Source organism: Caballeronia pedi (assembly GCF_001544915.2).
Lineage (GTDB): Bacteria > Pseudomonadota > Gammaproteobacteria > Burkholderiales > Burkholderiaceae > Caballeronia > Caballeronia pedi.
In genome coordinates, this window is record NZ_FCOE02000002.1 from 1 (window position 1) to 114,937 (window position 114,937).

At 65.0% G+C, this 114,937-nt stretch carries 99 protein-coding genes and 2 pseudogenes; 63 read left to right on the plus strand and 38 right to left on the minus strand.

Going from position 1 to position 114,937, the window contains the following annotated elements; genetic code table 11:
* From AWB80_RS02685 to AWB80_RS02725, 9 genes and pseudogenes are all read left to right on the plus strand, one after another.
* A pseudogene (locus AWB80_RS02685) lies at positions 1 to 159 on the plus strand (acetyl-CoA C-acetyltransferase); the annotation flags it as partial.
* Positions 160 to 283: 124 nt separating this feature from the next.
* On the plus strand, positions 284 to 1,027 hold the full coding sequence (gene phbB / locus AWB80_RS02690) for an acetoacetyl-CoA reductase (protein WP_061173115.1): 744 nt from the start codon (positions 284 to 286) through the stop codon (positions 1,025 to 1,027).
* Positions 1,028 to 1,184: 157 nt separating this feature from the next.
* Positions 1,185 to 1,403 carry a hypothetical protein gene (locus tag AWB80_RS02695; protein ID WP_061173498.1) on the plus strand — a complete coding sequence of 73 codons (219 nt, stop codon included), beginning with the start codon at positions 1,185 to 1,187 and terminating at the stop codon, positions 1,401 to 1,403.
* A 119-nt stretch (positions 1,404 to 1,522) separates the two neighbouring features.
* Positions 1,523 to 1,831: a hypothetical protein gene (locus AWB80_RS02700; RefSeq protein WP_244206361.1), complete on the plus strand. Its 309-nt coding sequence runs from the start codon at positions 1,523 to 1,525 to the stop codon at positions 1,829 to 1,831.
* A gap of 90 nt (positions 1,832 to 1,921) precedes the next feature.
* Positions 1,922 to 2,359 carry a MarR family winged helix-turn-helix transcriptional regulator gene (locus AWB80_RS02705; protein WP_061173117.1) on the plus strand — a complete coding sequence of 146 codons (438 nt, stop codon included), beginning with the start codon at positions 1,922 to 1,924 and terminating at the stop codon, positions 2,357 to 2,359.
* Positions 2,360 to 2,418: 59 nt separating this feature from the next.
* The gene (locus AWB80_RS02710) at positions 2,419 to 3,888 is read left to right on the plus strand and encodes an efflux transporter outer membrane subunit (RefSeq protein ID WP_061173499.1); all 1,470 of its coding nucleotides are present in this window, start codon (positions 2,419 to 2,421) and stop codon (positions 3,886 to 3,888) included.
* Positions 3,889 to 3,915: 27 nt separating this feature from the next.
* A complete protein-coding gene (locus AWB80_RS02715; protein WP_061173118.1) occupies positions 3,916 to 5,127 on the plus strand; it encodes an HlyD/EmrA/EmrK family protein in 1,212 nt (403 codons plus the stop codon).
* Between the two features lie 60 nt (positions 5,128 to 5,187).
* The gene (locus AWB80_RS02720) at positions 5,188 to 6,741 is read left to right on the plus strand and encodes a DHA2 family efflux MFS transporter permease subunit (protein ID WP_061173119.1); all 1,554 of its coding nucleotides are present in this window, start codon (positions 5,188 to 5,190) and stop codon (positions 6,739 to 6,741) included.
* Between the two features lie 115 nt (positions 6,742 to 6,856).
* The gene (locus AWB80_RS02725; protein ID WP_061173500.1) at positions 6,857 to 7,057 is read left to right on the plus strand and encodes a hypothetical protein; all 201 of its coding nucleotides are present in this window, start codon (positions 6,857 to 6,859) and stop codon (positions 7,055 to 7,057) included.
* Between the two features lie 62 nt (positions 7,058 to 7,119).
* On the opposite strand, the gene AWB80_RS02730 is transcribed toward AWB80_RS02725, so the two are convergent.
* The 4 genes from AWB80_RS02730 to AWB80_RS02745 form a co-directional block, all read right to left on the minus strand.
* Positions 7,120 to 8,637 carry an efflux transporter outer membrane subunit gene (locus AWB80_RS02730; protein ID WP_061173120.1) on the minus strand — a complete coding sequence of 506 codons (1,518 nt, stop codon included), beginning with the start codon at positions 8,635 to 8,637 and terminating at the stop codon, positions 7,120 to 7,122.
* Positions 8,634 to 9,710 (minus strand): HlyD family secretion protein, encoded by a 1,077-nt coding sequence (locus AWB80_RS02735; RefSeq protein WP_061173121.1) that lies wholly within the window; start codon positions 9,708 to 9,710, stop codon positions 8,634 to 8,636. Before AWB80_RS02735 ends, AWB80_RS02730 begins: the two co-directional genes overlap by 4 nt.
* 12 nt (positions 9,711 to 9,722) lie before the next feature.
* A complete protein-coding gene (locus tag AWB80_RS02740; RefSeq protein WP_061173122.1) occupies positions 9,723 to 11,351 on the minus strand; it encodes an MFS transporter in 1,629 nt (542 codons plus the stop codon).
* 305 nt (positions 11,352 to 11,656) lie between these two features.
* Complete coding sequence (locus tag AWB80_RS02745) at positions 11,657 to 12,331, minus strand: antibiotic biosynthesis monooxygenase family protein (protein WP_061173123.1); 675 nt, start codon at positions 12,329 to 12,331, stop codon at positions 11,657 to 11,659.
* Between the two features lie 234 nt (positions 12,332 to 12,565).
* On the opposite strand from AWB80_RS02745, the gene AWB80_RS02750 reads away from it, so the two are divergent.
* A complete protein-coding gene (locus AWB80_RS02750; protein WP_061173124.1) occupies positions 12,566 to 13,522 on the plus strand; it encodes a LysR family transcriptional regulator in 957 nt (318 codons plus the stop codon).
* On the opposite strand, the gene mug is transcribed toward AWB80_RS02750, so the two are convergent.
* Together mug and AWB80_RS02760 are read right to left on the minus strand one after the other, a co-directional pair.
* Positions 13,428 to 13,988: a G/U mismatch-specific DNA glycosylase gene (gene mug / locus AWB80_RS02755; RefSeq protein ID WP_244206362.1), complete on the minus strand. Its 561-nt coding sequence runs from the start codon at positions 13,986 to 13,988 to the stop codon at positions 13,428 to 13,430. The two genes, AWB80_RS02750 and mug, sit on opposite strands and share 95 nt — an antisense overlap.
* Before the next feature lie 8 nt (positions 13,989 to 13,996).
* A complete protein-coding gene (locus tag AWB80_RS02760) occupies positions 13,997 to 15,043 on the minus strand; it encodes a GlxA family transcriptional regulator (protein ID WP_061173126.1) in 1,047 nt (348 codons plus the stop codon).
* 282 nt (positions 15,044 to 15,325) lie between these two features.
* Here AWB80_RS02760 and AWB80_RS02765 point away from each other — a divergent pair, with 282 nt between their 5' ends.
* The 7 genes from AWB80_RS02765 (at position 15,326) to AWB80_RS02795 (ending at position 25,881) form a co-directional block, all read left to right on the plus strand.
* Complete coding sequence (locus tag AWB80_RS02765) at positions 15,326 to 18,124, plus strand: 2-oxoglutarate dehydrogenase E1 component (RefSeq protein WP_061173127.1); 2,799 nt, start codon at positions 15,326 to 15,328, stop codon at positions 18,122 to 18,124.
* A 55-nt stretch (positions 18,125 to 18,179) separates the two neighbouring features.
* Positions 18,180 to 19,967, plus strand: a complete 1,788-nt coding sequence (ilvB, locus tag AWB80_RS02770; protein ID WP_061173501.1) for a biosynthetic-type acetolactate synthase large subunit — start codon at positions 18,180 to 18,182, stop codon at positions 19,965 to 19,967.
* 18 nt (positions 19,968 to 19,985) lie between these two features.
* Positions 19,986 to 20,282: an ArsR/SmtB family transcription factor gene (locus AWB80_RS02775; RefSeq protein WP_061173128.1), complete on the plus strand. Its 297-nt coding sequence runs from the start codon at positions 19,986 to 19,988 to the stop codon at positions 20,280 to 20,282.
* 70 nt (positions 20,283 to 20,352) lie between these two features.
* Positions 20,353 to 23,610 (plus strand): adenylate/guanylate cyclase domain-containing protein, encoded by a 3,258-nt coding sequence (locus tag AWB80_RS02780; RefSeq protein ID WP_061173129.1) that lies wholly within the window; start codon positions 20,353 to 20,355, stop codon positions 23,608 to 23,610.
* Between the two features lie 11 nt (positions 23,611 to 23,621).
* Positions 23,622 to 24,023 carry a hypothetical protein gene (locus AWB80_RS02785; RefSeq protein WP_061173130.1) on the plus strand — a complete coding sequence of 134 codons (402 nt, stop codon included), beginning with the start codon at positions 23,622 to 23,624 and terminating at the stop codon, positions 24,021 to 24,023.
* Positions 24,024 to 24,058: 35 nt separating this feature from the next.
* On the plus strand, positions 24,059 to 24,478 hold the full coding sequence (locus AWB80_RS02790) for a MarR family winged helix-turn-helix transcriptional regulator (RefSeq protein WP_061173131.1): 420 nt from the start codon (positions 24,059 to 24,061) through the stop codon (positions 24,476 to 24,478).
* Positions 24,479 to 24,564: 86 nt separating this feature from the next.
* Positions 24,565 to 25,881, plus strand: coding sequence for a chloride channel protein (locus AWB80_RS02795; RefSeq protein ID WP_061173132.1), 1,317 nt, complete (start codon positions 24,565 to 24,567; stop codon positions 25,879 to 25,881).
* Between the two features lies 1 nt (position 25,882).
* Here the strand turns inward: AWB80_RS02795 and AWB80_RS02800 are convergent, their stop codons facing one another.
* Positions 25,883 to 26,641, minus strand: coding sequence for an ATP-grasp fold amidoligase family protein (locus tag AWB80_RS02800; protein WP_341866802.1), 759 nt, complete (start codon positions 26,639 to 26,641; stop codon positions 25,883 to 25,885).
* A gap of 626 nt (positions 26,642 to 27,267) precedes the next feature.
* Between AWB80_RS02800 and AWB80_RS02805 the strand changes: the two genes are divergently transcribed.
* Entirely contained in the window at positions 27,268 to 28,512 is a 1,245-nt protein-coding gene (locus tag AWB80_RS02805; protein ID WP_244206363.1) for a hypothetical protein, read from the plus strand.
* Positions 28,513 to 28,523: 11 nt separating this feature from the next.
* Here the strand turns inward: AWB80_RS02805 and AWB80_RS02810 are convergent, their stop codons facing one another.
* Positions 28,524 to 29,717: an MFS transporter gene (locus tag AWB80_RS02810; RefSeq protein WP_061173134.1), complete on the minus strand. Its 1,194-nt coding sequence runs from the start codon at positions 29,715 to 29,717 to the stop codon at positions 28,524 to 28,526.
* A 114-nt stretch (positions 29,718 to 29,831) separates the two neighbouring features.
* Here AWB80_RS02810 and AWB80_RS02815 point away from each other — a divergent pair, with 114 nt between their 5' ends.
* The 7 genes from AWB80_RS02815 (at position 29,832) to AWB80_RS02845 (ending at position 37,252) form a co-directional block, all read left to right on the plus strand.
* Entirely contained in the window at positions 29,832 to 30,773 is a 942-nt protein-coding gene (locus AWB80_RS02815) for a GlxA family transcriptional regulator (RefSeq protein ID WP_061173135.1), read from the plus strand.
* A gap of 84 nt (positions 30,774 to 30,857) precedes the next feature.
* Entirely contained in the window at positions 30,858 to 31,052 is a 195-nt protein-coding gene (locus AWB80_RS02820) for a DUF2934 domain-containing protein (protein WP_061173136.1), read from the plus strand.
* Between the two features lie 122 nt (positions 31,053 to 31,174).
* Positions 31,175 to 33,349, plus strand: coding sequence for a hypothetical protein (locus tag AWB80_RS02825; RefSeq protein WP_244206364.1), 2,175 nt, complete (start codon positions 31,175 to 31,177; stop codon positions 33,347 to 33,349).
* A 128-nt stretch (positions 33,350 to 33,477) separates the two neighbouring features.
* Positions 33,478 to 34,416 carry a hypothetical protein gene (locus tag AWB80_RS02830; RefSeq protein WP_061173137.1) on the plus strand — a complete coding sequence of 313 codons (939 nt, stop codon included), beginning with the start codon at positions 33,478 to 33,480 and terminating at the stop codon, positions 34,414 to 34,416.
* Positions 34,417 to 34,468: 52 nt separating this feature from the next.
* Positions 34,469 to 36,472 carry a SpoIIE family protein phosphatase gene (locus AWB80_RS02835; protein WP_061173138.1) on the plus strand — a complete coding sequence of 668 codons (2,004 nt, stop codon included), beginning with the start codon at positions 34,469 to 34,471 and terminating at the stop codon, positions 36,470 to 36,472.
* Positions 36,469 to 36,897, plus strand: coding sequence for an ATP-binding protein (locus tag AWB80_RS02840; protein WP_061173139.1), 429 nt, complete (start codon positions 36,469 to 36,471; stop codon positions 36,895 to 36,897). Before AWB80_RS02835 ends, AWB80_RS02840 begins: the two co-directional genes overlap by 4 nt.
* 19 nt (positions 36,898 to 36,916) lie before the next feature.
* On the plus strand, positions 36,917 to 37,252 hold the full coding sequence (locus AWB80_RS02845) for an STAS domain-containing protein (protein ID WP_061173140.1): 336 nt from the start codon (positions 36,917 to 36,919) through the stop codon (positions 37,250 to 37,252).
* Positions 37,253 to 37,310: 58 nt separating this feature from the next.
* Here the strand turns inward: AWB80_RS02845 and AWB80_RS02850 are convergent, their stop codons facing one another.
* Positions 37,311 to 37,799, minus strand: coding sequence for an Hcp family type VI secretion system effector (locus tag AWB80_RS02850; protein WP_014192973.1), 489 nt, complete (start codon positions 37,797 to 37,799; stop codon positions 37,311 to 37,313).
* Positions 37,800 to 37,917: 118 nt separating this feature from the next.
* On the minus strand, positions 37,918 to 38,262 hold the full coding sequence (locus AWB80_RS02855) for an STAS domain-containing protein (protein WP_061173141.1): 345 nt from the start codon (positions 38,260 to 38,262) through the stop codon (positions 37,918 to 37,920).
* Positions 38,263 to 38,618: 356 nt separating this feature from the next.
* On the opposite strand from AWB80_RS02855, the gene tssB reads away from it, so the two are divergent.
* The 17 genes from tssB (at position 38,619) to AWB80_RS02940 (ending at position 62,307) form a co-directional block, all read left to right on the plus strand.
* Positions 38,619 to 39,113: a type VI secretion system contractile sheath small subunit gene (tssB, locus tag AWB80_RS02860; RefSeq protein WP_061173142.1), complete on the plus strand. Its 495-nt coding sequence runs from the start codon at positions 38,619 to 38,621 to the stop codon at positions 39,111 to 39,113.
* A gap of 1 nt (position 39,114) precedes the next feature.
* Positions 39,115 to 40,602: a type VI secretion system contractile sheath large subunit gene (gene tssC / locus AWB80_RS02865; RefSeq protein ID WP_061173143.1), complete on the plus strand. Its 1,488-nt coding sequence runs from the start codon at positions 39,115 to 39,117 to the stop codon at positions 40,600 to 40,602.
* Positions 40,603 to 40,785: 183 nt separating this feature from the next.
* A complete protein-coding gene (locus AWB80_RS02870; protein ID WP_061173144.1) occupies positions 40,786 to 41,274 on the plus strand; it encodes an Hcp family type VI secretion system effector in 489 nt (162 codons plus the stop codon).
* Between the two features lie 32 nt (positions 41,275 to 41,306).
* Positions 41,307 to 41,720 (plus strand): type VI secretion system baseplate subunit TssE, encoded by a 414-nt coding sequence (tssE, locus tag AWB80_RS02875; protein ID WP_061173145.1) that lies wholly within the window; start codon positions 41,307 to 41,309, stop codon positions 41,718 to 41,720.
* 49 nt (positions 41,721 to 41,769) lie between these two features.
* Positions 41,770 to 43,494 (plus strand): type VI secretion system baseplate subunit TssF, encoded by a 1,725-nt coding sequence (tssF, locus tag AWB80_RS02880; protein WP_061173146.1) that lies wholly within the window; start codon positions 41,770 to 41,772, stop codon positions 43,492 to 43,494.
* Complete coding sequence (tssG, locus tag AWB80_RS02885; protein ID WP_061173147.1) at positions 43,458 to 44,441, plus strand: type VI secretion system baseplate subunit TssG; 984 nt, start codon at positions 43,458 to 43,460, stop codon at positions 44,439 to 44,441. The genes tssF and tssG overlap by 37 nt, the downstream gene beginning before the upstream one ends.
* 45 nt (positions 44,442 to 44,486) lie before the next feature.
* Positions 44,487 to 47,135: a type VI secretion system ATPase TssH gene (gene tssH / locus AWB80_RS02890; RefSeq protein WP_061173148.1), complete on the plus strand. Its 2,649-nt coding sequence runs from the start codon at positions 44,487 to 44,489 to the stop codon at positions 47,133 to 47,135.
* An 84-nt stretch (positions 47,136 to 47,219) separates the two neighbouring features.
* Entirely contained in the window at positions 47,220 to 49,871 is a 2,652-nt protein-coding gene (locus AWB80_RS02895) for a type VI secretion system Vgr family protein (RefSeq protein WP_061173149.1), read from the plus strand.
* 4 nt (positions 49,872 to 49,875) lie between these two features.
* The gene (locus AWB80_RS02900) at positions 49,876 to 52,527 is read left to right on the plus strand and encodes a DUF2169 family type VI secretion system accessory protein (RefSeq protein WP_061173150.1); all 2,652 of its coding nucleotides are present in this window, start codon (positions 49,876 to 49,878) and stop codon (positions 52,525 to 52,527) included.
* On the plus strand, positions 52,524 to 53,552 hold the full coding sequence (locus AWB80_RS02905) for a pentapeptide repeat-containing protein (RefSeq protein WP_244206365.1): 1,029 nt from the start codon (positions 52,524 to 52,526) through the stop codon (positions 53,550 to 53,552). Before AWB80_RS02900 ends, AWB80_RS02905 begins: the two co-directional genes overlap by 4 nt.
* Before the next feature lie 28 nt (positions 53,553 to 53,580).
* On the plus strand, positions 53,581 to 54,246 hold the full coding sequence (locus AWB80_RS02910) for a DUF3540 domain-containing protein (RefSeq protein WP_244206366.1): 666 nt from the start codon (positions 53,581 to 53,583) through the stop codon (positions 54,244 to 54,246).
* An 8-nt stretch (positions 54,247 to 54,254) separates the two neighbouring features.
* The gene (locus AWB80_RS02915; protein WP_061173152.1) at positions 54,255 to 54,650 is read left to right on the plus strand and encodes a DUF4150 domain-containing protein; all 396 of its coding nucleotides are present in this window, start codon (positions 54,255 to 54,257) and stop codon (positions 54,648 to 54,650) included.
* A gap of 17 nt (positions 54,651 to 54,667) precedes the next feature.
* Positions 54,668 to 55,447 carry a hypothetical protein gene (locus tag AWB80_RS02920; RefSeq protein ID WP_061173153.1) on the plus strand — a complete coding sequence of 260 codons (780 nt, stop codon included), beginning with the start codon at positions 54,668 to 54,670 and terminating at the stop codon, positions 55,445 to 55,447.
* Between the two features lie 134 nt (positions 55,448 to 55,581).
* Complete coding sequence (locus tag AWB80_RS02925; RefSeq protein ID WP_244206367.1) at positions 55,582 to 56,352, plus strand: type VI secretion lipoprotein TssJ; 771 nt, start codon at positions 55,582 to 55,584, stop codon at positions 56,350 to 56,352.
* 18 nt (positions 56,353 to 56,370) lie between these two features.
* Positions 56,371 to 57,759, plus strand: coding sequence for a type VI secretion system baseplate subunit TssK (tssK, locus tag AWB80_RS02930; RefSeq protein ID WP_061173155.1), 1,389 nt, complete (start codon positions 56,371 to 56,373; stop codon positions 57,757 to 57,759).
* A gap of 1 nt (position 57,760) precedes the next feature.
* Positions 57,761 to 58,450: a DotU family type IV/VI secretion system protein gene (locus AWB80_RS02935; RefSeq protein ID WP_061173156.1), complete on the plus strand. Its 690-nt coding sequence runs from the start codon at positions 57,761 to 57,763 to the stop codon at positions 58,448 to 58,450.
* Entirely contained in the window at positions 58,447 to 62,307 is a 3,861-nt protein-coding gene (locus AWB80_RS02940) for a type VI secretion protein IcmF/TssM N-terminal domain-containing protein (RefSeq protein WP_061173157.1), read from the plus strand. The genes AWB80_RS02935 and AWB80_RS02940 overlap by 4 nt, the downstream gene beginning before the upstream one ends.
* Before the next feature lie 22 nt (positions 62,308 to 62,329).
* Here AWB80_RS02940 and tssA read toward each other — a convergent pair whose 3' ends face one another.
* Genes tssA through AWB80_RS02955 form a run of 3 tightly spaced genes read right to left on the minus strand, consistent with a single transcriptional unit; the run spans position 62,330 to position 66,700 of the window.
* On the minus strand, positions 62,330 to 63,925 hold the full coding sequence (gene tssA / locus AWB80_RS02945; RefSeq protein ID WP_061173158.1) for a type VI secretion system protein TssA: 1,596 nt from the start codon (positions 63,923 to 63,925) through the stop codon (positions 62,330 to 62,332).
* A 37-nt stretch (positions 63,926 to 63,962) separates the two neighbouring features.
* A complete protein-coding gene (locus AWB80_RS02950; RefSeq protein ID WP_061173159.1) occupies positions 63,963 to 64,697 on the minus strand; it encodes a response regulator transcription factor in 735 nt (244 codons plus the stop codon).
* The gene (locus AWB80_RS02955) at positions 64,694 to 66,700 is read right to left on the minus strand and encodes an ATP-binding protein (RefSeq protein ID WP_087130932.1); all 2,007 of its coding nucleotides are present in this window, start codon (positions 66,698 to 66,700) and stop codon (positions 64,694 to 64,696) included. Before AWB80_RS02955 ends, AWB80_RS02950 begins: the two co-directional genes overlap by 4 nt.
* Before the next feature lie 322 nt (positions 66,701 to 67,022).
* On the opposite strand from AWB80_RS02955, the gene AWB80_RS02960 reads away from it, so the two are divergent.
* Positions 67,023 to 67,859: an FkbM family methyltransferase gene (locus AWB80_RS02960; RefSeq protein ID WP_061173160.1), complete on the plus strand. Its 837-nt coding sequence runs from the start codon at positions 67,023 to 67,025 to the stop codon at positions 67,857 to 67,859.
* A gap of 13 nt (positions 67,860 to 67,872) precedes the next feature.
* Here the strand turns inward: AWB80_RS02960 and AWB80_RS02965 are convergent, their stop codons facing one another.
* Together AWB80_RS02965 and AWB80_RS02970 are read right to left on the minus strand one after the other, a co-directional pair.
* Positions 67,873 to 69,546, minus strand: a complete 1,674-nt coding sequence (locus tag AWB80_RS02965; RefSeq protein WP_061173161.1) for a cation acetate symporter — start codon at positions 69,544 to 69,546, stop codon at positions 67,873 to 67,875.
* Positions 69,543 to 69,848 carry a DUF485 domain-containing protein gene (locus AWB80_RS02970; RefSeq protein WP_061173162.1) on the minus strand — a complete coding sequence of 102 codons (306 nt, stop codon included), beginning with the start codon at positions 69,846 to 69,848 and terminating at the stop codon, positions 69,543 to 69,545. Before AWB80_RS02970 ends, AWB80_RS02965 begins: the two co-directional genes overlap by 4 nt.
* Before the next feature lie 329 nt (positions 69,849 to 70,177).
* Between AWB80_RS02970 and AWB80_RS02975 the strand changes: the two genes are divergently transcribed.
* On the plus strand, positions 70,178 to 70,849 hold the full coding sequence (locus AWB80_RS02975; RefSeq protein WP_061173506.1) for a ferredoxin reductase domain-containing protein: 672 nt from the start codon (positions 70,178 to 70,180) through the stop codon (positions 70,847 to 70,849).
* Here the strand turns inward: AWB80_RS02975 and AWB80_RS02980 are convergent, their stop codons facing one another.
* Both AWB80_RS02980 and AWB80_RS02985 read right to left on the minus strand, forming a co-directional pair.
* Entirely contained in the window at positions 70,850 to 71,365 is a 516-nt protein-coding gene (locus AWB80_RS02980; protein ID WP_061173163.1) for a GNAT family N-acetyltransferase, read from the minus strand.
* A 66-nt stretch (positions 71,366 to 71,431) separates the two neighbouring features.
* Positions 71,432 to 72,211: an alpha/beta hydrolase gene (locus AWB80_RS02985; protein ID WP_244206368.1), complete on the minus strand. Its 780-nt coding sequence runs from the start codon at positions 72,209 to 72,211 to the stop codon at positions 71,432 to 71,434.
* A 510-nt stretch (positions 72,212 to 72,721) separates the two neighbouring features.
* On the opposite strand from AWB80_RS02985, the gene AWB80_RS02990 reads away from it, so the two are divergent.
* The 6 genes and pseudogenes from AWB80_RS02990 to AWB80_RS03015 all read left to right on the plus strand — a co-directional run bounded on the left by AWB80_RS02990 (position 72,722) and on the right by AWB80_RS03015 (position 78,477).
* Positions 72,722 to 73,942, plus strand: a complete 1,221-nt coding sequence (locus AWB80_RS02990; protein ID WP_061173165.1) for a glycosyltransferase family 4 protein — start codon at positions 72,722 to 72,724, stop codon at positions 73,940 to 73,942.
* Positions 73,943 to 73,992: 50 nt separating this feature from the next.
* Positions 73,993 to 74,697, plus strand: a pseudogene (locus AWB80_RS02995) (GNAT family N-acetyltransferase); the annotation flags it as partial.
* Positions 74,698 to 74,868: 171 nt separating this feature from the next.
* Positions 74,869 to 75,927, plus strand: coding sequence for an ABC transporter substrate-binding protein (locus tag AWB80_RS03000; RefSeq protein ID WP_061173167.1), 1,059 nt, complete (start codon positions 74,869 to 74,871; stop codon positions 75,925 to 75,927).
* The gene (locus AWB80_RS03005) at positions 75,924 to 76,763 is read left to right on the plus strand and encodes an ABC transporter ATP-binding protein (protein WP_061173168.1); all 840 of its coding nucleotides are present in this window, start codon (positions 75,924 to 75,926) and stop codon (positions 76,761 to 76,763) included. The genes AWB80_RS03000 and AWB80_RS03005 overlap by 4 nt, the downstream gene beginning before the upstream one ends.
* Positions 76,764 to 76,850: 87 nt before the next feature.
* Positions 76,851 to 77,618, plus strand: a complete 768-nt coding sequence (locus AWB80_RS03010; protein ID WP_061173507.1) for an ABC transporter permease — start codon at positions 76,851 to 76,853, stop codon at positions 77,616 to 77,618.
* Positions 77,619 to 77,628: 10 nt separating this feature from the next.
* Positions 77,629 to 78,477: a substrate-binding periplasmic protein gene (locus AWB80_RS03015; protein ID WP_244206369.1), complete on the plus strand. Its 849-nt coding sequence runs from the start codon at positions 77,629 to 77,631 to the stop codon at positions 78,475 to 78,477.
* A gap of 80 nt (positions 78,478 to 78,557) precedes the next feature.
* On the opposite strand, the gene AWB80_RS03020 is transcribed toward AWB80_RS03015, so the two are convergent.
* The 3 genes from AWB80_RS03020 to tauA are packed head-to-tail and all read right to left on the minus strand — an operon-like array spanning position 78,558 to position 81,219.
* Positions 78,558 to 79,412 (minus strand): ABC transporter permease subunit, encoded by an 855-nt coding sequence (locus tag AWB80_RS03020; RefSeq protein WP_061173170.1) that lies wholly within the window; start codon positions 79,410 to 79,412, stop codon positions 78,558 to 78,560.
* The gene (locus AWB80_RS03025) at positions 79,409 to 80,188 is read right to left on the minus strand and encodes a taurine ABC transporter ATP-binding protein (RefSeq protein ID WP_061173171.1); all 780 of its coding nucleotides are present in this window, start codon (positions 80,186 to 80,188) and stop codon (positions 79,409 to 79,411) included. Before AWB80_RS03025 ends, AWB80_RS03020 begins: the two co-directional genes overlap by 4 nt.
* Positions 80,185 to 81,219, minus strand: coding sequence for a taurine ABC transporter substrate-binding protein (gene tauA, locus AWB80_RS03030; protein ID WP_061173172.1), 1,035 nt, complete (start codon positions 81,217 to 81,219; stop codon positions 80,185 to 80,187). The genes AWB80_RS03025 and tauA overlap by 4 nt, the downstream gene beginning before the upstream one ends.
* Before the next feature lie 217 nt (positions 81,220 to 81,436).
* Here tauA and AWB80_RS03035 point away from each other — a divergent pair, with 217 nt between their 5' ends.
* Positions 81,437 to 84,892, plus strand: a complete 3,456-nt coding sequence (locus AWB80_RS03035; RefSeq protein ID WP_061173173.1) for a response regulator — start codon at positions 81,437 to 81,439, stop codon at positions 84,890 to 84,892.
* Positions 84,893 to 84,895: 3 nt separating this feature from the next.
* On the opposite strand, the gene lpdA is transcribed toward AWB80_RS03035, so the two are convergent.
* Complete coding sequence (gene lpdA, locus AWB80_RS03040) at positions 84,896 to 86,668, minus strand: dihydrolipoyl dehydrogenase (RefSeq protein WP_087130936.1); 1,773 nt, start codon at positions 86,666 to 86,668, stop codon at positions 84,896 to 84,898.
* Between the two features lie 236 nt (positions 86,669 to 86,904).
* Here lpdA and AWB80_RS03045 point away from each other — a divergent pair, with 236 nt between their 5' ends.
* Complete coding sequence (locus AWB80_RS03045; RefSeq protein ID WP_061173174.1) at positions 86,905 to 88,215, plus strand: DUF2325 domain-containing protein; 1,311 nt, start codon at positions 86,905 to 86,907, stop codon at positions 88,213 to 88,215.
* On the opposite strand, the gene AWB80_RS03050 is transcribed toward AWB80_RS03045, so the two are convergent.
* The 3 genes from AWB80_RS03050 to AWB80_RS03060 form a co-directional block, all read right to left on the minus strand.
* Entirely contained in the window at positions 88,212 to 88,535 is a 324-nt protein-coding gene (locus AWB80_RS03050) for a LysR family transcriptional regulator (protein ID WP_061173175.1), read from the minus strand. The genes AWB80_RS03045 and AWB80_RS03050 overlap by 4 nt on opposite strands.
* A 115-nt stretch (positions 88,536 to 88,650) precedes the next feature.
* Positions 88,651 to 89,196 (minus strand): nitrogen fixation protein NifQ, encoded by a 546-nt coding sequence (locus AWB80_RS03055; RefSeq protein ID WP_061173176.1) that lies wholly within the window; start codon positions 89,194 to 89,196, stop codon positions 88,651 to 88,653.
* Positions 89,193 to 89,693: a molybdopterin-dependent oxidoreductase gene (locus tag AWB80_RS03060; RefSeq protein ID WP_061173177.1), complete on the minus strand. Its 501-nt coding sequence runs from the start codon at positions 89,691 to 89,693 to the stop codon at positions 89,193 to 89,195. Before AWB80_RS03060 ends, AWB80_RS03055 begins: the two co-directional genes overlap by 4 nt.
* Before the next feature lie 147 nt (positions 89,694 to 89,840).
* On the opposite strand from AWB80_RS03060, the gene AWB80_RS03065 reads away from it, so the two are divergent.
* The gene (locus AWB80_RS03065; RefSeq protein WP_061173178.1) at positions 89,841 to 90,755 is read left to right on the plus strand and encodes an NHL repeat-containing protein; all 915 of its coding nucleotides are present in this window, start codon (positions 89,841 to 89,843) and stop codon (positions 90,753 to 90,755) included.
* A gap of 5 nt (positions 90,756 to 90,760) precedes the next feature.
* Here the strand turns inward: AWB80_RS03065 and AWB80_RS03070 are convergent, their stop codons facing one another.
* The 4 genes from AWB80_RS03070 to AWB80_RS03085 form a co-directional block, all read right to left on the minus strand.
* Positions 90,761 to 91,708, minus strand: coding sequence for an ABC transporter substrate-binding protein (locus AWB80_RS03070; protein WP_061173179.1), 948 nt, complete (start codon positions 91,706 to 91,708; stop codon positions 90,761 to 90,763).
* A 73-nt stretch (positions 91,709 to 91,781) separates the two neighbouring features.
* Entirely contained in the window at positions 91,782 to 92,819 is a 1,038-nt protein-coding gene (locus tag AWB80_RS03075) for an ABC transporter permease subunit (RefSeq protein ID WP_061173180.1), read from the minus strand.
* Between the two features lie 16 nt (positions 92,820 to 92,835).
* Positions 92,836 to 94,380, minus strand: coding sequence for a sugar ABC transporter ATP-binding protein (locus tag AWB80_RS03080; RefSeq protein ID WP_061173181.1), 1,545 nt, complete (start codon positions 94,378 to 94,380; stop codon positions 92,836 to 92,838).
* Positions 94,370 to 95,611 carry an ROK family transcriptional regulator gene (locus AWB80_RS03085; RefSeq protein ID WP_061173509.1) on the minus strand — a complete coding sequence of 414 codons (1,242 nt, stop codon included), beginning with the start codon at positions 95,609 to 95,611 and terminating at the stop codon, positions 94,370 to 94,372. The genes AWB80_RS03080 and AWB80_RS03085 overlap by 11 nt, the downstream gene beginning before the upstream one ends.
* A 289-nt stretch (positions 95,612 to 95,900) precedes the next feature.
* On the opposite strand from AWB80_RS03085, the gene AWB80_RS03090 reads away from it, so the two are divergent.
* The 3 genes from AWB80_RS03090 to AWB80_RS03100 all read left to right on the plus strand — a co-directional run bounded on the left by AWB80_RS03090 (position 95,901) and on the right by AWB80_RS03100 (position 97,843).
* Entirely contained in the window at positions 95,901 to 96,395 is a 495-nt protein-coding gene (locus tag AWB80_RS03090) for a GAF domain-containing protein (protein ID WP_061173182.1), read from the plus strand.
* Positions 96,392 to 96,790 carry a DUF302 domain-containing protein gene (locus AWB80_RS03095; protein ID WP_061173183.1) on the plus strand — a complete coding sequence of 133 codons (399 nt, stop codon included), beginning with the start codon at positions 96,392 to 96,394 and terminating at the stop codon, positions 96,788 to 96,790. The genes AWB80_RS03090 and AWB80_RS03095 overlap by 4 nt, the downstream gene beginning before the upstream one ends.
* A 69-nt stretch (positions 96,791 to 96,859) precedes the next feature.
* A complete protein-coding gene (locus AWB80_RS03100) occupies positions 96,860 to 97,843 on the plus strand; it encodes a substrate-binding domain-containing protein (RefSeq protein ID WP_061173184.1) in 984 nt (327 codons plus the stop codon).
* Between the two features lie 12 nt (positions 97,844 to 97,855).
* On the opposite strand, the gene AWB80_RS03105 is transcribed toward AWB80_RS03100, so the two are convergent.
* Positions 97,856 to 99,043, minus strand: coding sequence for a fumarylacetoacetate hydrolase family protein (locus AWB80_RS03105; RefSeq protein ID WP_061173185.1), 1,188 nt, complete (start codon positions 99,041 to 99,043; stop codon positions 97,856 to 97,858).
* A gap of 101 nt (positions 99,044 to 99,144) precedes the next feature.
* Here AWB80_RS03105 and AWB80_RS03110 point away from each other — a divergent pair, with 101 nt between their 5' ends.
* Positions 99,145 to 99,891 carry an IclR family transcriptional regulator gene (locus AWB80_RS03110; RefSeq protein WP_061173510.1) on the plus strand — a complete coding sequence of 249 codons (747 nt, stop codon included), beginning with the start codon at positions 99,145 to 99,147 and terminating at the stop codon, positions 99,889 to 99,891.
* Here AWB80_RS03110 and AWB80_RS03115 read toward each other — a convergent pair.
* The 6 genes from AWB80_RS03115 to AWB80_RS03140 form a co-directional block, all read right to left on the minus strand.
* The gene (locus tag AWB80_RS03115; RefSeq protein ID WP_061173186.1) at positions 99,870 to 100,424 is read right to left on the minus strand and encodes a universal stress protein; all 555 of its coding nucleotides are present in this window, start codon (positions 100,422 to 100,424) and stop codon (positions 99,870 to 99,872) included. The two genes, AWB80_RS03110 and AWB80_RS03115, sit on opposite strands and share 22 nt — an antisense overlap.
* A gap of 96 nt (positions 100,425 to 100,520) precedes the next feature.
* On the minus strand, positions 100,521 to 101,474 hold the full coding sequence (locus AWB80_RS03120) for an ABC transporter permease (protein ID WP_061173187.1): 954 nt from the start codon (positions 101,472 to 101,474) through the stop codon (positions 100,521 to 100,523).
* Positions 101,475 to 101,479: 5 nt separating this feature from the next.
* The gene (locus tag AWB80_RS03125) at positions 101,480 to 102,460 is read right to left on the minus strand and encodes an ABC transporter permease (RefSeq protein ID WP_061173188.1); all 981 of its coding nucleotides are present in this window, start codon (positions 102,458 to 102,460) and stop codon (positions 101,480 to 101,482) included.
* Positions 102,450 to 104,012, minus strand: coding sequence for a sugar ABC transporter ATP-binding protein (locus AWB80_RS03130; RefSeq protein WP_061173189.1), 1,563 nt, complete (start codon positions 104,010 to 104,012; stop codon positions 102,450 to 102,452). The genes AWB80_RS03125 and AWB80_RS03130 overlap by 11 nt, the downstream gene beginning before the upstream one ends.
* A 69-nt stretch (positions 104,013 to 104,081) precedes the next feature.
* Positions 104,082 to 105,089, minus strand: coding sequence for an ABC transporter substrate-binding protein (locus AWB80_RS03135; protein ID WP_061173511.1), 1,008 nt, complete (start codon positions 105,087 to 105,089; stop codon positions 104,082 to 104,084).
* Positions 105,090 to 105,229: 140 nt separating this feature from the next.
* Complete coding sequence (locus tag AWB80_RS03140; RefSeq protein ID WP_244206370.1) at positions 105,230 to 106,318, minus strand: LacI family DNA-binding transcriptional regulator; 1,089 nt, start codon at positions 106,316 to 106,318, stop codon at positions 105,230 to 105,232.
* A gap of 211 nt (positions 106,319 to 106,529) precedes the next feature.
* Here AWB80_RS03140 and AWB80_RS03145 point away from each other — a divergent pair, with 211 nt between their 5' ends.
* Both AWB80_RS03145 and AWB80_RS03150 read left to right on the plus strand, forming a co-directional pair.
* Positions 106,530 to 107,330, plus strand: a complete 801-nt coding sequence (locus AWB80_RS03145; protein WP_061173190.1) for a phytanoyl-CoA dioxygenase family protein — start codon at positions 106,530 to 106,532, stop codon at positions 107,328 to 107,330.
* On the plus strand, positions 107,327 to 108,259 hold the full coding sequence (locus tag AWB80_RS03150) for an aldose 1-epimerase (RefSeq protein WP_061173191.1): 933 nt from the start codon (positions 107,327 to 107,329) through the stop codon (positions 108,257 to 108,259). Before AWB80_RS03145 ends, AWB80_RS03150 begins: the two co-directional genes overlap by 4 nt.
* Positions 108,260 to 108,310: 51 nt before the next feature.
* Here the strand turns inward: AWB80_RS03150 and AWB80_RS03155 are convergent, their stop codons facing one another.
* Both AWB80_RS03155 and AWB80_RS03160 read right to left on the minus strand, forming a co-directional pair.
* The gene (locus AWB80_RS03155; RefSeq protein WP_244206371.1) at positions 108,311 to 108,616 is read right to left on the minus strand and encodes a hypothetical protein; all 306 of its coding nucleotides are present in this window, start codon (positions 108,614 to 108,616) and stop codon (positions 108,311 to 108,313) included.
* 278 nt (positions 108,617 to 108,894) lie between these two features.
* Positions 108,895 to 109,197, minus strand: coding sequence for a hypothetical protein (locus tag AWB80_RS03160; RefSeq protein WP_244206372.1), 303 nt, complete (start codon positions 109,195 to 109,197; stop codon positions 108,895 to 108,897).
* 189 nt (positions 109,198 to 109,386) lie between these two features.
* On the opposite strand from AWB80_RS03160, the gene AWB80_RS03165 reads away from it, so the two are divergent.
* Positions 109,387 to 110,598: a putative DNA modification/repair radical SAM protein gene (locus AWB80_RS03165; protein ID WP_061173192.1), complete on the plus strand. Its 1,212-nt coding sequence runs from the start codon at positions 109,387 to 109,389 to the stop codon at positions 110,596 to 110,598.
* On the plus strand, positions 110,598 to 112,013 hold the full coding sequence (locus tag AWB80_RS03170) for a UdgX family uracil-DNA binding protein (protein ID WP_061173193.1): 1,416 nt from the start codon (positions 110,598 to 110,600) through the stop codon (positions 112,011 to 112,013). Before AWB80_RS03165 ends, AWB80_RS03170 begins: the two co-directional genes overlap by 1 nt.
* A gap of 2 nt (positions 112,014 to 112,015) precedes the next feature.
* Here the strand turns inward: AWB80_RS03170 and AWB80_RS03175 are convergent, their stop codons facing one another.
* On the minus strand, positions 112,016 to 112,804 hold the full coding sequence (locus AWB80_RS03175; RefSeq protein WP_061173194.1) for an SDR family NAD(P)-dependent oxidoreductase: 789 nt from the start codon (positions 112,802 to 112,804) through the stop codon (positions 112,016 to 112,018).
* A gap of 211 nt (positions 112,805 to 113,015) precedes the next feature.
* Between AWB80_RS03175 and AWB80_RS03180 the strand changes: the two genes are divergently transcribed.
* The gene (locus AWB80_RS03180; protein ID WP_061173195.1) at positions 113,016 to 113,813 is read left to right on the plus strand and encodes a hypothetical protein; all 798 of its coding nucleotides are present in this window, start codon (positions 113,016 to 113,018) and stop codon (positions 113,811 to 113,813) included.
* Between the two features lie 204 nt (positions 113,814 to 114,017).
* Complete coding sequence (locus AWB80_RS03185; RefSeq protein WP_061173196.1) at positions 114,018 to 114,827, plus strand: DUF4410 domain-containing protein; 810 nt, start codon at positions 114,018 to 114,020, stop codon at positions 114,825 to 114,827.
* The last annotated feature ends 110 nt before the right edge of the window (positions 114,828 to 114,937 follow it).

Sequence of the window (114,937 nt, forward strand, 5' to 3'; positions counted from 1 at the left end):
GGCGGCGCGATTGCGATCGGTCACCCGATCGGCGCATCGGGCTGCCGGATTCTCGTCACGCTGCTGCACGAAATGCAAAAGCGCGACGCGAAGAAGGGTCTGGCGTCGCTGTGCATCGGCGGCGGCATGGGTGTCGCGCTGGCGGTGGAACGCCCGTAACGAAAGCAATACACCGGCGCAGCGCGCCCGACGCGACATCAAATCACTATAAGCGTCGAGCCGACAGCGCAGCGCCGGTGCCATTCCGAGCATCATTAACCTGAGAGAATTGAGGAGTATCAGCATGACTAAGCGAATCGCACTGGTGACGGGCGGCATGGGCGGACTCGGCGAGGCAGTCGCCATCAAGCTGCACGACGCGGGCTACGCGGTTGTCGTGACGCATTCGCCGGGCAACGCGAAGGCCGGCGAATGGCTCGCGAGCATGGATCGCCAGGGCCGCAACTTCCGCGCGTACGCGGTCGATGTCGCCGATTACGATTCCGCGCAGCACTGCGTGGCGAAGATCCAGGCCGAAGTCGGCCCGATCGACATCCTCGTGAACAACGCCGGCATCACGCAGGACACGACCTTCAAGAAGATGACCAAGGTGAACTGGGACGCCGTGCTGCGCACCAATCTCGATTCGGTCTTCAACATGACCAAGCCCGTTTGCGAAGAGATGGTGTCGCGCGGCTGGGGCCGCATCATCAACATTTCGTCGGTGAATGGCTCGAAAGGCCAGATCGGTCAGACGAACTATTCGGCTGCGAAGGCGGGCATGCACGGTTTCACGAAGTCGCTCGCGCTCGAAGTCGCGAAGAAGGGCGTGACCGTGAACACGATCTCGCCGGGCTATCTCGCGACCAAGATGGTGACCGCGATTCCGCAGGAGATTCTCGACACGAAGATTCTTCCGCAGATTCCGGCGGGACGTCTCGGCAAGCCCGAGGAAGTCGCGGCGCTCGTCGCGTTCCTGTGCTCCGACGATGCGGGTTTCGTCACCGGTTCGAACATCGCGATCAACGGCGGCCAGCACATGAGCTGATGCGTTCAGGCGGCGCGCGGGATTCGTGCGCTGCCTGACATTTGCGCGTCTCACCTTCGTCACGCGCCCGCGCGACGATATCCACGCGCGAGACGACACGTTCTCGCGCGTCGATTCAATCTTCATCCGTAACCTTCGCTCTCCGACGGACCGTGCCATGAACAATCTCGGCGCAGGCACACATTCCTATAGCGTCGGTCATCTCGACTCGGCGATCGAACACCTCGAGCAGGTACTCAGCCTCGAAGGGGCGAATTCGCTCTTCTCCAAGACCTACTGGCGCGGACGCGTCGTGCAGGCGCTTTCTATGCCGGGGCTCGCGCCGTGTCAGCATTCGCGCCTACAGCGCTTGCTGGAGCGCATCGCGCAGGCTTGAGCGGCCGCGACGGACTGCCGGCTTTCCTCTGATCCGTGAAGAAATTTGCGGGCGCTTGTACCATTCGGGCCGTGTCTCAAAATTCACGGTCCTCGAATATGTTTTCTTCCATCAGATCAATGTTCTCGACGCGGCGCGCGTTCGGGACGATCGCACTCATTTGCCTGCTTACTGCATGTGGCACGACGAACGGCGTCACCGCCGGCGCGAAGCCCGATACGTACACGGTCACCGGCAAGGCGACGGGCACGCGCATGTCGTGGGTGACCGCGCGCAATGCCGCGATGGACGCCGCCAGCGACTACTGCAAGCAGCGCTCGCAGCGCGTGGTGGTTCGGTCGGAGGCGACCAGCGGTATTCGTTCGCTCGAAGAGCAGACTGCTACCGTTTCATTCAGTTGCGTGGCGGAGAGTGCCGCGCGGGGGTGACACCGTCAGAACGTAAAAATAGACATTGACAAATTCTGACTTTGCAGTAAATTTACGGTCCATGGACGTTCGCAGCACCGGAGAACCAACATGGATCACTACACCCCTGAAACTTTTTCCCTGACCAAGAGCGTCGGCTTCGCCGTCAACAAGGCGCGCAACGTCCTGGTCGGCGAGTTGGACGCGGCCTTGAAGGATCTCGGCATCACCACCCAGCAGACGGGCATTCTCATGTCCATGCGCGGCGGCGTGACGCAAACGCCGTTCGAACTGTCGAAACTGCTCGGCATCGATACCGGCCTCATGACGCGCATGCTCGACAAGCTCGAAACCAGGGGCTTGCTGCAACGCACGCGCAGTCTGGAAGATCGCCGCGTGGTCAATCTCACGCTGACGCGCGAAGGCGAAAAAGTCGCCGACACCTTGCCGCATATCGTGCCGGTGGTGCTGAACAGGCGTCTCAGAAAGTTCAGCAAGAGCGAGTTTCAGGAGTTGCGCCGCCTGCTCGACAAATTTCTCGAAGACTGAGCGCGCGCCGCATGTCGCCCGCGCATTTTTTTTCGTCCATTTATCTGACAGGTCAGAAAATGAAAAAGCAATCAAATCGTCGTACGTTCGTATCGCGCGTAACGAAAACAGGCGTCACGCTGATGTTCGCCGCCGTGCTCTCGGCCTGCGCGAATTACGCCGGCATCCACAGCGACAAGGAAATAGCCCAGCCGCAAACATACGCCACGCAACAGAGCCTGCCCGCCGACGAAGGCCGCTGGCCCGCGCCCGACTGGGCCGATCAGTTTGGCGATGCCCAACTGCGCGCGCTGCTCGACGAAGCCCTCACCGGCAACCCGACGCTCGACCAGGCGCGCGCCCGCATCGCGGCGGCGTCGGCGTATAGCGAAACCGCGCGGGCGAACACGATGCCGCAAGTCGGCGCGTCATATTCGTACACGCGTCAACGCTTTTCCGAGAATGCGCTCGTGCCGCCGCCGTACGCCGGCTCGTGGCAGTCCGAGAACAAGGGGCTGCTGTCGGCTTCCTATGAGCTCGATCTGTGGGGCAAGAACCGCGCGGCGCTCGACGCCGCCGTTTCGCAAGTCCAGGCGAGCACGGCGGATGCGCAAGCCGTGCGCCTCGCGCTCGATGCGTCCATTGCCCGGTCGTACAACCAGCTCGCGCGGCTCTATGCGCTGCGCGACATCGCGCAGAACGAGGTCGGCGAGCGCGAGCGGATCGTGCGCATCACCGCGAGCCGCATCGCCAACGGGCTCGACACCGAAGTAGAACGCAAGACCGCCGAGGCCGATCTCGCATCGAGCCGCGCGACGCTCGGCGCGCTGGATGGCCGCATCGTCGCGACGCGCTATCAGCTCGCGGCGCTCGTCGGCAAGGGTCCGGATCGCGGGCTGTCGATCGCGCGTCCGCAACTCGGCATCGGCGATGACGTGCGCCTGCCCGCCAATCTCCCCGCCGATCTCGTGAGCCGCCGCCCGGACATCGTCGCGGCGCGCTGGCGCGTCGACGCGATGACGCACGACATCAAGGAAGCCAAGGCGGAGTTCTATCCCGACATCAATCTGAGCGCGTCGCTCGGGCTCGACGCGTTCGGTTTCGGCCGGCTGCTGACGGCGGCGAGCCGCACGATGTCGGCGGGCCCGGCGATCCATCTGCCGATCTTCGACGGCGGTGCGCTGCGCGCCCAGTTGAAAGGCCGCTATGCCGATTTCGATTACGCCGTCGCGACCTACAACCAGACGCTCGTCACCGCGCTCAGCGACGTCGCCACGCAACTCTCGCAAATCCGTTCGACCGACGCGCAACTCGTCGATGCGAACGCCGCGCAGGACGCCGCCCACAGCGCGCAACAACTCGCGCTCACGCAATATCGCGCGGGGCTCGCGAATCAGCTCACCGTGCTCAACGCCGAGACCAACGCACTCGCGGCCGAACGCGCGGTCGCGAATCTGAAGATGGACCGGCGCGACCAGCAGATCGCGCTTGCAGCCGCGTTGGGCGGCGGCTACATCGACACATCCGCCAATGCGCTGGCCGCACGCTGATCGACCCTATTGAACCGGAGCACCGACATGAGCGACACCTTCACCACCGAACGCAGCATCACGGATCAACCCCAACCGGCCGCCGACCTCAAACCGCGCAAGACGCGCAAGCTGCTGCTCTCATTGCTCGCGGCGGCGATCGTGGCGGCGGGCGCGGGCTGGACCGGCTACTACTACACCACAGGCCGCTATTTCGAATCGACCGACGATGCGTACGTCAGCGGCAATCTCGTGCAACTGACGCCGGAAGTGAGCGGCACCGTGATCGCAGTGAACGCCGACGACACGCAGATCGTGCGTCAGGGCGCGCCGCTCGTCACGCTCGACGCCGCCGACGCACAAGTCGCGCTCGCCAACGCCGAAGCGAATCTCGCGCAGACGGTCCGGCAAGTGAGCAGCCTGTACGTCAACAATGCGTACTACGCCGCCACCGTCGCGCAACGTCAAGCCGATCTGACGCGCGCGCAGTCCGACCTGAAACGCCGCCTGACGATCGCCGAATCGGGCGCGGTGTCCGGCGAAGACATCGCACACGCGCGCGATGCCGTGAGCGCCGCGCAGGCGGCCCTCGACGCGGTGCGTCAGCAATCCGAAGCGAATCACGCACTCACGGACCGCACGTCGATCGAACGGCATCCGAACGTGCAGGCCGCCGCGACGAAGGTGCGCGACGCGTGGCTCGATCACGCGCGCAACACGCTGCCCGCGCCGGTGACCGGCTATGTCGCGCGCCGCTCCGTGCAGGTCGGCCAGCGCGTCGCGCCCGGCACGCCGCTCATGGCGATCGTGCCGCTCGACGGCGTCTGGGTCGATGCCAATTTCAAGGAAGTGCAGCTCGCGCACATGCGCATCGGGCAGCCGGTCACGCTGAGCGCCGATGCGTACGGTTCGAAGGTGAAGTATCACGGTCACGTCGAGGGTTTCTCGGCGGGCACGGGCGCGGCCTTCGCCGTGCTGCCCGCGCAGAACGCGACGGGCAACTGGATCAAGGTCGTGCAACGCCTGCCGGTGCGCATCCGGCTCGATCAGCGCGAATTGGACGCGCATCCATTGCGCATCGGACTTTCGATGGATGTGGAAGTGGCAACGCGCGATGAATCGGGCACGCAGCTGGGCGCGGCATCGACCACGTCGTATCGGACCGACGTCTTCAGCCGTTACGGCGAAGAGGCGAACGCGGAGATCGAAAGGATCATCGCGGAGAACGCGATGCCGCAGGGTTCGCGTGCGGCCCGCTGACACGCGAATTTTTTCGATCAAATAACTGACAGGTCAGTCATAGACAATTCAGGTGATGCAATGAACCCGACGACTCAACCCGCGCCGCTGCAAGGCGGAAAACTCGTGCTGGCGACGCTCGCCGTCGCGCTCGCGACCTTCATGAACGTGCTCGATTCATCGATCGCCAATGTCGCGATTCCGACCATCGCGGGCAATCTCGGCGTATCCGTCGACGAAGGCACGTGGGTCATCACGCTCTTCGCCGCCGCCAACGCGATCTCGATTCCGCTGACCGGGTGGCTCACGCAGCGCGTCGGACAGATCAAGCTGTTCGTGTGGGCAATCCTGTTGTTCGTCGTGTCGTCGTGGCTGTGCGGCATCGCACCGAATCTGCCGACGCTGCTGGCCGCGCGCATACTGCAAGGCGCGGTGGCCGGCCCGCTGATTCCGCTGTCGCAGGCCATTCTGCTCGGTTCCTATCCGAAAGAGAAAAGCTCGACCGCGCTCGCTCTCTGGGCGATGACCGCGACTGTCGGCCCCATCGCCGGACCCGCGCTCGGCGGCTGGATCACCGATAGCTATTCGTGGTCGTGGATCTTCTACATCAACATTCCGGTCGGGCTGTTCGCGGCGGGCGTGACGTGGGCGATCTATCGCGAACGCGAAACGCCGGTGAAGCGCGTGCCGATCGACAAGATCGGGCTGATTTCGCTGATCGCCTGGGTCGCGTCGTTGCAGATCATGCTCGACAAGGGCAAGGATCTCGACTGGTTCGATTCGCCGGTGATCGTCGCGCTGGGCGTGTTCGCGCTCGTCAGCTTCGTCTTCTTTCTGATCTGGGAATTGACGGAAAAGAACCCCGTCATCGACATCAAACTCTTCACGGGGCGCAATTTTCTGGGCGGGACGGTGGCGATTTCCGTCGCCTATGCGGTGTTCTTCTCGAACCTCGTGCTGCTGCCGCAATGGATGCAGGGCTATCTCGGCTACCGTTCCGTCGATGCCGGTCTCGTCACCGCGCCGCTCGGCATTTTCGCCGTGATCCTCGCGCCCGTGATGGGCAAGCTGATGCCCCGCTCCGATGCCCGCGTGCTCGCCACGCTCGCGTTCTTCGGCTTTGCGGCCGTGTTCTTCATGCGCTCGCACTACACCACTGGTGTCGATACGTACACGCTCGTCGTGCCGACGCTCCTGCAAGGCATTCCGACCGCGCTGTTCTTCGTGCCGCTCACGGCGATCATTCTGTCCGGCCTGCCGCCCGCGAAGATTCCTGCAGCGGCGGGGCTCTCGAACTTCGTGCGCGTGTTCGCGGGCGCAGTGGGCACCTCGCTCGCGACGACGGGCTGGAATGACCGGACCATCCTGCATCACGCGCAGCTTGTCGAGCAGGCGAGCGTGCATAACCCCGCGTTCGTCGGCGCGATCGATTCGATGCAGAGCGCGCTCGGCGGCAGTCCGTCGCAGGCGCTGGCGTTCTTCGAACGTTCGCTGACGACGCAAGCCGCGATGCTCGGTCTCAACGACATCTTCTGGCTGTCCGCCGTGATCTTCATCGCGATCGTGCCGTTGATCTGGCTGACGAAGCCTGGCAAGGGCGCGGGTGCAGGCGCGGCGGGGGCGGGCGGGCATTAGCCAGTGATCCTGAATTTGTACGCGCGACGCAAGACTGTTGGTCCGCGACGGGTGTGCAAATACGTGAACAAAGCGCCTAGATTGAATTGTTACCTTCACTACTGGAGCCATGCAAATGAAATTCTCAGTCAAGCAGCACATTCATTCCGACGATATCGCAACGCTCGAACACGCGATGCGTACCGTCGACGCCGATGCGAAAGTGCAAGTCGACATCGATACGAAGACGGTCAGCGTCGACTCGTGGCTGATGCCTGAAGAGTTCATCGTCGCGTTCGTCGATGAAGAGTACGACGTGCGGATAGTCGAGGCGTAGTCGGAAGGCGCCCAACGAAAAGGCCGGAGCCATCACGCTCCGGCCTTCTGCTATCTCACCGCTCAATAAGTCGTCTCCCAACCACCCCCAAGCGACTTGCACAACGTGATGAGATTCTCCGCAGCCTTGGCCTTGCTCTGTTCGAGACTGCTCTGCGCTTCCAGCAACTGCTTCTGCACGTTGAGCACATCGAGATAGTCGAGCGCGCCGGCCTTGTATCGCTGTTGCGCGACGGCGAGCGCGCGCTGGTTGAGGCTCACCGCCGAGGCGAGCCGGTCGCGCCGGCGCTGTTCGGCATCGTAGACGAGCAACGCGTCGTCCACTTCGCGCCAGGCATCCAGCACGGTGCGCTTATACAGAATCGCCGCTTCCTGCTGTTGCGCCTCGCGCAACTGCAACGTGCCCTTGAGACGTCCGCCCTCGAAAATCGGAAACGTGATCGACGGCCCGACGACGAATTGCCCCGACGCCCAGTTGGCCAGACTGGAGAGTTGCAGACTCTGAAACCCCGCGCTCCCGTTCAGCGAAATACGCGGATAGAAATCGGCCTTCGCCATGCCGATCGAAGCCGTCGCCGCGTGCAACGTCGCCTCGGCCTTCTTGATGTCGGGCCGACGTTGCGCGAGCTCCGACGGAAAGCCGACAGGCACCTGATCCGGCAGCTTCGGCACCTCGCGCGTTTCGCTGAGCATGTCGCGCAGCGCGCCCGGCTGCTCGCCGAGCAACACGCCGATTGCATTGATGGTGGTATCGCGATGCGATTCGAGCGTCGGAATCAGACTTTCGATGGTCTCCATCTGCGCCGAAGCATTGGCGACGTCCAGGTCCGTCGTGACGCCTTCGCGCACGCGGATCTTCGTGAGCCTCACGGCATCGCGGGCGATATCGAGGTTCTGTTTCGTGATCTCCAGCAGCGACTGCGTATCGCGCAATTCGACGTAATCGCGCGCGATTTCCGCGCGCGCCGAAAGCAGGATCGCGTTGCGGTCTTCATAGGAAGCGTCGGCCAGCGCGCCCGCCGCTTCGACGCCGCGTCGCACGCGGCCCCAGATATCGATTTCCCATGACGCATCGAAGCCGGCCTGATACAGGTTGTAGGCCGGCGATCCCTTGGAGCCAGGCATGCCCGACACACCGAGGGGCGCGTCGCCGGACGCCGATTGCGGCTGACTCTGCGACGGCGTCACGCCCAGCAACGACAGCACGCCGTTCTCGCTGCCGCGTTCGCGATAGTACGACGCCGCGCCATCGAGCGTGGGAAGCTGCGCCGCGCCGGCCACGCGCTGTTCGGCACGGCTTTGACGCAGCCGGGCGGAGGCCGCGGCCACGTCGAGATTGGCGTCGGCGAGGCGCTTTTCGAGCGCGTTCAGCACGGGATCGTCGAACAGCGTCCACCAGTCCGGGTTGAAGTCGGCCTGCACGGCCTTGCTCGATGCCTGCGCCGTCTGGGTTCTTTCGAGGACGTCCGGCGTCGCGGACTTCGGCGGTTCGAAGTCCGGCCCGACCGTGCATCCCACCATCGCGAGACTTGCCAGAACGGCGAGAAGGATCGGGCGAAGCGAAGTATCGAGCGCTCTCATTTTGCGTCGCCTCCTTTCGCGAGTGTTTCGCCGTGCCGGCCCACAGCCACTTCCGCTTCGACCGAAAGCCCCACGCTCAGCGCCGATGCTGCGTCCTGCCCGCGATCGATCGTGATCTTGACCGGCACGCGCTGCACGATCTTCGTGAAGTTGCCGGTCGCGTTGTCGGGCGCGATGGGTGCGAAGCTCACGCCGGTCGCGGGCGCGAGGCTGTCGACATGGCCGTTGATAACCACGCCCGGAAAGCTGTCGACCTTGATGCGCACGCGTTCGCCGGGCCGCATCCGCGTGATCTGATTCTCCTGAAAGTTGGCGACGACATAGGCATCCGACAGCGGCACGATGGCCAGCACCGGCGCGCCCGGCGTCACGAACGCGCCGACGCGTGCCGAGCGCCGTCCGACCTTGCCGTCGACGGGCGCGCGAATCTCCGTGTACGACAGGTTCAGCTTCGCCTGCTCCAGCGCCGCTTCGGCGCGCGCTCGCGCGCCCGCGGCCTTGTCGCGTTGCGTGCGCAACACATCGAGGTTCTGCTCGGTCGTCGTCAATGCGGCGCGGTCGTGCGCCTGCTGCGCGAGCTGTTGCGCAAGCGTGCTCGTCGCGCGTTGCTGCTCCTGCGCCGTGCCGGCGCCCGTCTCCGAGAGGTTCTGATAGCGCGACGCGTTCGCACGCGCGAAGCCGATCGCCGCTTCATCGGAACGCAGGGTCGCGCGCGCCTGCTCGACCAGCGAGGGATGCCGCGCGATTTCGGCATCGAAGTTCGCGACCGCCGCGCGCGCCGCGTCGAGGTCGGCCTGCGCGCTCATCAGCGCGGCGTGATAGTCACGGTCATCGATACGCACGAGCAGTTGCCCCGCCTTGACCGACTGATTGTCTTCGACGGGCACTTCCGAAATCTGGCCGGGCACGCGCGGCGCAACGAGCGTGAAATCGGCATGGACGTAGGCGTCGTTGGTGGATTCGGTGCTCGAATCGGAGAGCAGTCTGACGCATACCCATGCGAAGACGGCGAGCGCGAGCACCGGCGCGGCGATACGAATGAGTCTGGAGTGGGAACGGATGAAGGATGACATGGCAAGCGTCCCTTAACGGGCGGAAGGCGGGGAAGAAGGCGGCGTGGTGGTCCACGGCGGATAGATGCGCACGGGCAACACAGGCACGAGACAAAGCAGCGCGATAGCGACGCATGCCATCACACGATAGAGATCCGCGGACATCAGCACGAGCGCCTGCTCGTGCACCCGATGCGCGAGTTCGCCGATGCCGTGGGTCGCGTCGATGCTCTGATCGGTGATGAGCGCGCGATTGCCGAGTTGATCGACGAGCACGTTCGAATGAAAGCGCTCGCGCGCCGTGCCGAGGCCTTCGATGAGACCCGTCGCAACTGCGGCCGAGAAGGTCTTGAGCGAATTGAACATCGCCGAGGCGAACGGGCCTTCCGTGGGAGGCAGACCCGTCGTGACGCCCATCAGGATCGCGACGATCACCATCGGTTGCGCGGCGATCTGCAAGGACTGCAACACGTAGAAGTTGTCGCGGATCCATTCGGATGTCATGAAACTGCCCATCGCGCAGGTCGCGATCATCAGACACAGTCCGAGCGCCATCACCCAGCGCGAATCGACGCGCTTCAGATTCAGCACGGCGGCGGTCAGCGGCAGCGTGATCAACAGCGGCAGCGCGACGAGCAGCGACAGCGGCGTGGTCTGCAACGCACGGTACGCGTGAATCCGCGCGAGATGCTGGCCGGGAATGGCGGCAACGCCGACCAGAAGAATCACGGCGCCCGCGAGCGTCGTGAGCCCGTGCGAGAAGTTTCGTCGCGACAGCAACTGGAGCTTGAAGAACGGCAGCGGATGAAACCATTCGTTGATGAGAAACGCCACCAGCAGCACCGCTCCGCCGATGAACATCACACGGATGAGATCCGAGTTCAGCCAGTCGAGGCGGTCGCCTTGCAGAAAGCCGATCACGAGCATCGCGACGGCCGGGAAACCGATCAGGAATCCGGACCAGTTGAACGAACGAAGGCGTTCGAGCTTGAGCGGATCGTCGGGCAGGCCTTGCTGGATCGCCACGCACGTCGCGATGCCGAGCGGCACGATCTGCCAGAACGCCATCTTCCAGCTGAAGTACTCGGTCCAGAGCGCGGCGAGCGGCGTGCCGAGCGCAGGTCCGAAGGTCGCGGTCAGTGCATAGCCAGCGAGCCCATACAGTTTGATTCTGGGCGGGAGATAGCGCAGCGCGACGATGATCAGCATCGGCGGCAGGCAACCGCCCGCGATCCCCTGCAACACGCGCAACGCATAGAGCGACGGAAGATTCGGCGCGAACGGGCACAGGATACCGAACAGCATCGTGGCGACGACCGCGCCGATAGTGAAGCGCTTGAGCGTGAAGGTGATGCCGAACCACGGCGCGAAGACCATCGTCGCGACGTTGGCCGCTTCGAACAGGGTGGTCAGCCAGGTGCCGTCGTCGTGCCCGATCGACAGCGCGCCTTGAATGTCGGACATCGCGAACGCGGTGACTTGCTCGTTCAGTATTGCGAGCAAGGACGCGAGCAGCATCCCGATCAGTCCGACCGCAAGCCGAAGCGAAAGCATGGCCTCAGGCGGCGCGGGCCGCGCGGCTTCCTTCACGGGAAGCTCAGCCGACGTCTGCTCGACTATCGCGTCTTGCGGGCCGCTTTCTATGGAATTGGCGTGTGTCATGAGAGTTCGGTGTCGAAACGTGTTCAACCAGGCTTTGCATCCGGGATCGACGATTGCTGCGCCGCAACCGGAATCGGCTTACTGGAATTCTAGAAAGGGAGTGGCGCGAGATGAAGCGAAGAGAGGCCGACTATTGGGCCATTTCGTGTGCGTTTCTTGCCAGCGTCGAGCACGCAGTTATTCGGGAATGCTATTGAGTATAGGCGCGCTGCGTCCATGCGGGCGGATTCGCACTCGCCGTTCGAATGAAGCGGCGAGTACGTCCGGTCGTTCTCTTCTGGCAGGCGCGTAGGGAGATGAAACGATCACGCCGTGCGTTGCGCTTCTTCGAAGTATTGCGGTGCTTCGCGTCGATCGAACATGCCGTATTCACGGATCACGCGAATGTGACGCAAGCGCACATCGCTCGGCCGCGCGGCGTCGCGTTCGAACGATTCGGCCGCCGCCTGATCGCGCCACGTCGCCACGGCGATCACGTCGCCGGGCGTCAGCAGCGCGTGGAAAACGTCCCACGCGACGAGACCGGGCGCTGCTTCGTCGATGCCGAGCGACCGCGCCACGACATGCGGCCCGGCCTGCGCGATCCAGTCCGGCAAGCGCCGCGCGTCGAGCAGCGTCACCGCTTTGCCCGCGCCCGCTTCAGTGACATCGAGCCGTTGCTCGACCAGCGCGTGTCCTTCGGGTACGTGCGTATCCGTCACGATCTGCCCGATGCGCAGCCGATAGTCCGCGAACACGCGATCGCGCGCGGCCTGCTGAATCTTGTGATGTTTGGTCGTGGTACGCCAGCGCACGAGCGACTTCTCATCGCGCCAGCTCGACAAGGAAAGAAGCCATCCCTCGCGTGTCAGGCTCGCGTAGCGGGTGTTGTCGATGAAACCATCGATCGCTTCGAGTTCGGGCCGCAGCATCTTCGCCATGCTGAGATAGGCATCGAACTGATCGGGAATCGGATTGACTTCGAGCATTGCAGAGAACATGACAGACTCTTCGTTTGGGTTGCACAAAAGGCGCTCACGTCGCCGTTGATTCATTGTCGGAGACGATGCGCGTTTGTCGAAGGCCGGTCGATACGCAAATCAGGCCAATGAATGCGCAGTTCGGGACATGGCCTCAGGAATGGCCAATCAGTGTCCGATGCGGGCCAATACGGCGCATATTGCGAAGATGCCGCTTACACTCGCACCGGAAACGAGTCGTGGCGGGAAATCGGAATGGACAGATTGCGTGAGATGGAAGTGTTCGTGGCGATCGTCGATAGCGGGAGCTTTACGAGTGCATCGGAGAAGCTCGGCTTGTCGACCGCAGCGGTATCGAGGGCGCTCAATTCGCTCGAAGCGCGCACCGGCGCGCAACTACTCGCGCGTACCACGCGATCGGTGCGGCCCACGGATGCGGGCGTGGCCTATCTCGATGCCTGCCGACACGTTCTCGATGCCGTCGCGGATGCCGAAGCGAACATCGGTGCTTTCCATATCAAACCGGTAGGAACGCTAACGATATCCGCGCCCGTGCTGTTCGGCCAGCGCTTCGTCGCGCCGCTCGTCAACGCTTTTGCGCTGCGCTATCCGGACGTCAGCATCCACGCGGTGTACGTGGATCGCACCACGCGGCTGCTGGATGAAGGCGTGGACGTCGCGATACGCATCGGTCATCTGGGCGACCCGACGACCTTCGCGGTGCCGCTGGGTTTCGTGCGCCGCCGGACCTATGCGGCGCCTGCCTATCTTCAGACGCGTGGTGAGCCGGTCCATCCAAGAGAATTGACGCGCCACGATTGCGTGTCCTTCACGGGCGTGACGAATCCGCTTGAATGGGTCTTCAGGGATCGCGGCGCGAGACTGCCGGTGCGGCTTCAGCCGCGCATGATCGTCGATCTCGCGCCCGCTGCCATCGCGGCGGCCAGCGACGGCGTCGGCATCACGCAGTTGCTTTCATATCAGGCGACGCCCGAAGTATTGGGGCGCAGGCTTCGCCCCATTCTGAAAGCGTTCGAGCCCGAGCCGGTTCCGGTGAACATGCTGCATGTCGAGCGAAGAGGCGCGAGTGGGAAGATTCGCGCGTTTCTCGAATTCGTCACCGAGGCGTTACGCACGAACCCGCATCTGCGTAGTGAGGACAGGCTGCGATCCGCAGTTCGCGGTAAGCGTCCACCAGCGCATCGAGACTGAACGCGCGGTTCAGGCCACTCGGGTTCGGCAGCACCCACGCCGTGGCCCCGCCGAAGGTTTGCGCTTGCAGTCCCCACGCGATCTCGCGCTGGCCGGTCATCGCGGACAAGGCCATCTTCCCGAGGAACGCGATGTAGCGCGGCGCATGCTGCTCGATCTTGCGCTCGAACGCCGACGCTGCCGCTTCGATCTCGACGCGCGAAAGATGGTCCGCTCGCGCGGTCGCGCGCGCGACGGCGGTCGTGAGGCCGCATCCGTATCGAAGCAATGCGCGGTCGTCTTCGGGACGAAGCAGTTCCGGCGTAAAGCCGGCCAGATGAACGACGCGCCAGAAGCGATTGCCTCTGCCCGCGAAATGGTGTCCCGTTGCGGCGGCGAGCATGCCCGGATTGATCCCGCAGAACACGACCGATAAAGACGGCGCGAGGATGTCCGCGAGCGTGCCCGATGAATCCGTTGCGATCACGAGTGTCCTTACGCAGCTTCCGCCAGTTCCACCAGCTCGATGTGCCCGACGAGATCGACATCGACATCGACATGCACACGAGCCGCAGGCTGGATTCCCACCGTACCGCGAAACCGCTCGCGATACTGCCTCGGCGTGACGTTCAGCCGTCGGGCAAACGTCGTGCGCATATGGGTGGCGTTGTGAAAGCCGCATTTGTACGCGACCGTCTTGAGCGGCGCATCGCTTTCTTCGAGCAGCTTCCTCGCGGAGTCGACGCGAACCTGTTCGACGAATGCCGACGGCGTCACCTTCGCATACTTGGCGAACACGCGCGAGAAGGTGCGGCGGCTCACGGAAACGGCGCTCGCGAGTTGCTCGATCGACAGCGCGTCCGCGATGTGATCCGTCACGTACCGATGCACCTTGCCGATGAGCGGCGCTTCTTCCTTGTCCGCGCCGATGTACGGGCTGTACTGCGATTGCCCGCCTTCACGCTGAATATAGACGACGAGCCGCTTGGCGACGCGCACGGCGTGTTCATGTCCCCAGTCCTCGGCGACGAGCGACAGACACAGATCGATGCCCGCCGATACGCCCGCCGAAGTGAACAACCGTCCATCGCGAATGAAGATGCGCTCGGGCTGCACGCGCGCCTGCGGGAACGCATCGGCGAGATGGCCCGCGTCGGACCAGTGCGTGGTGACTTGCTTGCCGTCGAGCAGACCCGCATGTCCGAGCACGAACGCGCCATTGCAGACCGAGCCAAAGCGCGCCGCGCCGCGCGCCTGCCTGCGCAGCCACGCGAGGAATTCGCGCGGCGGGTCCCAGTCGGGCAACTCCGGTCCGCCGGCCACGAGCAGCAGATCGTACTGGATATCGGAATCGAGATAGCCGACCGGCACGAGCACCTGCATGCCGTTCGAGCAGGTGACGACGCCCGCCTCGCGTCCGACGAGCGAGACCTCGTAGCGCTGATGCGCGGGCAGATGCGTGTTGGCTTCGGCGAACACATCGAGCGGGCCTGCAACGTCGAGTGCCTGCACGCCGTCGAACAGAACAAGGGCGACTTTCATGCTGTGACCTTCATCAGGTGGAACTGTCTACCGCAATCGATGAGCCAGTCTATCCGAAGGCATGCGCCTGAAAGACACCGTGACCGGTAAATGACTTTTGCCGCGATGTAACAAACGCGCGCTTCGCATGCGCACGATACCGTCATTTCGGCGATGGCCCAAATCGGATATCGACTGGCCCGGCATCGCGCCAGATGCATGTTCCGTGGCGTTCCAGGCTGACTAGACTTCGTACCAGAGCGGTCGAAGCACACGCCGCGCATCACGCAAAGGACACGCATCATGTTGACCGAAACACGCAGAAGTTCATTTTTGTTCGGCGCCAATGCGCCGTATGTCGAGGAGCAGTACGAGCTGTATCTGACCGATCCGGCATCGGTCACCGATGAATGGCGCGGCTATTTCGATGCATTGAGCGAAGCGCCCGCCATCGACGGCAGTGATCGCGATGACGAGCCGCACGCGCCCGTGGTGTCAAGTTTCATCGAGTTCGCGAAGCGTCCGCACGGCTTGCCGATATCGCCCGATAACGGCCTCGCGCTCGCCAGAAAACAGGTGGCGGTGCAGGCGCTGATCGCCGCGTTCCGCACCATCGGCACACGCCGCGCCGACCTGGACCCGCTGCATTGGGAGCCGCAGCGTCCGCTCGCCGAACTCACGCCCGCCTATTACGGCTTGACCGCTGCGGACATGTCGACCCGCTTCAGCACCGCCGACACTTACTTCTTCGATGACGACGCGACGCTCAGCGAGATCGTTTCGGCGCTCGAACAGACCTACACCGGCACGCTGGGCGCGGAATTCATGCATCTGACGGACGCGAACGAGCGGCGCTGGTGGCAGATGAGACTCGAATCGACTCGCGCGACGCCGTCGTTTGCGCTTGCCGAAAGGCGCCGGTTCCTCGAACGTCTGACGGCAGCCGAGGGGCTCGAAAAGTATCTTCATACGCGCTTTGTCGGGCAGAAGCGCTTTTCGCTCGAAGGCGGCGAATCGCTGATCGTGCTGCTCGACGAACTGGTGCGTTACGGCGCGTCGAAGAAAGTGCGCTCAGTGGTGATGGGCATGGCGCATCGCGGCCGCCTGAACGTGCTGGTCAACGTCGCGGGCAAGCCCTTGCATGCGCTCTTCGACGAGTTCGACGGCAAGGACGGCGACGCGCTCCCGGAAGGCGATGTCAAGTATCACAAGGGCTACAGCACCGTCACGCAAACGGCCGTTGGACCGGTCGAAGTCGTGCTCGCGTTCAATCCTTCGCATCTGGAAATCGTCAATCCGGTCGTTCAGGGCATGGCGCGCGCGAAGGCCGACGCGCTCGCATCCGGCGACGCAGGCAGCGTGCTGGCCGTCGAGATTCACGGCGATGCGGCGATGTCCGGGCAAGGCGTCGTGATGGAGACCTTGAGCCTGTCTTATACGCGCGGGCATGGCACGGGCGGAACGGTGCATGTAGTGGTGAACAATCAGATCGGCTTCACGACCTCGGACCCGCGCGACACGCGTTCATCGTTCTATGCGACGGACATCGTCAAGATGATCGAAGCGCCGGTGCTGCACGTCAACGGCGACGATCCCGAAACGGTGGCCATGGCGGTGCGCCTCGCGCTCGACTATCGCACGGAGTTCGGGCGCAGCGTCGTCATCGATCTGGTCTGTTTCCGCAAGCACGGGCATCAGGAACAGGACACGCCCGCGATCACGCAACCGCTGATGTATCGCGCGATCGCGGCGCATCCCGGCGTGAGGGCGCTGTATGCGCAGAAGCTGATTCGTCAGGGTGCGTCGACATCGGAACAGGCAAGCGCGCTGGTCGATGAGCGACGCGAGATTCTCGATCAGGCCCGCGCCGATGAGACGGACACGGGCTCGACCGAATCGGAGGGAAGCGCCGCGCTGCGCTATGTTGCGCCGTCGCCGGAGCGCGTGAGTAAGCTGGCGCAACGCATCGCGAGCGTGCCCGATGGCTATGCGCTTCATCCATTGGTCGGCAAGATGATCGCGGCGCGTCGCGACATGTCGAGCGGAAAGAAGCGGGTCGACTGGGGCATGGGCGAGCATCTCGCTTTCGCTTCGCTGCTCGATGAAGGCGTCGATGTGCGGCTGAGCGGGCAGGACAGCGCGCGCGGCACGTTCAATCATCGACATGCGGTGCTGCATGACCAGACGCGTACGCGGCGCGACGATGGCGCGTTCATCCCGCTCGATCATGTCGGCGAAGCGCAGGGCCGCTTCACGGTGACCAATTCGATTCTCTCCGAAGCGGCCGTGCTTGCGTTCGAATACGGTTACTCGACAGTGAATCGCGATGCGCTCGTGATCTGGGAAGCGCAGTTCGGCGACTTCGCGAATGGTGCGCAGGTCGTCATCGATCAGTTCGTCGCGGCGGCCGCCGCCAAGTGGGGGCAGCGCAGCGCGTTGACGCTGTTTCTGCCGCACGGACAGGAAGGGGCCGGACCCGAGCATGCGTCGGCGCGGCTTGAGCGCTATCTGCAACTGAGCGCGCAGGACAACATGCGCGTCACGCAGCCGACGGCACCCGCGCAACTGTTCCATCTGTTGCGCATGCAGGCGCTCGCTTCGGACCGGCGGCCGCTCATCGTGATGACGCCCAAGTCGCTGCTCAGACATCCGGAAGCCGTCAGTGCGCTGGACGAACTGTCGCACGGCGCGTTCCGTGAAATCCTGCCTGATGAGCATGGCGATCCGTCGAATGACGCGAACGTGGAGCGCGTGATCGTGACGTCGGGCAAGGTCTATTTCGAACTGCTCGAATATCGCCGCAAGCACGGCGGCGACGATACGCCGATCATCCGCGTCGAACAGTTGTACCCATTCCCGTCGCGACAACTGGCCGCCGAGTTCGCGCGCTATCCGAATCTGAAGCGCGTGATCTGGTGTCAGGAGGAGGCGCGCAATCAGGGTGCGTGGAGCTTCGTCGAGCCGCAATTGCGCGAGATTCTGCCTGCGCATGCAAGCCTGTCGTATGCGGGGCGTGTCGCGTCCGCATCGACTGCGCCGGGGTATCACGCGGTGCACGCGGCGAGACAGGCGGAAGTCGTCGCGCATGCGTTCTCTAACTAAGCATGACGAAGGATTGAACATGGAGCACAATTCCAATCATATTGCCGACGATTCGATGTCGGGCGCCGACATCATCCTTCGCGTGCTGGCCGAACAGGGCGTCGATACCTTGTTCGGCTACAGCGGCGGCGCGATTCTGCCCACTTACGACGCCGTGTTCCGCTTCAACGAAGCGCATGCGGATCGACCCGAGCGGCAGATCAGGCTGGTCGTCCCGGCGAACGAACAGGCGGCGGGCTTCATGGCCGCCGGCTACGCGCGGGCCAGCGGCAAGGTCGGCGTTTTCATGGTGACGTCGGGGCCGGGCGCGACGAACGCGGTGACGCCGATCGCCGATTGCAACGGCGATTCCGTGCCCGTCGTGCTGATCTGCGGACAGGTGCCGCGCGCGGCGATAGGCAGCGATGCGTTTCAGGAGGCGCCCGTCTTCAACATCATGTCGGCGTGCGCCAAGCAGGTCTTTCTCGTGACCGATCCGGCCCGGCTCGAACAGACCGTGCGCACCGCATTCGAGATCGCGCGCACGGGCCGGCCGGGTCCCGTCGTGGTCGACGTGCCGAAGGACATCCAGAACTGGCGGGGCCCGTATCGCGGACACGGCACATTGCAGTTTCGCGGCTACTCGGATCGTCTTCGGCAGGTGGCGAAGGGCGCGCGTCTCGACGAACGCGGTTGCGCCGAATTCTTCGAGCTTCTTGCGCAAAGCCGGCGACCGCTTCTGTACGCGGGCGGCGGCGTGATCGCATCGGGCGCGGCGGCCGAGTTGCGCGCGTTCGCCGCGCGCTACCAGATTCCCGTCGTGACGACGCTGATGGGGCTCGGAGCCATGCCATCGAGACACGAACTCGCGCTCGGGATGCTCGGCATGCACGGCGCGGCGTGCGCGAACTACGCGGTGGAGGACTGCGACTTCCTGATCGCGGTGGGCGCGCGCTTCGATGACCGCGTCGCGGGCGGCCGTCCTGAAGCGTTCGCGCCGAAGGCCCGGCATGTCGCGCACATCGACATCGACGAAGCGGAAATCGGCAAGGTCAAGCGCGCGCACTGGACGCACATCGGCGATGCAAAGGACACGCTTCGTTCGATGATGACGCTCGGTCCGGCGGCGCGCGCCCCGTCGGACTGGATCGCGGAGGTGACGGCGCTGAAAAGCACGCACGGCATGAATTACGACCGGCATAGCGTCGCCATCCAGCCGCAACGCGTCATCGAGAAGCTCAGCGAAATCACCGGCGGGCGCGCGATCATCAGCACGGGCGTAGGCCAGCATCAGATGTGGGCTGCGCAGTTCTTCGATTTCGTCGAACCGCGCAGCTTCCTCACGTCGGGCAGCATGGGAACGATGGGATTCGGCCTGCCCGCGGCGATCGGCGCGCAGTTCGCGCGGCCGGACGCACTCGTGATCGATATCGATGGCGACGGCAGCATCCGGATGAACGTCGGCGAACTGGAAACGGCCAGCACGTATGGCGTTCCGGTCAAGGTGCTGCTGCTCAACAATTGCGGCGACGGGATGATCCGGCAATGGCAGCGTCTCTTTTACGACGGGCGGCTGTTCGTGAGCGACAAGGCGCTTCATCGCAAGGATTTCGTGCTGGCGGCCCGGGCCGATGGATTCGAATTCGCCGCCCGCGTGCGCACGCCGGGTGAGCTGGAGGACAAGCTCAGAGCGTTCGTGGAGTTCGACGGTCCCGCCTTTCTGGAAGTGATGATCGATCAGAACGCCGATGTGTTTCCTATGGTCGGTCCGGGACAGCGCTATTCGAGCATGATCACGGGTCCTTTCATCCCGTCCCGGTCGGAGCACGCTTCGTCGTTCGCAGCCGGAACGGACATGTTCTGACGCTCACGGACCAGGATCATGGATGCGAATCTGATACACAAGGCGCTCGCCAATCCGCTGCGCCGCGAGATTCTCGCGTGGCTGAAAACGCCGGATGACGTGTTCGCGCACGAGCGTGTTGCTTTTGGACAGGGCGTGCCGCTGAACCTGATTCAGGCGCGCAGCGGACTTTCGCAATCGACGGTCTCGGCCCATGTCGCCGCGCTGATCGCGGCCGGACTGCTGGTTTCGACGCGCGTCGGTCAGTTCGTTTTCCTGTCGAGAAACGAGGCGGTCATCGAAGCGTTCATCGGACAGATTGGCCGGGGGCTGTGACGCAGAACACCATCGCGACCTTCACCGCGCGTGCTATCTTTTGAGAGACACTTTCCGCTCGGGAGAGATCGTGGACGTCGCCGCCTGGCTGCGCAGCCTCGGGATGGAACGGTACGAGCCGGCGTTCCGCGAGAACGCCATCGATGCCGCCGTGCTGCGCCGTCTCACGGCCGACGATCTGAAGGAACTCGGCATCGCTTCAGTCGGACATCGCCGCAAACTGCTCGATGCGCTCGCCGAGCTTCGCCATCCCGCCGCGACTCCGTGCGAAGCCAAAGGAGAGCGACGGCAAGTCGCCGTGCTCTTCGCCGATCTGTGCGGCTTCACGGAGATGAGCCGTGAAGCCGATCCCGAAGACGTCGTCGCTGTGCTCGATCGATACTTCGAGCAGGTCGATCGCATCGTCGATCAGCATGGTGGACACATCGACAAGCATGTCGGCGACGCAATCATGGCGGTGTTCGGCGCGCCGGTTGCGCATGGAAACGATCTCGAACGCGCCGTGCGCGCCGCGCTCGCGATCCGGGATGCGATGCCTGGCCTGTCCCGCGCGCTCGCGCGTCCGGTCTTCGTGCATATCGGCATTGCGGGCGGCGAGGTCGTCGCCAGCGGCACCGGCAGCGCGACGCACCGCGCGTACACAGTAACCGGCGAGACGGTCAATCTCGCGTCGCGTCTCACCGGCGCGGCGGGGTCGGGGGAGATTCTGATATCGGAAGCCGTGCGACGCGCGCTGGCCGACCGCCTCGATTGCGTCGCGCGCGGCGAGCTTGCCGTCAAGGGCTTCGCAAAATCCGTCCCGGCGTGGTGCGTTGCGGGCTTGCGTCGCTCGATCCGTGAACGCGCGTTCGTCGGCCGCCGCGACGAGCTGCGGCAGTTGCGCGCCATGCTCGAAGCGTGCCGCGAAAGCGGCGGCGGGCGCACCGTCGTGCTGCGCGGCGAGGCCGGAATCGGCAAGACACGGCTCGTCGAGGAAATCGAACGCGCCGCGCGCGATGCCGGATTCGTCTGCCACGGCGGTCTCGTGCTCGATTTCGGCGCGGCGACCGGGCGTGATGCGATCCAGTCGCTCGTGCGCGGACTGCTGGATTTCGATGAAGATGCCGCTTCGAGCGCCATCGAACGCGCGCTCGCCGATGGCCTGATCGACCCCGGCGACACGCTCTTTCTCGACGATCTGCTCGACCTGCCGATGACCTTCGCGGACCGCGCGGTCTACGAGGCGATGGACAACGCGATGCGGGTGCGCGGCCGATTGCACGTCCTGACCCGGCTGGTCCGGCGCGCGAGCCGCAAGCGGCCCCGGCTGCTGGCCGTCGAGGATATTCACTGGTCGGACGGATCGACGCTACGGCAGCTCGCGGCGCTGTCCGCGACGGTGGCGCGCTGTCCGGCCATGCTGGTGCTGACCGCGCGCACGCTGAGCGATGCCCTGGACGACGCCCATTACACGCTCGTCGATCTGGCTCCGCTCAGCGCCAGCGAAGCGCAGGCGATGGCCGAATCGTTTCCCGGCGCGGACGCGGATCTGGCTGGGCGCTGCATTGCTCGCGCGGCGGGCAATCCGCTCTTTCTCGAACAGTTGCTCAACGATGCGAAAGAGGGTGCGGAAACCGGCGTGCCCGGCTCGGTGCGCAGTATCGTGCAGGCGCGGCTCGACCGGCTCGATCCCGCGGACAAACGCGTCCTGCAGGCGGCCTCGGTGCTTGGCCAGCGCTTCGGGGAGGACGCAGTCGATCATCTCGTCGATGCGACCGGCGCTGGCGTCGCGATGGAGCCGCTCGTGACGAGCCTTCTGTTGCGACGTCAGGGCAGCGGATTCATCTTCCATCACGCACTGATCCGCGACGCCATCTACGACGGGCTGCTGAAGAGCGATCGCCGCGAGCTGCATCGTCGGGCGGCGCAGTGGTACGGCGCGCGCGATCCGGTCTTGCGGGCCGAACATCTCGATCGCGCGGCGGACGACGAGGCGGCGCGCGCCTATTGCGACGCGGCGCGCGCGCAGGCGTCGGCGTATCGCCATGAATCCGCGTTGCGGCTCGTCGAGCGAGGACTCGAAGTCGCGCAAACGGGGGGCGAGCGCGTCGCGCTCCAGTGCCTTCGCGGCGATATCCTGCACGACACGGGCGACATGACCTCCGCGCTCGACGCCTTCGAAACCGCGCTCGAAGCCGCCGCGAACGACGCGGAACGTTGCCGTGCGTGGATCGGGCGCGCGACCGTGAAGCGCGTCATCGACGATCTCGACGGCGCCTGGACCGATCTCGACTGCGCAGCCGCCGTCGCTCAGGAGCTTCCGCGCGAGGCATCGCGCATTCACTTCCTGCGCGGCAATCTGTGCTTTCCGCGCGGCGATATCGAAGGATGCATCCGCGAACACGGCCGCAGCCTTGCGCTCGCGCGTGACGTGCAAGACCCCGAGCGGGAAGCGGCCGCGCTCGGCGGGCTCGGCGATGGCGAATACATGCGCGGCCGCATGATCAGCGCACACGACGCATTCAGCCGCTGCATCGAACTTTGCCGATGTCACGGGTTCGGGCGAATCGAAGTCGCCAATCTGCCGATGCGCGCCATCACCGCGTGGTTTGCCGGCGACGCGAACGCCGGACTCGACGCCGCGCTCGCCAGCGTCAGCGCGGCGGAAAAGGTCGGTCATCTTCGCGCGCTCGCGGTCGCGCATCACGCCGCGTGGCACTGTCTGCACGATCTCGGCGAATGGGCGCGTGCCTGGGAGCATGTCGGTCCGGCGTTGCAGTGCGCGCGCGAACTGAAATCGCGGCGCTTCGAAGGCGAGGCGCTCGCGCTGCGCGCGGAGTTGCATCGCGTGGCGGGCCGTCGGCATGAAGCGCTCGACGATATCGGCGAGGCGCTGTCGATCAGTCGCGAGACCGGCATGACGTATCTCGGCGCAAGCTATCTGGGCGTGCTTGCGCGCGCGACCGATGATGTCGATGTCTTCGAAAGCGCGCTCGCGGAAGGCGAAGCATTGCTCGCCGCCGGCGCGGTGAGTCACAATCACTTTCTGTTTCGACGTGACGCAATAGACGCGTGCATCGACCTCGCACGCTGGGACTCGGCCGCGCATCACGCGACGGCGCTCGAAGATTATGCGTGCCGCGAACCGTCGCCTTTTTCCGCGTTCGTGGTGGCGCGTGCGCGCGCGCTCGTTGCGTGCGGGAAAGGGAATCGGGACGCGGCATTGTCAGACGAACTCGATCGGCTCGGCGAAGCGGGCAGGAAGATGGGCTTTCTGTACGCGCTTCAGCGCATCGATGGGGCGCGTTCGGCCCAGGCGACTCGGGCGGATTCGGAAGACTGCGGATGAGGGTATCGATCATGTCGAGCATGTGGAAGCGCCGCGTCAGAGTATTCATCCAGCGATTCTGGCAGCCGACCAGTGCGTGCATGACCTGCATGCCTGGAAGCTGGAGCAGCATCGCCAACATGGGCCACTGGATGAACGCATTCAAAACCGGGCTTTTTACCGGGATTCTGGCGTTGCTGCTGACGTTCACCCCGGCAGCAAGGCTCTATGAAAACCGCTACGGCAATGCGTTGATCGTAGGTTTGCTGACCATCTTCGGCGATGCGTATTCGCACGAGAGCCACTATCGCTACGCTTACCTCGAGCATTTGTCGACCGGCGTCATGTCGGGGTTGTTGGCGCTCGCCGGATCGTTTATTTTCGAGGACCGCGCGCGCCGCGTCCGCGCGCTCTGGGCGCGAGTCTTCGGATAGTGCGATTGCGCCACGACAATTCAACGAACCCACTCATGTCATCGAACACCAAGCAGAAAGCCGAATTGCCCGACAAGCAGGATCTGGAAGCGATGTCGAACTTCCGCTACGAACTGCGCAAGTTCCTGCGCGTATCCGAGGAGATTTCCAACGCAGCCGGGATCACCACACTCCAGTATCAGCTGCTTTTGCACGTACGCGGGTTCCCCGAGCGGAAATGGGCCACGGTCGGCGAGCTTGCGGAGCGCCTGCAGGCTGCGCCCAATGGCACCGCTGCGTTGGTCTCACGCTGCGAGGCGACGGGGCTCGTCACGCGCAAGACCGACAAGACCGATCGCCGGCAAGTGCAAGTGCATCTGACGGCGAAAGGCGAGCGATGTCTGCTCCGGCTCGCGGCGCAACACAAGGCTCACTATGGTTCGTTCAGTTGGGTGTTCGGCGCAAGCGAGGCATGAGCCGATAGCCCCGGAGTCGGTGCGCATCGGAGGGTGATGCGAATTTATGTCACAATGTGCCTTAAATTTGAAACGGCCACTTTTCGATGCGAATTCCTGGATTCATCGACCGACGTACGATTTTGCGCGGCAGGCGGCTGTGGCTGCATTACGGCGTGTTCTGGATCGGCGCAGTCGCGACCGGGCTGATCGCGGTCATGTACGCACGCCTGATCGATTTCGGGTACGACGCCTTTCTGCGCGCCAACGCGCGCTACTGGTGGCTGCCTTTGCTGCTCACGCCCGCGATCGGCGCATTGAGTGTCTGGCTCACGCGCCGCTTCTTTCCCGGCTCCGAGGGCAGCGGCATTCCTCAGGTCATCGCGACGCTGCATGACAAGCGTGACCTCGGGCCGCGCCTGCTCACCTTGCGCATTCTCGTCGGCAAGATTTTCGTGTCGTTCCTGTCGATCCTCGGGGGCTTCACGATCGGCCGCGAAGGGCCGACCATCCATGTGGGCGCGGCGCTCATGTACAGCCTGCGGCGCTTCTATCCGGCGCGTCTGCGCAGCATTCGCGGCGGTGCGCTCGAACGCAAGCTGGCGCTCGCGGGCGCGGCGGCGGGACTCTCGGCGGCGTTCAACGCGCCGCTCGCCGGCGTGGTCTTCGCCATCGAAGAACTCACGCGCAGCTTCGAGGCGCGCACGAGCGGCGTGCTGATCACGGCGATCATCTTCGCCGGTATCGTCTCGCTCGCGCTGCAGGGCAACTACGTCTACTTCGGCACGATCGATCTGGTGGGCAGCCATTTCCCCGATTCGCTCGCGCTCGCCGTGATTCTGGTCGGCGCGATCACGGGCGTCGCTGGCGGAATATTTTGCTGGCTGCTTCTGAACACGCAACGCTGGATGCCGGCGCGCGTCATATCCTGGCGCGAGGTGCATCCGGTCGCGTTCGGCGCGGCGTGCGGCCTCGTCATCGCAGTGATCGGTCTGGCGTCGCGTGGTCATACATTCGGCAGCGGCTACGCGGAAGCGCGCGAGATGCTCGAAGCCCATTCCGATGTCGGCTTGAGCTATCCGCTGCTGAAAATGGCGTCGATGGTCGGCTCCTATCTACCCGGCGCGCCGGGCGGACTCTTCGCGCCGTCGCTGGCGATCGGCGCGGGCATCGGCAATGCGCTGCATCTCATCTTCGGCGGCGCGCATTTGCCATTGCCGATGTTGATCGCGCTCGGCATGGTCGGCTATCTGGCAGCCGTCACGCAGAGCCCGATCACGGCGTTCGTGATCGTCATCGAGATGATCAACGGGCACGCGCTCGTGCTGTCGCTGATGGCCACGGCACTGATTTCGAGTCAGGTTTCGCGGCTGTTCGCGCCACCGCTCTATGAAGCGCTGGCGCGCAAGTACATGAGCAAGTGACCTACATCAGGCGTCCCCACTCGTAGTCCACCTTGTCCGGCCGTATGCGGAACATGCCCGCGCCTGGCGTGAACGTCAGTTCACCGAAATAGATGGCGTCGTTGGCATCGTAGAGATCGACGCGCACGAATTCGAAGTCGCTCGCCAACTGGCGCGCCACCGACAGCAGCCGGTCCAGCTTTTCCGGACGTGGCGCCGGAACCGGGCTGCGCGCGTAGTGGCCGATCGAGATGTCGAGACGGTTCCAGTTTTCGTCGTACACATCGCCGCGCGGATGTCCTCCGAAGCGGTCCGTGACGACGAGCAGAAAGATCTTCGGATCGCCCGATTGCTTGTTGAAGACATGGAACTTGAGATCGGGCGGCACGATGCCATCCGGTCCGAGCAGCAGCGTCTCGAAGAAAATGCGCCGATCGATCGTGCGGTAATGGCGCTCGCGCGCGACCGCGTAGAAGTCCGTCGATAGCCAGCGCTGCGCGAGCGCATCGAGCTCCGCGAACGAGGTGTCGGCCTTGTTCTTCACGATCTTCACGAAGCTGCTGCCGTGATTCGCCTTCATCACGAAGGCCTGCGGAAGCGCATCGAACACGCTTTCGGTGAACGTCTCGGGCGCGGCGACGAGTGGCACGAGATACTCACTGCCGATCTTCCCGGCCACGTAATCGCGCACTTTCAGCTTGTCGCTGAGATCGCCGTAACGCGGATCGGGATTGAGGCAGCGATGCAGGATTTTTTCGTTGAAGGTGGTCGGGTTGCGCATGCGCGGAAAACGCCCGATCCTGCGACGGTGATAAATGCTGAGGAAAAGGTTATCGGGCAACCAGTCCCTTACGCTGTGGAACAGCGTCTTTGACAGAGTCATTCGCATGCCCCCATGGTTGTGTCTGAAGCCATTGTCGCCCAGATACGCGCTTCAGGTGGCACGAATCGGGTCAGAGGAATGCATTTGCACACCTGTGCCGAACAGGACCCGAATCCTAAGCTGAATCCCCGGTTGTGCGTATGTACGCCACCGCACACACCAAAAAATCGCGCGGCTGCAATGCGAGCCTGACGATAGTTCTACTTGCGACGATGCAGCATCGACGATACATTGCCTCTGGCCGGCGCATGAGATTGCCGGCGCGGTTTCTCTCTTTCGATGAGTCGCTGGCTTCCATCGGCATGTGCCCGACTGGAGACGTTCGGTTGAACCGAACGTCGCAGCGACAGGCGTCAAACCTTGCGTCAATCGTGTCGGGATCGTCTTGACGAGCATGTCTGTTCTTGCGTCGGGAACGACCCGCGATGCTTCCGGCGCATACGCCATGCATGCTTTGCGCATGCGCCCGCAGTGCAGCCCGCAACACCTTAAGCAATCCTTCAGACGAGGGGCGGAGTCGACACATGCTCAAAGAGAAACAGACACAGATTCGGTGGATGAGCGGCGCAGTCCTCGCAGCCGCCCTTGCAACATTGGCCGCTTGCGGCGGCGGTGGCGGCGGATCGGGCAGCAATTCGAGTTCGCCGGCCGCAGGCAGCGCGCCCGCGTCGGGCGCGACGCCCGCGTCGGGTCCCGATACCGGCGCGAGCGCGCCCGCCGCGAACGCCACGCCGACGCTCGCCGCGGCGACCGCGCTCGTCGACGGCACGACGATCGGCGCGGCGCAGTGGAGCGACGGCTCGACCGCGACCGGCGGCACGGGCCAGGCGGTCAGCAACCTCAATTGCACGGTCGCGGGCGCGAAGTACAGCTACGCGCACGTGTCGGTCTACCAGAACGGCAAGCAGCTCGCATTGCCGGCGAACATCGGCACCGTCGTGCCGACCATGGCGCGGCAGACGGGCTGCGTCTATCCGGTCCACACGGTCGATGCGTCGGGCAAGATCCGCATGGACGTGACATCGAACGCGTCGTACACGCTCGGTCAGTTCTTCGCCGTCTGGGGTCAGCCGCTCAGCACGACCAACGTCGCGGGCCTGACCGGCGCGGTAACCGCATGGGTGAATACGGGCGGCACGCTCGCGCAGTACACCGGCGATCTCTCGAGCCTCGTGTTGCCGCCGCACGGCGAAGTGACGCTCGTCGTCGGAACGCCGCCGGCGCAGATCGCGACCTACACATGGACCGATCCGCCGCCGTTCACATCGACTGTCACCACGCTCAGCTTCGGCGGCGTCATTGGCAGCTCGTTCTGGCCGAACGGCAACACGGCGACGGGCGGCACTGGCGCAACGGTCGACGGCCTGATCTGCGCGGCGGGCATGGCCGAAACCTTCCACGTGCATTCGCATGTCGCGATCTTCAAGGACGGCCAGTGGCTCGCGTTCCCGGCTAACGTCGGCATCCTGCCGCAATGCAACTACGAGACGCACACGCACGACAACACCGGCATCATCCATATCGAAACGCCGAACGTGAAGCCGTTCACGCTCGGCCAGGTCTTCGATATCTGGGGTCAGCCGCTCTCCAGCACGAACGTGGCCGGCATCACGGGCAACATCGTGGTCTATATCAACGACAACGGCGATGTCCGGCGCTACACCGGCGACCCGCGCAACATCCCGCTCACTTCGCTGCGCGATATCACGTTCCAGATCGGCACGCCGCTGACGACGCTGCCGACCTATTCGTGGTACGAGCCGCAATGACCGGGCAATAGTCAGTCAGACCGCCTCCGGCTCCGCCTGGCCTGTGCGCGCCAGGGAGCGGGCGGTCGTCTGATGCGGCGATGCGCCGCTTCGGCGAAGACGAACGCCAGCGCGATCAGCGCGGCGGCGACGAGGCTCAGATTCCGTGCGCCGATCGACGGAATCAGCGCGCCGCCGAGTAGCCCCGAGCACGCCAGTCCGATGTACGTCGCCGTGTTGTTCAACGCGAGCAGCAACGGCGCGACATTCGGTGAGATATATACGAGACGGTGTTGTTGCGGAACGAGGAGACCCCATCCGCAGATCCCCCAGACCACGAGCGCGACCGCCGCGCTGACTGCGTGCGCGGACGTCCACGGCAACGCGCAGAAATTGACGATGGCGAGCCACAGCATCGCATCGATCAGCGTGCGGCTCTCGAAGCGGTCCACGAGACGGCCGGCCAGCAGGTTGCCGGCCGTCGCCGCCACGCCCCACAACAGAAACAGGCCTGCGAGAATACGTTCATCGCCGTGGGTCACGCGCGCGAGCACCACGCCCGCGTACGTGTAGACCATCAGGAACCCGCCGAATGCGAATAGCGACGTGAGCAGCGTGAGCGCGACGCGCGCATCGCGCACCGGCGCGAGCCGCGCCCGCAAACTGACCGATCCCGGTTGAGGGACCGCTGGCAGCAGCGTCCATACGCCGATCATCGCGACGCTGCCGAGCAGCGTGACGAACCAGAGCGTCGTTCTCCAGCTACCGAATCCGCCGATGAACGTGCCGATCGGCGAGCCGAGCGCGGTGGCCGCCGTCAGGCCCGCCGTGACGGTAGCGAGCGCGCGGCCGCGCTTTTCGGGCGCCGCCACCGCCGACGCAACGCCCAACGCGGTCGGCGAGAACAGCGCGGCGCCGAATCCGGCCAGCGCGCGGGCCGCGAGAACCCAGTGCAAGCCGGTGGCGAGCGCGCTGATCGCGTTGCCGACGACGAAAATACCCAACGCCGAAATCAGCAGACGCTTGCGCGGCCAGTTGCCCGCCACCGCCGCCATGACGGGCGCGGCGAGCGCGTAGGTCAGCGCGTAGCACGTCACCATCAGCCCGGCCAGCCCGACCGATGTATGCAGCGACGCGGCCACGCCCGGCAGGATGCCGGCGACGACGAAGTTGTCGGTGCCCATCGCGAACATGCCCGTTGCCAGTATCAGTAATCGACGATCCATACGAAAGTGCGCTCCTTGCACGCGCGAACGGTGAATGGAAGCAAGCTTAATCGTCGTTGACCGCGTCTCAAATGTCATATATACAAACGATTTAGGACATGGACGGGGCAGGTTATGCATGCGATCGGTTTCGTGGTGTTCCCGAGTTTCTATCTGCTCGGGTTTGCGGCCGTGACCGCTTTCGAACTCGCCAGTGCCGTGCTGGGCGAGCCCGCGTATGACGTGACGGTGCTGTCCGAAGAGGGCGGGCTGGTGATGTCGTCGGCGGGTGTGCGGGTCGAGACACAGGCTTTCGGCGATGCCACGTTCGATACCGTCATGTTCGGCTCGGGCGTCGAAACGGACACCGTGTCGCCTGCGTTGACCGCGTTCGTCAGGCGCTCGCTAAGCACGTCGAGGCGGATCGCCGCGCCGTGCACGGGCGCGTTCATCCTGGCCGAAGCAGGCGTGCTCGACGGCCGCCGCGCGACGACTCACTGGCGCTTCGCCAACGAACTGCAGCGCCGCTTTCCGCAAGTCGTCGTGGAAGACGATCAGATTTTCATCGTCGATGGACCCATCTGGACCTCAGCCGGCATGACGGCCACCATCGACATGGCGCTCGCCATGATCGAGCGGGATCACGGACAGGACGTGTCGCGCGCGGTCGCGCGCAAGCTCGTCATCTATCACCGGCGCGCGGGCGGGCAGTCCCAGTTTTCGACTCTGCTCGACCTCGAACCGAAATCCGACCGCATCCAGAAAGCCATCAACTACGCGAACGGCAATCTGCGCAAGCCGCTGACGGTCGAGGAACTGGCCGACGTCGCCGGTCTGAGTCCGCGTCAGTTCAGTCGCGCGTTCAGCGCCGAGACGGGGCAATCGCCTGCCAAGGCCGTCGAACATTTGCGTGTGGAGGCCGCGCGGCTACTGCTCGAAAAAGGGCGTCTGTCGCTGGACGCGATCGCGGATGAAGTCGGCTTTGCCGATCGCGAGCGGATGCGGCGCGCGTTCGTGCGCACGACAGGACAGCCGCCTCAGGCCGTTCGCCGCTTCAGCCGGCAATCCGCGCGCTGAACGCCGACGCCCGCGGCACGATGGTTGCTGTGCGAGTGAGCGGTAATCGACGGCGACGCGTGGTCGCAAAACAGGGAGGCAGTGATGGACGATCAGAAAGAGCAGGACCGCATTCGTCGTCGTGCGTACGAAATGTGGGAGCGCGAGGGCAGTCCGGAAGGGCGCGCCGAGGAGTTCTGGCAGAAGGCGATTTCATCGCTCGAAGCGGAGGATACGCAGGGAGCCGGCGATGCCGCGTCCAGTCAGCCAGCGCGCGAGGCCGAGGACAAGGACAAATAGCCCGCGCCTCATCCTTTCCCCGACCTTCCTGCGAAATTTCAGCGATGTTCCAAATCGGCTGAAAAAGCGGCGTTTTGCAAGGCTGATCGCCGAATTGGCGCTGAAGCCCATCCCTTACGCTCATGACATCGGTGCATGGCTTCGCGAAGCCGCATCCGGTCTGTCATGCGCCGCCGAATCGCGGCGTCCCGCTTTTTTTCAGCAAGGTCATCGTGAAGCCGATTTTTCTCACTGCCGCGGCGAGCGCGGCGTTTTCCCTGTTTCTCTCCGCGTGCGGCGGATCGTCCGCGTCCACGTCGGGCGGCGTGTACATGGGACCGGTCGCGAACGCATCGGTGGCCGCGCATGAAATCGCCGCCGACGGCACCGTGTCCGACAAGGCCGCCGCCACCGCCACGACCCACAGCGACGGCACCTTCGAACTGCGCGGCAGCCTGCGCTATCCGCTGCTCGTGCGTGTGACGGGCGGCAGCTTCGAGGAGGAATCGAACGGCGCGTCCACGAACCTGTCCGGCGAACTTGATGCGGTCTATCTGAGCGCGCCGACGCAGATCGTCGTCTCCACGTACTCGAACGCCGTCGTCGCCGATGCGCGTGCGGCGGGCGGGCTCGTCGCGGGCAATATCGCGGCGGCAATGTCGCGCGTGAACGCGTTCGCCGGCGATATCGACGTGCAGCAGACCACGCCGGCCTTCGTCGTCACGGGCACGACATCGACAGTCACGGACGGCGCGAAGATGAGTCTCGCGCTCGGCGCGGAATCCGAGAGTCGCATCGCCGACGGCGGCAGCATCGACGCGAGCACGCGCAACATCGTCGCGCAGGCGGCCAATGGCGACACGCTCGCGTCGTGCCACGCGGGCGCGGGCGATATCGCGGCGGACGGCACGCTCGGCGCGCCGGGCGGCGTCAATTGCTCGATCACCGCCGGCGCGGCGGCCTACATGACGAACGCGCGCAATCGCTCGGGCATCACGTCCGCCGCGCAGATCGAGCCGGTCATGCCGGGCGCGGTGCAGACCGCGAAGGGCAGCGCGAGCACATGCGGCGATCGCGTCGCGTTGCTGAACGACAATCTCGCGCTCTTCGAAGGCCGCAAAAACTACGTGCAGGCGAAGCTCACCGGCGCATTGACGAAAGCCAACTGGGCGAGCTGGCAGACCATCAGCAGCTGGGGCCCGCTCGCCGGTCAGTACGGCGCGATCCAGCCGCCCGCCGGTTGCGCGGATATCGACACGTTCCAGCGCGAACTCGTGATGGCGGTCGAGAATTTCTGGGTCGACCAGAACCTCAACTATTGCCATCACCACATTCCGGGCTGGCTGCCGCCCGACGATTCCGCGCTCGCGGACCCGAAGTACCGCAACGCATCGGCGGGCAGCACCTCGGGCGCGAAGGGCGACTCGGCCCAGAAGTACGGCATGACCTGCACGGCGCAGCGCAACGGCGTCGACGGCTCGCAGATCGTCCAGCGCAAGGGCGAAGCGAGCGCGCGGGCGCTGCCTTCCGCGCAGGTGCAATGGCACGGCGTGGACTGCTCGGACTTCACCGCGTGGGTCTACAACTTCGCGGGACTGACCACGGACAATCGCGAAGTCGAAACCGGCATCACCACGCAGGCGTGCATGACGCCCGCCGGCGCGACGAGCACGCCGAAATGGGCCGGCCCGACGCAGACGGGCGTGCTGTTCGACATCAACCACGGCAACTTCGACGCCACGTCGAAGCATCTGATGCCGGGCGACCTGCTTTACATCACGCTCGCGCCGCCGAAGCAGAACGGCGTGACCGTCCCCGAGACGGCGACTTCGACGATCGGCCTGTCGCACGTCGTCACGTGGACCGGCAAGAAGTGGTCGGAGCTGCGCAACGGGCCGGAAGGCTGGCGTTACGACCCGGCGCACATCGGCGAGCCGGGCTCGCGTCTGGGCGGCGATCTCGCCTACATCCTCAACGACGACGACGTGCTGGGCGCGCTCACGAAACTCGATCCTTACATGATCATCGACAGTCATTACGCCGGGCCTGCGTATCGGCCGTTCTACGGCTGGTATCGCGGCAGCGTGTCGAACGTGCGCCGCATCGTCGGTGCGGACGCGGTGCGTGCCAATCCGGAACTCGCGGATCTGATCATCGCGCAACAGCCGTCGATGAGCCGTCAGGCCGCGAAGGGCACGCTCGGGCAGATCGTGCTCGCGTCGAAGCACGGTCTTGCGAACGGCGGCTACCGCCTGCAGTACACGCAGGGCGCCAACGGCGCGCTGGCCGCCTGCGAGCGCGTGGGTATCGCCCGGTAAGGCAAGCGGCGCGGCAAAGCCACGAATAGTCGCCTCTTTGGCGCTCTCTTCGAGGTTTTGTCCGCGCCGCGCATCGCTACACTTTCCGACGTAATTCAACCCGTTTAAAGCAAAAACAAGGAACGGCGATGGCCGACGCTGTGGACCATTACTTTGTCGGCTTGACGCAGCAGGCTTCGGCGGGCGGACTCGCGCGACTGCGCGGCCACGGCGCGCCGACGATTCCCGCTTCGCGCGTGTATCCGGTCGGCCCGCGTTTCAAGGCGTTCGTGCAGCCGCTCGTGACGCTGCTCCATGACGACGATCACGTGCGCGACATCGTGCTGCGTCCCGTGCTCGGGCGCTATGGATCGAGTCAGGAACTCTCGGTCGGACTCGAAGTGAAGGCGGCCGTGGGCTTCGACGCCGCCGCGCTCGCCGCCCGCGTGTTCTCGCTCGCAGATGCCGCCGCGCAAACCGATGCCTTCGTGGGCCGCGTGCTGCCGCCCGGCGAATGGACCGACAACGCGCGGCCCGGCCTCACCGTGATGTTCCGCGAGCCGACGCGCATCGCCGATACGGTCGAGCTGGTGCGCAAGATCGTCGGCTTTCCGGGCGAAGGCTGGCCGATCGACGGCTTCACGATGATTCCATCGGCGCAAAGCCGCATCGGCATCGTGCAGGGGCTGCGCTACATCTTTCTTCCGGAAATCAGTATCCGCTGGGACCTCGATCTGCGCGCGCGCCTCGCCGCGAGCGACGACGAGATCGACGTGATCCTGCTCGATCAGGCCACGCGCATCGGACGGCTGTGCAAGGCGCTCCAGCAGAACCCGACGATCGAGGCCGCGTGGCTGAGCTGGTTCGACATCATGGTCGCGGGCATCGAGGACTATCGCGAGGTGATCGGCGTGCTGGCGGCGGAGCAGGGCGCGCGCGTCGCCGATCCGAAGTCGATGACGCGCATGGTCTTCTCCGAAATCCTTCAGTTGACGAGTTCGGGCGTGCTGCAAAAACGCCTTGAACATCTCGGCTTCGCCGGCGCGCGCGAGGAACACGCGCGCAAGGTGCCGAGCGTCGCGGCCTGAGCGCCTGATCCGATATGACCGCACTCCACCTCAACCTCAAACGAAGCAGCGTATGTCCGATCTGACGGCGGCCTTGTTCGCCCGCTACAACCGCGTCATGCGCATGGCGTTCGCCGGCGTGCTCGTCGTCGCGTGCGCGCTTGTCTATCTGCAATACCGCATGACGCTCGAAGCGCAAACCTCCAGCGTCAGCCAGCGCATGCAGGAACAGGCGATCGCGCTCGATGCGCTCGTGCGCAGCAGCACCGACGCCGTCAACTCGATGCGTATCCAGAGTGAAACATGGCTGCGCCTGCATCCTCAAGGCACGACGGATTCGCCCTTGCTCGCCGCGCTGCGGCCGGGGAAGCAGCCGAACAGCATCCAGCTCGACGCGCTGCCGCCGCCGTGGACCGCCGCCGATGCCGGCAATCTGACGGGCCTCGTCGGCCCGCGCACGCCGGCGCTCGATCGCGAACTGGAGATGGCGCTGAGCCTGAACGGCACGTTCAAGACGATCATGGCCAATCTGCCGGGCGCGACCTGGGTGTATTACACGTCTGCGCGCCGCTTCATCAATATCTATCCGTGGGTCGGCTCGGGCGATTTCTTCTACGCGGACTCGCTCAAGCAAAAGGAATTCTTCACGGGCGTGCAGACGGCCGCCGATCCCGATCACGCCGTTCTGTGGACACCCGTCTATGTCGATGAAGCGGGCAAGGGCGTCATGGTCACCGCATCGGCGGGCGTGTTCGATGCCGGTCAGTTTCGCGGCTCGGTCTCGCTCGATCTGACGCTCGGCTGGCTCAACCAGTTCGTGCGGACCTGGCCGCCGGGACTGGGCCGCATGTTCATCGTCAACGACCGGGGACAGTTGCTCGCCGACCCGACGCTCGTGCACGACGGCGCGCAGCAGGTGCTATCGGCTGAAGATGCCTTTCCGCCCGAATTGCGCCGCGACGTGCAAGGCATGCTCAAGGACGCCGATGGCCGCCTGACGACGCGCGACGGCTACTACATCGAAGCGGTCGAGATCAAACATGCGCCGTTCCGTCTCGTGCTCTTGTTGCCGCGCTGGAATCTGCAGCGCGTGGCGCTGGAGACGGGCGTGCCGAGCGTGCTGGTGCTCGTGCTGAGCCTCACGCTGATGCTCATGATCGCGAGCCGCATGACCTACAACGATGCGATCGTGCCCGCACAAAAGCTGGTGCGCTATATCCAGGACGAGGACCGCGGCTCGGTCAAATCGATCCCCGATATTCCGCAGGCATGGCGGCCGTGGTTCCTGACCATCCAGAACGTGTTCAACGCGCATACGAAGCTCGTGTCGATCCAGCAGGAACTCGATGTCGCGCGGCGCATGCAGCAGTCGATCGTGCCGACGCGCTTCCCGTCGCGACCCGACCTGCAGATGTTCGCGCGCATGATTCCGGCGCGCGAAGTCGGCGGCGACTTCTATGATTACTTCTGGCTCTCCGATCAGAGAATCGGCATCGTGATCGCGGATGTCTCGGGCAAGGGCGTGCCGGCCGCGCTGTTCATGGCGGTATCGCGCACGCTGTTGCGCGCGATCGCGCCGAGCGCCGCGAGTCCGGGCGCGTGTCTTGCGCTCGCCAACGATCTGCTCTCGCAAGACAATGAAGCGACGATGTTCGTGACGCTGTTCTACGGCATTCTGGATACCGCGACGGGCGAGCTCGACTACGCCAACGGCGGGCATAATCCGCCGTATCTGATCGGTCCGGGCGGCGAGGTATCGCAGTTGCCGGGCACGGGCGGCATGGCGCTCGGCGTGATGGAAGGCACGCCGTTCGCGGAGGGACGCACGCGTCTCGAAGCGGGCTCCACGCTGCTGCTCTATACCGATGGCGTCACCGAGGCGTTCAATGCCGCCGACGAGGAATACGGCGAACTGCGTCTCGCGCAACATCTCGCCGGATCGACGGGCGAGAATGTCGAAGTCCTGCTCAAGCGGCTCTTCGACAGCGTCCATCAGTTCGCGGATGGCGCGCCGCAGTCGGACGACATCACCTGCCTTGCGGTTCACTACGGGGCTTCCGGAGCGACGAAGGCATGAACGTGACCGACACTCTCGACACGCAACTGGATGCGCAGGCGCCGGATATCGGCGAGCTGGTGAATCGTTTGCAGGCCCTCTTCGATGCGTGCGGCGTGCCGCCCGCGCTGTTCCAGAGCTTCGCGATGGCGTTCGACGAAGTGATCTCGAATATCGCGGCCTACGGTTCCGCGCACGATCCGATCCGCATCCACGTGACCGTCGGCGCGGACGAAGTGCGTGCCGAAGTCATCGACGACGGCGTGGCCTTCGATCCGCTCCAGTTGCCCGACCCCGATGTGACGAGCGCGCTCGACGATCGCGCGATCGGCGGTCTCGGCGTCTATCTGGTCAGAAAGATGATGGACGAAGTGGCCTATGAACGCCGCGAACAATTGAACTGCCTGAGCTTTCGCAAGCGCGTCGCCGCACAGCCGGACGCTTGAAGATCTACCGAGGAAACCGATGAATATCAACGAAACGCATGAAGGCGAAGTCCTGGTCATCGCCGTGAATGGCCGCATCGACAGCACGTCGTCGAAACCGCTCGAAGATGTCTTGCCGGAACGCGTGCAGGGCGCGCCGCGCGTGCTGCTCGACATGAGCGACGTGCAGTACGTCAGCTCCGCCGGACTGCGCGTGCTGTTGAAGGCGGCGAAGGTCGCGCGCAGCACGGGGCATGATCTGGTTCTGGCCGGGCTTCTGCCTCAGGTTCACGAAGTCTTTCAGGTGATCGGCTTCGATTCGCTGTTCCGCATCCTGCCCGATCGCGCGACGGCGATGGCCGCGCTTGCCAGATGAAAATGGAAAAGGCCGCCTCATTCGCGAGGCGGCCTTTTTGCTTGCTTCTACAGCCTGATCAGGACTTCGGCGCGAGCCACGAGTCTTCGGCTTCGATGCCGTCCGGCTCGTACGTCCACGTGATCTTCTCGTACGTGAACGACACGTCTTCCATGTGGCCCATCTGCTTGTTTTCCGGCGACAGGCAGTTCGGCGTCCACGACTGCATGTTGGTCAGGATCGCGTTCGACAGCTTCACGGTGTAGTACTTCTCTTCCGTGCCCTTCGGCGAGATGCGATAGAACTCCAGCGTCACATCCTTCATCTGCTCGCCGGACGTCAGCGCCTGGAACAGCTTCGGCGACGATTTGTCGATTTCCTTGGTGAGCGTCATCGCCTGATGGACGCGCTTGCCGGTCGGCAGGCCCGTTTGCGGGCTCTTCGGGATTTCGATGGTGTGATCGACGGCCTGGACGAGGATCTTTCCTTCGTGACCCTGAACCTTGGTCGAGCCTTCGATCTTGCCTTGGTTCTGGCCTTCGAGTGAGAGGTAGCACGGCATCGGCATGATTTTTTTCTCCGGTAGTTTCGCGCAGTTCGTTCTGCGCATGGGATGAATTCTGGGTGTGCGCCGTTACCGCCACGTTTCAGAAAAACGGGCTCAGGTTACGGATGAAACATGGGTTTCACGCGACCTGGTTGAAACGTTCGAGCGCGGACGCGCGCGTATCGGCGACGTTGAGAATGTTGAGAAATCCGCTGATCTCGAAGGCTTCGCGAATCTGGTCGTGCATGCCGCACAGGACCAGCCGTCCCGCGGATTGTTTGAGGCGCTTCGCCGCGATCAGGACGACCCGCAGTCCCGCGCTCGAGATATAGCCTAGCCCGCTCAGATCGAACAGCACCTGATTGGTGCCCTGATCGAGACGGCGCTGGATGTCGGCCTCGACCTGCGCCGAGTTCATGCTGTTCAGCGCGCCTTCGAGGCTCACGATGAGCACGTCGCCCTGGACTTCATACTGGTTTGCCACGATGGTCTCTCACGCAATGGCGATATCGCCTCGAAGCATTAACGGCAAAGAAACATAAAAGCTTGAGCAATCAGCCGCCGTCAAAACAGTTTCAAGAATTCCGCGGCGCTGTCGTTAATGCCCTCAGCGACAGGAAAGTCAGCGTATCACGCGGGTTTTGCGCCTAAGGCGCGAACAGAACCCGGAACCCGGTTCTCTTTGCGGCAATGACCGGGGATACAGCATGAGATCGTTCCGTGTCGCCAGCAGCATGCAAGGAATCAGCGGCGACGGCATTCGCGCACGATCGTGCTGACGCCGTTCAAAGCGGCCTGAATTTTTCATCAACACATTTGGTTTTGGGTTAGGGGGTAGGCATGGCATCTGACGGTTCAGTCGCTCCTAAGGAGCGGGTCAATATTGTGTATCGTCCGGCCACCGGAGATGCCAAGGCGGAAGTCGAGCTGCCGCTGAAATTGCTCGTACTCGGCGACTTCACCTTGCGCGACGACGATACGCCGATCGAAGACATGAAGCCGGTCAACGTCGACAAGGACAACTTCAACGAAGTGCTCAAGGGGCAGAAGCTCTCGCTCGATCTCGCGGTGCCGAACCGCCTCGAAGCGAACGCCGATCCGGAAGCGCAGATCGCGATGAACCTGAAGTTCGAGTCCATCGACGATTTCTCGCCCGACGCGATCGTCGAAAAGGTGCCCGAGTTGCGCCAGATGATCGCCCTGCGCGACGCGCTCAAGGCGCTCAAGGGACCGCTCGGCAACATTCCGGATTTCCGCAAGCGCGTTCAGGAACTGATCGAAGACGAAGGCGTGCGCGCGCGTCTGATGAGCGAACTCGGCATCGAGGAAAAGTGACATGAGCGACATGGATAAACAACAGGAAGCGACGGCCGCACCCGAGTCCGACGCCAGCCTTTCGCTGCTCGATTCGCTGATCGAGTCGGCGCGCATCAAGCCGGGCGACGAAGCGTATTCGATCACGCGTCAGGGCATTCAGGCCTTTATCGGGCAACTGCTGGAGCCGCAGAACGCGGTCGAGCGCATCACGCAGGCGACGGTCGACAGCATGATCGCCGATCTCGACCAGAAGCTGTGCGCGCAGGTCGACGCGATCCTGCATCACGACGATTTCCAGAAGATGGAATCGGCATGGCGTTCGCTGAAGTTTCTCGTGGACCGCACGAATTTCCGCGAGAACGTCAAGATCCAGTTGCTGAGCGTGAGCAAGGGCAAGCTGCTCGAAGACTTCGAGGACGCGGCCGACATCACCAAGTCGGGTCTCTACAAGAATCTCTATACGGCTGAATACGGCCAGTTCGGCGGCCAGCCGTTCGGCGCGATCGTGGCGAACTACGAGTTCGGCCCGGGCACGCAGGACGTGAAGCTGCTGCAGAACGTGGCGAGCGTGTCGGCGATGAGCCACGCGCCGTTCATCGCCGCTGCCGGTCCGCATTTCTTCGGCGTCGATACCTACGACCAGTTGCCGAACCTGAAGGACCTGTCGTCGATTTTCGAAGGCCCGCAATTCGTCAAGTGGAATGCGTTCCGCGAATCGGAAGACGCGCGCTATGTCGGCCTCACGCTGCCGCACTTCCTCTTGCGCGTGCCTTACGGCGCGGATACGGTGCCGGCCAAGAAGTTCAACTACAAGGAAGACGTGTCGGGCGGCAACAGCCAGTTCCTGTGGGGCAATGCGGCCTTCGCGTTCGCATCGCGCCTGACGTCGAGCTTCGCCGACTACCGCTGGTGCGCCAACGTGATCGGACCGCAAGGCGGCGGCACGGTGGGCGATCTGCCGGTGTACACGTATGAGTCGATGGGCGAGCTGCAGAACAAGATCCCGACCGAAGTGCTCATCTCCGAGCGCCGCGAGTTCGAACTTGCCGAGCAGGGTTTCATCGCGCTGACGATGCGCAAGAACAGCGACAACGCCGCGTTCTTCTCGGCCAATTCCGCGCAGAAGCCGAAGTTCTTCGGCAACACCAAGGAAGGCAAGGAAGCCGAGCTGAACTACAAGCTCAGCACGCAACTGCCGTACATGTTCGTCGTGAGCCGCCTCGCGCACTACATCAAGGTGATCCAGCGCGAAAACATCGGTACGTGGAAAGAGCGCGTCGATCTCGAAAGCGAACTCAACACCTGGATTCGCCAGTACGTCGCGGATATGGACAACCCCGCGGAAGGCGTGCGCAGCCGTCGTCCGCTGCGTCAGGCGGAAATCGTCGTGGCCGATGTCGAAGGCGATCCGGGCTGGTATCGCGTGGACCTGAAGGTGCGTCCGCACTTCAAGTATATGGGCGCGTCGTTCACGTTGTCCCTCGTCGGCAAGCTGGACAAGAAGTAAGCACGCGAGCCGTGTTTCATCTGTAACGCAGCGCGGGAAAACTGAAACCGGGCGGTAACGGGTCCCGCGCAACATGTGAAACATGCGCAGCACACACAAGAGCTGAGCGAAACGCCGGGGCCAGAAGGCCGCGGCGAAACAACCGAAACCCAACATAGTTTGCTACCCAACAGGGGACTTATCATGCCGATGCCGTGCTACCTCACTCTCGAAGGCCAGAATCAAGGCAAGATCGAAGGCTCGACCAAGGTTCAGGGTCACGAAGGAAAGATCCTCGTCCAGGCCGTCGATCACACCATCGAAATCCCGAAGAGCCCGCAAACGGGCCTGCCGACCGGCAAGCGCGTCCATCTGCCGATGACGCTCACCAAGGAAATCGACAAGTCGTCGCCGAAGCTGTTCCAGGCGCTGACCTCGGGCGAGCAGTTGAAGAACGTGACGCTGGAGTTCTACCGCATCTCGCCGAAGGGCACGGAAGAGAAGTACTACACCGTGAAGCTGTCGAACGCGATCCTGACCAACATGAAGTCGTGGACGCCGAACTGCCTCTCGCCGGAAAACAAGCAGATGGGCCACATGGAAGACATCTCGTTCACCTACGAGAAGATCACGTGGACCTTCGATCCGGACGGCATCGAAGCGGAAGATTCGTGGCTCGCCCCGAAGTCCTGAAAGTCCTGATTCAAGCCTGAGCGGGGGCAACGGTGAGAGAACGTCGGCTGCTGGAGCGAATCGCGAGTTGGGGTGCGGGTGGAGCGCGCTCCAACGAAACGCAGATCGATGTTCTCGTCGACTCGGTGATGAGTCACCTCGGCCGGCTGCTCAACACCCGGCAAGGCAGCGTGCAGATCGACCCGCAATTCGGCGTGCCCGATTTCACCAACCTTGCCGGCACCACCGCGATGGGTTCCACACGCGAGATCGAAGAGGAAATACGCCGCATGGTTCTGCGCTACGAGCCGCGCATCAAGTCGCCGCGCGTGACGCTCAACCGCGAGGAAACCGATGTGCTGTCGATCCGCTTCGCGCTCGAAGGCACGCTCGAAGTGGACGACCGCGAGATTCCGCTGCGCATCTCGACGACCGTGGGCGCGAATGGCCGCGTAAGTGTCGGCTGATTTCACGCGCTCACTTTTTTCTTTTCCCGATTCAGCCGAGCCGGTCCGCATGTTCAATCGATACTATCAGGATGAGCTGAACAAGCTGAAAGGCCTGGCCGCCGAGTTCGCGCGCGCGAATCCGGCGATCGCGCCGATGCTCTCGGGCACCTCGGCCGATCCGGATGTCGAGCGCCTGCTCGAAGGCGTCGCGTTTCTCACGGGCCTCACGCGCCAGAAACTCGACGACCAGTTTCCCGAGTTCGTTCAGGAACTCACCAATCTGCTGTTTCCGCATTATCTGCGGCCCGTGCCGGCATCCACATTGATCGGTTTTGCCGCGAAGGGTCCGCGCGCGCAGGCGGCGCGCGTGGCCGCGGGCACCGAACTCGCATCGGTGCCGGTGGATGGCACCGCGTGCCGCTTTCGCACCACCTGCGACCTCGATGTCGAGCCGTTGCGCATGGCCGAAGTCAATCTGCTGAGCCACGCAGGCGCCGCGCCCGTGCTGATGATCGACTTCGAAATGGAAGGCGGCCTGAGCATCGCGCAATGGAACGGCGACTCGATCCGCCTGTTCCTGAACGGCGGCCATGTCGATGCATCGAAACTGCTGTTGCTGCTGATGAATCACGTCATCGACGTGCGCATTTCCAGTGGCGGCGGCGAACGGCTTTCGCTCGGTGCGAAGAACCTGCGCACGAGCGGCTTCGACGCCGACCTGCTGACGTATCCGAGCCATGCGCCGAGCGGCTTTCGCACCATCCAGGAGTTCTTCGCGCAGCCGGAGAAGTTTCTCTTCATCGATATCGTCGGACTGCGGCGCTGGACCGCGAACGCCAAGGGTTCGAGCTTCAGCATCGTGATGACGCTCGACGCGCTGCACGACTGGATGCCCGAGATCGACGCCGCGAGCTTCGCGCTCAACATCGTGCCGGCGATCAACGTGTTCGCGCATGTCGCGGACCCGATCACGCACGATCATCGCGCGACGGAATATCGTGTGATCCCCGAAGGGCGCGACCGTCGCCACTATCAGATCTATTCGGTCGATCAGGTGCTCGGCTATCAGCAGGGCCGCGCGCAGGAACGCGTCTATCAGCCGTTCAGCATGTTTCGTCACGATGGCCGTGGCGCGCAACTGAGCTATCGCACGACGTTGAAGAGCGCGAACGTCGAGCGCGGCAGCGACGTGTATCTGTCGCTCAACTATCCGCCGTCCGAAACGCCGTTGCCGGAGACGCTGTCGATTCGCGTCACCTGCACCAACCGCGCGTTGCCGGAAGGCCTGAAACCGGGCGATATCAACGTGCCGACCAGCACGTCGCCCGACCAGATGAGCTTCACCAATATCCGCGCGATCACGCCCGCGCAGGACCCGCCCGCCGGCGAGGAACTGCTGTGGTGCCTGCTCTCGCATGTGTCGCTGAACCTGCTGTCGCTCGCGAACGCCGACAACCTGCGCAAGCTGCTCGGCCTCTATGTGTTCGCCGGGCGGCAGGGGCCGGAAATGTCGAATCGACGCCGTATCGAAGGCATCGTCGACGTGACGGCGACGCGCGAAACGCGCCTCGTGGGCCGTGGCGGCATGCAGCGCGGCCAGTTGATCCGTATTCGTTGCCGTGAGGACCATTACGCCGGGATCGGCGATCTGTATCTGTTCGGTTGCGTGCTCGAGCGCTTTCTCGCCGATTACGCCGGCATCAACTCCTACACGCGCGTCGAGCTCGAAGACACGCTTTCAGGGACCGTATTCAAATGGCCGCCGAGACTCGGACAACAACCGATGCTGTAAAGGCGCTGCTTCTCACCAACGGTGAGAAGTACTCCTACTTCCAGGCGATCCGGCTGCTGCGGCTGTACGACCGTCACACGGGCCTGAATCAGGAGAATCTGCGGGTGCGTCCGCGGCTCGGGCTCGGGTTTCCCGAGAACGACATCGATCGCATCGAGGCGACGCCCGAAGGCGGCTATCGGATCACCGCGAATTTCTTCGGCCTGTACGGTGTGGCCTCGCCGCTGCCGACGTACTACACCGAAGACCTGTTCGAGGAAGAGCGCGAAGGGCACCACGTCACGCGCGATTTTCTCGACATCGTGCATCACGCGCTGTATCCGCTGCTCTTCGACGCATGGGCGAAGTATCGCGTCGAGCAGCGCATCGTCGAGGACCGGCACGAGGCGTCGCTCAATCAGTTGTACGCGTTCGTCGGGCTGCACGATCCGGAACTGCGCGTCGATCTGCTGCCGGGCAGCGCCGAACTGCTGCGCTATGCGGGCCTCTTCAATCAGCGGCCACATTCCGCGCTCGGCCTGAAGACGCTGCTCGCCGATGCCTTCGCGCCCGCCGATGTGAAGGTCGTATGCGGCGTGCTGCGCGCGGTGCCGATTCCCGCCGATCAGCGCTGGCAGCTCGGCCGGCAGCAAAGCTGTCTGGGCGAGGACACGTGGCTCGGCGCGGAGATCGACGACTACGAAAGCGCCATCCGCATCGAATTCGCCGACGTGCCGCAAACGCTTTTCCATCAGATGCTGCCGGGCGGAAGCGCGCATGCGCGTTTGCGCTTTTTCACGCGCTTCTATCTGACCGATCCGCTCGACGTGGAAGTCGAGCTTCAGCTGCGCGACGACGAAGCCGGCGCGGCGCGCACCGGCCGTGGCGCGTGGTCGCGGCTCGGCTTCGATACCTGGCTCAATCCCGGCGAGGCGAAACTGCCGACCCGGGTTCATTACTCTCTCTAACCCTGATTGCTGGCCGTTGCTGGAAAGACTAAGAGGAACACAAACATGCTGCTGGTCGAACTGAAGCCCCTGGTGGGCCGCCTCAACGGCTTTTGCAAACAGGCGCTCGAAGATGGCGTCGGGGTGTGCGTATCGCGCGGACACTACGAGATTACGGTCGAGCATCTGCTCGTCAAGCTGTTCGATGATCAACAGGCCGATATCGCGCTGCTGCTGCGTCAGCAGGACGTCGAGGCGGCGCTCGTAAAGCGCGCGATCAACTTGTCGCTCGAACAGATGAAGTCGGGCAACGCCGGACGTCCCGCGTTCTCGCCGCTCTTGCTCGAATTGCTGCAGGACGCGTGGCTGATCTCATCCGTCGATCTGCAGGAGCCGCGCATCCGTTCGGGCGCGGTGCTGCTCGCGTTCCTCGCGCGCCCGACGTACTACGCGACCGGCGACTACGCCGCGCCGCTGCGTGCGCTGAACCGCGAAACGCTGATCCGCTCGTTCGATGCGGTCTGCGGCGGCTCCGTCGAAGCCGGCACGCGCGAGGCGCTCGGCGACGGCGCGAGCGATGCGTCCGCGCCCGCCAGCGGCGACGGCAGCGCGATTGCGCGCTTCTGCGAGAACTTCACCGAGAAGGCGCGCGCCGGCAAGCTCGATCCGGTGTTCGGCCGCGACGCCGAGATTCGCCAGATGGTCGATATCCTCGCGCGCCGCCGCAAGAACAACCCGATCTGCGTCGGCGATCCGGGCGTCGGCAAGACGGCGGTCGTCGAAGGGCTGGCGCTGCGCGTGGTCGAAGGCGACGTGCCCGATTCGCTCAGGGACGTGACGATCCTCGGCCTCGACATGGGTCTGCTGCAGGCGGGCGCAAGCGTGAAGGGCGAGTTCGAGAACCGCCTGAAGGGCGTCATCACCGAAGTGAAGGCGTCGGCGAAACCGATCATCCTGTTCATCGACGAAGCGCACACGCTGATCGGCGCGGGCGGCCAGGCCGGCACCTCCGACGCGGCCAATCTGCTGAAGCCGGCGCTCGCGCGCGGCGAACTGCGCACCATCGCCGCGACGACGTGGGCCGAATACAAGAAGTACTTCGAAAAGGACGCGGCGCTCGCGCGGCGCTTCCAGCTCGTCAAGCTCGACGAGCCGGATCTCGACACCGCCGTGCTGATCCTGCGCGGCCTGAAGGAGAAGTACGAGGACGTGCACAAGGTCGTGCTGCGCGACGACGCGATCGTCGCGGCGGCCGAGCTGTCGAGCCGCTATATCACGGGCCGCCAGTTGCCGGACAAGGCCGTCGATCTGCTCGACACCGCCTGCGCGCGCGTCAAGGTGCTGCAAAGCGCGAAGCCCGACGTGCTGGAGAACACGGAGCGCCGCATTCAGGCGCTGCAACGTGAAAAGAGCGGACTCGAGCGCGATGCGGACAACCAGCAGCCCGTCGATCTCGCGCGCCTTCGCGAAATCGATGAGGAACTGCCGAAGCTCGATGCGCAAGCCGAAGCGCTGCGCGCCGTCTGGCAGCAGCAACGCGACGCCGCCCGCGCCTTGCTCGACGCACGCGCGGCGCGCCACGAAGCGAAGGCGAACGGCGTGCCCGCCGATACGCTGGAGTCGCTGTCGCAGGAGATCGCCGCCGCTGCCGTCGCGTTCAAGACGGCGCAGGGCGATCAGCCGCTGGTTCACATCGATGTCGATCCGGACGTGGTCGCGCGCGTGATCTCGGACTGGACCGGCATTCCTGTCGGCAAGATGCTGCGCGATCAGGCGCAGAGCGTGATGCGCATGGCCGATACGCTGAAGGCGCGCATCCGTGGTCAGGACCACGCGATGGACCAGATCGCCGAGGTGCTCAAGACCGCCAAGTCTGGCCTGAAAGACCCCGATCAGCCGATGGGCGTGTTCCTGCTCGCGGGACCGTCGGGCGTGGGCAAGACGGAGACGGCGCTGTCGGTGGCGGACATCCTGTTCGGCGATGAAAAGTCGACCACCGTCATCAACATGAGCGAGTTCCAGGAGAAGCACAACGTGAGCCGCCTGATCGGTTCGCCGCCGGGATATGTCGGTTATGGCGAAGGCGGCGTGCTGACCGAAGCGGTGCGCCAGCGCCCGTACTCGGTCGTGCTGCTCGACGAAGTGGAAAAGGCGCATCTCGACGTGATGAACCTGTTCTACCAGGTGTTCGACAAGGGCATGTTGTCGGACGGCGAAGGCAAGGAAATCGACTTCTCGAACACGGTGATCTTCCTCACGTCGAACCTCGCGACCGATGTCATCACCGAAATGACCGCGGGCGAGGACAAGCCCGACGCGGCGACGCTGCTCTCGGCCGTGCGGCCGATTCTGTCGAATCACTTCAAGCCCGCGCTGCTTGCGCGCATGACCGTGATTCCGTACTTCGCGCTCGCCACCGACGCGCTTTCCGGCATCGTGCGCCTCAAGCTCGACAAGATCGTGAAGCGCATCGCGCACAACAACAAGATGCGCTTCAGCTACACCGACGCCGTGGTTGCGCAGATCGCCGCGCGCTGCACGGAAGTGGAAACGGGCGCGCGCAACATCGATTTCATTTTGCGCGGCACGGTGCTGCCGTTGATGTCGCAGGAACTTCTCACGCGCATGGGCGAAGGCGTGGCGCTGCCGGAAGTGGCGCTCGACGTGAACGAGAGCGGCGATTTCGCCGTGAGCTTTCCCGGCGCGCCGGCCTGACGTTTCAAACGTAACGCAGTTGAAATCACGCGGTGACCGAGCGCCGCAAAAATAGCAGGCATATCACCTGTACGGAGAAACAGCATGAACTCACTGGCCGATCGGATGCTCGCCAACAAGCGCTTCGATTTCACGTCGGAAGCGTTTGACGCGGACAAGTTCGCGGTCGTCGAAATGGAAGGCTTCGAATCGATCTCGCAGCCGTTTCGCTTCGTCCTCACGCTGGTGTCCGCCGATGCGTCGATCGACTTTGACACGATGCTGAGCCATCGCGCCTCGTTCGTGATCTACGGCCCGGAAGGCGGCATTCGCGCACCGTATCACGGCATCCTGGCCGAGTTCGAGCAACTGCATCGCGTGGACGGCTACGTGTTCTATCGCGCGGTGCTGGTGCCGCGTCTGTGGCGCCTGTCGCTGTTTCGCGTCTCGGAGGTTTATCTCGACGAGCGGCCGATCACCGAAACCGTGCGCGGCGTGCTCGAAACCGGACGCCTGAATTCCGCCGATTACGAATTCAAGCTCACCGGCTCGTACCGGCCGCGCACCTTCGTGTGCCAGTATCAGGAGACGTATCTCGACTTCGTGTCGCGCTGGCTGGAGAAGGAGGGCATCTATTACTACTTCGATCATTCCGGCGGCGCGGACAAGCTCGTCGTGATCGATGACAAGCTCATGCACGACGCAGACGCGCTGCCCGTCGCGTACCGTCCGGACGATTCGCTCGACACCGGCCTCGCCGCCGATTCGGTGCGCGACTTCGTGTGCCGTCAGAAGCCGCTGCCGCACGAAGTGGTGCTGCAGGACTACAACTATCGCAAGGCCGCGGTGCAACTAAAGGCGCGCGCGACGGTTGCGGATGCGGGCATCGGCGAAGTCATGCTTTATGGCGAGAACTTCCGCGACCAGCAGGAAGGCGACCGCTACGCGAAGCTGCGCGCGCAGGAACTCATCTGCGGTGGCAAGGTGTATGCGGGCGAGGGCACGGCGCTTGGCTTGCGCAGCGGCTATTTCTGCACGCTCGCGCAGCATTATCGCGATGATTTCAATGGACGCTATCTGGTGACCGAAGTGCATCACGAAGGCTCGCAGGCGGGCGCGCTGCTCAACGGCGTATCGAGCCCGTATAGCGACGGTGCGCGCGGCGGGGAAATCGTCTATCGCAACAGCTTCCGCGCGATTGCCGCCGCGACGCAATTCCGCCCCGAGCGCGCGACAGCCAAGCCGCGCGTGGCCGGCACGATGAACGCGACCATCGACAGCGAAGGCAATGGCCAGTATGCCGAACTCGACGAGTACGGCCAGTACAAGGTGCAGTTGCCGTTCGACAAGACCGACAAGAACGCCAACAAGAGCTCGGCGCGGCTGCGCATGGCGTCGCCGTACGCGGGCACGGATCACGGCATGCATTTCCCGCTGCACAAGGATGCGGAAGTGCTGCTGTCGTTCATCGACGGCGATCCGGATCAGCCGGTGATCGTCGGCAGTCTGGCGAATTCCGAGAACAGCAACGTCGTCACGCAGGACAACGCGCAGGCGAACCGCATCGCGACGGCGGGCGGCAATCAGTTGCACATGACCGACAGCAAGGGCAAGGAAGCCGTCTGGCTGCATTCGCCGTTTCACAACAGCACGATCGGCATCGGCTCGACCGACGTGAACGGCGGCGGCAGCCTGTGGACCAGCACGGCGGGCAGCTCGGAAAGCGTGACGGTCGGCGTGAGCAACTCGCTGTTCGCGGGGACGAAGAATTCGCTCACGCTGTCGTACGAAGGGTCGCTCTCGGCGTCGATGACCACGAAGGCGTCGTTCGGCGCGAACGTGTCGTTCGGTCTCAGCACCAACGTGAGCTGGAACAAGGGCAAGAGCATCACCGTCGACGATTCCGACACGGTTTCGCTCAAGACCTCCGGCAAGCTGCAGGGCGCCGAAACGGTGCTGATCTCGGGCGGCCAGGACCCGATCATCAAGACGACCGTCGATGGCGTGAAGGACTCGATCAAGGGAGCCGTCGCGCTGAGTCTCGCGGTGAACGCGGCCATCGCGCTGGACGCGGGTATCGCGATCAGCGCGGCCGACGACGCCGGCGGCGGCTCGGGCAAGATCGCGCCGTGGACGCCGGGCAGCTATGGCGTCACGGCGGCGCAGACCGCACTGGGCGGCGCGCTCACGTCGATCCTCGCGCACAAGGTGCTGTTCGACGGCGCCAAGGCAATCGCCGCCGCGAGCGAGGCCAAGCCGCTCTATGCCAGCAACATCGAACTCGGCATTTCGGGCATCAAGGCCACTGTATTGCCGTTGCCGGGCATCGGCTCGACGCTGAACATGTCGCAGTTCGGCAGCGAGTTGTCGGTGGCGAGCGGGCCGGGCGTGTCATCGAGCGTGGAGGTCGACAGCCTGCAAGTGGTGCTCAAGGCCGGCGGCGCCAACACGACGTGGGTCGATGGCGACGGCGCCGGCACGCGCGCCGCGACCATCAAGCTGACGGCCGTGTCGGGACTGACGGCTACCGCCGGCGCGGACCTCGGCCTGAAGGCGACCGGCGCGCTCTCGGCGCAGGCGGCCGGCAACGTGTCGGTGAAGGGCGCGCAGGTGACCATCGACGGACTGGACAAAGTCGCGACCATCTCCACGAACGTGAACGTGGAAGCCGCCAACGCCTTCAGCGTGACGGCCTCGCAGGTGAAGTTCAACGGCTCGACGGTCAAATTCAACAGCGCGCTGATTCAGCTGGGATGACGGCATGAAGATCCTCAAGCCCGACAATCTGGCGCTCGTCTATCGCGGTCTGCGGCTCGCGCGGCGCGACGTGCTTTCGATCGGCATGATCGCCGGCTTTCGCTTCGATGCCGGCAGTCTCGACGCACTGTTGCCCGAACCCGATCTGTGGGCCGCTGTCGCCGAGGCGCTCGGCAAGAACGCGATCCTCGACGAAGGCTATCCGAAGCCCGTCGGCGAATATTTGATCCACGGCGCGGCGCATGCGCCGGCAGGCACGCAGGTCGCGCAGCAGCGGGTGAGCGCGCGGATCGGCGCGCTCGGCAAGTCGCTCGTGGTCAGCGGCGAGCGCCATTTCAATGCGCTCGGCCTGATCTCGGCGGCCACGCCTTACACGCAGATGCCGATTGAGCCTGCAACCGCATTCGGCGGCGTGGGCTACGCGGACAATCCGCTTGGCAAGGGCTATGCGGAAATCGACAACGCCGACGGCACGCGCGTCTGGCCGTTGCCGAACGTCGAAAGCGAGACGCGCCGCATCGCGAGCCGTGGTGAGCGCGTGGCGCCGGCGGGCTTCTGGGGCAACGGTTGCGACGCGCCGTTGCGCCGGCAGCATCTGGGCGCGTGCGACGAGCGCTGGCTCAAGAACGAGTGGCCGCATCTGCCGTCGGATACGCGGCCCGAGTTCTTTCTGAGCGCGCCGTCCGATCAGCGTCTGCCCGGTTATTTCAGCGGCGACGAGCGCTTCGAGATCGTCAACATGCATCCGCGCGCGAGCATGCTGCAAGGCGCGTTGCCGCGCTTGCGGGCGCGCTGCTTCGTCAACGCGAACGGCACGCTGACCGAAGTGGCCGCGCGCGCGGAGACGCTCTGGCTGTTCCCGGGACTGGAATGCGGTGTGGTGCTGTACCGCGCGCTCGCCAATATCGCCGATACCGACGCGAGCCAGGTGACCCACCTGATGGCCGAATGGGAACGTCAGGGCGACACGCCGCTGCCGTTCGAGCACTACCGCGATGTGTTCCGCGAGCGGATCGCCGTGGCGGTGCCCGCGCGCGCGGCGGCTGCCGTCGAACCGGCGGAGACTGTTGAGGCTGCGGCAAAGCCCATGACAGTGGCGGCACCGCAGGCAGCGGCGGTTTCATTCGACACCTCTGGGCTGACCGCCGCGCAGGCGCAGACGGCTGCATTGAACAGCGAAAGCCGCGCGCTGATGGCGAAGTTCGGCAAGACCGACGCCGACATCGCGCCGTATCTGAAGGCCGCCCCGCCGGAGCGCGTGCCGACGCTGGCCGAAGTCGAGGCGAGCGTCGCCGAGCTGAACGCGGAAACCCGCGCGCTGATGCAGAAGCACGGCGTGAACGATGCCGACGCGGCGCGCTTCCTGACCCAGCCGGAAGCCGACGCGAGCGCCGCCGATCTGCCCGGCCTGCTCGCGCGGCTGCAGGCGGAAACGCAGCAGCGCATGCGCGACGCGGGATTGTCGGAAGCTGATGTGCGTCGTCAGCTGGCGAGCCGTCCCGAACTGGCCGAAGCGTTGCCGCATCTGGCGCCGCCGGGCGTCGTATCGGCAGCCGATTTTGCCGCGCTCGCCGCGTTGGCCGCGAAACCACCCGCACTGCCGGCGCCCGCCGTCGCCGCGCCCGCCATCGACGTGCCCGTGGTCGAAGCGCCCGCGGTCATCCAATTGACGCGCGAAGAAGTGATCGCCCGCCATGCCGCGCGGGAAAGCCTCGCGAACTTCGATCTGAGCGGCCTCGATCTGTCGAAGCTCGATCTGACCGGCGCGGATTTCTCCGGCGCGATGCTCGACAAGACGTCGTTCGCGGGCAGCGTGCTCGCCGACGCCAACTTCACGCAGGCGCTCGCGCGCGAAGCGGATTTCAGCGCAGCCGATCTCGAACGCGCGCAGTTCGCCAAAGCGAGCGCCGCCAGAAGCACGTTCGCGCGGGCCAAGCTGCGCAACGCCCAACTCGCCGCCGCCGACTTCACCGGCGCGGACTTTTCCGCATCGACGCTCGCCAATGCAGATCTGCGCGGCGCGGTGTTCGATCAGGCCAAGCTTGCCGGCGCCGATGCATCGGCGTGCCAGGCAGAGCGCGCGAGCTTCACCGACGGCGATCTGAGCGGCGCGAAGTTCAACGCCGCCGCACTCGGTGCGGCGAGCTTCAACGGCAGCCGTCTCGCGGGCAGCGACTTCTCCGGATCGATTTGCCCGCACACCGAGTTTTACGGCGTCGACGCGCCGCAGGCCAATTTCACCGATGCCGACCTGAGCCACTCACGCGCCGACGCGAAGACCTGTTTCGACGACGCCCGCTTCACACGCACGCGCCTGAATCGCGCCGCGTGGGACGGCGTGCAGATTCGTCGCGCGAGCTTCGAGCGGGCCTTCATCGATCATGCGGATTTCAGCAATGCGCAGGCGCAGGCGGCGCGCTTCGATGCGTCATCGGCGAAAGGCGCGCGTTTCGACAAGGCCGACCTGTGCGGCGCGGGCCTCGATGCCGTCAACCTGTTCACGGGTTCGCTGCGGAGCGCGAACCTCAAGGGCACGCTGCTGCGTCACGCGAATCTCTACGGCGTGAACTTCGAAGGCACGCAGCCGACCATCGCGAGCCTCGAAGGCTCGAATATCGATCGCACCATTCTTCAGTTCAGGCCGCCTGTCATATGAGCACGACGACTTCCGCACCCCGCGCGCGCATGAGCGCCGATGAAGCGCGCGCAACGCTTGCCGCGAGCCGCGTGCTCGCCGACGCTGATCTGTCCGGCGCGGACCTCTCGGGCATCGATCTGTCCGCGTGCCGCCTCTTCAACGTGACGCTCGCCGACGCCAACCTGACGCAAGCCGTTTTCGCCGACGCCGATCTGCGCGACGTGACGCTCGCGCGCGCGCGCCTCGACGGGCTGAAGGCGCACAAGACGCGCTTCGAGAACGTCGATTTCAGCGCCGCGAGCCTGCGGCAGGCGGACTGCGCATTCGCGGCGTTCGATCGGTGCGACTTCAGCGGCGCATCGTTCGCGCTCGCCGCGCTGGTGCGCGCCGACGCGCACGATTGCCATTACGCCGCCACCGACTTCAGCGGCGCGAACCTCCAGCGCTTCACCGCGATGGACGCCGATCTGAGCACCGCACGCTTGCCCGGCGCATCGCTTGCGCAGGCCTATCTGCGCGGCTGCGATCTGAGCGGCCAGGATTTGCGCACCTGCGATCTGACGATGACGATCCTCGACGGCGCGTCGTTGCGCAAGGCCGATCTGTCCGGCGTCGCGCTCGATCGCACGAGTTTCATCGGCGCGCAGTTGCAGGATGCGTCGCTGCGCGGCGTGCGCGCCACATTCGCGGCCTTGCTGAACGCCGCGTGCGAACGCGCCGATCTGACCGACGCGGTCTGCGAAATGGTCAACGCGAGCGAAGCGAACTTCGGCGCGGCGCGCGCGGATGCGTCGCGCTGGAACCAGTCCGTGCTGACGGCGAGCGTGTGGCAGCGGGCGTCGCTGAAAGGCGCGCGCCTCACGTTCTGCGACCTGTCGCATGCCGATCTGGCCGGCGCCGATTGCACGCGCGTCGACTTCGGCGGCGCGAACCTTCATGCGCTCATCGAAGAGGGCGCGCAACTGAGCGGCGCGTCGTTCGACGGCGCGCGCCGCACCGATCCCGTCCTCGCGCGCGCCGAGAAATGGCAGCCGCGCGTCTGACATGAACATCATCAAAGGAAATACGGCCATGAACAGCACGCTCGTCACGATTGCCCGGCCCGGCGACGATCCGGCCATCGACCTCGTCTACGCGACGGTGACCGGCCGCGCCGACCGCTGGTTCTTGTTCGACGCCGCCGGCCGCGCGCCGCTGCGCGCGTTGCGTGCCGAAAGCTGTCTCGTCGAGCCCGAATGCGGCGATACCGTGCTCGTCGCCGCCGGCGGCGCGAACGCGATCTCGTATGTCATCGCGGTGCTCGCGCGAGCGCAGCGCGCGGGCGCATCGCTCGTGCTGCCCGGCGACGTCGCGCTGCATACGGACGAAGGCGCGTTGCGCGTCGAAGCCGCGAGCGTCGATTTGAACGCCGCGCACAGCCTGAAGCTGCAAGCACCCGACATCACGATGACAGGCACGCGCGGCGAGCTGAAATTCCAGCGCGTCGAAGCGGCGATCCAGCAGTTGCACGCCGGATTCGGCACGATCAGCACGGTGGCGCAGCAGGTCACGAGCACGGTCGGCCGCCTGATCCAGCGCGCCCGCGACAGCGTGCGCTGGATCGACAACGACGACGAAACGCGCGCCGGGCGCGTGCGCATGCAGGTCGAGGAACGCCTGCACGTGAGCGCGCGTCACGCGACGATTCTGGCCGAAGGCCAGGTGAAGATCGACGCCGACAAGATCGACCTCGGATAGGAGCCGACATGTTCGCAGTGACCAAGGCGGGCGGCCAGTGCATGGCGATGCCCGATGTGTGCAAGACGCCCGCGCCCCCCGCGCCGCCGATTCCGATTCCGTACCCGAACATCGGCATGCCGCCGATGGGCAATCCCGCGACCGTGAAAGTGCTGATCGGCGGGATGCCCGCGCTCACCAAGTCATCGGAGATTCCGCTGACATCGGGCGACGAGGCCGGCCTCGCGGGCGGCGTGGTGTCGGGCAAGAACATGGGCAAGGTCCAGTTCATGATGGGCAGCCTCACCGTCAAGCTCGAAGGCGCGCCCGCCGTGCGGCTCAGCGATCCGACCCAGCACAACGAGGGCAATATGGTCGGCGCGGTGCTGGCGCCGAGCCAGGCCATCGTGATGGTGATGAGCTGAAAAGAGGAACGATCGTCATGAACAAAACTGTCTGGATCACCGCGTTCGACAAGACCCGCGACGCGGCGCGCGTCAGCGCGTTGTCGCAACTGCTCAAACGTTACGGCCTCGCGACGCAAGGCCACTTCTGGGTCGATGAACCCGCGAAACTCGCGTGGCGCGCCGGACTCGACGCGCTGAACGCGGCGCGTGCCGATCTCTGGCTGATTCTCGCCGACGACGCCGCGCTCGCGAAAGCGTCCGTGCGCTACGGGCTGTCGGTGTTCGCCGCGAGTCTGCGCGAGGCGCGCGGCTCGGGCTTCCCGATGGTGCTGTCGGGCGCGGCGGGCGTCGAGAGCATGCCGGCGCTGCTCGGCAATGCCACCGTGCTGGTCGAGAATCATCCGTCGTGGCCGGCGAAGATCGTCGCGCGCGCGAATCTCGCGAAGGCGGGCGAGCCGCAGGATTATCGGTTCGAAGTGGTCGGCGAGGAACAGCTCGGCCAGTGGTTCGCGATCGGACCGCGCGCGGGCGAATGGCAGGGCGTCGTGCTCGGCGTGCATGGCGGCGGCGCGAAGATCGATTTCCAGGCGGTCGGCCCGCGCGGCAAGCTGCCGGAAAAAACCGTGCTGGAGTACGCGCAGGAAGGCCTGACGTTGCAGGTCGGCGAACGCGAATTCAACGCGTGGGCGGTGCGCAACCGGCTCGGCCCGGACGACGCCTATTACGCGCGCGTGAAGGGATCGCCGGAATCGATCCTTTTCATGCCGTACACCGACGACAGTGAAGCCAGCGCGACGATCCTGCCGCTGGTGTGACGCGGCGCGCCGGCGCCGCAGATTTCGAATAGGGCCGGGAAAACACCTTTTTTCGCCGTATGAGCCTGCCGCAAAGTCCGGAGAATGTGCGGCAGGGGCAAAAGACTCGACGGCAACCGAATGGGGCACCGGCAATGGCAGTAACGAACTACCGCGCCGCGCAGGGCGGCGAACATCGTGCACGCGGAGTGCGGCGGCTGCCGCTCGCGTGCGGCGCCTGGGCGCTCGCGCTCGTGCTTTCCGCGTGCGGCAGCGCGCCGCCGAAAGACCCGCTCGCCGACGTGACCTGGGGCTACGCGACCGATGCCGTGATCTTCGAGATCACCGCCGATCCGGGCCTGAACCAGTATGACGGCCAGTCGCACACGCTGCTGCTCGGCATCTACGAGACCGGCGATGCGCAAGCCTTCCGCAATCTCGCCGCCGACCCGAACGCCCTCGCCGACACGATGGCCACGGGCAAGGTGCCGCAGACCTTCGCGCAGTTCTCGCGTTATGTGGTCGCGCCCGGCCAGCACTCTTATCTGATTCTCGATCGCGCGCAGAACACGCGCTCGATCGGTATGGTCGCGGGCTACGCGCAATTCGGCGTGGCCAACGCGGCGCGCCAGTTCGACGTGCCCGTCGTCACCAAGACCTCGGGCTTCATCTTCCGTACTCACACCAAGCTGCCCGGACCGCTCGTCGTGCGCCTCAACCTCGGCGCGCAGGGCATTCTCAACGCCGAAGTGCAGCCCGGCGGCCCGGATGCCGCGACGCTGCAGCGCGCGCAGCAACTCGAAGGCGGCGGCAAGGAAATCCGTCTGAGCGACAACGCAGCGAACCCGGCTGGCTCCGGCGCCACGACAGGCGCCGTCGGCGCGGCCAGTCCGCAGGACACGCCGTTGCGCAAGCTCGCCAACTAGCACATCGACCGCCAAGGTATGGAACACAACAAGGGCATCTACTGGTATCAGGGCATGTTCATGCAGCCCCAGCACTTTCAGCTGGCGTCGCTGCACGAGCAGTTCCGCAACAAGCCTGTCGTCGAGACGGGTTTGCCGCATTTCTGGGGCGCGGGCGCGCTGGATATCGCCACGGGCGCGATCGCGAGCCAGACCATCGAAGTGCGCTCGGCGAAGCTGATCTTTCCGGATCGCACCTATGTCGAATATCCGGGCAACGCGGTGCTCGCGCCGCGCTCGTTCGATGCGGCGTCGATCGGCGATGGCCGCGCGCTCACCGTCTATCTCGGCGTGCGCAAGTTCGCCGCCGAGGGCAACAACGTGTCGATGTGCGCATCGGCCGATGAAGCCGCCGCCGCGCAGACCCGCTACGCGAGCCTCGAAAACCCGGCCCAGGTGCCCGACCTGCATTCGAACGGTCCCGCCGCGCCGGTGCATACGCTGCTGCACGTGCTGAAAGTGTTCTTCGAGGGCGAGGCCGCCAATCTCGGCCAGTACGATCTGATTCCGATCGCGCAGCTCACGCGCATCGGCGATACGGTGACGCTGTCGGAGCGCTTCATCGCGCCGGGCTACGCGCTGTCCGGGTCGGACACGCTGCTGCGCATCGTGCGCGAGATTCGCGACGATGTCGTCGGCCGCGCGCATCATCTGCAGGAATTCAAGAATCCGCGCGAGTTGCAGAAAGCCGAGTTCGATCCCGGCTACATGATGCTGCTGCTCGCGATGCGTACCCTGTCGCGCGCCGCGCCCAATCTCGTGCATCTGACGCAGACGCCGACCGTGCATCCGTGGCATCTGTACGGCGAATTGCGCAGTCTGGTCGGCGAACTGAGCGCGTTTTCCGAGCGCTTCGACATGCTCGGCGAGGCGCAGGACGGCACGCCGGGCCTGCCCGCCTACGATCACACCGACCTCTACAACTGCTTCTCGCGCGCGCAGGCGCTGATCGGCTTCCTGCTCGGCGAGATCGCGATCGGGCCGGAGCATCTTGCGGTGCTCGAGTATCGCGACGGCATGTTCGCGGGCGACTTGCCGCGCGCGTTCTTCGACCGCCGCAACCGCTTCTATCTCGTGCTGCGCACGGAGCAGGCGGCGGCGCAGGTCGTCGATGGCGCGCTCTACGACGCGCGTCTCGCCAATGCCGCCGATGTCACGCGCCTCGTCGCGCACGCGCTGCCGGGGCTGGAGCTGATTCATCTGCCGAACGCGCCGCAAGGCATGCCGCGCCGCGCGTCGTCGAATTACTTCCGCATCGAGCAGGTGAGCGAACTGTGGGACGCCGTGGAGCGCGATGAGAATATCGCGCTGCAATGGCCCGACGCGCCGCAGGATCTGCGCGCGGAAATCGTCGTGCTGCGGAGATAGCGTGACACTCGCCGATACCCTCATTCCCCTTTTCGCGCAGGTGCGCGCGTTCGCGGCATCGCCGATGGGCGACGCGGCGAGCCTGACCGCGCAACTCGACGGCGCGATCGCGACCGCGCGGATGCGCGCGCACGACGCGGGCTTTTCGCAGACCGACATCGACGAGGCGCTGTTCGCCTTCAACGCGTGGGCCGATGAACTGCTGCTCACCACGCGCTGGGACGGCGCGGGGCAATGGCAGCGTCATCTGCTGCAGCGCCGCTACTCGAATGTGAGCAATGCGGGCGTCGTGTTCTACGAGCGCCTCGCGCAGCTCACGCCCGCGCAACTGGCGGTGCGCGAAGTGTTCTATCTGTGTCTCGCGCTCGGCTTCGGCGGGCGCTATGCGTACGACCGCAACCAGAAGACGCTCACCGACATCCGCCGCACCAATCTCGCGATGCTGCTGCCCGACGCCGACCAGCTCGGCGCGTCGGCGCGCGCGTTCCTGTTTCCGGACGGCTATCACGTCGCGGGCGATGCAGCCGCGGCGCGCGGCCCGGGCGTGCGCGCGCGTTTCGCCACGCGGCTCACGCGCGGCAAGCTCACGGCCATCCTGTTACCGCTGTTCCTGCTGGCGGCGCTGTACGGCGTGTATCACACCGTCGTCGCGCAGTCCGTCGATACGCTTCTCACGCAGATACATCCATGAAAACGCTGGGCATTGCATTGCTGTGGCTGTTGACGCTGATCGTCGTCGCGCTGGTCAGCTGGGGCATCGTCCTCTATTTCGGCTGGCCGCTGTGGGTCGCGCTGGCGATCTTCGTCGGCGTGTTCGCGGCGTACTTCTTCGTGACGTTCGCGCGCCGCATGATCGTGATGATGCGCTCGCGCAGCCGCCTCGCGGCGCAGAGCGCAGCCATTCACGTCGAAGCGCCGGCGGCGTCGCCGGAAACGCTCCTGCGGCGCAAGTGGAAAGCCGCCGTCGCGACGCTGCGCCAGTCGAATCTGCGCAGTCAGGGCGATCCGCTCTACGCGCTGCCGTGGTTCATGGTCGTGGGGCAATCGGGCACCGGCAAGACCACGGCGCTCACGCGCGCGCGGCTTTCGTCGCCGATCCAGAAGATCAGTCAGCAGGCGAACATCGGGCAGACCGCCAACTGCGACTGGTGGTATTTCGACCGCGCCGTGGTGATCGATTGCGCGGGCCGCTACGTACAGGCGGAGGACGTCGAACAGGATCGTCGCGAATGGGAGCTCGGACTCGATCTGCTCGGCCGTTATCGTCCGCGCGAGGGCCTCGACGGGCTCGTGCTCGCGGTCAGCGCGGACCGGCTCATGCATCCCGACGCCGATACCTTCGCCGATGAAGGGCGCATCGTGCGGGCGCGCATCGAGCAGTTGATCCGCATGTTCGGCAAGCGCTTTCCGGTGTATGTGCTGGTCACCAAGTGCGACCGTCTGTACGGCTTCGAGGAGTGGGCGAAGACGCTGCCCGCCGACGCGCTCAGTCAGGCGATGGGCTATCTCGCCGACGAGAGCGAAGCGGATGTTTCGGGCGAAACCGCGTTCGTCGCGCGCGCGTTCGATTCGATCGGCGCGCGCTTGCAGGCGCTGCGTCTCGCGATCGTCTCGCGCGAGGCGCAGCCCTCGCCTGCATTGCTGATGTTCCCGAACGAGCTGGAGCAGTTGCGCGCCGGCCTCGGGATGTTCCTCGGCACCTGCCTCGCCGACAGCCCGTATCTCGAACGGCCGCTGTTGCGCGGCATCTTCTTCAGCAGCGGCCAGCAGGAAGGCGGCGCGATGTCCGCGCTGATGGGTTCGGTGCTGCCCGCTTCGCCGCCGCATGCGAGCGACACGGCGGGCGTGTTCCTGCACGACTTCTTCGGCCGTATCCTGCCGCAGGACCGCAACGCCGCGAAGCCGGCCATGCTCGTGCATCACTGGAAGCGCGTCACGCAGAGCGTTGGCGTCATCGCGTGGGTGCTGCTCGTCGCGATGTTCGGCATTCTGCTGTCGGTGTCCTTCGCCGGCAACAAACAGACGCTCGCGCTGGTGCAGAGCGCGCGGCCGGACAAGGTCGCGCTGAACGGCAACCTGTTCCACGACGCCGCCGCGCTCACGTATTCCAACGACGTGCTGACGCAGGTCGCGCAGAACGACCGGCGCTGGATGTCGGGGCTGCTCGGCAACGGCGCGGGGCTCGCGTCGCTCGAAGAGCGTCTGCATGACGTATTCGTGCAGCAATACCGGCAGGCGATCCAGCCCGCCGCGGACCAGAGCCAGCAGACGGCGCTCGCGGCGTCGGTGGGGCAGGCGGGGGCGCCGGTCGAGCAGGCGGGACAATTGCTGAATCTCGCGCGCTCGATTGCGTTGTTGCGGGCGCGCATCGGCGGCGCGGACCGCGCGACGCTCGAAGCGATGCCGCAGCCGGTCGCGACCTCGCTCTATCCGGCGCAGCTCAACGCGCAAATGAATCCGCTCACGGTTTCGTATCTCGTCTGGTCGCCGAAAGACGCCGGTTATCTGCAGGAACGCCTGAAGAACCAGCGCACGCTGCTCGATCAGGCCGTCGCCGCCGATCCGCAGTTGACCTGGCTCGTCGGCCTCGTGCCGGACGGCGGCGAACTGGCGCCGGTGCGCGCGTCCGACTTCTGGGGCGGCAACGCGCAACCCGCGAACGCAATGGCCGATGCCGGCATGCGTTCGGCCAAAGGCAGCGTGATCGGGGCGAGCGTCGCCAGCACGCCCGATGCGACGGTTCCGGCGGTCTATACCGTCGCGGGCCGGCAGGCGCTCGACGCACTCGCGAAGCAGATTCGCGCGGCCGTCAGCAACCCTGAGCAATTCGACCGGCAGCGTGCGTCCTTCGAGGACTGGTATCGCACCCGGCGCGTGCTGGCATGGCAAAACTTCGTCGAGGCTTTCACGAACGGCGCCGCGCCGTACTCCGGCGAAGCAGGCTGGCGTTCCGCGCTCGGCATCGTCAGCGGGCCGGCGAGTCCGTATTTCCGCCTGATCGCGCGGATCAACGAAGAGTTCGACGGTGAACGCGCCGATGCGCCGCTGCCCGGCTGGATCGTCCTCGCGCGGCAGTTTCAGCAGGTGCGCGAACAGGCGACGCGCGTCGGCGCGGCGAATCAGGCCGTCAAGGTGGCGGGCGCGATCAACGCGGTGGGCGCGACGGCGCTCAAGGACGTGCTCTCCGGCGCGCCGCAACGCGGCGGCCAGGCGGTGACCAACAATCTAGGCGCGGTCGATGCGCTGACGCTCTATCTCGCCGGATTGAACAAGCTCGCCATCGACAGCGGCGCGGGCAGCGGCAAGAACTATCAGCTTGCCGCGGACTTCGCGCAGTTCGCGACGAGCGCGCAGCCGCAGCCTTCGGAGATGATGAGCGCGCTGCAGCCGCTCACGCAGTTGCGCACGCTGATCGGCACCGGCGACGGCTCGGACATGCTGACATGGCGTCTGATTCGCGGCCCGTTCGATTTCCTCGCGGCGTATATCGAGCAGCAGGCTTCGTGCGAATTGCAGCGCGGCTGGGAATCGGGTGTGGTGTATCCGTTGCAGGGCGCGACCGACAAGAGCGCCGCGATCGATCAGCTGTTCGGCGCGAAGGGCGCGGTCTGGGCCTTCGCCGATGGCGCGGCCAAGCCGTTCCTCACGCGCAATGCGAGCCGCTATGAGATCGTCGAGACGCAGGGTTTCAGCGTGCCGTTCACGTCGACGTTCGTGCCCACGCTCAACGGCGCGTTCGGGCGCCAGCTCGCGCAGCAGCAATCGGCTGCGCGCAGCGCGGCGGACAAGCAGGCGCAGCAGCTTCAGGCGCAGAAGGCGCAACTGGACGCGCAGCAGGCGCTCGATCAGCTCGACCGCACGCTCGCGACGGCCAAGCAGCAGGCCGATGCGGCCCGCGCGCTGACGGTGCCGCTCACGCTCACCGCGCAGCCGACCAATGTCAATGCCGACGCGCAGGCGAAACCCTACGCGACGATTCTCACCGTACAGTGCGCGGCGGGCATGCAGACGCTGAACAACTACAACTTCCCGGTCAGCACGAGCTTTGCGTGGACGGCGGGACAGTGCGGCGATACGCGCTTGCAGATCAAGATCGGCAATCTGACCTTGAACCGCAATTACGCGGGGCCGTTGGGCGTCGCCGCGTTCCTGAAGGATTTCGCGGATGGCCAGCGCCAGTTCACGCCTGCCGATTTCCCGGCGAGCGAGAGCGCGCTGAAGGCGCTCAACGTGCAGACGCTGACGGTGAGTTTCGCGGTGACGGGCGGCGATCAGGTGACCGACGCCGCGCATCGGATCGAGGTCTACGAGACGCTGCAGAAGACCACCGCGCAACAGAAGCAGCAGATTCAGGATGCGCAGGCGCAGCGCCAGCAGATGAATATCGTCGATCAGCTCGCGGTGATGAGTCCCGGCATGCCGCCGCTGCCGGCCATCGTGCCGACGGTGGCGGGCAATCCGGTCACGCTGGCGGAGCTTGGTTTGCCGGCGACGATCGGCGCGTGCTGGCGCGGTCAGACGCCGGCGATGATGATGACGGGGCTTTGAGGGCGGCGCGCCCTCGGCCCCATCACGTAATCAATCGCACCGCGATCCCCACGTCCAGCGGCGCGATGCGCGCGAGCAGCGCCGCCGTCTCCGCTTCGTTCTGGTCGTTGCGGCTCAAAATCGCGTAGGCGGCGCGCAGCGCGTCGGCGGTGAGTGCCGGGTCCCACGACGCCACGCCGTAGCGGTCGACTTCCTCCACCAGCGCGCGCGCGAAGGCATCGAGCCGCGCGCCCGGTCGATGCTCCAGCAACAAATCGCACAGCGCAGTGCGCAGCCGCAGGCGCGCGCCGACGGCGGCGGTCTTGTCGATCGCGTCCTGCAGCCATTGCGCGGCGGCGCGCAGATCGTTGTCCGCGGCAAGCGCCCGCGCCCGCGAGAGCACCGCGACGAGCGGGTCCGGCGCGGCCGCCGCGCCCGCATCGCCGCCCGAAGACGCGAGCGAGCCCAGCCATTGCACCGTATCGGCGTTCGCGAACGGCACGCCATTGGCGAATTTGAGACGCTCGATGCCTTCCATCCGCGCAACGAACGTCGCGGTCTCGCCGCAGACTTCGCGACGCGCGGCGCCCCACGTATCGCCGAGCTGGGCGAGCGCGGTCGCGGCGGCGTAGTTCAGATCGAGCCAGAACGGATACGTCAGCACCTGCGTTTCCGCAAAGCCGACGATATCCCCATGCGCCGCGCGCGATTGCAGATTGCGCAACGCATCCTGCAACGGCGCAATCGGGCCGGGCAGTTGCGTGTCCGAGCCTTGCGCGTTCGGCGCGCGCTCGATGCCGGCCCATACGCCGATGCGCCGCAGCCGGAAGCCGAGCGCGCTCGATGGTTCGTTCTGCGCGTACCAGGTGCCGATGGCGGCGAGCCGGTCGAGCGCTTCGTCGGTGGCGTGGCTGGCGCCGTCGGATGAATCGACGGCGAGGGGGGCGAGCGGGTCGGCTTGTATCGCGGGCGCTGCAATGGGCGCTGCGACGGGCGCGGGCCGGGGCGCTGGAGCCGGAGCCGCGGCGGGCGCAGCGACAGGCTCGTTTTCCACGACAGCTTCGGCCACAGCGACAGGCTCAGGCTCCGGTTCGGCAACCTGCACCGTGCCGAGCAGCGCGCGCAACGGCTGCATCGACGGCGCTTCGTCGTCCTTTTCCGCGAGCACGCGATCGATCCCGGCCAGCGACGCGCGCAGGCCCTCGACGAGCGCCGCATCCTGCGGCGGCCAGCTCGACCAGTCGTGCTCGTCGCCGTGCGCGCGAACGCGATCGATCAGCCATTGAATCGCGTTGCGCCGCGCCCGCAGCCGCGCGACCGGCGGATAAAGCCCTTCCCAGTGCGTCGCGAGCAGCCCTTCGAGCGCCTGCGCGCCGTCGCTCAGACCGGCGAGTCCGCGCGTGATCAAGAGCGCGCCCGTCAAATAGCTCGCGACGAGAATGTCCTTGCCCTTGCCGGCGAGCAGCGCCGACGACAGCTTCACCACCTGTTCCCAGTCCGGCGAACCGCTCGCGGCCGGATTGGTCAGCTTCGCGATTTCGTTTTGCAGCAGCTCGAAGTCGGGATCGTCGCGCACGTCGACGCCGCAAGGCTGCGCCTCGCTGATGGGTTGCGTACCAAGGCTCTTGAAATCGGTCACGGGGTTCTTTGCTTGCTGTGAGAGGAAAGGGACCCGCTCAGGTCCACAGATGTTCGATGTCGGTGTCGAAGATATAGCCCGCGCCGCGCTCGGTGCGCAGCAGCGCCGGCTTTTTCGGGTCGATCTCGATCTTGCGCCGCAGCCGCAGGATCTGCACGTCGATGGCGCGATCGTAGATATCGTCGAAGGCGCGCGTGCTTTCGAGCAGCTTTTCGCGCGTGATGATACGCCCCGGCGCGCTCAGGAACGTGACGAGCAGATTGAATTCCGAATTGGTGAGCGGCACCGCGGACTGATCGGCGGAACTCAGGCGGCGCGTGTTCAGGTTCAGCGTCCAGCCCGCAAAGCGATACGCGTTCGGCAGCTTGCCGCGCGTAAGCGGCGCGGCCGACGCCGCACCCGTGCGACGCATCACCGCGCGCATGCGCGCCAGCACTTCCCGCAGCGAAAACGGCTTGACGATGTAGTCGTCCGCGCCGAGTTCGAGTCCCATCACGAGATCGGCTTCGTCGTTGCGGCCCGTGATGTACATGATCGGCACCTGCGCCTGTTCGCGCCAGCGGCGCGCGAGGTCGCTGCCGTCGCCGTCGGGCAGGCCGAGATCGAGCAGCACGAGGTCGTAGCGTTTCGCCGCGAACACGCTGAGCGCCTCCTGTGCGCTCGCCGCGCCGTCGGCCTTGTAGCCGTGGCCGGAGAGATATTCGATCAGCAGGATGCGCATCGAATGATCGTCGTCGACGACGAGGATGCTGTGTTGCGGCTGCAAGCTCATGGCAGGTCCTTCAAGGCGGTTGCGGCGGCGCGTGCGAGGGCCTCGCGCTCGATGGGTCGGTTCAGGACGACGACGCGCGCGGCGAATGCGATGTCGTTCGCCGGCAGGCTGTCGGCGGCGAGCACGAGCGCGGGTTCGTCGTCAGTGTGTGCGGCTTCGTCGAGCGCTTCGTCGGCGTCGGCGTAACCGAGCGGCTCGAAGCCCATCTCGGCGAGCCAGTCCTCGCAGCGTTCCCGCGATTCGGGATCGGCGTCGATCAGCATCACGCGTTCGCCGTGGCCGATGGGTTCGGCCGGCTCGAAACTCTGTTCTGACGCTGCCGGCGCCTTCGTCAGCAACGGCAGCACGAGACGAAAGCGTGTGCCGCCCGGCCCGGTCGCGATCGCGACGCCGCCCTGATGCTCGCAGGCCACGCCCGCGACAATTGCGAGACCGAGGCCCGAGCCGCCGCCTTTCGCCCGCACGGAGAAGAACGGCTCGAACAGATGTTGCAGATGCTCGGCGGGAATGCCGGGGCCGTCGTCTTCGACATCCACCCACGCGATGGCGCCGGGCGGTACGTCGCCGACGGCGAGCGCTTCGGTCATCGACGGCGCGCTGCCGGCGCGCAGCACCACGCGCGAGCGCGCCGCGAGGCTGGCGTTGCTCGCGAGGTTCAGCACGGCCCGCACGAGCTGGTTGCCGTGCGCGGCGACGAACAGGCGGCCATCCGCGGGCTCGAACTCGATGACGACGCCGTTGCGGCACAGCGGCCGCGCGAGCGCGATGCTCTCGCGCACGATCGACATCAGGTCGAGCGATTCGCGCACGCGGTCGCCGCGCCGCGCCGCCAGCAGGATTTCCTCGGTAAGCTCGTAGCCGCGCGCGGATGCGGCCTGCACTTCGCGAAGCGGTTTGCGCGCGGCGGAATCGGCCGCGAGCCGGTCGCGGGCGATTTCCGCGTAGCCATCGACGGCGGCGAGGATGTTCTTGAAGTCGTGCGCGACGCCGCCCGCGAGCAGCCCGAGCGACTCCATCCGGCGCGCCCGTTCCAGGCGAAGCGCGAGTTGCCTGCGCTCGCGCACGGCCACGGCGACGAAGAACGTGAGGATCGCGAGCCCGGCCATGTCGATCTGCAGATGCCACGCGCTTTCGGCGTTCTCGTAGCGATACGGCCCGAGCCGCATCAGCGTCAGGCCGACGCCGAACACCGCGGCGGTGGCGACGGTCGTCGCGGCGGCGGCCAGCCCGCCGTAAATGGCGATGCCCGCCAGCAACAGCGAGACGACAGCGCGTTGCACCTGTTCCGACACCTGCAGCGCGGCTGCGGCGACCAGCAACGCGACGACCGCCAGACTGCACGCAAGGGCGATGAGCGGTTCGGCGTTACGTGCGTTGTTCGCGTTGTTCGCGGCCGTGGCGAGACGCGCGCGCCAGGCGAGCACCGCCGGCACCAGCACCAGCACCGCGACGCCGTTGCCGACGAACAGCGTGCGCCATTCGCGCCACCAGCCGTCGTGGCCCAGATCGCTCGCGAGCGTCGCGCCGAGCATCGAGGTCGCGCCGATGGCCGCGAGCGGGAGCAGCAGCAGGAAGCGCATCAGGCTGGCGGTGGTGACGATCGCGCCGTCCGCGTCGACGTAACGCCGGCCGAGCCACGCGCACAGCGCCACTTCGAGCACGTTCAGGACGCAGAAGCCCAGGTCGCTGCGCCATGACGTGCTACTGAAATCGCCGGTCGCGGCAATCGCGATGAACATCGCGAGGAGATGGATCGGCCAGCGTCGCGGCGGCATCGGCCAGAGAATCGCGATGACGACCGCGGGCGCGGGCCACGCGATCGCGGCGAGCGTGCCGGCGCTGTCGAGATGCGCGACCGGCCGCGCGAGCAGATAGCACAGGATGCCGAGCGCGAGCGCTTCGGCGAGCGTGCGCGTGCGGTTCGTCACGGTCACGTTCGAATCGGGCGCGGCGCTTGTGCGAAAGAAGCTCGCCAGAAAATGCTGACGGGATGAAAGTGACATGGCGTGGCCAGGAAGCTGTTCGACAGCGTTGGATGCGTCATCGAATGACGCGCCTTCCGTGCTTATTTCGGCAGAACGCGGGAGAACTTGAATGCGGGACCGCGCGCGATGTTTGCGGGGGACAGAACCAGAGATGGGAGCAGCGCAGATATCTGGGCGCGGCTGTGCGGTAGCGCACATTCACGCGCAAAAAATGCCGCTTTTGGGAGTGAACGGTCGCGTAACCTCAAGATCGAAAAAAATTCGCCGGCTGCATCGGACACGCAATGCGGCCCTTTGAACCGATGACGCAATCTCGAACGAGATCCATTCGGAGGCAAGGATGCAAGACTTTACGCGCGACTTGATCAAGCACACCGTCAAGGACATGGTGCCCCCGGTGCTCTTGCGATGGCTGCGCCCCGGCAATGCGTCGACCGACGCCTGGGGGCCCGTCAAATACGGTCCGCATGGCTTGCGCCTTCCCGGCGGCAAGCTCTTTACCTATCGTCCCGCGATGGCCGACCGGCGCGTGTGCTGGGATATCTTCTTTCAACGCTGCTACGCGTCGGATCATCTCAGCCGCGCGCAGGATATCGCGGACTTCTACGAGTCGAATCCCGATCCGATCATCGTCGACGCCGGGGCCAATATCGGTGCGGCGTCGGTGTGGTTCGCGCTGACCTATCCAAGGGCGAAGATCCTGGCTGTCGAGCCGGACATATCGAACTACGAACTACTGAACCGCAACGCGGCGTCGTTTCCGTCGATCGTGCCGGTCAACGCGGCGATCGCGGCGCACAGCGGAAAGCTGTTTCTGACCGATCCGGGAGAGGGCGCGTGGGGTTATCGCACGGCGGAGCAACCGAGCGAGCGCTCCTACGAGGTCGATGCGCTGACGCTGGAGGAAGTGATCGCGAAAACCAGCGGCACGCCGTTCATCCTGAAGATCGACATCGAAGGCGCGGAATCCGATCTCTTTTCGCGCTACTCCGAGCAGTTGAACAGCTTTCCGCTGGTGATCATCGAGCTGCATGACTGGCTGCTGCCGGGAAAATCGAACAGCCGCAACTTCCTGAAGTGGCATATCGACATGGAACGCGACTTCGTCTACTACGGCGAAAACGTATTCTCGATTTCCAATTCGATCCTGCCACGCAAGCAAGACGAGGCGCGTTAGCGCCTCGCGGAGCTTAGTGCTTGTCGGTCGCGCGCGCGGCGCCGATGCCCGTCATCGACCGGATGAACTGGCCGACATAGCGTTCCTGTTCGCGCTTTCCCTGCGCCGACGAATCGAGCACGGAGAACAGCCACGCGCTTGCGAAGGCCAGCGTCATCGAGAAGAGGGCGGGATTGGCGTACGGGAAGATCGCGTGCGGGTGCTTGAGGATCTGCACCCAGACGGCGGGGCCGAGCACGAGCAGCGCGATCGCCGAAATCAGCCCGGTGAGCATGCCCGTCACCGCGCCGCGCGTCGTGAGGCCCTTCCAGAACATCGAAAGGAACAGCACCGGAAAGTTGGCCGACGCGGCGATCGCCAGCACGAGGCCCGACAGGAACGCGATGTTCTGATGCTCGAAGATGATGCCGAGCAGAATCGCCAGCACGCCGATGACGAGCGTGGCGATCTTCGACACGCGAATCTCCTGCGCTTCCGTGACCGCGCCCTTGCGCAGCGCGTTCGCGTACAGATCGTGGGAGACGGCGGACGCACCCGAAAGCGCGAGACCGGACACGACCGCGAGGACGGTTGCGAACGCCACGGCGGAGATGAAGCCGAGGAACAGATTGCCGCCCACCGCGCCCGCCAGATGCACGGCCACCATGTTGCTGCCGCCGATGATCTTGCCGGCCGCATCGTGGAAATCGCCGTTCGTGCCGACGATCACGATCGCGCCGAATCCGAGCAACAAGATCAGCAGATAGAAGTAGCCGATGAAGCCCGTCGCGTAGAGCACCGACTTGCGGGCCTCTTTCGCATCGGCGACGGTGAAGAAGCGCATCAGGATGTGCGGCAGGCCAGCCGTGCCGAACATCATGCCGACGGCGAGCGACACCGCGTCGACCGGATCGGAGACGAGCCCGCCCGGCGCCATGATCGACTCGCCTTTCGCGTGCGCCTTGACCGCGCCGGAAAAGAGCGCTTCGATATCGAAGCCGAACCACGCGAGCACCATGAACGCCATGAAGGTCGCGCCGCCGAGCAGCAGCGCGGCCTTGATGATCTGCACCCAGGTCGTCGCCAGCATGCCGCCGAACATCACGTAGAGCACCATCAGACAGCCCACCAGCATGACCGCCGACAGATAGCTCGTGCCGAACAGCAACTGGATCAGCTTGCCCGCGCCCACCATCTGCGCGACCAGATACAGGATCGCCACGGTCAGCGTGCCGCACGCGGCGGCGATCCGCACCGGGCGCTGCGCGAGCCGGTATGAAACGACATCGGCGAAGGTGTATTTGCCGAGATTGCGCAGCCGTTCCGCGATCAGAAAGAGGATGATCGGCCAGCCCGCCACGACGCCGAGCGCGTAGATCATGCCGTCGTAGCCCTTGTCGAAGATCATCGCGGAGATGCCGAGAAAGGACGCCGCCGAGACCATGTCGCCCGCGATCGCAAGGCCGTTCTGGAAGCCCGTCAGGCCGCCGCCCGCCGCGTAGAAATCGGAGGCCGAGCGCGTGCGCTTCGCGGCCCAGCGCGTGATGCCGAGCGTGAAGAGCACGAAGACGAAGAACATCGAGATCGCGCTCCAGTTGAGCGGACGCGCGCTCACCGGCCCCGTCACGGCATCGGCCGCCATCGCGGACTGCGAAGCAAGCGCGAGCGTCGCGAGCGCGAATGGAATCGTCGGGAGAAGCTTCTTCATGCGTGATGCTCCTTCAGGGTTTCGTTGAGCGCGTCGATCGAACCGTTCGCCTTGATGACGTAGACGGCAGTCAGCGTGAAGGCGAGCAGGATGAACGCGATCGCCACTGGAATGCCGAGCGTCACGGTGCCCGCGCCGATGCGCAGGCCGAGCGTCGACGGAGAAAACGCGAGGAGCAGCACGAAGCTGAAATAGGCCGTCAGCATGACGGCGGTGAGGGTCCAGGTGAGTCGCGTCTTGGTCGCGACCAGGCGTCTGAAGTCGGGGTGGTGGCGAAGCGTCTCCAACTGCTGCTCGTCCATGCATGTGTCTCCGGAAAGGATGTCTTTTCGCCAGCGCTCGGGGTCGCCGGTCTTGTAACGAGCAGCCATTCTATTAATAAACCGACCGGGCGGTATGTTTATTTTAAGATGACTCTGAGCGGATTTCGTTAGCGAATCGCATGGTTTCGAGCGTTATATTTTTAAGCGAACGCCAAACAAGGCGCTTTCGACGCGCGCCGTCGGTTCACGCAGCGGCTACTGAGTATCGCCGTGACGATATGACTGACATGCGCCCGCGTGCCTTGATCGCATTTGCGCTCCGCCCTACGCTCGACGAGAGCCGCCTTTCCATTCATATCGGAGGAGACATGCGCGACAACCTGATTCCCGTCATCGTGGGCCGGAGATGGCAAATTGCAGAGGGGTACCAAGCGATCGAAATCCGCACGCGGTCCAGATCGTCGCTGCCGCCGTTCGACGATGGCGCGTGCGTCACGCTCGCGCTCGACAGCGCGGGCGAAAAGAGCAGGACGTATCCGCTGATCTCCGCTTCACCCTATGCCGATGGATACGTGGTCGGCGCGAGACAGGACACGTGGCCAGCCGGATTTCCGCTGAACGAACGGGATGAAGTCTTCGCCGGCAGCCCGAAAAACGCGCCGACGATTCTCGACGATCGCGTGCGATCCATTCTCTTCGCCGGCGGGATAGGCGCTGCGTCGATCGTCGGCATCGCGAAGCGGCTGGCGTCGGCGGGGCAGAGGTTCGAGTTGCACAACTTCGCGCGATCGGCCGATCGCGCCGTGCTCCGCGATGAAATCGACGCGCTGCGCGATCACGGCAAGGTGCATCACTATTTCGACCTGTCGCACGATCTGTTCGCGCAAGCGAGCGCGGACGCGCTGAGTCCGAGTCACGCAAGCACGCAGATCTATTGCAGCGGTCCGCCCGCCTTCATGAATCAGATCGAGCGCCAGGCACGTGAATGGGTCTATGCGGCCAACATTCACAAGATCGTGCTCGGCGAACAGAACGCCTAGTCAGTCGCTGTCGCTCGCGAGATGCAGGCACATGAGGACATCATCGTCGCGTGTGCCGTCGGAGAAGATCGAATCGGGCTCGCATGCGAGCGTGTCGAAGCCGAGCGAGCGGTAGAGCTGAATCGCGACGGCGTTGTCCGCCGCAACCGTCAGATGCACTTGCGTCACGCCCGGTATTTCGCGTGCGAATTGAATCGCTTCGGCCAGCAGTTTCCTGCTCACGCCCGCGCCCCGGCAGCCCGGCGTGACATACACGCCCCAGAGATGCGCCTGATGCCCGTGCGCCCGAAATGCGTTGCGGCGCACGCCCGTGAGGCCGACCAGCCGTTCTTCGTCGAATGCGCCGAAGACGGCCTGTTCCTCCGTGTGGATCAGGCGTGCGGCGACGTCATCGAGGGAACGGTTCTTTTCGTCGTCGTAAGTCGAGGCGAACGACGACGGCGACAGCTTCAGCGCGGAAAGCCGGAGCGATTGAAAGGACGCGGCGTCGGCGGGAGTCAATGCACGCACGAACATGAGAATGCGGACGTTGCGAAAATCGATGTAGAGCGGCCTTCCATTATATGAGCGCGCGCCGCGTGCTCAGTGCGCGGCGATGAAGGCGGTGACATCGGCGAGAACGGGTGACGGCGTGCCCTGCGTCGCCGCAAGCGATTTGACGATCGTATCGTGCCCGAAGCCCGCATAGCGCTTCAACTCCACGACATCGTGATGCGCGCGCAAGGCTGCGGCGAAGCGGTCGCTGTTGCGCGGATCGACATCGGTATCGGCGGTGCCGGCGGCGAGCAGCATCGGCGGTTCGTTACCCGAAAGGAACTGGATCGGCAGCGCCTGTTGACGCAATGCCGCCGGAAAGATCTCGTCCATGTGAGGATCGCTCGTCGGGATCGCGGCATACGGTCCGGCCAGTCCGATCATGCCCGCGAGCGAGGTCTTCGCCATGCCCTGCGCGGCCAGATAACGCGGATCGGTCGCGAGCATCGCGGCGATGTGCGCGCCCGATGAATGCCCCATCACGAAGATGCGTTTGGGATCGCCGCCGAATTCGCGCGCGTGATCGCGTGTCCAGCGCACGGCGGCGGCGGCGTCGTCGAGAAAGCCGGGAAACACCGCCTCCGGATAGATGCGGTAATCCGGCGTGATGGTCAGGATGCCGCGGGCGGCCAGCGCCTGCGCGACGCCACGCGCGTCCGAGCGATGACCGCTTTGCCAGCCCCCGCCATAAAAGTACACGACGACAGGCCGATCCGCGCCGCTGCGCGACGCGGGCGCGTAGACATCGAGCCGCTCGCGGCGCGCCTCGCCATAAACGATTCCGTCTGCCCGTTCTTCATCGTTCTCGCGCGCGCGAGATGCGAACACGCCAGCCACGCACGCCGCCAGTGTCAGGGAAATGAAACCTCGTCTTGCGAGTGCGCGCATAAGTTATCGGGAATAGCGCACCGTTGCGCGCGAGGAAATGGCGACCACGGCTGGCCGTCGGCCGGCTCTTTCGCAGCACTATCATTAGACGATGCCGCGAAGCGCGCGTCCGTGCGGAAGCCATCGTTTCGCGCAGTTCGATCGTGCGGTAATTTCGTTCTCGTGCGAAGCTTTGCGCGAGAACATGCGCTTCAGGTCAGGCAAGCACTGTTTCGCTTTGAAACAGTATTCTTGAAACATTCATTCGCTGGACTCCATTCGGCGCGGCAAAAGGCGATACGCTGATTTTCAACGCGTCGTATCAAGTATGACGAATACACTTTCCGACCCGCTTCCCAAGGGATTTGTCGCGCTCTAGACTGATGAGCCATCCATGCATCGTGTGCTCTGACGCCTTGGTCGCGCCGCTCTGGAGGCAATACCAGGGGCACTGCATCGCACGGGGATTTCGTGAAAATACTCATAGCCAACACACTTTACTTTCCCGATGAGCCGGGAGGAGCCGAGGTTTCGACGCGACTGCTCGCGGAAGGTCTGGTCAAGGCAGGCGTGGAAGTCTGCGTGGTCTGCGCGACCGGGACCGGTGTCGACCACGTGGACCACGTGAACGGCGTGAAGGTGTATCGGCTGCGTTCGATGAATCTCTACTGGCCGCACCAGCGGGAGAAGCACGGGCGGGTCGCCAAGCTCATCTGGCATGCCATCGACGTGCATAACGTGATGATGTCGCGCAAGCTGTCGAGCATCATCGCGCGCGAAAAGCCGGACGTGATCAGCACCAGCAATTTGTCGTGTTTGTCCATCGATATCTGGCGACTCGCGAAGAACGCTGGCGTGCCGATTGTGCATACCGCGCGCGATTACTATCTGATGTGTCCGACCGCCATCATGTACTCGCGTGGCAAGCCGTGCATGCGCCAGTGCGGCGTCTGCTCGCTCTATGCGGAACCGAAGCGGGCGGCGTCATCACGGGTTGCGGTGGCCGTGGGTGTAAGCCGCTTCGTGCTGCAGAAGCATCTCGAAAGCGGCTATTTTTCGCGCGCTGCGCGCACGACGGTCATCCACAATTGCGTCGAGCCGTTCGACGGCCCGGCTCCGCCGCCGCGCACCCGGCGCTATGCGGGCGGGCCGGTGCGACTTGGCGTGCTCGGGCGCGTGTCGCCGGAGAAAGGGCTCGAAGTGCTGCTCGAACAATTGCGCGCGGACGATACGCTGCAGTGGACCCTCGCTGTCGGCGGCGCGGGGGATGCGGATTACCTGCGTTCGCTCAAGGCGAAGTACGACGATCCGCGCATCGAGTATCTCGGGCACGTCAAGTCGGGCGAATTCTTCGGGACCATCGATATTCTCGTGGTGCCGTCGATATGGAATGAACCGTTCGGGCGCGTGACCATGGAAGCGTATTCGCACGGCTTGCCGGTCGTGGCTGCGGACACGGGGGGCATTCCTGAAGTCGTCGAGCCGCGCACCAATCTCGTGTTCCAGATGGCGCGGCCCGCGACGATCATCGCGAAGCTGCGCGAGGCGGTGGCGCTGCTCGAAGATCCGGGCGTGCATGAACGTCTGCGCGAGTATGCAGGGCGTTTCGATCGCGATGCGATGGTTGCGGCTTATCTCGAGTTGTATGAGAGTGTGTTGGGGGATCATGCGGTGGAGCGGGCGGTGTGTTAGAACGTGCGCTATAAACCCGCCCCCGTTCACCCAGCCGGAGCCCCTCACACATGACAAGAACCAACGAATACCATCAACCCATCGGCGAGCCGGTGACCGACTGGACCCCGCGCGCACGCCCCGCGCGCATCACCATCGAGGGTAAGCACTGCCGCATCGAGCCGCTCGACGTAACCCGCCACGCGGCCGATCTCTTCGACGCCTACAGCCACGCGCCCGATGGCAGCGACTGGACCTACCTCTTCGTCGGCCCATTCACGGAATTCGACGCCTTCCGCGACTATCTGACGAAAGCCGCGGCATCCACCGACCCACTCCACTACACCGTCGTCGATTCCGCGAACGGCAAGGCAGTCGGCACGCTCGCGCTGATGCGCATCGAGCCTGTGCATGGCGTCATCGAAATGGGCAGCGTCACGTTCTCGCCGCTGCTCAAACAGACCCGCGTATCCACGGAAGCGCAATATCTCTTGATGCGCCATGTCTTCGACGACCTCGGCTATCGGCGCTATGAATGGAAATGCGACAGCCTGAACGCGCCGTCGCGCAAGACCGCGCTGCGGCTCGGCTTCGAGTTCGAAGGCATTTTCCGGCAGGCGATCGTCTACAAGGGCCGCAATCGCGATACGGCCTGGTACGCGATCATCGATGGCGACTGGCCGCGCATCCGGCGCGCCTTCGAACGCTGGCTCGCCGACGATAACTTCGACGCGAACGGCACCCAGCGCGCGTCGCTCGCGCAGTTACGCGACGCGGACCGCGACTGAATCGAACGCGGTTTCAGTGAAATGCTTTGCAGATTTCACTACGTCAGCTAATCAGATTTGCTTCGTTTGATCGTCTCACGGCTCGCGTGAGAATAAGAGAGCACGGCGCTGCCGGTCGCGCGGCGTCGCAACTTTTCCTCTCTTGCTCCTCACGATCCTATGAAGGCGTCTCTTTCGAAGTACCGGCTGCATGCCGTCTGCGCGGCCGCCACGCTCGTTCTTTTGGGCGGCTGCAAACCTCGGGACGAACAGGCGCAAGCATCCTCGGCCACGGTCACGCAGACGGCGCGTCAGGAAGTGACTTACTTCAAGTATCCCGACAACCCCTCCTTCGATCTCGTCTATCTCGCCGACAAGCTCGGCTATTTCGAAGGCACCAGTACGCGGCCGAAGTACGTCGGCAAGATCGCCGCGCCGCAGATCATTCCGCTCGTCGGCACCGGCGAGATCGATTTCGGCACGCGCATGGTGCCGCTCGTCATCTCCGCGATCGCGAGCGGCGCGGATATCAAGGTGGTCTCCGCGGGCGGCGAGACCCTGCCCGACGCGCCGCATATGAAGTACTTCACGCGCAAGGATTCGGGCATTCGCTCGCCGAAGGATTTCGAAGGCAAGACCGTGGCCTTCAATAGCTTCGGCGCGTGCGCGGAGTTCGTGACGAAGAAGTATCTGTCGCAGCACGGCGTGGACGTGTCGAAGGTCAACTGGCTCGTGGTGCCGGACAACCAGTCGCAGCAGGCGCTCGTCACGAAGAACGTCGATATTGCGATCATTCATCCGCCGTTCTCGGGCGCCGCCGAAGCCGATGCGCAACTGCACAAGCTCTGGAGCGACTGGGATGAAGATCACGGGCTCGGCGGCATGGCGCCCTACAGCGTGAACGGCGCGTTCGCGCGCGCCCATCCGCAGGCGGTGAAGGACTTCGTCACGGCCATCGCGCGCGCGGGCAACTGGGTCAACGCGCATCCCGACGAAGCGCGCCAGCTCACGGCGGAGCGGCTCGGCATCGACGTGAAGCTGGTCGAGCGCTACGCCTACGTGAAGGATCTCGTGGTGACGGAGCCGCCGATCCAGTACTACATCGATATCCTCGAACAGGCCGGCAAGATCCCGAAAGGCAAGGTGCAGGTCAAGGACGTCTACACCAACGAATTCAACCCGCTCGCGAAGCAGTCGCAGGCGAGCGCGACGCCGCGCGCGAACGGACAGCCCTCATGAGCGGCGCGTTCGCGGCACGCGACAAGATCGTCGCGCGGGATTTGTCGCTCACGTACGTCAACGAGGCCACGGATTCGAGTCAGACCGTGCTCGACCGTTTCGATCTGAGCGTGCGCGAGGGCGAATTTCTCGCGGTGCTCGGACCGAGCGGATGCGGCAAGTCGACCTTCCTCAACCTGCTCGCGGGCCTCACGCCGCCGACCTCCGGCTCGCTCACCGTGGACGGCGAATCGGTGAGCGCCGCGCGCCGCAAGCTCGGCTTCGTGTTTCAGGGCTACGCGCTGTTTCCGTGGCGCACGGTGCGCAGGAACGTCGAGACGGGGCTGGAGATTCGCGGCGTGAAACGCGCGCAACGACGCAGCGAGGCCGAGCGTTTTCTGCGCCTCGTCGGTCTGCTCGATTTCGCGGATCACTACCCGCATCAACTGTCGGGTGGCATGCGCCAGCGCGTGGCGATCGCGCGCGCGCTCGCCTACGGTCCCGAGATCCTGCTGATGGACGAACCCTTCGGCGCACTCGACGCCCAGACGCGCGAGTCGTTGCAGCAGGAATTGCTCGGCATCTGGGAACAGAGCGCGAAGACGGTCGTGTTCGTCACGCACAGTATCGACGAGGCGATCTATCTGGCCGATCGCGTCGCTGTCGTGGGGCGCAGGCCGGGGCGCGTGAAGGAGATCATCGATATCGATCTGCCGCGTCCGCGGCCCGCGTCGATACGTCATGACGCGGCGTTCGTCGCGTTGCGGCAGCGCGCGTGGGCGAGCCTCAGTTCGGAACTCGGCGGCGGACAGACCGCGCCGGGCGAGCGGATCGCCGAATCATTGACGGGAGCGTGAATGGCAGAGCAAGAGACCGTGCGTAGTCTTCCGCTGTTCGTGGGAGCGAGGAAACGTGACGCAGGAAACATCGGACGCAGGCGCGGCATGCGCCTGTCGAACCTCATCGAGCGTTCGATCGCGCTCGTCGTGTTCGCGTTGCTGTGGGAGTTGCTGCCGCGGCTTGGCATCGTGAGCACGGCGTATCTGAGCCCGCCGTCGCAGGTGGCTGTGGCCATCGCGCATCTGTTCGATAGCGGCGAGGTGTGGAAGCATCTCGGCGCGAGCGCGCTGCGTTCGATCAGCGGCCTGCTGCTGGCGGTGGCGGGCGGCGTCTTCGGCGGCTTTGCGCTCGGCTGGTTCCGGCGCGCCGAACGCATCGTCGATCCGCTGTATCAGTTGCTGCGGCAGGTTTCCGCGTTCGCGCTGTTTCCGGTCTTCATGCTGTTCCTCGGGATCGGTGAGTCGTCGAAGATTGCCATCATCGTGTGGGCCGCGTTCTGGCCGGTGCTGCTCAACACGATCTCGGGCGTGAAGCAGGTCGAGCGCGTGTTCATCGATTCGGCGCGTTCGATGGGCGCATCGCAAGGCTTCATCTTCGCGAAGGTCGTGCTGCCCGCCGCGCTGCCCGAGATACTGACCGGCATCCGGCTCGCGGGCGCGTACAGCATCACGGCGCTGGTCGCAGCGGAAATGATCGGCGCGCGTTCGGGACTTGGGTTCTACACGCTCAATTCGCAGGAGACGTTCCAGATTCCCGACATGTACGCGGGCATCGTATTGCTTGCACTCTTCGGGTTGCTGATCAACAAGAGTCTTTCGTTGCTCGAGCGGCGTCTGTTGCGCTGGCGCGTGGGGCTTGCGCAGAATGGCTAGGAATGCGCTCGTGGCCGCTCACGGGTCTGGCCGATGGATGCGCTGGCTCGCGGCGGCCGTCATGGCGGTCGTTGCGCTGTCGTCCATTCCCTGGCGCAAAGGCTTCGGCGAAGCGCAACCGTTCGCCGCCGCGAGCGCGCGCGGCACGTTGATCGTCGCGGTGCCATCGCGTCCCGCGCCGACGCTGAACGTCGGCCGTGTCGATCACTTCGCGCGCGCGCCGGAAGGCTTCGCGGCCGCGCTCGCCGAAGAGCTCGGGCGGCGTGCGGGGCTGCCTGTCACGCTGGTGCTCGCCGGTTCCGACGACGCGCGCGACGCAGTGCGGTTGGGCAGGGCGGATGTCGCCATCGCAGGGCTTGCGTTCGGCGCGGACACGTCACTTGCCTTCGCGCCGACCGCCTATACCACCGGGCGCGGCATGGCGCTCGTGCTTCGGCATGGCGCGGTGCGCGGGTGGCGCGATCTGGCGGGCCGTTCGATCTGCGCGTCGCGAGGCAATCCATTCGCGGACGATGCGGCGCGTCGCGCGCACGCGAACGTGCAACGCTACGATCGTCCGCTGGACGCGCTGCTTGCCTTTCAGGCGGGCGAATGCACCGCGCTGGTCGATGATGAATACGTGATCCGCAAGCTGCTCCGGCAGCCGGACTGGGCCTATTACCGAAGCCTGCCGGACACGCTCGCGCCTGCGCGCGCATTCATCGCGACGCGCGGCGGTGATGTCGCGAGTGCGATGTTCATCGAACGAATCGTGAACGACTGGCGACGGCAACGTTGGCTCGCAACCGTGCGCGAGGATCAGGCGACGCAACTCGCCTTCGATATGTTCAACGCGCAGAACGATCTCTATTGCCATTAGAACGTGCTAGTACGCTCTGGGTCCGTCGCCGGATCTGGCAAAACTAAACCATGAGCCGCGACGCGGCGGCATCTACGCACTCAGCGTCCCTTCCACGGCACGAGACGCCGCTCCATCGCCCGCATGCCGAAGTCAAAAACCCACGCGATCGCGCCGATCAACACGATGCCCATCACCACGACATCCGTGCGCAGAAAGCTCGACGCGTTGAGCACCATCTGCCCGAGCCCTGCCGTCGCGGCGACCATTTCGGCCGCAACAAGCGTGGTCCAGCCGAACCCGACGGCGATGCGCAGGCCCGTCAGAATCTCCGGCAACGCGGCCGGCAGCACCACATGCCATACCACTTGCCTCAGGTTCGCACCGAGCGACCAGGCCGCATTCACCTGCTCAGCCGTCGCGCTCTTCACGCCCGCGCGCGCGGCCATCGCGATCGGCGCGAAGCACGCGAGCCAGATGACGACGATCTTCGCGGTTTCGTCGATGCCGAACCAGATCACGACGAGCGGCAGATACGCGAGCGGCGGCAACGGCCGATAGAACTCCAGCGGCGGATCGAGCACGCCACGCGCGATGCGGCTCACGCCCATCAGAATGCCGACGGGCACCGCCGTGACCACTGCGAGCGCGAACGCGCCGAACACGCGGATCGCGCTCCAGAGCAGATGCTCGGACAACGGCAGCCCGCCCTGAAGACGTCCGTGCACGGCATCGAGAAAGGCGCGCCACACCGCTTCGGGCGAAGGCAGGAACAGCGGGGGAATCCAGTGGAAATGCGTCGATGCCCACCACAGCGCGGCGATCGCGACGACGCACAGCGCGCTCGGCAATGCGGTCGGACCCGCGCCGGGCATGCCGCGACGGCGGCGCCTGGGGCGCTTTTTTGCGGTCGCGTCGCGCGGCGCGTCGGTCAACGCGTGAACAGGTTGCGTCATGCCGCCTCCGTTTCCGTGCGATGCAGCCGGCGCGTCAGACGCTCGCGCCATTCGATGAACGCAGGCGATGATTTGACGGCGCGCGCATCGCGGTTGCGGATGTACTCGCGCGAAAACGGCAGCTCGTGCACCTCCTCGATGCGCCCCGGTCCGGGCGTCATCAACACGAGGCGCGTGGCGAGAAAGAGCGCTTCCTCGACGCTGTGCGTGATGAAGAACACGGTCTTGCGCGTGCGCGACCAGACATCGAGCACGATTTCCTGCACGTTTTCGCGGGTGAGGGCGTCGAGCGCGCCCATCGGTTCGTCCATCAAGAGCACTTCGGGATCGCTTGCGAGCGCACGCGCGATGCCCACGCGCTGCTGCATGCCGCCCGACAGCGCGTAGATCTTCGCGTTTTCGTGTTGCGCCAGGCCGACGAGCGCGAGCGTGCGGCGCGCGATCTCGCGGCGTTCGTCGCGCTTCACGCCGCGAAAGCGCAGGCCGAGCGCGACGTTGTCGATCACGTTGAGCCACGGCATCAGTGCATGCTTCTGGAACACCACGCCGCGTTCCGCGCCGGGGCCGTCGATCGGCTCGCCGTTGAGCGTCGCGACGCCTTCGGTCGGCTCGAGAAAGCCGGCGAGGCAATTGAGCAGCGTGGTCTTGCCGCATCCCGATGCGCCCAGCGCGACGACGAACTCGCCGCTGCCGATCTGCAGATCGACGCCCTGCAACGCTGGCGTGCTCGCGCCTTCGTAGGTGACGCCGAGGTTGCGGATCGAAAGCGAGGTCATTTCGCGGCCTGCTGCACGAAGCGCGGATCGACGCCCGCCGAATAATCCGCGAGCACGTTCTGAATCGTGCCCTGTTGCTTCAGGAACTGCGCCGTCGCGGTGAGCGACTGCGCCGCGCCCGACTGTTTGCCGCCACCGAGCCAGGTCGGCGACGCCTGTTCGCCGGCCGACGGGAACGCGTAGAGCGCAAGGCTCGCGGGCACGTCGGCGGCGGCGGCGCCGGATTCCTGCGCGACCGCCTGCACCTGTTTCGAATCGACCGTCCACGCGGCCTTGTTGTTGCGGTACTGCGCGTCGGTGTCGGCGAGCACCTTGACGAGGCCGCTCAGGAACGCGGGATTCTCCTGCGCGAACTTGCGCGACGCGACGAGGCCGTCGAAGGTCGCCTTGCCGGTTTCCTTCGCGACTTCGCCGGACGTGATCAGTACGCGGCCATTCTGCTTCGCCTTCGCGAGCACCGGGTCCCAGATGTAGGTCGCGTCGATGTTGCCGCGCTCCCACGCCGCGGCCACTTCCGGCGGACGCAGATTGACGATCTTGACCGTCGACGGATCGATGCCCGCCTTCTGCAACGCGACGAGCGCATGAAAGTGCGACGTCGATACATACGGCACGCCGAGCGTCTTGCCCTTCAGATCGGCGAGCTTGGTCACGCCCGAGCCGTTGCGCGCGACGAGCGCTTCGGCGTCGTTGATGTTGTCGAGAATCCAGAACAGCGACAGATCGACGCCTTGCGAAAGGCCTGCGGCGATCGGGCTGGAGCCGGCTTCGCCGATTTGTATCGAACCGGACGCGAGCGCGCGAATCACATCGGCGCCGCTGCCCAGCTTGCGATAGGTGACCTTGTAGCCGGTCGCTTTCTCGACGGCGCCGCTCGCCTGCGCATAGCGCCACGGCACGACCATGTCCTGATAGCCGATGACGACCTCGCGCGTGTCGGCCTGCGCGTGAAGCGGCGCGAGCGCGGCGGCGCCGAGGGTGAACGAGGCGAGGCTGGCGATCAGTTGACGGCGGCGAATCGAAGCTTTCATGGTGCGAAGAAGAAGAGATAGTGAAGCGTTCGACTATAGGCACTTCGCGTGCCGCGGCTACCAATCTTTTGTGCGTAGCAAATGACGTCGCGGAAGCTTTGCTATCGCCGAAAAGCGATACAGTGCTACCCTTCGCGAGCATCTCAAAAAGCAAAAAAACCACTTCGGGATCGTCGCCGTCACAGGGGCGGCGTTCCACGTTAAATCGGAGCTGTCCATGCCATTGCGGTCCGGCGTCGACGAGGCAAGTTTTCGTCGCATTCTCTTTCGCAACATCGCGCTGCCGCTCGGCACCGGCCTCGTCACGGCGGTCGCGTTCGTCGCGCTCGTGCTGTATCTGCTTTCCGGGATCAACTGGGTCGAGCATTCGGAGCGCGTGATCGGCAATGCGCAGGAAATCGGCCGGCTCGTCAGCGAGAAGGAAAGCGCGATTCGCGGCTATCTGATCACCGGTGACGACGCGTTTCTCGCGCCCTACGAAACCGCGAAGCCCAAACTCGCCGCCGATATCGACACGCTCGCCGAACTCGTCGCCGACAACGCCCCGCAAGTGGACCGTCTGATCCGCGTGCGCGCGTTGCAGGCGCAATGGGACAAGGTCGCCGACAATCTCATCGACGCGCGCCATCGAAATCTGGATTCCGGCGCGCTCGTGCGCGCGGGCCGCGGCTCGGCCGAGCGCGCGGAAACGGAGCGCGAACTCGCCGCGTTCCTCAACATCGAGCAGACCTTGCGCCTGCAGCGCATCGAGTCCGCGCGGCAACTGACGACCATCACCGTGGTCGTGTTCCTGATTCTGAGCCTGACGCTGTCGGTGAGTCTCGCGATCTTCGGCAGGCGCGAATTGATGCAGCTTTCCAATGCCTTCGGCGCGGCGATCGGCGAGCAGGAGCGGCAAACGCGCGCGTTGCAGGAGCAGGCGTGGCTGCGCGACGGGCAGACGCAGCTCGCCGAGCGCGTGATCGGCCGGCAAGCGCTCGGCGAGCTTTGCCAGACGATTCTCGACTTCCTCGCGGATTACCTCAAGGTGTCGATGGGCGCGTTCTACGTGCGCGAAGGCGATGGCGCACTGAAGCGCACCGCGAGCTTCGGCTTCGATCCCGACAGCGCGCCGGTTCCCGAATCGCTCGCGGGCGTGAAGAGCCTCGTCGGGCAGGCGGTGCACGCGCGCAAGCTGACCAGCCTGAACGATGTTCCCGCCGGCTACTGGAAGGTGACGTCGGCGCTCGGCGCGAGCGCGCCCGCGAGCCTCGCCATCATGCCGATCGAGAACGAAGGCCGGGCGAACGGCGCGATCGAACTCGGCGCGATGCACACGCTGACCGAGCGCGACCAGCAATTCCTGAAGATGATCGCGGGCAATATCGGCGATTTCGTCGAGGCGGCGCAGTATCGCGAGCGGCTGCAACGCGTGCTAGAAGAAACGCAGCAGTTGAACGAAGAACTGCAGATGCAGCAGGAAGAACTGCGCACGACCAACGAGGAACTGGAACAGCAGACCACGGCGCTTTCGCAGGCGCAGGCGTATCTTGCGAACCAGAAAGCGGAACTCGAACAGACCAACGATCAGCTCGCGGAACAGGCGCGCGTGCTCGACGAACGCAACGTCGCGCTCAACGCCGCGCAAGGCGAACTCGAATCGCGCGCGGAAGCGCTGCAGCGCGCGAGCCGCTACAAGTCCGAGTTTCTCGCGAACATGTCGCATGAGTTGCGCACGCCGCTCAATAGTTCGCTGATCCTCGCGAAACTGCTGTCCGAGAACAAGACCGGCAACCTCACGAACGACCAGATCAAGTACGCGCAGACGATCTATTCCGCGGGCAACGATCTGCTCAATCTCATCAACGATATTCTCGACCTCTCGAAGGTCGAGGCGGGCAAGCTCGATCTGCATATCGAGGACGTGCCCTTGCAGCGGATCATGGATTCGCTTGCGCGCACCTTCGAGCCGCTCGCGCGGCAGAAGAAACTGAGGCTCGAACTGCGCAGCGAGATCGATGATTATCCGACGCTCACCACCGACTTCCGGCGTCTCGAACAGATTCTGAAGAACCTGCTGTCGAACGCGGTGAAGTTCACGGACGCGGGCGCGGTGTCGCTCGCGCTCAGGAACGCCGGCGAGGGCGCGGTGCAGTTCGTCGTGACCGATACCGGCATCGGCATTGCGCCGGACCAGCAGCAGGCGATCTTCGAAGCGTTCCAGCAAGCCGATGGCACCACGAGCCGTCACTATGGCGGCACGGGCCTCGGTCTGTCGATTTCGCGCAGCCTCGCGCATCTGCTCGGCGGTTCGATCAGCGTACGCAGCACGCAGGGCATGGGCAGCACATTCACGCTGACGATGCCCGTTGCCTACGATGGCGCCGCGCCGTCCGGCGCCGAAGTGCAGGCGCCCGCGCCCGCGCCCGCGCCGCTCGTCGTCGATGAAGCGCCGCCCGAGCTCGTCGAAGTCGCCCACGTGATCGACGACGACCGCGCCGACGCCGCACCCGGTCGCCGCCTCGTGCTCGTGGTCGAAGACGAACCGGACTTCGCGCAAGTGCTGTTCGATCTCGCGCACGAACTGGGTTATCGCTGCATCGTCAGCGGCACCGCGCGCGAGGCGCTCAGGCTCGCGCGAGACAGCGCGCCGAACGCGATCCTGCTGGACATCGGCTTGCCGGACCGCTCGGGCCTCGTGCTGTTGCAGGAACTGAAGGCGAATCCGGCGACGCGGCACATTCCCGTGCATGTCGTGTCGGCGTCGGACAAAAGCGAGGCCGCGCTGCATCTCGGCGCGATCGGCTACGCCATGAAGCCGACCACGCGCGAGCAACTGACCGCCATCTTCCAGCGGCTCGAAGAGAAGAGCAGCCAGAAGATCAAGCGCGTGCTGCTCGTCGAGGACGATGCGCGGCAGCGTCAGAGCATCGTCGAACTGATCAGCGACGCGGACGTGGAAATCACGCCGGTCGAGTTCGGCCGCGATGCGCTCGATTTGCTGAAGACCACGATCTTCGATTGCATGATCATCGATCTGAAGCTGCCCGACATGCAGGGCGGCGACCTCCTTCGCCAGATGGCCGCGACGGATTCGTACTCGTTCCCGCCCGTGATCGTCTACACGGGCCGCAGCCTCACGCATGATGAGGAAGCCGAACTGATGCGTTATTCGCAGTCGATCATCATAAAGGGGGCGCGTTCGCCGGAGCGTCTGCTCGACGAAGTGACGCTGTTCCTGCACAAGGTCGAGACGGATCTCTCGGCGGACCGTCAGGCGATGCTGCACGTCTCGCGCTCGCGCGATCGCGTGCTCGACGGCCGCCGCGTGCTGCTCGTCGACGACGATATCCGCAACATTTTCTCGCTATCGAGCGCGCTGGAGCATCAGGGTTTGAAGGTGGAGATCGGCCGCAACGGTTTCGAGGCGATCGAAACGCTCGACAGCAATCCGGACATCGACATCGTGCTGATGGACGTGATGATGCCCGGCATGGACGGACTCGAAGCGACGCGGCGCATCCGCGCGGACGCGCGCTTCAGGAAGCTGCCGGTCATCGCGATCACGGCGAAGGCGATGAAGGACGATCAGGAGCAATGTCTCGCGGCGGGCGCGAGCGATTATCTGGCGAAGCCGATCGACGTCGACCGGCTTTACTCGCTGTTGAGGGTGTGGATGCCGCGGCGCGTTTGAGCGTCAGATATTCAACGCCCGCTTGTCCACCGCGAGCGCCGCCTCCCGCATCACTTCCGACAATGAAGGATGCGGATGGCAAATGCGCCCGAGATCTTCGCTCGCCGCCTTGAACTCCATCGCGACCACCGCTTCGGCGATCAGATCCGACGCGTTCGCCGAGATGATATGCACGCCGAGAATCTCGTCGGTTTTCGCATCGGCGATGATCTTGATGAAGCCGTCCGTCTCGCCGATGCCCATCGCGCGGCCGTTCGCCATCATCGGGAACTGGCCGGCCTTGGTCTCGCGGCCCGCCGCTTTCAGCGCCTGCTCCGTCTGCCCGACCCACGCGATCTCCGGATGCGTGTAAATCACCCACGGAATGCAGTTGTAGTCGATGTGCGGCTTCTGCCCGTCGATGATTTCCGCCACCAGCACGCCTTCGTCCTCGGCCTTGTGCGCGAGCATCGGGCCGCGCACGACATCGCCGATCGCGTAGACGTTCGGGACTTTCGTCGCACAATGTCCGTCGACGGGAATGAAGCCGCGCTCGTCGGCTGAAAGACCGATCGAATCCAGGCCGAGATCGTCCGTGTTCGGCACGCGGCCTATCGACACGATCAGGCGGTCCGCATCGAGCGTCTGCGCGTTGCCGTCCTTGTCCTGGTAGGAAATGGCAACGCTCGAATCGGTGGTCTTCACGCTGTCGATCTTCACGCCGAGGTGAATCGTCAGTCCCTGCTTCTTGAAGAGCTTCGCGGCTTCCTTTTGCAGCGCGGTGTCGGTCGTGCCGAGGAATTCGGGCAGCGCTTCGAGAATCGTCACTTCCGCGCCGAGCCTGCGCCACACCGAGCCGAGTTCGAGGCCGATCACGCCCGCGCCGATCACGGCGAGCTTTTTCGGCACGGACGTGAAGGCGAGCGCGCCTTCGTTGTCGGAGACGATCTTGTTGTCGACCGGCACGTTCGGCAGATGACGCGCCTTCGAACCCGTCGCGATGATCACGTGTTGCGCGGTATGGCTTTCGGTCTTGCCGTCACCGCTCACGTCGATTTTGAAATTCGCGCCGTCCTTGCCCGCGAGCTTGCCGTGACCTTTGAGCCACGTGATCTTGTTCTTGCGGAACAGGAATTCGACGCCGCCCGTGATCTTTTCGACGATCGCTTCCTTGCGGCCGACCATTTTGTCGACGTCGACAGAAAGGTTGTCCATGTTGATGCCGAGATCGCCGAAATGAAGCTGCGCCTTCTCGAATTGCTCGCTCGACGCCAGCAACGCCTTCGACGGAATGCAGCCGACGTTCAGGCACGTGCCGCCGAGCTTCGGCTTGCCGGCGTGGTTGATCCATTCCTCGACGCACGCGACCTTGCGGCCGAGCTGCGCGGCGCGGATCGCGGCGATGTAGCCGCCGGGGCCGGAGCCGATCACGATCACATCGAAGTCGGCTTTCTGGGCTGAAGCGGCGGCGGGCGCGGGCGCTGCGGCTGGCGCGGGTTGAGCGGCAGGCTTTTCCGGCGCAGGCGCGGACGCGGGCGCGGCGGCGGACGCTTTCGCTTCGGTATCGATGATGGCGAGCACTTCGTCTGCGTGAACGATATCGCCAGCCTGCTTCGCGATTTCCGCGAGCGTGCCCGCCGACGGCGCAGGCACTTCCAGCACGACCTTGTCCGTTTCCAGTTCGACGAGGATTTCGTCTTGCGTCACGGTGTCGCCCGCTTTCTTCTTCCACGGCAACATCGTCGCTTCGGTGACGGATTCGGAAAGCTGCGGAACCTTGACTTCAATCCTGGCCATTCAGATTCTCCTTGTAAGCGATTTTTTCGCGGCTGGAAACGTGGATGCCGCCTTGTCCAGGCCGGCCCGGCGCGCCGAAGTCGTAGGATACGCCCTGTCCGCACCGCGCGCGCGGCAAGCGGCGCGGACATCGATCCGTGTTTTCGTCGTCGTTATATTCAGTGGTATATTACGAAGCACGCATTGACCGACCCAGAGCACACCTTCCGGCCCAGCCGATCGAGCACGAGGTGACCATGCAGCCCCCTCCGTTTCAACTTGCCCGCACGAGCGCACATGCACATCGCGATGCGTGCTGCCAGCCGACCGAAGCCGATTTGCGCTCGTCGCGGCGGCGTGCGCGTCTTGCCGAACTCGATGCCAATCTGCATTGCTCGGTCATCGGCACCTGTCTTTCGACCGGCGAGCTGCGCAAGCTCGTGCCGAAATTCACCGATCTCGACCGCCACCACGCGAGCGATCTGGAGATTCATCATGCGGCCGTCGAACTCGCGATCGCGGGCGGCGCGGGCGCGAAGGCGCTGAACAAGGCGCTCGACGAGCGCTACGCGGGCGCGATCCGCCGTTTCGATGCCGCGCGCGATCCGCAGGCGTTGCTCGATCTATGGAACGACGCGCTCAGGTCCGGCGACATCCCGCCCGCGTACTGGGCGGTGATGTCGCATCCGCACGCGACGATAGAAGTGCGCCAGGCCGCGTTCGGCGAACTGCACATGCTGTCGCATCTGGTGGGCGCGGCGAATCGCGCGGATATCCGTCGGCTCGTGGCGCTGGAAGCGGAGAACGCCGGCCTCAGGGACAAGATCGAACGTCAGCAGGCGCGTCTGCTCGAACTGAGCGCGGAGCGGGATGCGTCGCTCATGCAATCGAACGCACAGGCGCTGCAACTCGCTGCGCTCGCCGAACGCAAGTCGGACCTGTCGACGGCGCAGCTCGAAGCCGAAGTCGAGCGCCTGCGCGAGAAGGTGGAGGACGGCGAGCGCCGTCTTGCGCTGCACACGAGCCGCCGCGAAGCCGCCGAGCAGCGCGCGCAGCACGACGAGGACGAGACGCGCGCGTTGCGCAACAAGCTGGGCGAGGCGCAGGCGCTCCTTAGAGTCGTGCAGGCCGAATGCGCGGCGCTGGAACGCGCGACGCTCGACGCCGACGATCAGCCCGACGCGCGCCAGCGCGCTGTCGAATGGGTGAATGGCAGGCGTATCGTCTATGTCGGCGGAAGGCCGAATTCGAACGCGGTGCTGAAGTCGCTGGTGGAAGCGGCGGGTGGTGAGCTGATCGTCCACGACGGCGGCATCGAGGATCGCAAGGGCTTGCTCGCCGCCGCGTTGCCGAACGCCGATGTCGTGCTGTTTCCCGTCGACTGCATCGATCACGATTCGATGAGCATGCTCAAGCGCGTCTGTGAGCGGCATGGCGTCGAGTATTCGCCGCTGCGCACGGCGAGCGTCGCGAGCTTCGTGGAGTTCGTCGCGCGGCTGGCCGCGAGCGCGCAGGACACGCGGGCGAGCGCGCCGCCGCCGTCCGCGTTCTGCCTGCGTCACGGTTAAGGCTTGAGCAGCTTCGTGAGCGATTCGATTTGCCCGGCGCAGGCCGCTTGCGCCTGCGTTTCGACCTCGCGATAAAGCCGGATGATGCTCTCGCCGACCGGCGTCAGCACGCAGCCGCCGCCGCTTTGACCGCCTTGCTCGGAGATCGTCGCGGGCGATTTGAGCGAGCGGTTGAGTTCGTCGATGAGCAGCCATGCGCGCCGGTACGACATGTCGAGGCTGCGCGCCGCCGCCGAGATCGAGCCGTGCTTATGCACCGCTTCCAGTAGCGAGACCTTGCCCGGGCCGATCGCTATGGTCTCGCCTTTCGTGATGCGCATGCGAAAGCGGACTTCGGCGGCGTGGTCTGCCGGGTCTGCTTCGGGTGCGCTTTGGGATGGTTTGTGGGTCGTCGCCATGCCGGAGAGGATACACGAAGGGAGTGGGGCGGCTCGATCAGTTTCCCGGATAGCAAACCCCATAATCCTCACACCCCGGACATCCCGGCGCGCAAGTCGGCGCAACGCCTCGCGCATACGCGACCTCTTGCGCGAGAAACTTCTTCCAGCGCAGGTTCGCGACATTGCGCGCGACCAGCACGGGATAGTGCCGCGCCAGCATCTCGCTGACGTCATCTCGCCCGCCGAGGCCGAGATCGCGCCACAGATGATCCGGCCGCAACGAAGCCGCGGCGATGATCGTCGCGAGACAAAACGCGTCTTCCCGATACCGGTTCGCCGTGCGGTCGTGCCACATCAGCAACCCGTGCAGATCGCGCACGAATACGCGATGCGGCGACGACAGAATCGCACCGGGCGCACGATCGACCGCCGCGCCGGGAAAATGCCGGCCGATCAGCGCCGTGAACGCGCCGGCATCGAGCCCGAGCAAAAGGAGATCATTCGATTCGATGCGCGCGCCGATGAGCCGCGCGAACAGCACGGTATCGGGCGCATCGGGATGGGCGGCGTGCGCGAGCAACGCACGCGCTGGCGCATTCATCGATGCGCTGTACCCAGCACGTGCGCATCGACGCGCACGAGGCGTTTCATGTGACGCGGCGCGTGCACCGTGTCCGCACCCGACACGAGCACAGGCAAACCATCCTCGACCCCGAGTTCGCGATCCGCGCACTCATACGCGACGATCACCTGCGCGCCGATCGGCGTATTGAACAGTTCGTGCCACGAAAACGTCACGGCGTAGCCGTCGTGCGCGTGCGCAAGAAACACGGTGCGCTTGAAATCCGAGTTGTCCGGACGGCGCACGCCCGCCGCGTCGAGCAGCACGCGCAACTGCACGCCGCGATAACTTCCCATCGGACGGATGTAGCGGCCCGTCGAAAAGCAAACCAGATCGAAAGGCGCGATGTGCGCGCACGCGAATTCGCGCAATGCGGCAAGATCGAGCGTGAGCGGTCGTTGCACGGCGCCGCCGATCTCGACGACGGGTCCGTCGAGCGTGGCGGAGAGAGCAGGAATCGGTTGCGCAAGTTCCATGGCGTTTGACGTAAGAAGCGCGAAAAAGACGCGTGTTAAGCGGACGGGGCGGCGTTGTATCTGCGACTATATTACGATGTCCGGCCCGATGCCATGTTTGCTGCGGCATGACGGACATGATCTACGGCTTATCGACGGGAGAAACGCATGAAGCGTCGGCTGACGGCGGCATTCGCCATGACGATGTTCCTCGCGGCGTGCGGCTCGGTCGCGCCGGGCACGACGGCGCAGACCGTGCCGCTCGCGGGCACGCCCAACGGCGTCGCGGTGCGCGATGCGGACGGCGCAGTTTTCGTCACCGACGACAGAACCAACGGCATCGTGATGACGACGCACATCGGCGACGAGGACGCGCCCGCGTTCTCGCTCTACGCGCGCATTCCTCACGCGGAGGGTGAGCGCACCGGCCTGAGCCAGATCGCGTTCGCGCCGAACGGGCATCTGCTCGTCGAGCAGTTCGGCTTCGGCACGGCGGGCGCCGTTTTCAATATCGCGCCGAGCGGTCAGGTCGCGCTCGCGTCGGATACGAATTCGGCGCGGCGTCGTCTGGGCTTGCTCGTGCTCGACAGCGGCACGTTCCTGTCGAGCTGGTTCGTGAAGGAGGGCAGCGCGCCGCCCGAAGGCGGCGTGAGCGTGATTACGCGCGGCAGCGCGCCGCGCCAGATGATCGAGCGCGACATCGTCGGCGGACTGGCGAAGCCGGTTGGTCTCGCGGCCGTCGGCGGAACGCTCTACATCAGCGATCAGGCCGCCAACCGCATCTACAAGGTGGATCTGCAGGCGGCGCGGGCGGCGAGCGCGCCCGTGCCTGCCAGCGATGTCTTCGCGACCGTCGATGCGCCCGACCTGATGGCCGCGACGCCCGACGGCACGCTCTACACGAAATGCAGCGCGCACGCCGTGTGCAGCTTCTCGAAGCGCGGCCGGGCGACCGTCGTCATGGACGGTCTCGAAGCGCCGCGCGGCGTCGCGGTGGACGTCGCGCGCAAACGGCTCATCGTGGTCGACCGCTCGGGCGCGCCGGACAAGCCGAGCGCGCTGCGCGTCGCGCCCATCCGCTGACGTGCTCAGCGCGGTGACGACCAGCCCTTGTAGCTGCCGACGTTCTCGCGCGTCACCAGCGTCGACGGCAACAGGATCGTCGAGCTGCTCGGCTTCTTGCCGTTCATCAGGTCATAACCGACGCTGACCGCCTGCTGCGCCATCGCCCACGGATCCTGGCTCGCCGATGCCTGAACCGACGTATCCGACTTCAGCGCCACTTCGATATCCGGCGCGCCGTCTACCGACGTGATCACGATATTCCCGCGATGCAGCTGCTTCGCCGCGAGGTCCGTGCCGATCGCTTGCGGATCGTTGATCGCGAACACGCCGTCGAGCTTCGGGAAACGCGTGAGATAGCCCTGCATCGCGTTCATGCCGCCTTCGCGCGAGCCCTTGGCGTCCTGATCGTCGGACAGGACCTTGATGCCCGGATTCTTCGCGAGCACGCTCTTGCAGCCGTTCACGCGATCGATCACCGCCGACACCTGCGGCCCGTTCTCGATCACCACGTTGCCCTTGCCGTTGAGCTTCTTCGCGAGGAAGTCGCAGGAAATTTCGCCGGCCTGCACGTTGTTGGTCTGCACGGTCGCGTCCGCGCCCGCCGCCGCCACGTCCACCGCGATCACGACGATGCCCGCCTTCTGCGCCTTCTTCACCGCCGGCTCGATCGCCTTCGGATCGACGGCGTTCAGCAGGATCATGTCGACGTGCGCCGAAATGAAGTTGTCGATCTGCGTGAACTGCTTGTTCATGTCGTAGTCCGACGACACCGCCTGCACCTTGGCGCTCGGATTGATGGCCTTCGCCTTGGCTTCCGCGCCCTTTGCGATCGTCACGAAGTACGGGTTGCCGAGCGAGCCGACCGTGATGCCGACGGATTTCAACTGCTTGTCGGCGGCGTGCGCCGACAGCGACAGGGTGAATCCGAGAGCGAGAGCGACGCTGGCGAAAAGCTTGTTGTGTTTGCGCATGTTGTTGTCTCCAGTTGGTCCTTTTTTCGAGGGCGGGCGCACGCGGACCCGAATGCGCCCGGATAGCGAAAGTTCAGGTGCGAGCCGAGCCGCGCTGACGGTAACGATCGAGCGCCACCGCGCCGATGATCACGAGGCCCTTGATGATGTATTGCCAGATGTCCGACACGCCGAGCAGCACGAGACCGTTCGTCAGCACCGCGATGATGAGCGCGCCCACCAGCGTGCCGACGATCGAGCCCACGCCGCCGACGAAGCTCGTGCCGCCGAGAATCACCGCGGCGATCGCATCGAGTTCATACGACTGGCCGAGCTGCAAACCATTCGCGGCGTAGAGACGCGCGGCGGACATCACCGCGCCGAGACCCGCGAGCAAGCCCGAGATCGCGTAGACGAAGAGCTGAATGCCCCACACCTTGATACCCGAAAGACGCGCCGCTTCCGGATTGCCGCCGACCGAATAGATGCGCAGGCCGAGCACGGTGCGTCGCAGGATGAACCACGACACGAGCACGACGAGCAGCGCGATGATCACGAGCCAGGGCACGCCGAACAGCGTGTCGTTGCCGATGAACGCGAACGACAGTTGCGGATTGAAGATGGTCGTGTCGTGACCGATCAGCCGCGCGATGCCGCGTACCGCGGTGAGCGAGCCGAGCGTGACGATGAACGGCGGCAGTTTCAGCAACGCGATCAACAGGCCGTTGACCACGCCGAAGCCGAGACCGACCGCGAGCGCCGCCGGAACGCCGAGCCAGCCCCAGCCCGGAATGTTCGATGCGAGCAGTGCGGCGACCGCGCCCGCCGAAAGAATCGAGCCCACCGACAGATCGATACCGCCCGTCAGAATCACGAAGGTCATGCCTGCCGCGAGCACGATGTTGATCGATGCCTGCTGCGTGACGATCGACATGTTCTGGAAGCTGAAGAAGCCATCCGTCACGATGCCGAAGCCGATGCACAGCAAGATCAGCACCGGCAGCATGCCGGCGGTGCGCATCAGCACCTGCATGCGCTCGCGATGTTCGATGCGGCTCTGCCGCTGGGTCGTGCTTTCTGCTTTCGCAACCGGCGCGGCGCCTGTTTCCTGGTGTTTCGTCGTGTTAGCCATGTCTCTCTCCGTATCCTTAAGCCGCCTGATCGAGCTTGATCTTCGAGCCCGTCGCCAGTTCGATGATGCCTTCCTGTGAAATCGGCTTGCCGGAATGGCCGCCGAGTTCGCCCGCGATTTCGCCTTCACGCATCACGAGCACGCGGTCCGCCACGCCGATCACTTCCGGCAACTCGCTCGAGATGACGATCACGCCGACGCCCGTGCGCGCGAGATCGTTGATGATTCGATAAATCTCCGACTTCGCGCCGATATCGACGCCGCGCGTCGGCTCGTCGAGGATCAGCACTTCCGGCTTCGTTTCGAGCAGGCGCGAGAGCAGCACCTTCTGCTGGTTGCCGCCCGACAGCGCGCCCACGTTCACGCGCATGTTCGGCACGCGAATCGTCAGCGCGGCGATCGCGTCCTTCGCGCGCGTGTTGCCGCGCGGCAGATCCATCACGCCCGCTTTCGCGTCGCGTCCGGCGATCGTGATGTTGATGTTGTCGCGCACGCTCATGTCGAGGAACAGGCCCTGGCCCTTGCGGTCTTCGGTGAGATAGACGAGGCCGGCATCGATCGCGTCGCGCGGCGTGCGCAGTTTCACCGGCTTGCCGTGCATCGACACTTCGCCGCGGGTCTTTTCTTCCGCGCCGAAAATCAGCCGCGCGAGTTCCGTGCGTCCCGCGCCGACGAGTCCCGCGATGCCGAGCACTTCGCCCGCGTGCAGATCGAGGCTGCATCCTTTCACGCGATTGTTGTCGGCGATATCGCGCACGGACAGCACGACGTTGCCCGGATCGTAGGGCGCGTGCTCCTTCTTGTAGAAGCCGGAGATGTCGCGGCCGACCATCATCTTCACGAGGCTGTCGGCGGAGAGTTCGTCGCGCATCAGCGTGCCGACATACGCGCCGTCGCGCAGCACCGATACGCGGTCCGACAGCTCGTAAATCTCCGCCATGCGGTGGCTGATGTAGATGATCGCGATGCCTTCCGCGCGCAGCGTGCGCACGAGTTCGAACAGACGATCGGTTTCGCGCGACGAGAGCGGCGTGGTCGGCTCGTCCATCACGAGGATGCGCGCATGCGCGTGCACGGCGCGCGCGATTTCGACGAGCTGCCGCTCCGCGATCGACAGATCGCCGACGAGCGTATGCGGCTTGAAACTCGCGCCGAGGCGCTTCAGCACGTCCTCGCAGCCGCGCTCCATGCCTTTGCGATCGACCAGCCTGCCGCGCCGCAGTTCGCGTCCCGCGTGGATGTTCTCCGCGACGGAAAGATTCGGCGCGAGGCTCAGTTCCTGATAGATCACGGCGACGCCGAGCGCGCGCGCGGCGAGCGGTCCGTCGATGGTCACGGTCTTGCCGTCGATGAGAATCTGGCCGCCGGCATCGGCCTGATATGCGCCCGACAGGATTTTCATCAGCGTGGACTTGCCCGCGCCGTTTTCGCCCATCAGCGAATGCACTTCGCCGGGATAGACGGACAGGCGCACGTCATTGAGCGCGCGCACGCCCGGAAAGGTTTTGCTGATGCCGCGCATTTCGAGAAGCGGCGGCGGGCGGGACGGGTCATGCGGCATGGTTCACCTCTTGCGATTTGAAGCCCGCGTGGCGGATCGCCGCGCGCGGTGAGAAGTTGAAGAACATCGGCAAAGTGGCCGCGCCGATCGCACCCGCATCCGGGCCGAAGGAGCCGCGCACGAGCGTCGGGGTGCCGCGCGCTTCGGGGGCGTTGGCGGCGAGCGTCGTCGAAAGGCGCTGGACGAGCTTGTCGAGCAGGCCGCCGTCGATATCCGAATCGATCACGACCATCGGCACGTCGAGCACGCAGAGCGTCGCGCGCAGGGCGGGCGCGAGCGCTTCGATGCAGTCGTCGATCCACTCGTCGACCGCGGGCAGACGCTGCTCGATGCACGCCTGCAAATCGATGCGGTTGTCCGCCGCCGCGCCGCAATAGTTCAGATGCCGCACGAGCGAGTTCAGCGACGCCCGCGACAGCAGGATGTCCCAGCGGCCGGACGGCTGCGGCGCGGAAGGCAGGCGGCTCGGTGGCACCGGAATCACGCCGATGTCGCCCGCATTGCCCGACGTGCCGCGCAGGCAGTCGCCATTGATCGCGACGCCGCCGCCGATCGCCGAGCCGAGAAACAGATAGACGAAGTCGTCGCAGCGGCGGCCGTGGCCGTAGAACAGTTCGGCGGTCGCGGCGGCGTTGCCGTCGTTCTCGCTGAAGACGGGCAGTGACAGCGCGCGGCCGAGTTCATCGGCGAAATCGGTTTCGTCCCAGGCGCGGAAGGTTTCGGCGGGCAGGCCGAGTTCGCGCAGCCAGCTGCCGAGGTTGAACGGCTGCGCGATGCCGACGCCCGTCAGCCGCTCGCGTTCCGGCGCGCTCAGCAGGCCGAGCATGCTAGCGATGTCGCGCTGCACGATCTTCAGCACTTCGGACGGATGCGGCAGCACGGCATCGAGGACGCTGCGGGCGAGCACGTCGCCGGCGAAATTCACGAGCACTGTCTCGATGCCCGTGCGATCCAGCCGCACGCCGATGCCGAATGCGCCGCGCGGATCGAGCCGGATCAGCGACGCGGGCTGGCCGCGCTGGCCGTCGAGACGTCGTCCGGTGTATTCGATCAGGCCCGCATTTTCCAGCGATTCGACGATGCTGCCGACCGCCGTGCTCGTCAGATTCGCGTGGCGCGCGAGTTCGGCCTTCGACGCCGGTTCGGCACGCCGCAGCGCCTGCAACAGCAGCCGCTCGTTGTACCGGCGTACGTTCGCGGAATTGCTTCCTCTGCCGCTGGGGGATTTCACGCGCTGCGTCTCCGAAGACGGCCATCGACTCGTGGCCATTAATTAAATCAAGTTGATTTATTTAAGAACGACGGCGCGTCGAAGTAAAGGAGGGAAATCCCGGAGCCGCTTTTTAAGCGTTTTTTGAAGAAAGGGTGCGGGCGGCGCGATGCCGGGCATCCGCAAACCGTGGACCCGGTGCGATTCACACTAGGCGATGCGACGGGCACTTCCAAGCGCTTACTCGAAGCATCGGCCGAATCGATGTGCTATCGTCGGCGACACTTTTCGACACTTCCTTCGCCGTTTCATGTTCTCGATCTCCCAGGCCACGCACGCCACCAAGGCGGCGCAATACGACGAGCTGCTTCAGCAAACCCGCGCGCTCATTGGCGATGAAACCGATTTCATCGCCAATGCCGCGAATTTTTCTTCACTCGTCTTTCACACGCTGCCCGATCTGAACTGGGCCGGCTTCTATCTCTTCGACGGCAACGAGTTGGTCGTCGGGCCGTTTCAGGGCAAGCCGGCGTGCGTGCGGATCGCGCTCGGACGCGGCGTGTGCGGCACGGCGGCGCGCGAGCGGCGCACGCAGGTCGTGCCGGATGTGCACGCGTTTCCCGGCCATATCGCGTGCGATTCGGCGTCGCGCTCGGAGATCGTCGTGCCGCTCGTCGCGAGCGACGGCACGCTGATCGGCGTATGGGACGTCGACAGCCCCGTGCCGAACCGTTTCGACGACGAAGACGCGCTCGGCATGGAAGCGCTGTGCACGGCGTTCGTCGCGCTCGCGTGGAGAAAATGAGCATCGATCCCGCAGACAACGGCGTCGTCACGATCGCGAGCGCGCAAAGCGCCGTCGCGACCGCCGACAAGCTCGAAGCGCTGATCCGCGCGCGCGGGCTGATCCTGTTCGCGCGCATCGACTTCAGCGGCGACGCCGCGCGCGCCGGCCTCACGATGCGGCCGAGCCAGTTGCTCGTGTTCGGCAATCCGCAGGCGGGCACGCCGCTGATGCAGGCCGTGCCGAGCGTCGCGCTCGACTTGCCGCTCAAGGTGCTGTCATGGGAAGACGCCGATGGCCGCGCGTGGCTTTCCTATAACGCGCCGGATTATCTGCGCGCGCGTCACGGACTCGATGCCGATCTGATGAAACCGCTGAGCGGCGTGGCCGCGCTCGCGGAGGCGGCGGCGCGCTGACAAGCTGGCGTCATCGGCGGGCAGACGCCTGCGTCTACAATGAGACGTTTTCATCCGTCTCAAAATCTCATGACGAGCCTTGCCCGCCGCCGCCTGCTTGCCGCGTGCGCCCTGAGCGTGTGTGCGTTCGCGCGCGTGCGCGACGTGCGCGCGGCATCGGACAAGGCGACGGTCGCGCTCGTGATGAAGTCGCTGAACGATCCGTTCGTTGTCTCGATGATCGAAGGCGCGCGCAATTACCAGCGGCACTACGCATCGCAACTCGATCTGAGCACGCACGGCACGCTCGCCGACAATGACGTCGCCGGGCAGATTCACATCGTCGAGACGCTGATCGACGCGAAAACCAACGCGATCGTCATCGCGCCTGCGGACTCGAAGGCGTTGCTGCCGGTGGCCGCGAAGGCGATTGCCTCGGGCATCATCGTGATCGCCATCGACAATCCGTTCGACGAAGCCGCGCAGGACGTGGCGGACCTCGCGATTCCGTTCGTCGGGCCGGACAGCCGGCGCGGCGCGAAACTCGTCGGCGCGTATCTCGGCTCGAAGCTGAAGGCGGGCGACGAGGTTGGCATCATCGAAGGGCCGGCGACCGATCGCAATTCGCAGCAACGCACGCTCGGCTTCAGGGAAGCGATGAACGCGGCGGGCATGCGTATCGCCGACACGGACGGCGGCGACTGGACCGTCGCGAGCGGCAAGTCGATCGCGCTGCAGATGCTTTACGCGCATCCGGATATGCGCGGCCTGCTTTGCGCGAACGACAACATCGCGATGGGCGCGATCGATGCGATCCGTATTGCCGGGAAGCGAGGCCGCGTGCTCGTGACGGGCTACAACAACATCGAAGCCGTGCAGCCGATGCTGGACGATGGCCGCCTGCTTGCGACGGTCGAGCAATTCGGCGCGCGGCAGGCGGTGTTCGGTGTGGACGTGGCCGTGAAGGCGTTGCTGGAGAAGCGGCGGCAGAGGGATTTATCGCCGTATATGGAGACGCCGGTGCAACTGGTGACGAAGGGGCAGGCGAAGGGGTTCCGGTTTGGGGGAGCGTGAGACGCCCCTGAATCACTCCCCCGCCTTCCCCAACAACCCCCGCGCTGCAAGACTCCGATACAACGCCCTCACGCCGAACGTCCACGGCTCGATTTCCGTCGAGAGCCTCACGGTATTGACCAGCGCGCCGAGGCTCGGCGTCGAGATCGTCACGACATCGCCGAGATGATGCGTGAATCCGCCGCCCGCCGTATCGCGATCCTTGATCGGCGAGAACATCGTGCCGAGGAACAGCATGAAGCCATCCGGATACTGATGATGCGCGCCGTGCGTCTGCGTGACGAGGTCGGCCGGATCGCGGCTGATTTCGCTCATGTGGCTGACGCCTTCGAGCACGAAGCCGTCGTCCGCGCCTTCGATACGCAGCGACACGCTCGTGCCACGCACCGAATCCAGCGTGAAGCGCTCATCGAACAGGCGCACGAACGGCCCGATCGCGCATGACGCGTTGTTGTCCTTCGCCTTGCCGAGCAACAGCGCGCTGCGGCCTTCGATATCGCGCAGGTTCACGTCGTTGCCGAGCGTCGCGCCGACGATCTCGCCGCGCGCATTCACCGCGAGCACGATCTCCGGCTCCGGGTTGTTCCATTGCGATGTCGGATACAGGCCGACATCCGCGCCGAAACCGACCGACGACATCGGCTGCGACTTAGAGAACACTTCCGCATCCGGCCCGATGCCGACTTCCATGTACTGCGACCACGCGCCGCGACGCTCCAGCTCGGCCTTCAGCTTCGCCGCGCTTTCCGAACCGGGCTTGATCTGCGAGAGATCCGCGCCGATCAGCTTGTTGATCGTGTCGCGCACCTCCTGCGCGCGGCTCGCGTCGCCGCCCGCCTGTTCCTCGATCACGCGTTCCAGCAAGCTCACCGCGAACGTGACGCCGCACGCCTTTACCGCCTGCACATCGCAGGGCGCGAGCAGACGCAGGCCATCGTCGGAGGCATCGAGTGTCGCTTGCAGCAGATCCTGCACGTTGCCGAGATGCTCGCCTTCCGCGTTCCGGGCGATGTCGAGTGCGTCGGCGCTATCGAAGAGATCGGCGGTGGTCGGCGCGGCGCGCGTGATATCGAACACTTCGCCGCCGCGCACTGCGACGACAGCAGGACCGTTCACCGGCGCGGGACGCCAGACGCGGCCGATCAGCACGGCATCGGCGAAATCTTCGGGCAGACAGGAGGAGACGTTGACGGTTTGCATGAATGCGAATGACGGGCGGGAAAGGAAAGCCGATCGTAGCCCGCGTGCGTGGTGGTGTCCATCGGGTTGATTAAATGTCCAACCTGTTGGAATATCTGCACATGGAAAAAACCTATGACGTCCCCGCGTTGCGCCGCGCGAGCGACATTCTCGAAGCGCTCGCCGCAGCCGCCAAGCCCGTGCGCGCCGCCACGCTCGCGGAACAGACCGGCCTGTCGCGCAGCACGCTGTATCTGATGCTCGAAACGCTCGCGCGCATGCAATGGATCAACAAGCGCGACGACGGCTACATGATCGGCGTCGGCCTGTTCGAGCTCGGCAACGCGTATGTGCGTCACGACAAGCTGCAGGCCGCGTTCCGCGAAGGCGCGGGCGCGTTCATCAACAAGCATAACGAGGTCGTGCAGCTCGCCGTGCTCGACGGCGTGCAGGTGGTTTATATCGCGCGCGAAGATGCGCATCGTCCGGTGCGGCTCGTCTCCGATCCCGGTTCGCGTCTGCCCGCGCATTGCTGCGCGCTCGGCAAGGCGCTGCTCGCCGGCATGACCGACGAAGCCATCGTCGAGCGTCTGCCCGAGCGCCTCGAAGCGGTGACGCCGCGCACCATCACGCGGCGCGCGGCGCTGTTACGCGAACTCGCGGCGATCCGCGCGAGCGGGCTCGCGGTCGAGCGTGAGGAAGTCGCCGAGGGTCTCGCGTGTTTCGCGGCCTTCGTCGGGATGACGCCGGCGGGCAAGCGCGTCGCGGTATCGACGAGCGTGCCGGTTGGCCGGCTCGATCCGAAACGTGAAAAGCAGATCTCGATCGGCATCGTGCAGCTTGCGGCTCACTTGCGCGGCGCGCTCTGACGATGCGATGCGCGCGCTTCTCCGCGGCCCTGCGACGCGGCGAAGCGCGCCTCGATCGACTCCATGTCCTTTTCCGCATAAAGGGGCGCGGGCGCGTGCGCCGCGATCAGCACGTCGCAGCGCGCGTGCATGCACACTACATCGCGCAGACGCGCTTCGCCGTGCCGCCAGCCGATATCCGCTTCGCCGCCGAGCACGATGAGATCCACGCCCGCCGCTTGCGCTTCCTTCGCGATCAACGCACCGACGCTGGTGCCGTCGAGCGGCTGCGTGATGCTGCGCGCGACGCCGTCGATGCCCGCGCTGTCGATCAGCCGCGCCGCATAGCGCGTCACGGCACGCGCGTGATCGTCGATGACGCCGAGCGTTTCGCCCGGATTGCTGTCGGCGGTGACGACCGCCCACCACGGCGTCTGATCGACGATATGCAGCGCGGTCAGGCGCGCGTTGCAGGCGCGGGCGCGCGTGATGGCGGTGGTCAGGGCGCTTTCGCTGAGGCTCGTGCCCACCGCGACGAGAATGTGCTTGTACATGATGTGTCTCCTGTCTGGTTCGTTCAGACAGGATGATCGCCGTGCAGACTTAGGCGCGAATGAGCGCGCGCGTCGACACGGAGTCCGGCGAATCCCTCAATGCGCCACCTTGACCACCTTACCCCCACCCAGAACCCGAGCCTGCAACACGATCACAAGCAGCAAAAACAACCCGCGAATCACCGACTGCCAGTACGCCGACAACGATATGAACCCCAGCCCATTCTCGAAGTTCAAAAGATTGAACACGAGCCCGAGCAACGCGACACCGGCGATCGTCATCGCGATGGACCCATCGCCGCCGGTCAGCCGCGTACCCCCGAGCACCACAGCCGAAATCGCGAACAGCTCCCATCCCACGCCTTCATTCGGCTGCCCCGCGCCGAACTGCGCCGCGAGAATCGCACCGGCGATACCAGCAAGCAGACCGGAAACGGCATAAACGAAGACCAGCGTGCGATCCACGTTCAGTCCCATCAACCGCGACGCTTCTTCGCTTCCTCCGATGGCGAGCGCATGCCGCCCGAATCGCGAACTGCGCAACGCGACCCATCCGGTCATCGCAGCCGCCGCGCACACGATCCCCGGAATCGGCATCCCCAGAAAATCGCCTTGCCCGAACGCCGCGAAATTCATATCCGACGAAATCGCCACCGCATCGTTATGGCCGAGCAGCAACGCAAGACCATGCGCGCCCAGACTCGTCGCCAGCGTGACGATGAACGGCAGAATCCGCATATGCGTGATGACGAGCCCGTTCAGCACGCCGACCGCGAGCCCCGCGAGCGATCCCGCGAGCACACCGGCCAGCGCGCCATACGGACTCGCCAGCGCCGACACGACGCTCGCGAGCGCAGCCACCGTGCCGACCGACAGATCGATGCCGCCCGTGATGATCACGAACGCCATGCCGATCGATATCAACAGGAACATCGAGTTGTATCGCCAGAACGACGTCACGTTATACGCCGACAGGAAATGCTCGTAACGCGTGACGCCAAGTACGAGCAGCGCAACGAGCGCAATGAGAATTGGCAGGTTCTTCTTCATGACAGTCAGCCTCGCTTGCGTTGCACGTACACCGCGGCGATGATGATCGCGGCCTTGAGCACGAGCGCGGCGGCATCCGGAATGCCGTGCGCGAGCAGCGTGTAACGCAACAACTGAATGATGAGCGCGCCGATCAGCGTGCCCGTGATATACGCCTTGCCGCCCGTCAGCGCCGTGCCGCCGACCGCGACCGCCGCGATCGCATCGAGTTCGACGCCGAGGCCCACGACGTTCGCATCCGACGACGAATTCACCGAAATCGAAATCAGCCCCGCGAGTCCCGCGAGCGCGGCGCATACGGTGTACGCGATCATCTTCACGCGCGCGGTCGGAATGCCCGAGAGATACGCGGCGTCCTCGTTGCCGCCCGTCACGAGCAGATACTTGCCGAACAGCGTCTTGCGCACGATCCAGGTGAAGAGCGCGACGAGCACGAGCATCAACAGGATCTGAAACGGCACGCCCGCGACCTTGCCCAGCGCGATCCATTGAAACGCGGAATTGTTGAACGCCTGCAGGCTGCCATCGGTGACGACCTGCGCGATGCCGCGGCCCGCGATGAACAGCACGAGCGTCGCGACGATCGGTTGAACGTGCAGCCGCGTCACGAGAAAGCCGTTGAACACGCCGCATGCAGCAGCGGCGACGATCGGCAAGGTGAACGCGAGCAGAATGCCGAGCGGGCCATCGATATTCATGAAGAGCATCGGCGCGAGCGCACCGGCAATCGCCATCGAAGCGCCCACCGAGAGATCGATGCCGCCCGTCGCGACAACCAGCGTCATGCCGATACCGACGATCACGATCGTCACCACTTGCGTGAGATTCACGTTGAACGTCTGCAACGAAAGGAAGTGCTGCGTGAAGATCAGATTGAATACGATCATCGCGATCAGCACGGCGATTTCGCGCTGAATCGCGATGCCGCGTTTCTTCTTCACGGGTGCCTGCACGATCGGCGCGGCGCGTTGCGTGTCATCGATCATGTTTCGCTTCCTCCACCGCTTCCGCGAGCGTGGACTCCGCGCCCGCGCCGTATGCGATCGCGTCCATGATGGCCGCTTCGTTCATCTGCGCGCCGTCGAGTTGCGCGACCGTTTCGCCGTCGCGGATCACGACCGCGCGATCGGCCACCGCCGTCAGTTCTTCCAGTTCCGAAGCGGACAGCAGCACCGCGAGACCCGCATCGCGCAGTTCGCGCACGATTTTCGCGACATCGGCCTTCGCGCCGACGTCGATGCCGCGCGTGGGTTCATCGAGCAGCAGGAGGCGAGGGTGCGTCGCGAGCCAGCGCGCGAGCAGCACCTTTTGCTGATTGCCGCCGGAGAGTTCGCGTATCGGCTGATCCGGCGAGCGCAGCTTGATGCCGAGCGATTCGATGAACCCGTCGACGATCTCGCGCTGCTTCGCCACGTCGACCACGCCGCGCTTCGTCAGCGCGGGCAGACAGACGAGCGTGAGGTTGTCGCGCACCGAAAGCTCCGGCACGATGCCTTCGGCCTTGCGATCCTCGGTCAGATACGCGACGCCGCGCGCGATCGCATCCTTCGGTGATCTGAACGTCGCGCTCTCGCCACCCACAGAAAGCGCGCCCCTGGCGGGACGATCCGCGCCGAACAGCAGGCGCATGGTTTCCGTGCGCCCCGAGCCGAGCAGGCCCGCGAGACCGACGGCTTCGCCCGCGTGCACATCGAGCGATACGTCCGTGACTTTCGCGCCTGCCGCGAGTCCCTGCGCCGAAAGCGCCACCGGCCCGCGCTTCGCGAGATTGGCTTCCTTCACCGCGCTGTCCTCGTGCACGACGGCGGCGAGCGTGCGGCCGAGCATGGTCGTGACGAGCTTGAGTTTGTCCATCTCCTGCATCGTGCTTTCGGCGACGGTCTGTCCATCGCGCATCACGGTGACGCGGTCGCACAGCGCGTACAGTTCATCGAGCCGATGCGATACGAAGATCACCGCGCGCCCGTCGTCACGCAAACGCCGCACGACGGTGAAGAGCAATTCGACTTCGCGTTCATCGAGCGAAGAAGTCGATTCGTCCATGATGACCATCTTCGCATCCGACGAAACGGCGCGCGCCAGCGCGACCATCTGCTGGATCGCGGTGGAATACTCGCGCACCGGCTTCTTTACATCGATCCGTAATCCGAACGATTCGAGCAAGTCGCCGGCACGCCGCTGCGCCGTCTTCCAGTCGATGAGTCCGAAGCGGCGCGGCTCGCGTCCCAGAAAGATATTCTCCGCGACCGAGCGAAACGGCACGAGATTGATCTCCTGATAGATCGTGCTGATGCCCGCTTCGCGCGCATCCTTCGGCGTGCGGAAATCGACCTCTCGGCCATCGAAGCGGATTGCGCCCGCGCTCTTGCGATACGCGCCCGTGAGAATCTTGATCAACGTGGATTTGCCCGCGCCGTTCTGGCCGATCAGCGCGTGGACTTCGCCCGCCGTGACCGTCAGGCGCGCGCGTTTCAAGGCAGCGACGCCGCCGAACGCGATGTCGATGTCCTGCATGTCGAGAAGGGGAGTCTGAGCCATGCCGTGAGTCCGTCGAAATGAAAAAGCGAGCGCCTTCGATCAGGCGCCCGCAAGACACACACACTTCGCTCAGTACCCGTACTGCATGCTTGCGTCGACGTTGCTCTTGTCGTAGAAGCGGTCGGAGACCTTCACCCACGGCGGGATCGTCTCGCCCTTCGCGTACTTCTGCGCGACGTCGCACGCGAGCGGCCCGAAGAACGGGCTCGATTGCACGCTCGCGCCGAGTTCGCCGGCCTTGATCGCTTCGAGGCCGCCCTTGGTGCCGTCGATCGTCACGAGCACGATGTCCTTGCCCGGCTGCTTGCCGGCCGCCTTGATGGCGGCGATCGCGCCGAGCGCCATCTCGTCGTTGTGCGCGTAGACGGCGGTCACATCCGGATGCGCCTGCAGCAGCGTCTCCATCACCTGACGGCCCTTGTCGCGCGCGAAGTCGCCGCTCTGCGACGCGATGATCTTCATGCCCGGATTCTTCGCGATCACTTCGTCGAAGCCCTTCTTGCGGTCGTTCGCGGCGGACGCGCCGGTCGAGCCTTCCAGCTCGATGATCGTCGCCTTCCCATTGGTCGCCTTCACGAGCCAGTCGGCGGCGCGATGTCCCTGATCGATGAAGTCGGAGCCGATGAACGTGATGTAGTCCTTGCCCGCCTTCGCCATCGACTGGTCGATGTTGCGGTCGACGAGAATCACAGGAATGCCCGCTTTCTTCGCCTGCATCACGACCGGCACGAGCGGCTTCTCTTCACGCGGCGGGAACACGAGCAGATCGACATGCTGCGCGATCATGCTTTGAATGTCCGAGACCTGCTTGGCGGCGGAGCTGTTGGCGTCGGTCATCACCATCTGCCAGCCGCATTTCGCCGCGATGTCCTTGAAGCTCTTCGTTTCCGCGAGACGCCACGGGTTGTTGCTCTCGGTCTGCGCAAAGCCGACCTTCAAGGGTTTCTTGTTGGCGATCTTCGGCAGGCCGTCATCGGCTGCGTGAGCGGCGGTGAAGCCGGCAGCGAGCGTCAGGACGGTCAGTGCAGTAGCGAGCGGGCGCAGGCCCGGACGCGATTTCTTCTCTAGCGACAGCATGTCTTCCTCCATGGGATGGTTTGCCTTTTTCTAGTAGTGCCGATGCTTGTTGTTGCCCGGTCTGCGTGCTGCGAGAGTGGTGATGCGTATTGCTTCATCGCTGCGACTTCGGCGATTGTTTCATCGCGATTTATTAGCACTCAATCGCTAATATTATTAGTTGCGAGATGCCTGGATTCGGCCAATACCTTGACCGAGCCGCGCTCGATCAGCGGTCCGTCGAGCTTGACGGTGCGACGTCTCACCGGCGCGCCGGCGGCGCGGTTCTGTTCTTCCTGAAGCAGCGTCTCGACCGCCCAGCGCCCGAGTTCGTAGTTCGGCAGCACGACCGTGGACAGTGGCGGATGCGTATGCCGCGCGATTTCCTGATCGTCGTAACCGAGCACGGACACGTCGTCGGGTACGCGCAGGCCGAGCTGCTTCAGCGCCTCGATCGCGCCGAGCGCCATCAGATCGTTCGCGCAAAAAATCGCGGTCGGCGGATTCGGCTCGCGCATCAGCGAGAGCGTGTGCTCGAAGCCGGTGCCGGGGCTCCAGTCGCCCTCGCGCACGAGTTCCGCCGCGAACGGCAGATCGGCCGTGGCGAGCGCGGTCCGATAGCCCTTCAGCCGATCGCGCGCCGCATCCTGCCACGGCTCGCCGTTGATATAGCCGATGCGCCTGTGGCCCGCGGCCAGCAAATGATCCGTTGCCGTATGCCCGCCCGCGACCTCGGCGGGCACGACCGACGACACGCTCGCATCGCTCGTGTAGCAGTTCAGCAGCACGGTCGGCACGCGGGCGAGCTCGGCGGGCAGCGTGACGCGGCGCGTGTACACCGTCGCGTAGATCACGCCGAGCACGTTCGGATTGCCGAGCGTCGCGTCGAGCACGCGCGCTTCGATTTCCGCATTGCCGTGCGTCGAATAGACCGCGAGCATGCGGCCGTTGGCGAACGCCGCATCGCGCGCGCCGTCGATGCTCACGACGGGATGCGGGCTCGTCGAGATTTCGTCGGCAAGATAGACGATCAGATTCCGTTCGCTCTGGCTTTCGAGCGCCGCGACCGGCTCGCGCTGCGTCATGCGATAGCCGAGTTCCTGCGCGGCGCGCAGCACCTTGTCGCGTGTGGTGTCGGAAAACTTCGCGCCGCTTGCGTTGTTCAGCACGAGCGAGACCGTCGATTGCGAGACTCCGGTGAGTTTCGCGATGTCGGTCATCGTCGGGCGGCGTTGGGTGGATTTTTTCATTGTGCGGAGCGCGTCGGGCGGCTGGACGCCACGCATACGAAGCGAGGCGGGCCGCGAAAACCTGCCATTAATATTAGTGATGAATGACGCGTAAAGCACGCTTTTATTGGCCATTTCTGCTCAGGGTTTTCACCGGTTATTACTAATAATATTGACGAATGGATTACGCGCATGCGATTCTGTCCCCGGACTCGCGACGAGGAGACGGCGCATGGGCAGGTACGACGAGGGCACGCGAGACGCGCTTGCCGAAGCGTTCGAACGAGACGGTTTCGTTCTGCTGCGCGGCCATTTCCCGCGCGCGACGCTCGAAGCCTGGCGCGACGCATTCGCGCCGCTCTTGCAAGCCCATGTGGATGCAGCGCGCGCATCTGCCACGAGCGGCAATCGCGGACCGGGCCGCTATTACGTCACGCTGCCGTTCGAAGGCGAATTCGCGGACCCGTCGATCTTTTGCGATGCGGACATCGTCGGTATCGTGGAGCGCGTGGCCGGGCGCGATCCGGTGATGTGCCAGCTCGCCACCGATACGCCCGTGCACGGCTCCGAATATCAGGACTGGCATCGCGACACGCCGCCGCTGTTCGACGACGCGCCCGAAACGCCGTCGTTCCAGCTCGCGGTGAATTTCCCGCTGGTCGATGTCGATGATCGCAACGGCCCGCTCGAAACGACGCGCGGCGCGCATCGCATGTCGCGCGACGACGCGTACGCCGGCCTCGAAGCGGGGCGCTTTGCCGCCGAACGCGTGCCGATGAAACTCGGTGACGTAATGATTCGCGATGTGCGCGGCCTGCATCGCGGCACGCCGAATCTGAGCGGCGAGCCGCGTCCGATGGTCGTGATCGGCTATAGCCGCGCGTGGTATTTCCGGCCGGAGGTGCATATCGACGTGCCGCGCGACGTGTTCGCCGCATTGCCCGCGCGCGCACGGCGACTGTTGCGCTTTAATCCACTCGTCGAGGCGACGGCGCGTACGTTCGACGAAAACTATCGGCAGTTCGCATATTGAGCGCCGCACCGTCCGAAGCGCTCGTCGAGCTGCGTCATGGCGTGCGCCGCGTGCTGCTCGCGCCGCATGTCGGCGGCGCGATCGCGGCGTTCGACGAAACGCGCGATGGCCGCGTGATCGACTGGCTGCGTCCCGCTACGCCCGCCGCGCTCGCCGCACGCGATCCGCTCGGCATGGCGAGCTTTCCGCTTTTGCCGTATTGCAACCGCATCCGCGACGCGCGCTTCATGTTCGACGGCGCGCTCGTCGATCTGTCCGATGACGGCAATGAATTCGCACACGCGCTGCACGGCAACGCGTGGCGTCTGGGCTGGCGCGTGGAGGAAATGTCCGCGTCGCGGGCGCGCTTGCATCTGCTGCACGAGCCTTCGCGTGAAGCCGCGCATCACTGGCCGTTCGCGTATGAAGCGACGCAGGACATCGCGCTCGATGCGGACAGGCTAAGCGTCACGATGTCCGCGCGCAATCTGGCCGATCGGCCGATGCCGTTTGGCATGGGACATCATCCCTACTATCCGCGCACCCGAAACACGCGCGTGCACGCTCGCGTCGCCGCGATGTGGCACAGCACGCCCGATCTGCTGCCGACGCACGCGGGTCCGCATCCGTGCATCGATGCGATGGCGTCCAGCGATGGCATGTCCGCCGATGCGTTCGATCTCGACAATAACTTCACGGGCTGGTCGCGCACGGCGACGATCGCGTGGCCCGACGAAGGCCGCGCGATCACGTTGAGCGCCGACGCGCCGTTCGATCACATGGTGGTGTACGCGCCCGCTGCGCATCCCGGGCTGCTTTGCGTGGAGCCGGTGAGCAACGTGGCGGATTGGGTGAATCTGGACGTGGCGCGCGCGCTGAAGGGCGGCGTGGTGCTGGAGCCGGGCGAGTCGGTCAGCGCGACGTTCGCGTGGACGACTCGCATCGGGTGATGCGTCGCGAACGGCGCTGACACGCGCCCGCGACGCAAAGCCTTTGATCGATCATTGACCGAAGAAGATGTCGCAACGCGGTGCGTCGCCGCAACCGCCCTGGCGCCGGCCGCTCGCGGATGCAGCCGACGACATGCCGCCGTACGCGGATTCATCGGCTTGCGGCGCGGGCATCGCAGCAGTTTGAGACTGATCGGGCGTGGCTTGCGACATGTACATCGGGCGCATCGTCTGCACGGTTTGCTGCGCGTCCGCGGGCATGCCCTGAGCGCGCGCCGCGCCGATGCTGCCGACCGTGGTCACGAGCGCGCACGCAGCCATCATCGCGAAGAATTGCGGTTTGGTTTTCGCCTTCATGTTCCAGCTCCTTGAAACGAATGCACAAGCAGCCGGGAACACGATTCTCGGACTCCTTGCAGCTTTGTCGATGGATGGGATCGAGCGCAGCGGCAAAACGGCCGAAACGAGTAATCGCCCGACGCGATGGATAGCGCTCAGGCACTACAGTACGGTGACGAGGGAGCGGGAGAAATCCCTATCTGGCAGGGATACTTTCGAGGGGATCGTTGCTGCGCGACTTCATCGAAAAACGCGCTCGGGCTTGCGCGAAGCCCGAGCGCGCACTGACGACGATCTCAATACGTCTTGGCCGCGCCGCCGCCCGACGTGCCGGAATCGGAGCCGCCCGAACTGCTCTTCTTGTTCTTTTGCATCTTGCCGCTTTGCGACGAGCCCATGGTATTCGCGCCTGACGCGCCCGATGTCGAACCCGTCACGCCGTTGGCGTTCGGCGTGCCCATGCCGGTGCCGCCTTGTCCGGCTCCGTTGCCGCCCGCCGTGCCGCCGCCTGCTCCACCGCCGGCGCCTTGCGCGAATGCCGCGCCCGACAGACTCAGAATCATGGCCGAAACAAGCAGGCTTCTCTTTGCGTTCTTCATGGTGTCCTCCCGTTAATCGATAGTCTCGATGCGTGCCGCCTTGCGAAATGCTGGCCGCCGCCGACTTTCATGCGCAATCGCCATGCCGTGAGAGAACCGCCGGGCAGGCGCGAAGTGTGCGCAATAACAAAACGTTTGACTTAGCGACTCACCGTGAATACTGTATAAACATACAGTACAATCGTAAAGATGGATCTCTCCGAAAAGCTCGAAATCCTCGCCGACGCCGCGAAGTACGACGCGTCATGCGCGAGCGGCGGCTCGCCGAAACGCGAGTCGCGCGGCATCGACGGCCTCGGCGCCAGCACCGGTTCGGGCATCTGCCATAGCTTCACGCCCGACGGCCGGTGCGTCTCGCTGCTCAAGATTCTTTTGACGAACTTTTGTCTCTACGACTGCCGTTACTGCATCAACCGCCGCTCCAGCAACGTGCCGCGCGCCCGCTTCACGCCCGAGGAAGTCGTGAACCTGACGCTGGATTTTTACCGCCGCAATTACATCGACGGCCTGTTTCTCAGTTCTGGCGTGATTCGTTCGTCGAACTACACGATGGAACAGCTCGTTCTCGTCGCGAAATTGCTGCGCGAAAAACACCAGTTTCGCGGCTACATCCATCTGAAGACGATTCCCGACGCCGACCCCGGTCTCATCGCGCAGGCGGGCCGTTATGCCGACCGCCTGAGCGTGAACATCGAGTTGCCGACGGAAATCAGCCTCGAACGTCTCGCGCCGGAAAAGAGCGGCCGCACGATCAAGCTGGCGATGGGCAACATCCGGGTCGCGCGCGAGGAATCCGAAGCGGAGCCGCGCGCGCCGAAATTCGCGCCGGCCGGGCAGAGCACGCAGATGATCGTCGGCGCCGATGAAACCGACGACCGCACGATCCTCGGCACCGCTGAAACGCTCTACGGCTCGTATCAACTGAAGCGCGTTTATTACTCGGCGTTCAGCCCGATTCCCGACAGCCCCTCGGGCGTGCCGTCGAAGGCGCCGCCGCTCTTGCGCGAGCATCGGCTGTATCAGGCGGATTTTCTGATGCGCGGGTATGGTTTCGCCGCGTCCGAACTGCTCGGTGATGCCGGCAATCTGCCGCTCGACGTCGATCCGAAACTCGCGTGGGCGCTCGCGCATCGGGACCGCTTTCCGGTCGATCTGAACGTTGCGCCCGCGCGCACGATCGCGCGTGTGCCGGGCATCGGCATGCGCAACGCCAAACGCATCGTCGAATTGCGGCGTGCGCGGCGCGTGCGCTATCAGGATCTCGTGCGCCTGCGCTGCAGCATGGACAAGGTGAAGCCGTTCGTGGTCACGGCGGATTACCGGCCGCCGCTGTCCGAAGCGCCGTCGGACACGCTGCGGCGCGCGCTCGCGACGGAGCCGGTGCAACTGTCGCTGCTCTGATGCACCTCATCGCCATCGACGACGATTTCGACGCCTGGCGCGCCGCCGCGCTCGACGCGCTCGCCCAAGGCCTCGCGCCCGAATCGGTCGACTGGCGTACGTCGCAGGTCGAGCCCGCGTTGTTTGATGAAGCCGCGCCGTCGGCGAAGGTGGCGGAAGCGCCGCAAATCCGCGTATCGCGGGAACTCGCGTCGCTGTTGAAAGACGCCGCGCATTTTCGCGACGCGCGCCGCTGGAGTTTTCTTTATCGCGTGCTGTGGCGCTGGTCGCGGGGCGATCGCGCGGTTGCATCGCCCGCCGATGAAGACGGCGCGCGTCTCTACAAAATGGCCAAGGCGGTGCGGCGCGCGCAGCACGACATGATCGCGTACGTGCGCTTTCGCCAGCGCGACGCCTCGCTCGGCGCGCCCGAATACGTCGCGTGGTACGAGCCCGATCACGACGTGCTCGCCTGGGGCGCGGAACATTTCGCGGCGCGCATGGGACGCTCGACCTGGCTGATCGCGACACCCGATGGCGCGGCGATGTTCGACGGCGCGCGCCTGAAACTGGAGCGCCGCCGCGCGCTCGCATCGGAACACGCGGTCGATACGCCCGACGCCGCCGAAGCGCTCTGGATGACCTATTACCGCAGCATCTTCAACCCGGCGCGGCTGAACGAATCCGCGCTCGAACAACATATGCCGGTGCGTTTCTGGAAAGGCCTGCCAGAAGGCGCGCTGATTCCGAAGCTCGTGAGCGATGCGCGCGGCGGCGCGCGGCGCGTCGCGCAGGCGAAGAGCGTCGGCGCGCTCGGCGGCAAGGCGGTGCAGGTGGAAGCGGACGAGGCCCAGCCCGAACGCGACGCCCCCACGTCACTCGATACCTGCCGCCGCTGCGATCTGTGGCGCAACGCGACGCAGGCGGTGCGTGGCGCGGGACCGGCGGATGCCCGCATCATGCTGCTCGGCGAACAGCCCGGCGATCAGGAGGATCTGAAGGGCGAGCCGTTCGTCGGCCCGGCGGGGCAATTGCTCGACGACGCCATGCGGCAGGCCGGCGTGCCGCGCGAGCAGGTCTATCTGACCAACGCGGTGAAGCATTTCAAGTGGGAGCCGCGCGGCAAGCGGCGGCTGCACAAGACGCCGGCGCAGCAGGAAGTCGAAGCGTGCTCGTACTGGCTCGAACAGGAACTGCATGACATTGGCGCGCGCGTGATCGTCACGCTCGGCGCGACCGCGCTTGCGGCGCTGTTCGGCCGCCGCGCGACGTTATCGGCGCATGTCGGGCGCGTCGTGCCGTATCGGGACAAGCTTGTCGTCGCGACCTATCACCCGTCCTACGCGCTGCGGCAGAACGACGAAGCCGCGCGGGATCGAACCGTCGCGGCGATCGTCGAGGCGCTCGAAAAGGCGCGCGAACTCATCGGCAAATAGGCTCAGAAGGCCGCCCGAATCACGCCGCCGTCCGCGCGCAACGCCGCGCCGTTGGTCGCCGACGACAACTCCGAGCACACGTAAGCCACCATGCTGGCGATTTCCTCGGGCGTGATGAAGCGCTTGAGGATCGAGGTCGGGCGGGCTTCCTCGAAGAACTGCTGCTCGAACTCGTGAAAGCTCTTTCCGCCAGAGAGCTTCTCGACGAACTCGGTGACGCCTTCAGAGCTCGTCGGCCCCGGCAATACCGAATTGACCGTGACGCCCGTGCCCGTGCACGTCTCCGCAAGGCCGCGCGCGAGCGAAATCTGCGCCGATTTCGTCATGCCGTAGTGAATCATCTCGACGGGAATCTGCACGCCGCTCTCGCTGCTGATGAACACCACACGGCCCCAGTTCTTCTGCTTCATCTTCGGCAGATAGGCGCGCGACAGCCGCACGCCCGACATCACGTTGGCGTTGAAAAAACGCAGCCATTCGTCGTCGGGTATGTCTTCGAACGGCTTCGGATCGAAGATGCCCATGTTGTTCACGAGAATATCGACGTGCGGGAAGCGCTGCACGAGCGCGTCGACCTGCGCGGCATCGGAGATGTCGCCGGCGAAGCCTTCGGCCTGCGCACCCGGCGCGAGTTCGCGCAGTTTCGCGAGCGCCGCATCGACCGACGCCTGCGAGCGGCCGTTGACGATCACGCGCGCGCCCTCGCGCGCCAGCGCCACCGCGATGGCGTGACCGATGCCCTTGGTCGAGCCGGACACCAGCGCGAGCTTGTTACCGATCTTCAGATCCATCTCTGCTCCTTGGCAAGTTTGCGGAGTGCGTCGATCGACCTGCGCGACGCGTGCCGGACATGGTAACCACAAGCGGCGTGTTCTGCAGCCAGCCTGCCGCCCGGCATCGAATTTAAAGCAGCCGCTTAGGAACTATCTAGTTAGGATCGCAGATAAAAAAATCTATACTGCACGCTCTCTGCAGGGCATTACATCCATTTTTGGGAGGCTCATGAACGCATCCGTCACGCCGACGCATCTCTATATCGCGACGCCCAGTTATGGCGGCGCCGCGGCGACGTGCTATATCAACGGCCTGCTCGATCTGATGAACACCGCCCTTCAGCAGGGACTCACGTTCACGGTCGGGTTCAACAATTTCGAGAGCCTCATCACGCGCGCGCGCAACGTGATGGCCGCGAATTTTCTCGCCGACGAGCGATTCACGCATCTGATGTGGATCGACAGCGATATCGGATTCACGGCTGCCGACGTGTTGCGGCTGGTGCGCGCGGATCGTCCCGTCGCGGCCGGCGTGTATCCGGTGAAAACCGATGGCTGGCCGCAAGCCGGCTTGACCGAAGCGCTGCCGGCGGGCACCCGGCGCGCCGATTTTCGCGCGCGTCATGCCGCCTTCCCCGTGAGCACGAAGGTCGCCGCCGCCGCGCCGGACGCCGACGGTTTTCTCGAAGTCGTGGACGCCCCCACCGGTTTCATGCTGATCAAGCGCGAGGTTCTGGTCGCGCTCACGCAGCGCTTTCCGGAACTCCGCTACAGGCCTTACCCCAGCGATTTCGGGCGGACGGCGAACAACGGAACCGAAGAGTTCCACTACGCGCTGTTCGACACGATGATCGACCCGGAATCCGGCTTCTATCTGTCCGAAGATTACGCGTTCTGCCGCAGGGTGGCGGCGCTGGGCGTGCGGCCGGTCATCGATACCCGTTCCAATCTGGTCCATCAGGGCGGGATAAAATTCGAAGGCGACTTCGGACGCTGGTTCGATTCGCGCCGTGAAATCATCTCCTGAAGCCTTGTCCCACGGGCCTTCCGCGCCCGTGAAACCGCGCGACATAAATGCTCGATGGCCTGCCGCGCGGCCATCCTCCATAGTTGCGTCTGCGTGATCGAGCACCGAGCGAGAACCGAACATCAACGACAACCGACAGCCGACTCACGCATCCACGAATTCGACCATTCACGATTCCCGGCGCGGCCGGTACGGAGATGCAACATGTCCAGCTCGATCAAATTCTCGTCGCTTAGCTCGATCATCAACAAGGCGCGCGGCGCGGCGCTCGCCGGACTCGTCGTCGGCACGGCGCTGCTCGCGGGCTGCGCAAGCAATCCCGCACAGGCCGCGAGCCAGTTCAACCAGTACGGCAGCCAGGCCGTGCAGACCGTCGCGGCCGCGCCCGCCCTGCGCCCCGACACGATCTACGTCTACGCGTTCGCCAGCGACGCCAGCGACGTCAAGCTCGACAATCACGGCATGATCTCGAAGATCGGCGCGGCGATGTCCGGTGATTCGCAGGCGCAGAAGCAACAGCAGGACGCCATCGCGGCGCGCGAGGAAGTGGCGAACGAGATCGTCGCCAAGCTCCAGTCGATGGGCCTCCCGGCGGTCCGCGCCGACGTGCCGCCGCCGGAAGACCGTAGCGTGCTCGTCGTCGAAGGCAACTTCGATACGATCGACGCGGGCAATCGCCGCCGCCGCATGCTGATCGGCCTCGGCGCGGGCGAAAGCAAGGTCGGCGCGACCGTGCAGCTCGTCTTCAAGCCCGCGCATGGCGCGCCGCAACTGCTCGAACAGTTCGACGCCAAGGCCGACAGCGGTCACGCGCCGGGCGTTGCGGAAATGGCGGGCGTCGGCGCGGCGGCGGGGCACGTGGCGAGTTCGCTGGCGGTATCGGGCGGGCTGCACGCGGTATCGGAGACGAAGCATGCGGACGTGTCGTCCGACGAAAAGCGTCTGGGCGACTCCATCGCCAAGCAGATTGCGAAGCTCGGCCAGGCGCAGGGCTGGATGCCGGCGAAAAGCTGAACCAAGAATGACGCCGCGCGGTCCGGAACGTGCTTACACTGCCGCTGTCGCCGCGACGAATGTATAGCACTTAGTGCTATACTTGTAATAATGGAAACTGGATGCGGATA

Excerpts from the sequence above, each read along its gene's own strand:
- phbB (WP_061173115.1), top strand. The coding sequence starts at position 284 with ATGACTAAGCGAATCGCACTGGTGACGGGCGGCATGGGCGGACTCGGC.
- AWB80_RS02695 (WP_061173498.1), top strand. The coding sequence starts at position 1,185 with ATGAACAATCTCGGCGCAGGCACACATTCCTATAGCGTCGGTCATCTC.
- AWB80_RS02700 (WP_244206361.1), top strand. The coding sequence starts at position 1,523 with ATGTTCTCGACGCGGCGCGCGTTCGGGACGATCGCACTCATTTGCCTG.
- AWB80_RS02705 (WP_061173117.1), top strand. The coding sequence starts at position 1,922 with ATGGATCACTACACCCCTGAAACTTTTTCCCTGACCAAGAGCGTCGGC.
- AWB80_RS02710 (WP_061173499.1), top strand. The coding sequence starts at position 2,419 with ATGAAAAAGCAATCAAATCGTCGTACGTTCGTATCGCGCGTAACGAAA.
- AWB80_RS02715 (WP_061173118.1), top strand. The coding sequence starts at position 3,916 with ATGAGCGACACCTTCACCACCGAACGCAGCATCACGGATCAACCCCAA.
- AWB80_RS02720 (WP_061173119.1), top strand. The coding sequence starts at position 5,188 with ATGAACCCGACGACTCAACCCGCGCCGCTGCAAGGCGGAAAACTCGTG.
- AWB80_RS02725 (WP_061173500.1), top strand. The coding sequence starts at position 6,857 with ATGAAATTCTCAGTCAAGCAGCACATTCATTCCGACGATATCGCAACG.
- AWB80_RS02730 (WP_061173120.1), bottom strand. The coding sequence starts at position 8,637 with ATGAGAGCGCTCGATACTTCGCTTCGCCCGATCCTTCTCGCCGTTCTG.
- AWB80_RS02735 (WP_061173121.1), bottom strand. The coding sequence starts at position 9,710 with ATGTCATCCTTCATCCGTTCCCACTCCAGACTCATTCGTATCGCCGCG.
- AWB80_RS02740 (WP_061173122.1), bottom strand. The coding sequence starts at position 11,351 with ATGACACACGCCAATTCCATAGAAAGCGGCCCGCAAGACGCGATAGTC.
- AWB80_RS02745 (WP_061173123.1), bottom strand. The coding sequence starts at position 12,331 with ATGTTCTCTGCAATGCTCGAAGTCAATCCGATTCCCGATCAGTTCGAT.
- AWB80_RS02750 (WP_061173124.1), top strand. The coding sequence starts at position 12,566 with ATGGACAGATTGCGTGAGATGGAAGTGTTCGTGGCGATCGTCGATAGC.
- AWB80_RS02760 (WP_061173126.1), bottom strand. The coding sequence starts at position 15,043 with ATGAAAGTCGCCCTTGTTCTGTTCGACGGCGTGCAGGCACTCGACGTT.
- AWB80_RS02765 (WP_061173127.1), top strand. The coding sequence starts at position 15,326 with ATGTTGACCGAAACACGCAGAAGTTCATTTTTGTTCGGCGCCAATGCG.
- ilvB (WP_061173501.1), top strand. The coding sequence starts at position 18,180 with ATGTCGGGCGCCGACATCATCCTTCGCGTGCTGGCCGAACAGGGCGTC.
- AWB80_RS02775 (WP_061173128.1), top strand. The coding sequence starts at position 19,986 with ATGGATGCGAATCTGATACACAAGGCGCTCGCCAATCCGCTGCGCCGC.
- AWB80_RS02785 (WP_061173130.1), top strand. The coding sequence starts at position 23,622 with ATGTCGAGCATGTGGAAGCGCCGCGTCAGAGTATTCATCCAGCGATTC.
- AWB80_RS02790 (WP_061173131.1), top strand. The coding sequence starts at position 24,059 with ATGTCATCGAACACCAAGCAGAAAGCCGAATTGCCCGACAAGCAGGAT.
- AWB80_RS02795 (WP_061173132.1), top strand. The coding sequence starts at position 24,565 with ATGCGAATTCCTGGATTCATCGACCGACGTACGATTTTGCGCGGCAGG.
- AWB80_RS02800 (WP_341866802.1), bottom strand. The coding sequence starts at position 26,641 with ATGCGCAACCCGACCACCTTCAACGAAAAAATCCTGCATCGCTGCCTC.
- AWB80_RS02805 (WP_244206363.1), top strand. The coding sequence starts at position 27,268 with ATGCTCAAAGAGAAACAGACACAGATTCGGTGGATGAGCGGCGCAGTC.
- AWB80_RS02810 (WP_061173134.1), bottom strand. The coding sequence starts at position 29,717 with ATGGATCGTCGATTACTGATACTGGCAACGGGCATGTTCGCGATGGGC.
- AWB80_RS02815 (WP_061173135.1), top strand. The coding sequence starts at position 29,832 with ATGCATGCGATCGGTTTCGTGGTGTTCCCGAGTTTCTATCTGCTCGGG.
- AWB80_RS02820 (WP_061173136.1), top strand. The coding sequence starts at position 30,858 with ATGGACGATCAGAAAGAGCAGGACCGCATTCGTCGTCGTGCGTACGAA.
- AWB80_RS02825 (WP_244206364.1), top strand. The coding sequence starts at position 31,175 with ATGACATCGGTGCATGGCTTCGCGAAGCCGCATCCGGTCTGTCATGCG.
- AWB80_RS02830 (WP_061173137.1), top strand. The coding sequence starts at position 33,478 with ATGGCCGACGCTGTGGACCATTACTTTGTCGGCTTGACGCAGCAGGCT.
- AWB80_RS02835 (WP_061173138.1), top strand. The coding sequence starts at position 34,469 with ATGTCCGATCTGACGGCGGCCTTGTTCGCCCGCTACAACCGCGTCATG.
- AWB80_RS02840 (WP_061173139.1), top strand. The coding sequence starts at position 36,469 with ATGAACGTGACCGACACTCTCGACACGCAACTGGATGCGCAGGCGCCG.
- AWB80_RS02845 (WP_061173140.1), top strand. The coding sequence starts at position 36,917 with ATGAATATCAACGAAACGCATGAAGGCGAAGTCCTGGTCATCGCCGTG.
- AWB80_RS02850 (WP_014192973.1), bottom strand. The coding sequence starts at position 37,799 with ATGCCGATGCCGTGCTACCTCTCACTCGAAGGCCAGAACCAAGGCAAG.
- tssB (WP_061173142.1), top strand. The coding sequence starts at position 38,619 with ATGGCATCTGACGGTTCAGTCGCTCCTAAGGAGCGGGTCAATATTGTG.
- tssC (WP_061173143.1), top strand. The coding sequence starts at position 39,115 with ATGAGCGACATGGATAAACAACAGGAAGCGACGGCCGCACCCGAGTCC.
- AWB80_RS02870 (WP_061173144.1), top strand. The coding sequence starts at position 40,786 with ATGCCGATGCCGTGCTACCTCACTCTCGAAGGCCAGAATCAAGGCAAG.
- tssF (WP_061173146.1), top strand. The coding sequence starts at position 41,770 with ATGTTCAATCGATACTATCAGGATGAGCTGAACAAGCTGAAAGGCCTG.
- tssG (WP_061173147.1), top strand. The coding sequence starts at position 43,458 with ATGGCCGCCGAGACTCGGACAACAACCGATGCTGTAAAGGCGCTGCTT.
- tssH (WP_061173148.1), top strand. The coding sequence starts at position 44,487 with ATGCTGCTGGTCGAACTGAAGCCCCTGGTGGGCCGCCTCAACGGCTTT.
- AWB80_RS02895 (WP_061173149.1), top strand. The coding sequence starts at position 47,220 with ATGAACTCACTGGCCGATCGGATGCTCGCCAACAAGCGCTTCGATTTC.
- AWB80_RS02900 (WP_061173150.1), top strand. The coding sequence starts at position 49,876 with ATGAAGATCCTCAAGCCCGACAATCTGGCGCTCGTCTATCGCGGTCTG.
- AWB80_RS02905 (WP_244206365.1), top strand. The coding sequence starts at position 52,524 with ATGAGCACGACGACTTCCGCACCCCGCGCGCGCATGAGCGCCGATGAA.
- AWB80_RS02910 (WP_244206366.1), top strand. The coding sequence starts at position 53,581 with ATGAACAGCACGCTCGTCACGATTGCCCGGCCCGGCGACGATCCGGCC.
- AWB80_RS02915 (WP_061173152.1), top strand. The coding sequence starts at position 54,255 with ATGTTCGCAGTGACCAAGGCGGGCGGCCAGTGCATGGCGATGCCCGAT.
- AWB80_RS02920 (WP_061173153.1), top strand. The coding sequence starts at position 54,668 with ATGAACAAAACTGTCTGGATCACCGCGTTCGACAAGACCCGCGACGCG.
- AWB80_RS02925 (WP_244206367.1), top strand. The coding sequence starts at position 55,582 with ATGGCAGTAACGAACTACCGCGCCGCGCAGGGCGGCGAACATCGTGCA.
- tssK (WP_061173155.1), top strand. The coding sequence starts at position 56,371 with ATGGAACACAACAAGGGCATCTACTGGTATCAGGGCATGTTCATGCAG.
- AWB80_RS02940 (WP_061173157.1), top strand. The coding sequence starts at position 58,447 with ATGAAAACGCTGGGCATTGCATTGCTGTGGCTGTTGACGCTGATCGTC.
- AWB80_RS02950 (WP_061173159.1), bottom strand. The coding sequence starts at position 64,697 with ATGAGCTTGCAGCCGCAACACAGCATCCTCGTCGTCGACGACGATCAT.
- AWB80_RS02955 (WP_087130932.1), bottom strand. The coding sequence starts at position 66,700 with ATGTCACTTTCATCCCGTCAGCATTTTCTGGCGAGCTTCTTTCGCACA.
- AWB80_RS02960 (WP_061173160.1), top strand. The coding sequence starts at position 67,023 with ATGCAAGACTTTACGCGCGACTTGATCAAGCACACCGTCAAGGACATG.
- AWB80_RS02965 (WP_061173161.1), bottom strand. The coding sequence starts at position 69,546 with ATGAAGAAGCTTCTCCCGACGATTCCATTCGCGCTCGCGACGCTCGCG.
- AWB80_RS02970 (WP_061173162.1), bottom strand. The coding sequence starts at position 69,848 with ATGGACGAGCAGCAGTTGGAGACGCTTCGCCACCACCCCGACTTCAGA.
- AWB80_RS02975 (WP_061173506.1), top strand. The coding sequence starts at position 70,178 with ATGCGCGACAACCTGATTCCCGTCATCGTGGGCCGGAGATGGCAAATT.
- AWB80_RS02980 (WP_061173163.1), bottom strand. The coding sequence starts at position 71,365 with ATGTTCGTGCGTGCATTGACTCCCGCCGACGCCGCGTCCTTTCAATCG.
- AWB80_RS03000 (WP_061173167.1), top strand. The coding sequence starts at position 74,869 with ATGAAGGCGTCTCTTTCGAAGTACCGGCTGCATGCCGTCTGCGCGGCC.
- AWB80_RS03005 (WP_061173168.1), top strand. The coding sequence starts at position 75,924 with ATGAGCGGCGCGTTCGCGGCACGCGACAAGATCGTCGCGCGGGATTTG.
- AWB80_RS03010 (WP_061173507.1), top strand. The coding sequence starts at position 76,851 with ATGCGCCTGTCGAACCTCATCGAGCGTTCGATCGCGCTCGTCGTGTTC.
- AWB80_RS03020 (WP_061173170.1), bottom strand. The coding sequence starts at position 79,412 with ATGACGCAACCTGTTCACGCGTTGACCGACGCGCCGCGCGACGCGACC.
- AWB80_RS03025 (WP_061173171.1), bottom strand. The coding sequence starts at position 80,188 with ATGACCTCGCTTTCGATCCGCAACCTCGGCGTCACCTACGAAGGCGCG.
- tauA (WP_061173172.1), bottom strand. The coding sequence starts at position 81,219 with ATGAAAGCTTCGATTCGCCGCCGTCAACTGATCGCCAGCCTCGCCTCG.
- AWB80_RS03035 (WP_061173173.1), top strand. The coding sequence starts at position 81,437 with ATGCCATTGCGGTCCGGCGTCGACGAGGCAAGTTTTCGTCGCATTCTC.
- lpdA (WP_087130936.1), bottom strand. The coding sequence starts at position 86,668 with ATGGCCAGGATTGAAGTCAAGGTTCCGCAGCTTTCCGAATCCGTCACC.
- AWB80_RS03045 (WP_061173174.1), top strand. The coding sequence starts at position 86,905 with ATGCAGCCCCCTCCGTTTCAACTTGCCCGCACGAGCGCACATGCACAT.
- AWB80_RS03050 (WP_061173175.1), bottom strand. The coding sequence starts at position 88,535 with ATGCGCATCACGAAAGGCGAGACCATAGCGATCGGCCCGGGCAAGGTC.
- AWB80_RS03055 (WP_061173176.1), bottom strand. The coding sequence starts at position 89,196 with ATGAATGCGCCAGCGCGTGCGTTGCTCGCGCACGCCGCCCATCCCGAT.
- AWB80_RS03060 (WP_061173177.1), bottom strand. The coding sequence starts at position 89,693 with ATGGAACTTGCGCAACCGATTCCTGCTCTCTCCGCCACGCTCGACGGA.
- AWB80_RS03065 (WP_061173178.1), top strand. The coding sequence starts at position 89,841 with ATGAAGCGTCGGCTGACGGCGGCATTCGCCATGACGATGTTCCTCGCG.
- AWB80_RS03070 (WP_061173179.1), bottom strand. The coding sequence starts at position 91,708 with ATGCGCAAACACAACAAGCTTTTCGCCAGCGTCGCTCTCGCTCTCGGA.
- AWB80_RS03075 (WP_061173180.1), bottom strand. The coding sequence starts at position 92,819 with ATGGCTAACACGACGAAACACCAGGAAACAGGCGCCGCGCCGGTTGCG.
- AWB80_RS03080 (WP_061173181.1), bottom strand. The coding sequence starts at position 94,380 with ATGCCGCATGACCCGTCCCGCCCGCCGCCGCTTCTCGAAATGCGCGGC.
- AWB80_RS03090 (WP_061173182.1), top strand. The coding sequence starts at position 95,901 with ATGTTCTCGATCTCCCAGGCCACGCACGCCACCAAGGCGGCGCAATAC.
- AWB80_RS03095 (WP_061173183.1), top strand. The coding sequence starts at position 96,392 with ATGAGCATCGATCCCGCAGACAACGGCGTCGTCACGATCGCGAGCGCG.
- AWB80_RS03100 (WP_061173184.1), top strand. The coding sequence starts at position 96,860 with ATGACGAGCCTTGCCCGCCGCCGCCTGCTTGCCGCGTGCGCCCTGAGC.
- AWB80_RS03105 (WP_061173185.1), bottom strand. The coding sequence starts at position 99,043 with ATGCAAACCGTCAACGTCTCCTCCTGTCTGCCCGAAGATTTCGCCGAT.
- AWB80_RS03110 (WP_061173510.1), top strand. The coding sequence starts at position 99,145 with ATGGAAAAAACCTATGACGTCCCCGCGTTGCGCCGCGCGAGCGACATT.
- AWB80_RS03115 (WP_061173186.1), bottom strand. The coding sequence starts at position 100,424 with ATGTACAAGCACATTCTCGTCGCGGTGGGCACGAGCCTCAGCGAAAGC.
- AWB80_RS03120 (WP_061173187.1), bottom strand. The coding sequence starts at position 101,474 with ATGAAGAAGAACCTGCCAATTCTCATTGCGCTCGTTGCGCTGCTCGTA.
- AWB80_RS03125 (WP_061173188.1), bottom strand. The coding sequence starts at position 102,460 with ATGATCGATGACACGCAACGCGCCGCGCCGATCGTGCAGGCACCCGTG.
- AWB80_RS03130 (WP_061173189.1), bottom strand. The coding sequence starts at position 104,012 with ATGGCTCAGACTCCCCTTCTCGACATGCAGGACATCGACATCGCGTTC.
- AWB80_RS03135 (WP_061173511.1), bottom strand. The coding sequence starts at position 105,089 with ATGCTGTCGCTAGAGAAGAAATCGCGTCCGGGCCTGCGCCCGCTCGCT.
- AWB80_RS03140 (WP_244206370.1), bottom strand. The coding sequence starts at position 106,318 with ATGAAAAAATCCACCCAACGCCGCCCGACGATGACCGACATCGCGAAA.
- AWB80_RS03145 (WP_061173190.1), top strand. The coding sequence starts at position 106,530 with ATGGGCAGGTACGACGAGGGCACGCGAGACGCGCTTGCCGAAGCGTTC.
- AWB80_RS03155 (WP_244206371.1), bottom strand. The coding sequence starts at position 108,616 with ATGAAGGCGAAAACCAAACCGCAATTCTTCGCGATGATGGCTGCGTGC.
- AWB80_RS03160 (WP_244206372.1), bottom strand. The coding sequence starts at position 109,197 with ATGAAGAACGCAAAGAGAAGCCTGCTTGTTTCGGCCATGATTCTGAGT.
- AWB80_RS03165 (WP_061173192.1), top strand. The coding sequence starts at position 109,387 with ATGGATCTCTCCGAAAAGCTCGAAATCCTCGCCGACGCCGCGAAGTAC.
- AWB80_RS03170 (WP_061173193.1), top strand. The coding sequence starts at position 110,598 with ATGCACCTCATCGCCATCGACGACGATTTCGACGCCTGGCGCGCCGCC.
- AWB80_RS03175 (WP_061173194.1), bottom strand. The coding sequence starts at position 112,804 with ATGGATCTGAAGATCGGTAACAAGCTCGCGCTGGTGTCCGGCTCGACC.
- AWB80_RS03180 (WP_061173195.1), top strand. The coding sequence starts at position 113,016 with ATGAACGCATCCGTCACGCCGACGCATCTCTATATCGCGACGCCCAGT.
- AWB80_RS03185 (WP_061173196.1), top strand. The coding sequence starts at position 114,018 with ATGTCCAGCTCGATCAAATTCTCGTCGCTTAGCTCGATCATCAACAAG.